The sequence below is a fragment of the Streptomyces sp. NPDC014727 genome, assembly GCF_043083485.1.
GTDB lineage: Bacteria > Actinomycetota > Actinomycetes > Streptomycetales > Streptomycetaceae > Streptomyces.
The window spans coordinates 45,091-159,076 of record NZ_JBIBYR010000009.1 but is presented as its reverse complement, the minus strand read 5'-3'; the positions used below and the strand labels follow the sequence as shown (position 1 = coordinate 159,076).

The 113,986-nt window shown below is 71.2% G+C and carries 101 protein-coding genes and 4 pseudogenes (1 of these 105 cut by a window edge); 50 read left to right on the top strand and 55 right to left on the bottom strand.

The genetic code is table 11. From position 1 onward, the window contains the following. A protein-coding gene (locus ACF1B9_RS16785; protein ID WP_391795922.1) for an alpha-mannosidase crosses the window boundary here: on the top strand, nt 1–3,145 show its 3' portion. It extends 152 nt beyond the left edge of the window; 3,145 of the gene's 3,297 nt are visible here — the last part of the coding sequence; its start codon lies beyond the left edge, outside the window; its stop codon occupies nt 3,143–3,145. A 50-nt stretch (nt 3,146–3,195) separates the two neighbouring features. Here the strand turns inward: ACF1B9_RS16785 and ACF1B9_RS16780 are convergent, their stop codons facing one another. From ACF1B9_RS16780 to ACF1B9_RS16770, 3 genes are all read right to left on the bottom strand, one after another. After that, nucleotides 3,196–4,938, bottom strand: a complete 1,743-nt coding sequence (locus tag ACF1B9_RS16780) for a pyruvate dehydrogenase (RefSeq protein WP_391740572.1) — start codon at nt 4,936–4,938, stop codon at nt 3,196–3,198. Nucleotides 4,939–5,003: 65 nt separating this feature from the next. Next, nucleotides 5,004–6,446 carry a protein phosphatase 2C domain-containing protein gene (locus tag ACF1B9_RS16775; RefSeq protein ID WP_391740571.1) on the bottom strand — a complete coding sequence of 481 codons (1,443 nt, stop codon included), beginning with the start codon at nt 6,444–6,446 and terminating at the stop codon, nt 5,004–5,006. A gap of 126 nt (nt 6,447–6,572) precedes the next feature. Further along, nucleotides 6,573–10,337 carry a S8 family serine peptidase gene (locus ACF1B9_RS16770; protein ID WP_391740570.1) on the bottom strand — a complete coding sequence of 1,255 codons (3,765 nt, stop codon included), beginning with the start codon at nt 10,335–10,337 and terminating at the stop codon, nt 6,573–6,575. 209 nt (nt 10,338–10,546) lie between these two features. Here ACF1B9_RS16770 and ACF1B9_RS16765 point away from each other — a divergent pair, with 209 nt between their 5' ends. The 3 genes from ACF1B9_RS16765 to ACF1B9_RS16755 all read left to right on the top strand — a co-directional run bounded on the left by ACF1B9_RS16765 (nt 10,547) and on the right by ACF1B9_RS16755 (nt 14,706). Next, on the top strand, nt 10,547–11,536 hold the full coding sequence (locus tag ACF1B9_RS16765; RefSeq protein WP_391740569.1) for a helix-turn-helix domain-containing protein: 990 nt from the start codon (nt 10,547–10,549) through the stop codon (nt 11,534–11,536). Nucleotides 11,537–11,663: 127 nt separating this feature from the next. After that, a complete protein-coding gene (locus ACF1B9_RS16760) occupies nt 11,664–12,146 on the top strand; it encodes a DUF456 domain-containing protein (protein ID WP_391740568.1) in 483 nt (160 codons plus the stop codon). A gap of 274 nt (nt 12,147–12,420) precedes the next feature. After that, nucleotides 12,421–14,706 carry a glycoside hydrolase family 95-like protein gene (locus ACF1B9_RS16755; RefSeq protein ID WP_391740567.1) on the top strand — a complete coding sequence of 762 codons (2,286 nt, stop codon included), beginning with the start codon at nt 12,421–12,423 and terminating at the stop codon, nt 14,704–14,706. Nucleotides 14,707–14,760: 54 nt separating this feature from the next. Here the strand turns inward: ACF1B9_RS16755 and ACF1B9_RS16750 are convergent, their stop codons facing one another. Beyond that, nucleotides 14,761–16,107: a DNA-3-methyladenine glycosylase 2 family protein gene (locus ACF1B9_RS16750; protein ID WP_391740760.1), complete on the bottom strand. Its 1,347-nt coding sequence runs from the start codon at nt 16,105–16,107 to the stop codon at nt 14,761–14,763. Nucleotides 16,108–16,179: 72 nt separating this feature from the next. Further along, on the bottom strand, nt 16,180–17,364 hold the full coding sequence (gene rsgA, locus ACF1B9_RS16745) for a ribosome small subunit-dependent GTPase A (protein ID WP_391740566.1): 1,185 nt from the start codon (nt 17,362–17,364) through the stop codon (nt 16,180–16,182). Between the two features lie 379 nt (nt 17,365–17,743). Here rsgA and ACF1B9_RS16740 point away from each other — a divergent pair, with 379 nt between their 5' ends. Next, a complete protein-coding gene (locus ACF1B9_RS16740) occupies nt 17,744–18,244 on the top strand; it encodes a DUF5949 family protein (RefSeq protein WP_391740565.1) in 501 nt (166 codons plus the stop codon). Between the two features lie 165 nt (nt 18,245–18,409). On the opposite strand, the pseudogene ACF1B9_RS16735 reads toward ACF1B9_RS16740, so the two are convergent. The 6 genes and pseudogenes from ACF1B9_RS16735 to ACF1B9_RS16710 form a co-directional block, all read right to left on the bottom strand. Beyond that, a pseudogene (locus tag ACF1B9_RS16735) lies at nt 18,410–18,577 on the bottom strand (rodlin); the annotation flags it as partial. Nucleotides 18,578–18,763: 186 nt separating this feature from the next. Further along, a complete protein-coding gene (locus ACF1B9_RS16730; RefSeq protein WP_391740564.1) occupies nt 18,764–18,964 on the bottom strand; it encodes a hypothetical protein in 201 nt (66 codons plus the stop codon). A 261-nt stretch (nt 18,965–19,225) separates the two neighbouring features. After that, a complete protein-coding gene (locus tag ACF1B9_RS16725) occupies nt 19,226–19,636 on the bottom strand; it encodes a rodlin (protein WP_391740563.1) in 411 nt (136 codons plus the stop codon). Between the two features lie 184 nt (nt 19,637–19,820). Continuing rightward, on the bottom strand, nt 19,821–20,108 hold the full coding sequence (locus tag ACF1B9_RS16720) for a hypothetical protein (protein ID WP_391740759.1): 288 nt from the start codon (nt 20,106–20,108) through the stop codon (nt 19,821–19,823). Between the two features lie 242 nt (nt 20,109–20,350). After that, complete coding sequence (locus ACF1B9_RS16715; protein WP_391740562.1) at nt 20,351–20,584, bottom strand: chaplin; 234 nt, start codon at nt 20,582–20,584, stop codon at nt 20,351–20,353. A gap of 295 nt (nt 20,585–20,879) precedes the next feature. Beyond that, nucleotides 20,880–21,281 carry a rodlin gene (locus ACF1B9_RS16710; protein WP_391740561.1) on the bottom strand — a complete coding sequence of 134 codons (402 nt, stop codon included), beginning with the start codon at nt 21,279–21,281 and terminating at the stop codon, nt 20,880–20,882. Between the two features lie 433 nt (nt 21,282–21,714). Here ACF1B9_RS16710 and ACF1B9_RS16705 point away from each other — a divergent pair, with 433 nt between their 5' ends. Beyond that, nucleotides 21,715–22,575: a chaplin gene (locus ACF1B9_RS16705; protein WP_391740560.1), complete on the top strand. Its 861-nt coding sequence runs from the start codon at nt 21,715–21,717 to the stop codon at nt 22,573–22,575. A gap of 117 nt (nt 22,576–22,692) precedes the next feature. Here ACF1B9_RS16705 and ACF1B9_RS16700 read toward each other — a convergent pair. After that, a pseudogene (locus tag ACF1B9_RS16700) lies at nt 22,693–23,289 on the bottom strand (dihydrodipicolinate synthase family protein); the annotation flags it as partial. Nucleotides 23,290–23,513: 224 nt separating this feature from the next. On the opposite strand from ACF1B9_RS16700, the gene ACF1B9_RS16695 reads away from it, so the two are divergent. The 3 genes from ACF1B9_RS16695 (at nt 23,514) to ACF1B9_RS16685 (ending at nt 25,774) form a co-directional block, all read left to right on the top strand. After that, nucleotides 23,514–24,245, top strand: a complete 732-nt coding sequence (locus tag ACF1B9_RS16695) for a FadR/GntR family transcriptional regulator (protein ID WP_391740559.1) — start codon at nt 23,514–23,516, stop codon at nt 24,243–24,245. 255 nt (nt 24,246–24,500) lie between these two features. Further along, on the top strand, nt 24,501–25,460 hold the full coding sequence (locus ACF1B9_RS16690; protein WP_391740758.1) for a dihydrodipicolinate synthase family protein: 960 nt from the start codon (nt 24,501–24,503) through the stop codon (nt 25,458–25,460). Continuing rightward, entirely contained in the window at nt 25,457–25,774 is a 318-nt protein-coding gene (locus tag ACF1B9_RS16685) for a hypothetical protein (protein WP_391795920.1), read from the top strand. The genes ACF1B9_RS16690 and ACF1B9_RS16685 overlap by 4 nt, the downstream gene beginning before the upstream one ends. Before the next feature lie 48 nt (nt 25,775–25,822). Here ACF1B9_RS16685 and ACF1B9_RS16680 read toward each other — a convergent pair whose 3' ends face one another. Then, nucleotides 25,823–27,052, bottom strand: a complete 1,230-nt coding sequence (locus ACF1B9_RS16680; protein ID WP_391740558.1) for an acetyl-CoA C-acetyltransferase — start codon at nt 27,050–27,052, stop codon at nt 25,823–25,825. A 104-nt stretch (nt 27,053–27,156) separates the two neighbouring features. Next, a pseudogene (locus ACF1B9_RS16675) lies at nt 27,157–27,279 on the bottom strand (LysR family transcriptional regulator); the annotation flags it as partial. Between the two features lie 218 nt (nt 27,280–27,497). On the opposite strand from ACF1B9_RS16675, the gene ACF1B9_RS16670 reads away from it, so the two are divergent. Then, nucleotides 27,498–29,057 (top strand): 3-hydroxyacyl-CoA dehydrogenase, encoded by a 1,560-nt coding sequence (locus tag ACF1B9_RS16670; protein ID WP_391740557.1) that lies wholly within the window; start codon nt 27,498–27,500, stop codon nt 29,055–29,057. 241 nt (nt 29,058–29,298) lie between these two features. Next, entirely contained in the window at nt 29,299–29,691 is a 393-nt protein-coding gene (locus ACF1B9_RS16665; protein ID WP_391740556.1) for a VOC family protein, read from the top strand. A gap of 22 nt (nt 29,692–29,713) precedes the next feature. On the opposite strand, the gene ACF1B9_RS16660 is transcribed toward ACF1B9_RS16665, so the two are convergent. From ACF1B9_RS16660 to ACF1B9_RS16650, 3 genes are all read right to left on the bottom strand, one after another. Then, nucleotides 29,714–30,412 (bottom strand): DUF6597 domain-containing transcriptional factor, encoded by a 699-nt coding sequence (locus tag ACF1B9_RS16660; protein WP_391740555.1) that lies wholly within the window; start codon nt 30,410–30,412, stop codon nt 29,714–29,716. A 3-nt stretch (nt 30,413–30,415) separates the two neighbouring features. Then, nucleotides 30,416–30,568 carry a hypothetical protein gene (locus ACF1B9_RS16655; RefSeq protein WP_391740554.1) on the bottom strand — a complete coding sequence of 51 codons (153 nt, stop codon included), beginning with the start codon at nt 30,566–30,568 and terminating at the stop codon, nt 30,416–30,418. 98 nt (nt 30,569–30,666) lie between these two features. Next, nucleotides 30,667–31,836 carry a YihY/virulence factor BrkB family protein gene (locus tag ACF1B9_RS16650; protein ID WP_391740553.1) on the bottom strand — a complete coding sequence of 390 codons (1,170 nt, stop codon included), beginning with the start codon at nt 31,834–31,836 and terminating at the stop codon, nt 30,667–30,669. Between the two features lie 17 nt (nt 31,837–31,853). On the opposite strand from ACF1B9_RS16650, the gene ACF1B9_RS16645 reads away from it, so the two are divergent. From ACF1B9_RS16645 to ACF1B9_RS16580, 14 genes are all read left to right on the top strand, one after another. Further along, nucleotides 31,854–33,491 carry an acyl-CoA dehydrogenase family protein gene (locus tag ACF1B9_RS16645; RefSeq protein WP_391740552.1) on the top strand — a complete coding sequence of 546 codons (1,638 nt, stop codon included), beginning with the start codon at nt 31,854–31,856 and terminating at the stop codon, nt 33,489–33,491. A gap of 338 nt (nt 33,492–33,829) precedes the next feature. Next, a complete protein-coding gene (locus ACF1B9_RS16640) occupies nt 33,830–35,092 on the top strand; it encodes a GAF domain-containing protein (protein ID WP_391740757.1) in 1,263 nt (420 codons plus the stop codon). Between the two features lie 82 nt (nt 35,093–35,174). Further along, nucleotides 35,175–35,768, top strand: a complete 594-nt coding sequence (locus ACF1B9_RS16635) for a GNAT family N-acetyltransferase (RefSeq protein WP_391740551.1) — start codon at nt 35,175–35,177, stop codon at nt 35,766–35,768. A gap of 168 nt (nt 35,769–35,936) precedes the next feature. Next, nucleotides 35,937–36,020, top strand: a complete 84-nt coding sequence (locus tag ACF1B9_RS16630) for a putative leader peptide (protein ID WP_317864749.1) — start codon at nt 35,937–35,939, stop codon at nt 36,018–36,020. Between the two features lie 114 nt (nt 36,021–36,134). Then, nucleotides 36,135–37,832: a nitrite/sulfite reductase gene (locus tag ACF1B9_RS16625; protein WP_391740550.1), complete on the top strand. Its 1,698-nt coding sequence runs from the start codon at nt 36,135–36,137 to the stop codon at nt 37,830–37,832. Continuing rightward, nucleotides 37,829–38,020, top strand: a complete 192-nt coding sequence (locus ACF1B9_RS16620; RefSeq protein WP_391740549.1) for a hypothetical protein — start codon at nt 37,829–37,831, stop codon at nt 38,018–38,020. The genes ACF1B9_RS16625 and ACF1B9_RS16620 overlap by 4 nt, the downstream gene beginning before the upstream one ends. Then, nucleotides 38,017–38,730: a phosphoadenylyl-sulfate reductase gene (locus ACF1B9_RS16615; protein ID WP_391740548.1), complete on the top strand. Its 714-nt coding sequence runs from the start codon at nt 38,017–38,019 to the stop codon at nt 38,728–38,730. Before ACF1B9_RS16620 ends, ACF1B9_RS16615 begins: the two co-directional genes overlap by 4 nt. Before the next feature lie 23 nt (nt 38,731–38,753). Further along, entirely contained in the window at nt 38,754–39,299 is a 546-nt protein-coding gene (gene cysC, locus ACF1B9_RS16610) for an adenylyl-sulfate kinase (protein ID WP_391740547.1), read from the top strand. After that, nucleotides 39,296–40,231 (top strand): sulfate adenylyltransferase subunit CysD, encoded by a 936-nt coding sequence (gene cysD, locus ACF1B9_RS16605; RefSeq protein WP_391740546.1) that lies wholly within the window; start codon nt 39,296–39,298, stop codon nt 40,229–40,231. Before cysC ends, cysD begins: the two co-directional genes overlap by 4 nt. Next, nucleotides 40,232–41,575: a sulfate adenylyltransferase subunit 1 gene (locus tag ACF1B9_RS16600; RefSeq protein WP_391740545.1), complete on the top strand. Its 1,344-nt coding sequence runs from the start codon at nt 40,232–40,234 to the stop codon at nt 41,573–41,575. A 244-nt stretch (nt 41,576–41,819) separates the two neighbouring features. Next, nucleotides 41,820–42,935 carry an aliphatic sulfonate ABC transporter substrate-binding protein gene (locus ACF1B9_RS16595; protein WP_391740544.1) on the top strand — a complete coding sequence of 372 codons (1,116 nt, stop codon included), beginning with the start codon at nt 41,820–41,822 and terminating at the stop codon, nt 42,933–42,935. Nucleotides 42,936–42,971: 36 nt separating this feature from the next. Beyond that, nucleotides 42,972–43,760 carry an ABC transporter ATP-binding protein gene (locus tag ACF1B9_RS16590; RefSeq protein WP_391740543.1) on the top strand — a complete coding sequence of 263 codons (789 nt, stop codon included), beginning with the start codon at nt 42,972–42,974 and terminating at the stop codon, nt 43,758–43,760. Beyond that, entirely contained in the window at nt 43,747–44,625 is an 879-nt protein-coding gene (locus ACF1B9_RS16585; protein ID WP_391740542.1) for an ABC transporter permease, read from the top strand. Before ACF1B9_RS16590 ends, ACF1B9_RS16585 begins: the two co-directional genes overlap by 14 nt. 8 nt (nt 44,626–44,633) lie before the next feature. Further along, complete coding sequence (locus tag ACF1B9_RS16580) at nt 44,634–45,386, top strand: sirohydrochlorin chelatase (protein WP_391740541.1); 753 nt, start codon at nt 44,634–44,636, stop codon at nt 45,384–45,386. Nucleotides 45,387–45,434: 48 nt separating this feature from the next. On the opposite strand, the gene ACF1B9_RS16575 is transcribed toward ACF1B9_RS16580, so the two are convergent. From ACF1B9_RS16575 to ACF1B9_RS16565, 3 genes are all read right to left on the bottom strand, one after another. After that, complete coding sequence (locus ACF1B9_RS16575; RefSeq protein WP_391740540.1) at nt 45,435–46,067, bottom strand: DsbA family protein; 633 nt, start codon at nt 46,065–46,067, stop codon at nt 45,435–45,437. 68 nt (nt 46,068–46,135) lie between these two features. Further along, nucleotides 46,136–46,720 carry a TIGR03086 family metal-binding protein gene (locus ACF1B9_RS16570; protein ID WP_391740539.1) on the bottom strand — a complete coding sequence of 195 codons (585 nt, stop codon included), beginning with the start codon at nt 46,718–46,720 and terminating at the stop codon, nt 46,136–46,138. 10 nt (nt 46,721–46,730) lie between these two features. Further along, complete coding sequence (locus ACF1B9_RS16565) at nt 46,731–46,904, bottom strand: 2-dehydropantoate 2-reductase N-terminal domain-containing protein (protein WP_391740538.1); 174 nt, start codon at nt 46,902–46,904, stop codon at nt 46,731–46,733. 116 nt (nt 46,905–47,020) lie between these two features. Between ACF1B9_RS16565 and ACF1B9_RS16560 the strand changes: the two genes are divergently transcribed. Both ACF1B9_RS16560 and ACF1B9_RS16555 read left to right on the top strand, forming a co-directional pair. Continuing rightward, nucleotides 47,021–47,890, top strand: a complete 870-nt coding sequence (locus ACF1B9_RS16560) for an aldo/keto reductase (protein WP_391740537.1) — start codon at nt 47,021–47,023, stop codon at nt 47,888–47,890. Nucleotides 47,891–47,904: 14 nt separating this feature from the next. Then, nucleotides 47,905–48,759: an ABC transporter ATP-binding protein gene (locus ACF1B9_RS16555; RefSeq protein WP_391740536.1), complete on the top strand. Its 855-nt coding sequence runs from the start codon at nt 47,905–47,907 to the stop codon at nt 48,757–48,759. A gap of 6 nt (nt 48,760–48,765) precedes the next feature. On the opposite strand, the gene ACF1B9_RS16550 is transcribed toward ACF1B9_RS16555, so the two are convergent. The 6 genes from ACF1B9_RS16550 to ACF1B9_RS16525 all read right to left on the bottom strand — a co-directional run bounded on the left by ACF1B9_RS16550 (nt 48,766) and on the right by ACF1B9_RS16525 (nt 54,589). Then, nucleotides 48,766–49,161 (bottom strand): DUF4440 domain-containing protein, encoded by a 396-nt coding sequence (locus tag ACF1B9_RS16550; protein ID WP_391740535.1) that lies wholly within the window; start codon nt 49,159–49,161, stop codon nt 48,766–48,768. Then, the gene (locus ACF1B9_RS16545) at nt 49,158–49,733 is read right to left on the bottom strand and encodes a DUF1697 domain-containing protein (RefSeq protein WP_391740534.1); all 576 of its coding nucleotides are present in this window, start codon (nt 49,731–49,733) and stop codon (nt 49,158–49,160) included. The genes ACF1B9_RS16550 and ACF1B9_RS16545 overlap by 4 nt, the downstream gene beginning before the upstream one ends. Before the next feature lie 122 nt (nt 49,734–49,855). Further along, nucleotides 49,856–51,058, bottom strand: a complete 1,203-nt coding sequence (locus ACF1B9_RS16540) for a S8 family serine peptidase (RefSeq protein ID WP_391740533.1) — start codon at nt 51,056–51,058, stop codon at nt 49,856–49,858. A gap of 446 nt (nt 51,059–51,504) precedes the next feature. Next, nucleotides 51,505–52,803: an ABC transporter substrate-binding protein gene (locus tag ACF1B9_RS16535; RefSeq protein WP_391740532.1), complete on the bottom strand. Its 1,299-nt coding sequence runs from the start codon at nt 52,801–52,803 to the stop codon at nt 51,505–51,507. Continuing rightward, a complete protein-coding gene (locus ACF1B9_RS16530) occupies nt 52,803–53,642 on the bottom strand; it encodes a carbohydrate ABC transporter permease (RefSeq protein ID WP_391740531.1) in 840 nt (279 codons plus the stop codon). Before ACF1B9_RS16530 ends, ACF1B9_RS16535 begins: the two co-directional genes overlap by 1 nt. Next, a complete protein-coding gene (locus tag ACF1B9_RS16525) occupies nt 53,639–54,589 on the bottom strand; it encodes a carbohydrate ABC transporter permease (protein WP_391740530.1) in 951 nt (316 codons plus the stop codon). The genes ACF1B9_RS16530 and ACF1B9_RS16525 overlap by 4 nt, the downstream gene beginning before the upstream one ends. Before the next feature lie 125 nt (nt 54,590–54,714). On the opposite strand from ACF1B9_RS16525, the gene ACF1B9_RS16520 reads away from it, so the two are divergent. Continuing rightward, nucleotides 54,715–55,581 (top strand): phosphotransferase enzyme family protein, encoded by an 867-nt coding sequence (locus tag ACF1B9_RS16520; protein ID WP_391740529.1) that lies wholly within the window; start codon nt 54,715–54,717, stop codon nt 55,579–55,581. Nucleotides 55,582–55,669: 88 nt separating this feature from the next. Here the strand turns inward: ACF1B9_RS16520 and ACF1B9_RS16515 are convergent, their stop codons facing one another. Together ACF1B9_RS16515 and ACF1B9_RS16510 are read right to left on the bottom strand one after the other, a co-directional pair. Continuing rightward, the gene (locus ACF1B9_RS16515; RefSeq protein ID WP_391740528.1) at nt 55,670–56,398 is read right to left on the bottom strand and encodes a 3'-5' exonuclease; all 729 of its coding nucleotides are present in this window, start codon (nt 56,396–56,398) and stop codon (nt 55,670–55,672) included. Between the two features lie 78 nt (nt 56,399–56,476). Beyond that, the gene (locus ACF1B9_RS16510; RefSeq protein WP_391740527.1) at nt 56,477–57,706 is read right to left on the bottom strand and encodes an SAV2148 family HEPN domain-containing protein; all 1,230 of its coding nucleotides are present in this window, start codon (nt 57,704–57,706) and stop codon (nt 56,477–56,479) included. A gap of 354 nt (nt 57,707–58,060) precedes the next feature. Between ACF1B9_RS16510 and glgX the strand changes: the two genes are divergently transcribed. Together glgX and treY are read left to right on the top strand one after the other, a co-directional pair. Next, on the top strand, nt 58,061–60,226 hold the full coding sequence (gene glgX / locus ACF1B9_RS16505) for a glycogen debranching protein GlgX (RefSeq protein WP_391740526.1): 2,166 nt from the start codon (nt 58,061–58,063) through the stop codon (nt 60,224–60,226). 133 nt (nt 60,227–60,359) lie between these two features. Continuing rightward, nucleotides 60,360–62,756, top strand: a complete 2,397-nt coding sequence (treY, locus tag ACF1B9_RS16500; RefSeq protein WP_391740525.1) for a malto-oligosyltrehalose synthase — start codon at nt 60,360–60,362, stop codon at nt 62,754–62,756. On the opposite strand, the gene ACF1B9_RS16495 is transcribed toward treY, so the two are convergent. Then, entirely contained in the window at nt 62,716–63,888 is a 1,173-nt protein-coding gene (locus ACF1B9_RS16495) for a cytochrome P450 (RefSeq protein ID WP_391740524.1), read from the bottom strand. The two genes, treY and ACF1B9_RS16495, sit on opposite strands and share 41 nt — an antisense overlap. Nucleotides 63,889–63,958: 70 nt before the next feature. After that, entirely contained in the window at nt 63,959–64,918 is a 960-nt protein-coding gene (locus ACF1B9_RS16490) for a LysR substrate-binding domain-containing protein (protein WP_391740523.1), read from the bottom strand. A 147-nt stretch (nt 64,919–65,065) separates the two neighbouring features. Between ACF1B9_RS16490 and lpdA the strand changes: the two genes are divergently transcribed. Continuing rightward, the gene (lpdA, locus tag ACF1B9_RS16485) at nt 65,066–66,469 is read left to right on the top strand and encodes a dihydrolipoyl dehydrogenase (RefSeq protein WP_391740522.1); all 1,404 of its coding nucleotides are present in this window, start codon (nt 65,066–65,068) and stop codon (nt 66,467–66,469) included. Between the two features lie 85 nt (nt 66,470–66,554). Here the strand turns inward: lpdA and ACF1B9_RS16480 are convergent, their stop codons facing one another. Continuing rightward, entirely contained in the window at nt 66,555–67,121 is a 567-nt protein-coding gene (locus tag ACF1B9_RS16480; protein WP_391740521.1) for an FHA domain-containing protein, read from the bottom strand. 181 nt (nt 67,122–67,302) lie between these two features. On the opposite strand from ACF1B9_RS16480, the gene ACF1B9_RS16475 reads away from it, so the two are divergent. After that, entirely contained in the window at nt 67,303–68,256 is a 954-nt protein-coding gene (locus ACF1B9_RS16475) for a GNAT family N-acetyltransferase (RefSeq protein ID WP_391740520.1), read from the top strand. A gap of 181 nt (nt 68,257–68,437) precedes the next feature. Continuing rightward, the gene (locus ACF1B9_RS16470) at nt 68,438–69,349 is read left to right on the top strand and encodes a GNAT family N-acetyltransferase (RefSeq protein ID WP_391740519.1); all 912 of its coding nucleotides are present in this window, start codon (nt 68,438–68,440) and stop codon (nt 69,347–69,349) included. Here the strand turns inward: ACF1B9_RS16470 and ACF1B9_RS16465 are convergent. Together ACF1B9_RS16465 and ACF1B9_RS16460 are read right to left on the bottom strand one after the other, a co-directional pair. Continuing rightward, nucleotides 69,321–70,451: an alpha-L-fucosidase gene (locus ACF1B9_RS16465; protein ID WP_376212348.1), complete on the bottom strand. Its 1,131-nt coding sequence runs from the start codon at nt 70,449–70,451 to the stop codon at nt 69,321–69,323. The two genes, ACF1B9_RS16470 and ACF1B9_RS16465, sit on opposite strands and share 29 nt — an antisense overlap. Nucleotides 70,452–70,670: 219 nt before the next feature. Then, nucleotides 70,671–72,068 (bottom strand): GH1 family beta-glucosidase, encoded by a 1,398-nt coding sequence (locus ACF1B9_RS16460; RefSeq protein ID WP_391740518.1) that lies wholly within the window; start codon nt 72,066–72,068, stop codon nt 70,671–70,673. Nucleotides 72,069–72,237: 169 nt separating this feature from the next. On the opposite strand from ACF1B9_RS16460, the gene treZ reads away from it, so the two are divergent. After that, nucleotides 72,238–74,019: a malto-oligosyltrehalose trehalohydrolase gene (gene treZ / locus ACF1B9_RS16455; RefSeq protein ID WP_391740517.1), complete on the top strand. Its 1,782-nt coding sequence runs from the start codon at nt 72,238–72,240 to the stop codon at nt 74,017–74,019. 63 nt (nt 74,020–74,082) lie between these two features. On the opposite strand, the gene ACF1B9_RS16450 is transcribed toward treZ, so the two are convergent. The 4 genes from ACF1B9_RS16450 to ACF1B9_RS16435 all read right to left on the bottom strand — a co-directional run bounded on the left by ACF1B9_RS16450 (nt 74,083) and on the right by ACF1B9_RS16435 (nt 77,931). Further along, nucleotides 74,083–75,210, bottom strand: a complete 1,128-nt coding sequence (locus ACF1B9_RS16450) for a M24 family metallopeptidase (protein ID WP_391740516.1) — start codon at nt 75,208–75,210, stop codon at nt 74,083–74,085. A gap of 71 nt (nt 75,211–75,281) precedes the next feature. After that, a complete protein-coding gene (locus ACF1B9_RS16445; RefSeq protein WP_391740515.1) occupies nt 75,282–75,917 on the bottom strand; it encodes a nucleoside/nucleotide kinase family protein in 636 nt (211 codons plus the stop codon). 140 nt (nt 75,918–76,057) lie between these two features. After that, nucleotides 76,058–76,714 (bottom strand): LuxR C-terminal-related transcriptional regulator, encoded by a 657-nt coding sequence (locus ACF1B9_RS16440; protein ID WP_391740514.1) that lies wholly within the window; start codon nt 76,712–76,714, stop codon nt 76,058–76,060. Then, nucleotides 76,702–77,931: a sensor domain-containing protein gene (locus tag ACF1B9_RS16435; RefSeq protein WP_391740513.1), complete on the bottom strand. Its 1,230-nt coding sequence runs from the start codon at nt 77,929–77,931 to the stop codon at nt 76,702–76,704. Before ACF1B9_RS16435 ends, ACF1B9_RS16440 begins: the two co-directional genes overlap by 13 nt. A gap of 164 nt (nt 77,932–78,095) precedes the next feature. Between ACF1B9_RS16435 and ACF1B9_RS16430 the strand changes: the two genes are divergently transcribed. Continuing rightward, on the top strand, nt 78,096–78,818 hold the full coding sequence (locus ACF1B9_RS16430) for an ABC transporter ATP-binding protein (protein WP_391740512.1): 723 nt from the start codon (nt 78,096–78,098) through the stop codon (nt 78,816–78,818). Beyond that, nucleotides 78,815–81,457, top strand: coding sequence for an FtsX-like permease family protein (locus ACF1B9_RS16425; RefSeq protein ID WP_391740511.1), 2,643 nt, complete (start codon nt 78,815–78,817; stop codon nt 81,455–81,457). The genes ACF1B9_RS16430 and ACF1B9_RS16425 overlap by 4 nt, the downstream gene beginning before the upstream one ends. 176 nt (nt 81,458–81,633) lie before the next feature. Here ACF1B9_RS16425 and ACF1B9_RS16420 read toward each other — a convergent pair whose 3' ends face one another. The 8 genes from ACF1B9_RS16420 to ACF1B9_RS16385 all read right to left on the bottom strand — a co-directional run bounded on the left by ACF1B9_RS16420 (nt 81,634) and on the right by ACF1B9_RS16385 (nt 89,817). Beyond that, nucleotides 81,634–82,566, bottom strand: coding sequence for a LysR family transcriptional regulator (locus ACF1B9_RS16420; protein ID WP_391740510.1), 933 nt, complete (start codon nt 82,564–82,566; stop codon nt 81,634–81,636). Between the two features lie 143 nt (nt 82,567–82,709). After that, nucleotides 82,710–83,903 carry a glycine C-acetyltransferase gene (locus tag ACF1B9_RS16415; RefSeq protein ID WP_391740509.1) on the bottom strand — a complete coding sequence of 398 codons (1,194 nt, stop codon included), beginning with the start codon at nt 83,901–83,903 and terminating at the stop codon, nt 82,710–82,712. Between the two features lie 38 nt (nt 83,904–83,941). Then, nucleotides 83,942–84,970 (bottom strand): L-threonine 3-dehydrogenase, encoded by a 1,029-nt coding sequence (tdh, locus tag ACF1B9_RS16410; RefSeq protein ID WP_391740508.1) that lies wholly within the window; start codon nt 84,968–84,970, stop codon nt 83,942–83,944. A 350-nt stretch (nt 84,971–85,320) separates the two neighbouring features. Next, on the bottom strand, nt 85,321–85,926 hold the full coding sequence (locus tag ACF1B9_RS16405) for a hypothetical protein (protein ID WP_391740507.1): 606 nt from the start codon (nt 85,924–85,926) through the stop codon (nt 85,321–85,323). 217 nt (nt 85,927–86,143) lie between these two features. Beyond that, a complete protein-coding gene (locus ACF1B9_RS16400) occupies nt 86,144–87,052 on the bottom strand; it encodes an ABC transporter ATP-binding protein (RefSeq protein WP_391740506.1) in 909 nt (302 codons plus the stop codon). Between the two features lie 362 nt (nt 87,053–87,414). Further along, on the bottom strand, nt 87,415–87,843 hold the full coding sequence (locus ACF1B9_RS16395; RefSeq protein WP_391740505.1) for a TIGR03668 family PPOX class F420-dependent oxidoreductase: 429 nt from the start codon (nt 87,841–87,843) through the stop codon (nt 87,415–87,417). Nucleotides 87,844–87,963: 120 nt separating this feature from the next. Then, nucleotides 87,964–88,788, bottom strand: coding sequence for an LLM class F420-dependent oxidoreductase (locus tag ACF1B9_RS16390; protein WP_391740504.1), 825 nt, complete (start codon nt 88,786–88,788; stop codon nt 87,964–87,966). Between the two features lie 369 nt (nt 88,789–89,157). Further along, the gene (locus ACF1B9_RS16385; protein WP_391740503.1) at nt 89,158–89,817 is read right to left on the bottom strand and encodes a zinc ribbon domain-containing protein; all 660 of its coding nucleotides are present in this window, start codon (nt 89,815–89,817) and stop codon (nt 89,158–89,160) included. Nucleotides 89,818–90,060: 243 nt separating this feature from the next. On the opposite strand from ACF1B9_RS16385, the gene ACF1B9_RS16380 reads away from it, so the two are divergent. The 3 genes from ACF1B9_RS16380 (at nt 90,061) to ACF1B9_RS16370 (ending at nt 93,656) form a co-directional block, all read left to right on the top strand. Beyond that, nucleotides 90,061–90,267: a DUF5988 family protein gene (locus tag ACF1B9_RS16380; RefSeq protein ID WP_391740502.1), complete on the top strand. Its 207-nt coding sequence runs from the start codon at nt 90,061–90,063 to the stop codon at nt 90,265–90,267. Nucleotides 90,268–90,620: 353 nt separating this feature from the next. Next, a complete protein-coding gene (locus ACF1B9_RS16375) occupies nt 90,621–93,059 on the top strand; it encodes a GTPase-associated protein 1-related protein (RefSeq protein ID WP_391740501.1) in 2,439 nt (812 codons plus the stop codon). A gap of 126 nt (nt 93,060–93,185) precedes the next feature. Next, nucleotides 93,186–93,656, top strand: coding sequence for a hypothetical protein (locus ACF1B9_RS16370; protein WP_391740500.1), 471 nt, complete (start codon nt 93,186–93,188; stop codon nt 93,654–93,656). A gap of 177 nt (nt 93,657–93,833) precedes the next feature. On the opposite strand, the gene msrB is transcribed toward ACF1B9_RS16370, so the two are convergent. The 4 genes from msrB to ACF1B9_RS16350 form a co-directional block, all read right to left on the bottom strand. Further along, on the bottom strand, nt 93,834–94,241 hold the full coding sequence (msrB, locus tag ACF1B9_RS16365; RefSeq protein WP_391740499.1) for a peptide-methionine (R)-S-oxide reductase MsrB: 408 nt from the start codon (nt 94,239–94,241) through the stop codon (nt 93,834–93,836). 9 nt (nt 94,242–94,250) lie between these two features. Continuing rightward, the gene (murC, locus tag ACF1B9_RS16360) at nt 94,251–95,645 is read right to left on the bottom strand and encodes a UDP-N-acetylmuramate--L-alanine ligase (RefSeq protein ID WP_391740498.1); all 1,395 of its coding nucleotides are present in this window, start codon (nt 95,643–95,645) and stop codon (nt 94,251–94,253) included. Between the two features lie 40 nt (nt 95,646–95,685). Beyond that, nucleotides 95,686–96,138 (bottom strand): indole-3-glycerol phosphate synthase, encoded by a 453-nt coding sequence (locus tag ACF1B9_RS16355; protein ID WP_391740756.1) that lies wholly within the window; start codon nt 96,136–96,138, stop codon nt 95,686–95,688. Between the two features lie 149 nt (nt 96,139–96,287). Further along, entirely contained in the window at nt 96,288–97,052 is a 765-nt protein-coding gene (locus tag ACF1B9_RS16350; protein ID WP_391740497.1) for a pyrimidine reductase family protein, read from the bottom strand. 37 nt (nt 97,053–97,089) lie between these two features. On the opposite strand from ACF1B9_RS16350, the gene zapE reads away from it, so the two are divergent. The 4 genes from zapE to ACF1B9_RS16330 all read left to right on the top strand — a co-directional run bounded on the left by zapE (nt 97,090) and on the right by ACF1B9_RS16330 (nt 101,310). After that, the gene (gene zapE, locus ACF1B9_RS16345; RefSeq protein ID WP_391740496.1) at nt 97,090–98,181 is read left to right on the top strand and encodes a cell division protein ZapE; all 1,092 of its coding nucleotides are present in this window, start codon (nt 97,090–97,092) and stop codon (nt 98,179–98,181) included. Between the two features lie 99 nt (nt 98,182–98,280). Further along, nucleotides 98,281–98,706 carry an OsmC family protein gene (locus ACF1B9_RS16340; protein ID WP_391740495.1) on the top strand — a complete coding sequence of 142 codons (426 nt, stop codon included), beginning with the start codon at nt 98,281–98,283 and terminating at the stop codon, nt 98,704–98,706. Nucleotides 98,707–98,831: 125 nt separating this feature from the next. Next, the gene (locus ACF1B9_RS16335; RefSeq protein ID WP_391740494.1) at nt 98,832–100,211 is read left to right on the top strand and encodes an alkaline phosphatase PhoX; all 1,380 of its coding nucleotides are present in this window, start codon (nt 98,832–98,834) and stop codon (nt 100,209–100,211) included. Between the two features lie 211 nt (nt 100,212–100,422). After that, complete coding sequence (locus ACF1B9_RS16330; protein WP_391740493.1) at nt 100,423–101,310, top strand: polysaccharide deacetylase family protein; 888 nt, start codon at nt 100,423–100,425, stop codon at nt 101,308–101,310. A 10-nt stretch (nt 101,311–101,320) separates the two neighbouring features. Here the strand turns inward: ACF1B9_RS16330 and ACF1B9_RS16325 are convergent, their stop codons facing one another. From ACF1B9_RS16325 to ACF1B9_RS16315, 3 genes and pseudogenes are all read right to left on the bottom strand, one after another. Next, nucleotides 101,321–101,512, bottom strand: a complete 192-nt coding sequence (locus ACF1B9_RS16325; protein WP_391740492.1) for a hypothetical protein — start codon at nt 101,510–101,512, stop codon at nt 101,321–101,323. A gap of 37 nt (nt 101,513–101,549) precedes the next feature. Beyond that, nucleotides 101,550–101,702 (bottom strand): annotated as a pseudogene (locus tag ACF1B9_RS16320) (ABC transporter ATP-binding protein); the annotation flags it as partial. After that, the gene (locus ACF1B9_RS16315; protein WP_391740491.1) at nt 101,699–102,376 is read right to left on the bottom strand and encodes an AIM24 family protein; all 678 of its coding nucleotides are present in this window, start codon (nt 102,374–102,376) and stop codon (nt 101,699–101,701) included. The pseudogene ACF1B9_RS16320 and the gene ACF1B9_RS16315, both read right to left, overlap by 4 nt. A gap of 123 nt (nt 102,377–102,499) precedes the next feature. Here ACF1B9_RS16315 and ACF1B9_RS16310 point away from each other — a divergent pair, with 123 nt between their 5' ends. The 3 genes from ACF1B9_RS16310 to ACF1B9_RS16300 all read left to right on the top strand — a co-directional run bounded on the left by ACF1B9_RS16310 (nt 102,500) and on the right by ACF1B9_RS16300 (nt 105,817). After that, on the top strand, nt 102,500–103,219 hold the full coding sequence (locus ACF1B9_RS16310; RefSeq protein ID WP_391740755.1) for a peptidyl-tRNA hydrolase: 720 nt from the start codon (nt 102,500–102,502) through the stop codon (nt 103,217–103,219). 167 nt (nt 103,220–103,386) lie between these two features. Beyond that, a complete protein-coding gene (locus ACF1B9_RS16305) occupies nt 103,387–104,697 on the top strand; it encodes a DUF692 family multinuclear iron-containing protein (RefSeq protein WP_391740490.1) in 1,311 nt (436 codons plus the stop codon). 7 nt (nt 104,698–104,704) lie between these two features. Further along, nucleotides 104,705–105,817 carry a TIGR04222 domain-containing membrane protein gene (locus ACF1B9_RS16300; protein WP_391740489.1) on the top strand — a complete coding sequence of 371 codons (1,113 nt, stop codon included), beginning with the start codon at nt 104,705–104,707 and terminating at the stop codon, nt 105,815–105,817. Between the two features lie 505 nt (nt 105,818–106,322). Here ACF1B9_RS16300 and hemQ read toward each other — a convergent pair. Then, nucleotides 106,323–107,051, bottom strand: a complete 729-nt coding sequence (hemQ, locus tag ACF1B9_RS16295) for a hydrogen peroxide-dependent heme synthase (RefSeq protein ID WP_351787783.1) — start codon at nt 107,049–107,051, stop codon at nt 106,323–106,325. A gap of 4 nt (nt 107,052–107,055) precedes the next feature. Next, nucleotides 107,056–108,543 carry a protoporphyrinogen oxidase gene (gene hemG, locus ACF1B9_RS16290; protein ID WP_391740488.1) on the bottom strand — a complete coding sequence of 496 codons (1,488 nt, stop codon included), beginning with the start codon at nt 108,541–108,543 and terminating at the stop codon, nt 107,056–107,058. Nucleotides 108,544–108,718: 175 nt separating this feature from the next. On the opposite strand from hemG, the gene ACF1B9_RS16285 reads away from it, so the two are divergent. Both ACF1B9_RS16285 and ACF1B9_RS16280 read left to right on the top strand, forming a co-directional pair. Beyond that, entirely contained in the window at nt 108,719–109,651 is a 933-nt protein-coding gene (locus tag ACF1B9_RS16285) for a DUF4349 domain-containing protein (protein ID WP_391740487.1), read from the top strand. Between the two features lie 37 nt (nt 109,652–109,688). Then, entirely contained in the window at nt 109,689–111,074 is a 1,386-nt protein-coding gene (locus ACF1B9_RS16280) for an FAD-dependent oxidoreductase (protein ID WP_391740486.1), read from the top strand. 28 nt (nt 111,075–111,102) lie between these two features. Here ACF1B9_RS16280 and hemE read toward each other — a convergent pair whose 3' ends face one another. Then, nucleotides 111,103–112,176 (bottom strand): uroporphyrinogen decarboxylase, encoded by a 1,074-nt coding sequence (hemE, locus tag ACF1B9_RS16275; protein ID WP_391740485.1) that lies wholly within the window; start codon nt 112,174–112,176, stop codon nt 111,103–111,105. Between the two features lie 91 nt (nt 112,177–112,267). Between hemE and ACF1B9_RS16270 the strand changes: the two genes are divergently transcribed. Both ACF1B9_RS16270 and ACF1B9_RS16265 read left to right on the top strand, forming a co-directional pair. Next, complete coding sequence (locus ACF1B9_RS16270; RefSeq protein WP_391740484.1) at nt 112,268–112,927, top strand: DUF3000 domain-containing protein; 660 nt, start codon at nt 112,268–112,270, stop codon at nt 112,925–112,927. Nucleotides 112,928–113,159: 232 nt separating this feature from the next. Continuing rightward, on the top strand, nt 113,160–113,822 hold the full coding sequence (locus ACF1B9_RS16265; RefSeq protein WP_024488613.1) for a response regulator transcription factor: 663 nt from the start codon (nt 113,160–113,162) through the stop codon (nt 113,820–113,822). The last annotated feature ends 164 nt before the right edge of the window (nt 113,823–113,986 follow it).

The following is a 113,986-nucleotide window of genomic DNA, read 5'->3' as shown; positions in this document are numbered from 1 at the left end:
GCCGTTCGAGCCGTTCAGCGCGGGAACCGAGTGGGGGAAGCCGTGGTCCACCAGCTGGTTCCGGCTTGTGGGGACCGTTCCCGAGGAGTGGGCGGGGCGGCGGGTCGAGGTGGTCGTCGATCCCGGCTTCTCCGGTCAGGGGCCGGGCTTCCAGACCGAGGGCATGCTGTACGACGCCTCGGGCGTCCCCATCAAGGGCGTCCATCCGCGCAATCGCCATCTGACGCTGGCCTCCCCGGCCGCGGGCGGCGAGCCGGTCTCGCTGCTGCTGGAGGCGGCGGCCAACCCGGCCGTCCTGGACCACGGCTTCGCGCCGACGCCGCTCGGGGACGTCACGACGGCCGGCGACCGGCCGCTCCACCGGTTCGCCTCCGCGGACTTGGCGGTTCTGGACGAGGAGGTCTGGCATCTCGTCCTGGACATCGAGGTGCTCTCCGAGCTGATGCGGGAACTCCCCCTCGAGCGCTCTCGACGGCACGAGATCCTGCGGTCGCTGGAGCGCATGCTCGATGCGCTGGATCTGCACGATGTGGCGGGCACTGCGCGGGCCGGCCGGGACGAGCTGGCCGAAGCGCTGTCCCGTCCGGCTGCGGCGAGCGCGCACCGGATCTCGGCCATCGGGCATGCGCACATCGACTCGGCGTGGCTGTGGCCGCTGCGCGAGACAGTGCGCAAGGCATCGCGCACCTTCGCCAATGTCACCGCGTTGACCCAGGACTATCCGGAGCTCGTCTTCGCCGCGTCGCAGGCTCAGCAGTACGCATGGGTGAAAGAGCATCAGCCGCACATCTGGGAGCGCGTCAAGCAGGCCGTAGCAGGAGGCCGGTGGACGCCCGTCGGATCGATGTGGGTGGAGTCCGACGCGAATATGCCGGGCGGCGAGGCGCTGGCCCGGCAGCTCGTGCACGGCAAGCGGTTCTTCGCACAGGAGCTGGGGGTGGATACCGAGGAGATCTGGCTGCCGGACTCGTTCGGCTACACCGGCGCGTTCCCTCAGCTGGCGCGACTGGCGGGGGTGAAGTGGTTTCTGACCCAGAAACTGTCCTGGAACCAGAGCAATGAAATGCCACATCACACCTTCTGGTGGGAGGGCATCGACGGGACCAGGGTCTTCACCCACTTCCCACCCGTGGACACCTACAACGCACAGCTCCATGGCCACGAACTCGCCCACGCCGAAAAGAACTTCGCGGAGAAGGGCCTCGCGACCCGCTCCCTCGTGCCGTTCGGCTGGGGCGACGGCGGGGGCGGCCCCACTCGCGAGATGCTGGAGAAGGCGCGCAGGCTCAGAGATCTGGAGGGTTCGCCCCGGGTCGGGATCGAGAGCCCGCCCGTGTTCTTCGCGACGGCCGAGGCGGAGTACGGAGCGCACGCACCGGTCTGGTCGGGCGAGCTGTATCTGGAGCTGCACCGGGGCACGTACACCACTCAGGCCAAAACCAAACAGGGCAATAGGCGCAGCGAACACCTCTTGCGCGAGGCGGAGTTGTGGGCGACTGCGGCGACGCTGCGTTCACCGGGCCACCGCTACCCGTACGAGACGCTGGACCGGCTGTGGAAGACAGTACTGCTCCATCAGTTCCATGACATCCTTCCCGGTTCGTCGATCGCCTGGGTGCACCGCGAGGCGCGCGAGACCTATGAAATGGTGCGGAGGGAACTGGCCGATGTGGTGGCGAACGCGGTGGCGGCACTGGGTGGGACAAGGGGCCTGGTAGCGCTCAACTCCTCTCCGTATCAGCGCAGTCAGGTGATGGAGCTGGACGCGGAGGTGAGTGCGGTGCTGCCCTCGGGCGCGTACGCACAGCCGCTGGGCGGCGGGCGCACAGCGGTGCTGGCGCAGGCCCCCGGCCTGGGCGCGGGCCGGCTGGACGGCTCGGCGGTCCCCGAGCACGCGGTCACGGCGATCCGATACACGGGCGGGCCTGCGACGGATCGGGCGGACGAGCCCACGAAATCCGGGCCCGGGAGCGGGCCGACGACCCAAACGGCACCGAAACCGACGAACGGGCCGATGGACAGGTCGTCGGGCGGGCATACGGATCGGCCGGCGGAACGGCCGGTCGATGGGGCGGCGGACAGGCCGAAGAACGGGCCGGCGGGCGGGGGCTTCGTGCTCGACAACGGACTGTTGCGTGTCGTCGTCGACGGCGACGGGCTGATCGCCGCCGTGCGCGATCTCGGCGCGGGACGGGACGTGCTCGTCCCCGGCCATCGGGCCAACCTCCTCCAGTTGCATCCGGATCACCCCAATCACTGGGACGCGTGGGACATCGACCGGCACTACCGCCGCACCCACACCGATCTCACCGAGGCCGACTCCGTCGAGCTCATCGAGGAGGGGCCGTTGCGGGCCGCCGTCCGCGTGACGCGGTCGTTCGGGGCGTCGCGCCTCGCGCAGGAGATCCGACTGACCGCGGACAGCCGGCGGATCGACATCGACACGGAGGTGGACTGGCAGGAGTCGGAGAAGGTCCTCAAGGCGTCGTTCCCGCTCGATGTGCATGCCGAACGGTCCACGGCCGAGATCCAGTTCGGGCACATCCACCGGCCCACGCACGACAACACCAGCTGGGACGCGGCCCGCTTCGAGATCTGCGCCCATCGCTGGCTCCGGGTCGCCGAGCCGGGCTACGGCATCGCCCTGCTCAACGACTCGACGTACGGGCACGACGTGACCCGGACCCCGCACGTCGCGGGCCTGGGCACGACCGTACGACTGACGCTGCTCCGCGCCCCGCACAGTCCGGACCCGGAGACCGACCTCGGCAGGCACCGGCTCGGATACGCGCTGGCCCCGGGCAGCGAGGTCACGGATGCGGTGCAGGAGGGGCTGGCACTCAATCTGCCCTTGCGAGCGGCGGTGGCGCCGACCCTGCCGTCACTGATCAGCACCGGGCATCCGGCGGTCACGGTGGAGTCGGTGAAGCTCGCCGAGGACCGCAGCGGCGACGTCGTCGTGCGGCTGTACGAATCGGCGGGCGGGCGCGCCCCCACGACGATGCGGGTCGGGTTCCCCGTCGTGCGGGCCCGGATCACCGACCTGCTGGAACGGCCGCTGCACGAGGCGGACACCGATGAGCACGGTCTCGTACTGTCGCTGCGGCCGTTCCAGATCCTGACGGTGCGGCTGACCCCTGCGTGAGGTGTGACATCCCGCCCCCTCGCGGCCCTCCCGGCCCGCGGGTTGGTTCATCAGGGGCGGGGCACGTTCCGCAGGTTGGAACGGGCCATCTGGAGCATCCGGCCCACTCCCCCGTCCAGCACGATCTTGCTGGCGGAGAGCGCGAAGCCGGTCACCATCTCCGCACTGATCTTCGGCGGGATGGAGAGCGCGTTGGGGTCGGTGACGACGTCGACGAGTGCCGGGCCCTTGTGCTTGAAGGCGTCCTTGAGGGCGCTTTCGAGCTGCTTGGGCTTCTCCACCCGTACGCCGTACGCCCCGGCGGCTCGGGCGATGGCCGCGAAGTCCGGGTTCTTGTTGGTCGTACCGAACGAGGGCAGGCCGGCGACCAGCATCTCCAGCTCGACCATGCTCAGAGAGGAGTTGTTGAACAGCACGACTTTCACCGGGAGGTCGTACTGCACCAGGGTGAGGAAGTCCCCCATCAGCATGGTGAATCCACCGTCGCCGGACATCGACACCACCTGCCGGTTCCGGTCGATGAACTGGGCACCGATGGCCTGCGGCAGCGCGTTGGCCATCGAGCCATGACTGAACGAACCGATGACACGGCGCTTGCCGTTGGGTGAGAGATAGCGCGCGGCCCACACGTTGCACATGCCGGTGTCGACGGTGAACACGGCATCCTCGTCGGCCAGGTCGTCCAGCACCGAGGCGACGTACTCCGGATGGATCGGGATGTGCTTCTCGACCTTGCGGGTGTACGCCTTGACGACGCCCTCCAGCGCGTCGGCGTGCTTCTTCAGCATCCGGTCGAGGAATTTGCGGTCGGTCTTGGCCTGCACCCGCGGGGTCAGAGAGCGCAGGGTCTCGCGGACATCGCCCCAGACCGCCAGGTCCAGCTTGGAGCGGCGGCCGAGGTGCTCGGGGCGCACATCGACCTGGACGATCTTCACATCGGTGGGGAGGAAGGCGTTGTAGGGGAAGTCGGTACCGAGCAGGATGAGGAGATCGCACTCGTTCGTCGCCTCGTAGGCGGCGCCGTAGCCGAGCAGCCCGCTCATTCCGACGTCGTACGGGTTGTCGTACTGGATCCACTCCTTGCCGCGCAGTGCGTGCCCGACCGGAGCCTTCACCCGCTCGGCGAACTCCATCACCTCGGCGTGGGCGCCCGCGGTGCCGCTGCCGCAGAACAATGTCACACGTTTCGCCTCGTCGACCATCCTGCAGAGCTTCTCGATCTCCTCGTCCCCGGGCCGTACCGTCGGCCGCGAGGTGACCAGGGCGTGCTCGATCGACTTCTCCGGCGCCGGCTGCGATGCGATGTCACCCGGCATGGTGACGACGCTGACCCCGCCTCGTCCGATCGCGTGCTGAATGGCGGTCTGGAGCAGCCGGGGCATCTGCTGCGGGTTGGAGATCATCTCGTTGTAGTGACTGCACTCCTGGAAGAGCAGCTCCGGATGGGTCTCCTGGAAGTAGCCGAGACCGATCTCGCTCGAAGGGATGTGCGAGGCGAGGGCGAGGACCGGTGCCATGGAGCGGTGGGCGTCGTAGAGACCGTTGATGAGGTGCAGATTTCCGGGGCCGCAGGAGCCGGCACAGGCCGCCAGAGAGCCGGTGATCTGGGCCTCGGCCCCGGCGGCGAACGCGGCGGTCTCCTCGTGCCTGACCTGGATCCAGTCGATGGCCGAGTTGCGGCGGATGGCGTCGACGACCGGGTTGAGGCTGTCGCCGACGACGCCGTACATACGCTTGACGCCCGCCCGGGCGAGGATGTCGACGAACTGCTCCGACACGTTCTGCTTGGCCATGGGTGCATACCCTTTCCGCGCTTCGGCTTCCGGATTCCGCATCCATCAACCCATGACGCGGGCGGTTACGCCTCCCAGACGCCGACACTCGTACGGTCGTCGGAGTACCCCTCCACCCTGAGCTGGGTGTCCGCGAGGTAGGTCGCGAGCCCGGGTGCCAGGTCGTCGCTCCAGCGTTCGGCGAGCTCCCGGGCCAGCGCGGGCTCGCCGCGCAGCGGCTCGGCGAGCCCGGTGCTGCACAGCAACAGCGTGTCGCCCGGCCGGGCCACCGCGGCCCGGAACCGGAACGGTTCCACGGGCGACGGCCGCGGGCTCGCCGCGTACGAGGACGGGTGTGCGGTGGTCCCCGGATCCATGGTGAGGCCCTCACTGCCGGAATCACTGCCGCGGACGCCCTCGGGGCCGCTCTCGGAACCTCTCCGGGGGCCGCTCACGGGGGGCGGGGGGCCGAATCCGGCCATGGCTTCGCCGACGGCGCCCCCGGCACCACCGGCGTCCGGAACCTCCGGTTCGAGGTCCTGCCAGACACCGTCGCGCAGCCGGAAGAGCCCACCGGCTCCGACGCCGAAGAAGATCCTGGTACGACAGTCGGGATCGGCCGAGAGCAGGAGGCAGCGCAGGTCCGCCGTGTACTCGCGCGGTTCGATCCCGAGTTCGGCGGCGCGGGCACGCAGCTTCCCGTAACCACGGTCGGTGAGGCGGTGCAGGCCGGACTTGAGATCTTCGCGGCGGCCCGCCCTTATGTCCTCGGCGAGCCTCGCATGACTACGGCCCACAGCACCGCCGATCCAGCGGCAGGCATCGGCCGCCGCCAGATGTGCCCGCCCGGTGGCCCGAGCCCCGGTGGCGACGGCGACCAGGACGAGCGCGTTCCTCTCGGTGCCGAAGCGCACGGTGAGCAGTGCGTCGCGGCGGGGGTCGCCCCGGAACCGTGCGGAGTCCCCGCGCACGGAGGCGGCGCGCAGGGTGTACGTCCCGTAGCGGGCGCCGTCGAGCACGGTGTCGGCGACGATCCCGTCCAGCTCCTGGGGGACGGTGGCGGGCAGCGTGGTGGGCTCGGCGTCGTAGGTCGGCGGCCGGTCACCCACATGGCCGATCACGGTGCGTGCGGCGGGCGCTGGTTGGAGCGGGTCCGAGAACGGTGTCGGTTCCAGGGACGACTGCGGTGGCTCCGGCGGCGGTTTCGGGGACGACTGCCGCTCCGGAAGCAGGGGCAGGTCCGGTGCCGGAGACCGATCAGCGGCGGTCGGGGCCGGAGAACCGACGAGAGTGGGCGGGGCCGCGGACGTACGGGGCTGCGGCAGTGCGGCCGGGGGCGCCTCCGGCTCCTCGACCGCCGCGCCGTTCCCTCCGTGCCCGCCCGAACCCACCGTGCCCGAAGCCGAGTCGAAGCGGTCGTCGAGGCTGTCGCCCGCATCGCTCGCCCCGGTGTCCCGGGCGGTCTCGTCGTACAGCCTGCGCCACCAGTCGTCCTCATGGGCGGCGGGCGTCTCCCCCTGCTGACTCATGCCCTTATTGTCCACCGCACGGCCCGTACGAAAACGGGGCATCCGGAAAAAGTGGCCATGCGAAAGGTCCGCCGGGCGGCCCCACCCCCCACGGGAAGGACGCCCGGCGGACCGGTCAGGACGTGATCAACGCACGGCGTAGGCGTCGTTCACGGTCTGGACGACGGAGTTGCCGTTGGCATCCGTCAGTTCGGTCTTCAGGGTGACCGGCTTGCCGGCCGCGCCCGCGTGGTTCACGGTCGCGCTCCAGTGGCCGCTGTGCTGTGCGGTGGTGGCCTCGGTCCAGGTCTTGCCGCCGTCGTACGAGTACGAGACCTTGGCCGCGACCAGCTTGCCGGGCGTGTAGCCGGCGTGCCCGGTGACGCTCAGGCCGATCGTCTGACCGTCCTTCGCCGCAAGGGTCTTGAGGCCGTCGGTCTCCAGGTCATAGCCCGGGAAGAGCATGGGAATGCCCTGGGAGTAGACGTTCTCGTCCCGCTTCGAGCGGAACTTCCAGGTGGTCTCGGTCTGGGTGGACCGCTTCCACACGGCAGCGGGCTGGCCGAACTTGGCGGTCGTCATGGTGAGTTCGTACGCGGCGTCCCCGGCCGGGACGGTGAACACCCCGGACGCCCAGCCGGAATCGCCCAGCACTTCACCGCCGCTGGTCAGCCGCATGTTGCCGATGTCTCCGAAGGAGCCCTGGAGGCCCTCGTGCTCGGTGTCGCTCCAGAAGCCGGGGGCGACTCCGATCAGGTTGTCCTGGCGTTCGCCGGCGAGCACGGCCTTGCCCTGGGCGTCGCGCGGAGCGGTCGGGACCGGGATGCCCCGGTACCAGTTCTCCGTACGTGTGGAGCCTGCCGTGTACGTACGGGGCTGGTCGATCATGTACTCGCCCCAGGGGAAGCTGGAGGAGAGGTACCGCTGCCAGGCGGTGTCGCCGGCCGAGTAGTACTCGGTGCGCTTGCCGGGAACGGCGACGGTGTCGAAGCCGCCGGAGTAGCGTCCGCCGTAGGGCCGGGTGAAGATCATCGTGTCGACGTAGTCGGCCGCGACGCCCATCGCCTCGTACTGGGCGGTGGACTTGCCGAGCTTGCTGTCGCGGACCTTGTAGGTGCGGTCCGAGGTGACCGGGCCGGTCTCGGGGAAGGCGAGGTTGTAGACGAACGGGCTGGCGGCGGTGGCCTTCCAGCTCAGCTTCACCGTGCCCCGGGCCAGGGCGGCCTTCAGTGCGTCGGCCTCGCCCGACTCGATGCCGAGCGTGGGCAGCGGCGCGGCGCCGTAGCCGACGGACGGCTGCCACGGGCCCGCGGACGGACGGTGGGCGATGATCGCCTTTGCGCCCGCGGCCTTGGCGTTCCGTGCCGGGGTCAGCACGGAGCCGTCGTCGGTGACCGCGACCAGGGCGATCTTGCCCTGGACATCGGCGGCCTTCAGCTCGTCGGGGGTGCCGGTGCCCGCGTCGACGAGTGCGGCCTCACCCGTGCCGTCGAGGCCCACGGAGCCGGTGCCGGCCGCGACCGGGTGCAGTTCGGTGCCGCCGACGACCGACAGCTTCTCGATCTGGGGGGCGTAGGCGCGCCAGAAGCTGGCGAACTCGAAGTCGCCGTCGCTCGCCCTGCCCTGCACGTCGGCCAGGTAGTTCTTGACGATGGGTCCGCCGGTGACGGAGCCGGAGTGCAGCCAGACGCCGTCCCAGCTGCGGCCGAAGGAGAGCGTCGTGGAGCGGTTCTCGGACGTGCGGTCCTCCGTCTTCGCCTGCAGGCGATGGGCCTTGCGGGCGTCCAGCACCAGAGTGGTGTCCTTGGTGACGTCCAGCTGCGGCCTGGCGAGGTAGCCGACGGACTCGGCCATCCTGCCGGTGGCGTCCTCGGTGTCCGGCGAGATGATGAAGCTGGAGACGAAGTACGCGCCGGGGCGCACCTGGTAGACCTGATCGGTGGCGCCGTCGTTGAAGCGGCGCTCACCGCCGGCGGTGTCGGTGCCGATGATGTCCAGCGAGGAGGAGCCCGCGGCGGGCTTGCCGGTGCGGTCGATCAGCTTGACGCGCAGGGTGACCGTCTCGGCGCCGACGTACAGCGAGAACGGGGTGGAGACCTTGACGCCGTCGGCGCCCGTGGCCAGCACACGCCCGGTGACATCACCGTACTGGGCGGCCTTCAGCTTCGCGGTCGGGTCGATCTGCAGCGGGACCTCGACGGTGGCTCCGGCCGGAACGGTGACGGTGCTCGCGTCGAGTTTCGCGACCGAGGAGCGGACGGCAGAACCGTCGTTGCCGGTGACGCCCTGGACCTTCAGCGACAGCTTCACCGGCTTGGAGCCGGAGTTGGTGTACGGGACGTCGACCGTCGTGCGGTCGCTCTTGTCCTGCGGCCAGTTGAACGTACCGCCCTGGACGGCGGGGGCGCCGACGACGGTGGTGTCGATGGCGGCCTTCACGTCGAGGCGGCCACCGCCGGTCTCGCGCACGTCGCCGGGGATGTCGCTCTTCGCGGACGACACGAGGGCCGCCTTGACCTGCTGGGCCGTCCAGTCGGGGTGACGCTGTTTCACGATGGCGGCGGCGCCCGCGACATGCGGGGTGGCCATCGACGTACCGGACATCGTCCGGTACGCGTAGACCCCGCGGCCGCCCGCCGCGGCGGCCGAGATGGCGACGCCGGGGGCGGCGATCTCGGGCTTGAGGGTGTGCGCTCCGATCGCTGGTCCACGGCTGGAGAACTGGGCCGTGGTGTCGTCGCGGTCGACGGCGCCGACCGTCAGCACGCTGGGGGCGCAGCCGGGCGAGGAGACGGTGTTCAGCGCCGGGCCGGCGTTTCCGGCCGCGATCACGAACAAGGTGTTCTTGCTCCGGGCGAGTTCTTCGGCGGCGACGCTCATCGGGTCGGTGCAGTCGGTCGGCGTCTGGCTGCCGAGACTCATGGAGACGACGTCGGCCTTCTGGTCGACGGCCCACTGCATGCCCGCGATGATCCAGGACTCGGCGCCTGAGCCGCTGTCGTTGAGGACCTTGCCCGCGAGCAGGTCGGCGCCGGGGGCGACGCCCTTCTTCTTGCCGTCGCTGGCCGCGCCGGAGCCGCCCACGGTGGAGATGGTGTGGGTGCCGTGGCCCTGCCGGTCGTCGGTGGTGTCGGAGTCGGTGAAGTTCTCCGAGGCTGCGATCCGGCCCTTGAGGTCGGGGTGTTCGGCGTCGACACCGGTGTCGAGGACGGCGACCTTGGTGCCCTTGCCGTCGTATCCGGCGGCCCAGGCGAGGTCGGCGCCGATCTGCTTGGTGGACCGGTCGAGGGTGGCCTGGACCTTGCGGTCGAGCCAGAGCTTCTTCAGTCCGGAGGCGGAGCGGGAACGGGTGTTGGTGACGTCCGACCAGAAGTCGGCGGCCTTCTCCTTGTCCGCCTTGAGCGCGACGCCGTCGATGGCGTCGAGTGCGAGTTGGCGCTTGGCGCCGCGCGGGGTCGCGGGCGCGGAGCGCGCCAGGTCCTTGCCGTAGACGGCGATCAACGGCAGCGACTTCGTGCTCGCGTCGTCGTAGCCCTGCCGGATCAACCCGGTGACGTTGAAGAGCTCCTCGTCGACCGTGCCCGCGGCCAGCGCGTCGACGGCCGTGTCGGGGTAGACGTAGAGGTCCTTGCCGCTCTGCCGGGTCTGCACGAGGGGGACGGTGCCGTCCTCGCGCGGCAGTGCGGTGACTGCCGCGGCTCCCGAACCGTCCCTGCTCACCAGGATCTTGTCGCCGGTGACGAGGGTGACGGTGACTGGCTTGCCCTCCTTGGCGGCGGCGGCCGCACTGCCGGTCAGTGGCCTCTTCGCGGTCGTATCGTCCTGCGGCGCTGCCGCGGACGGTGCGATCGCGGTGACGGCCAGGACGGCGGCGGTGGCCGCTCCCAGTGCCGTACGCGATATCGGACGCATCGCTCTCCCCAAGTGAATCCGGAACCAAGTTGCGCAAACCGCAATCTTCCGGAGGTTGTTGGTACTGCGGTGGCGCCACATTGGCAGAGCGACGGGCAGTAAAGGGATGATGTACACGGCGGGTTTACGCCGTGGCCGCTTTCCGCCACGTCCGGGCGCCCGACGACGGCGACACGGTGCGGAATCAACGCGTCCGGGAGGAGTTCGGGATGTTGGGAGCCATAGGTCTCGACGAGATGCAGGAGTTGGCGTACCGCGCGCTCGTGGCGGTGGGAGCCGCGGAGGTCTCCGATCTCGCGCACCGGCTGACCCTTCCCGAATCGGACACCGAACGGGCGTTGCGCCGACTGGAACAGCACGGTCTGGCCGCCCAGTCCTCCTCCCGCACGGGCCGTTGGGTGGCGGCGCCGCCGGGGGTGGCGCTGGGAGCGCTGCTCACCCAGCAGCGTCACGAGCTGGAGCAGGCGGAGTTGGCGGCGGCGCTGCTCGCCGAGGAGTACCGGGCCGAGGCCACCGACTCGGCGGTGCACGATCTGGTCGAGGTGGTCACGGGCGCGAGCGCGGTGGCGCACCGTTTCCACCAGTTGCAGTTGGGCGCGACGAGCGAGGTGTGCGCCCTGGTCACCGGGAAGCCGATCGCGGTGAGCGGGATGGAGAACGAGTCCGAGGAGCAGGCCGCCACGCGCGGGGTGTCGTTCCGGGTGGTGGTCGAGCGCGAGGTCCTCTCGCTCCCGTCCGGGATCCTGGAGTTGTCGGCCGCGCTGAGCCGCGACGAGCAGTGCCGGGTCGTCGACCGGGTCCCTACCAAGCTGGTGATCGCCGACACCGCCCTGGCGATGGTGCCGCTGACCGGGCGGGGCGCCGAGCCCGCGGCGCTGGTGGTGCACGCCTCCGGGTTGCTGGAGTCGCTGATGGGGCTCTTCGAGGCGGTGTGGCGCGAGGCCATGCCGCTCAGGCTCGGCGAGAGCGGATGGCTGGAGGAGGAGTCCAACGGGCCCGATCCGACGGACCTGGAGATTCTGTCGCTGCTGCTGGCCGGGCTGACGGACGCGAGCGTGGCGAAGCAGCTGGAACTCGGACTGCGGACCGTACAGCGGCGGGTGAAGGGCCTGATGGAACTGACCGGGGTGTCGACACGGCTGCAACTGGGCTGGCACGCGTACGAACGGGGCTGGGTGTCCCGGACGCCGCGCGCCTGAGCGGGGGTCGCACCGGATACCCCGGCGCGGTGTTCCCCTCGCGCCGGTACGGCTCTGAGCTGCGCCGACGTTTCCCACCCGGAGCGGCTGACGGGCGGGAGCGGCCGGACTCCGGCAGGCTGGTGAGATGGGTGTGTGGGAACTCCTCGCCGTCGGCCTGGTCATGTTCCTCGGCCTGGTCGGTGTGCTGGTGCCGGGGGTGCCGGGGCAGGCGATCGTCTGGGCCGCCGTGCTGTGGTGGGCACTGGCCGATGTGACTCCGGTGGCCTGGGGCGTGCTGATCGGCGCCACCGCCCTGCTGCTGCTGAACCAGGCGCTGAAGCCCTTGCTGCCGCCGCGGCGCCCCCATGAGTCGGGGGCGCCGCGCAAGACGCTGATGCTCGGCGGGATCGGCGCGATCGTGGGCTTCTTCGTGGTGCCGGTGGTGGGCGGGATCGCCGGATACGTGGGCGTGATCTACGGGGCGGAGCGGCTGCGGCTCGGCAGCCGCGGGGCGGGATGGGCGTCGGTCCGCTCGGTGATGCGGGCGACCGGCTGGTCCGTGCTCGTCGAGCTCTTCGCGTGCCTGCTGGTGACGGGGGCGTGGCTGGGCGCGGTGGTCTGGGGCTGACCCTCCCCACCCTCATGGACATCCAGGTGGACATTGTCCAGGTAGAAGGAAACACATCGGATCTCTTCCGTTCTATTGACGCAGGGATGTCTCGTGCCTACTTTCCCTGGAGGAATAGCTCGGATGAATTGATGTGCCTGCGTACGAGTCGCCAGGAGACGCCTTGCCCACAGCACCGGACCCTTCCCGCCCGTCCCGGAACGAAGTCCCCGCAGCCCCCGCCCCTTCTCGTAGAAGTGTTCTCGCCACCGGCACCGCGATCGGCGGCGCGCTCGTGGTGAGCGGTGCGGCTGCCGTCCCCGCCCAGGCCGCCGTCCCTGCCGCGCCGGCCGGCGCCGCCCCGGCCCCTGTCACGGTGCACTCCCCCGACGACGCCTGGCGCACGGTCCTGGACGATGCCGACCTGCTCTGGCAGAAGCTGCCGAAGACCTGGTACGAGGGCCCGTACCTGGGCAACGGCCGTCTCGGCTCCGGCATCTACGCCGAGCCCGGTGCCACCACCACGGCCATCCGCTTCAACGTCCAGCACTCCGAGGTCCAGGACCACCGTCCCGAGTTCGGCTCCCTCTTCGGCCTCGCCCGCCTCCCGATCGGCCACTTCACGCTGGAACCGGCCGGCACCATCACGGGCATCGAGTGGAGGATGCGGCTGCGCACCGCCGAACTCGAAGGCACGATCACCACGACCGCGGGCACCCTGAAGCTCCGGGCCTTCGTCCACTCCACCAGCGATCTGCTCGCCGTGGAGGTGTCCCCGAGCGCGGGCGAGCGGGACTTCCGCTGGGTGTTCCACCCGGCCGACGCGATCAGCCCGCGCGCCGCTTTCAAGCCCCTCCCGGACGGTTACACCGGCAACCCGCCCGCGGCGACCGAGCAGCACGGCGCGATCACCGCAGCCGTCCAGCCGCTGCTCGCGGGCGGTCAGCACGTCACCGCATGGCGGGAACGCACCCGGGGCACGAGCCGTACCCTCTACGTCACGGTCACGCACTCCCACCCGAGGACGACGGCCCGCGACCGCGCGCTGCGTACCGTCAAGACCGCCTCGGCACTCCCGTACGATCAGCTGGCCGCGCCCCATCGCACCTGGTGGGACCGGTTCTACCGGAAGAGCTTCCTGTCCCTGCCCGATGCCCGGCTGCAGCGCTTCTACTGGATCCAGCTGTACAAGACGGCGTCGGCTGCCCGCAAGGACGCGCCCGTGATGGCGACCTCCGGCCCCTGGCTGGAGCCCACGCCCTGGCCGAACACCTGGTGGAACCTCAACGTCCAGCTGGAGTACTGGCTGATCCACGGCTCCAACCACCTGGAGCTGGACGCCGTCACCCGCGCCCTCAGCGAGTTCCGGGACCAGCTCTCCCGCGAGGTCGCCGCCCCCTACCGGTCCGACTCGGCCGGCATCCCCCGGACCACCGACCCCCACCTGGTCAACGGCGCATCGGTCACCGACGGCGGCTACGGCGTCGGCATCCCCGGCCAGGACCCGCCCACCCCCGAGGTCGGCAATCTGACCTGGGCGCTGCACAACGTGTGGCTCTCCTACCGCCACACCATGGACGAGTCGATCCTGCGCGACACGCTCTTCCCGCTGCTGCGCAAGGCCGTCAACTACTACCTGCACTTCCTGACGCCGGGACCTGACGGCAGACTGCATCTCCCGGCCACGTTCTCCCCCGAGTACGGGGTCAACGCCCCCGACTGCAACTACGACCTGATGCTGCTGCGCTGGGGCTGCCGCACCCTGCTCGACTCGGCGGAGCAACTGGGCGTCCACGACCCGTTGACCGCCCGCTGGCAGGAGGTGCTGGCCAGGCTCGCGCCCTATCCCGTCGACGCCAACGGGTTCATGATCGGGGCGGGGGTTCCGTTCGCCATGTCGCACCGCCACTACTCGCACATGCTCGCGGTGTACCCGCTGTACGAGCTGACGGGTGCGACGCCCGACGAACGCGCGCTGATCGAGAAGTCCCTCGCCCACTGGGTGGGCTTCGAAGGCGCCCTGCAGGGCTACACGTTCACCGGGGCCGCGTCGATGTCCGCACTGCTCGGCAAGGGCGAGGACGCGCTGAAGTATCTCGGCCAGCTGATGAGCCGCTTCATCCAGGCGAACACCATGTACAAGGAGTCCGGTCCGGTCATCGAGACCCCGCTCTCGGCGGCCCAGTCGCTGCACGACATGGTCTGCCAGTCATGGGGCGGCACGATCAGGGTCTTCCCGGCCCTGCCCGCCGCTTGGCAGGACATGACCGTCCATGACTTCCGCACCCAGGGCGCGTTCCTGCTCAGTGCGGTACGTGAAGAGGGCCGGACCCGCTGGGTGCGGCTGACCAGCGAGGCGGGCGCGCCCTGCGTCGTGCGCCATGGCATCGAGGGCCCGATCGAGATCCGGGACCGGCACGGACGCCCGCTGCGTCACGAGGAGACGGCCGACGCAACGGTACGCATCCATCTCCGCAAGGGCGACTCCGCGCTGATCACGGCCCAGGGCGACCGCCCGGACCTGACCATCCGCCCGGTCACGGCGAACGAGCCGGCGCCACGCTGGGGCCTGCCGGGCTGAGCCCCGGCCCGGGAGCCCGGCACCTTCCCGGGCTCCCGGCTCCGCGGGCGGATCTCAGCGGCTCAGGTGGCGTACGGCGTACGAGCGCCAGGGCCGCCACCGCGCCGACTCCGGCCTCCCGTCCGGATCCACGTCGGGGTCGCCGAGCGCCCGCATCCTGATGAGCGCCGCTGCGACCGGACCGATCCCCAGCCGCAGCAGGGCCTGCTCGGCCTCCTCCCGGTCCGCGCCCGCGTCGAGCCGTACGTCCCCGTCGGCGAGCGCGGCCGCCAATGCCCGCAGCACCGGCTCGTCCACCGCACCGGCCAGCGCCCCTGGCTCGGGGAACACATGCGTGAGCCCGCCGCAGGGGATGTCGAGGACCTTCCCGTACGTCTCGACCAGCCGCTCCGCCCCGGCCCTGCCCACCAGCGTCCGTACGGCGAACTCCTCGGGGTCCGCGGCTCCCGGCGAGCGCAGCCCGGGGCGGGCGGCGACGCCCGGTGCGAGTGCCGGATCGGCGGCGAGCCGTTCGTCGACGGCGCAGGGGTCGGCGTCCAGGTCGAAGAGCCGCCGCAGCCGCTGCACGGCCGTCGTCAGATCCCGCAGGTCCGTGAGGTGGATCCGGGCTTCCAGCCAGGACCCGGCGGACCGCTCGTCCACGGCCACGATGCCGGTGCCGTAAGGCAGCCGCAGAGTGCGCCGGTAGGTCCGGGCCCCGGGCTCCCCGCTGACCTCCTCGATCCGGGCGAGCACCTCAGCGGCCAGGAGGTCGAAGACCTCGCGGGCGGCGTACGGCCGCCGGTGGGCGAGCCGTAGCGGGATACCGGTGGTGCGGGCCTCCCGTACCCCGGCTCCCAGCCCCGTTCCGGCCTCGGTCCGCAGTGCGCTCGGCGTACGGGCGTAGATCTGCCGGATCGTGTCGTTGAACTGGCGCACACTCGCGAAGCCGGACGCGAAGGCGATCTCGGTCACGGGCAGCCCGGTCGTCTGGAGCAGGACCCGCGCGGTGTGGGCCCGCTGGGCGCGGGCGAGCGCGACGGGTCCGGCACCCAGCTCCGCGTTGAGCTGCCGCTGCACCTGGCGTGAGCTGTATCCGAGCCGGTGGGCGAGACCGGGCACACCCTCCCGGTCGACCACTCCGTCGCCGATCATCCGCATGGCGCGGCCGACGACATCGGCCCGCACGTTCCAGTCGGCCGAGCCGGGCACGGCATCCGGTCGGCAGCGCCTGCACGCCCGGAAGCCGTTGCCCTGGGCGGCGGCCGCGGTCGGGAAGAAGCGGACGTTCTTCCGCTTGGGGGTGACGGCGGGGCAGCTCGGCCGACAGTAGATGCCGGTCGTTTCGACGGCGAAGAAGAACTCGCCGTCGAAACGGGCGTCGCGGCTGCTCACCGCCTCGTATCTGGTCCGTTCGTCCATCACACCGTCCAGTGTGCGGCACCCCCGGACAGCACACTGGCGGCTTTCGGACATCGACCGGGCGGTTGCGCCCTACCTGACCCGGCCCCGCTTCGCGTCCATGGCAGCCCGGCCCTCGGCCCCCTTGCGCTTCCATTCACGCAGTATTTCGGACCGCACCCGGGCATCGGTCTTGGCGACGATGCGCTGGTTCTCACGGAGCAGCTTGCGGAAGCTGTCGAGGCGCCGCTCGGGCAGCGAACCGTCCTCGATCGCGGCGAGCACCGCGCAGCCGGGCTCCGACCGGTGGCCGCAGTCGTGGAACCTGCACTGCTCGGCCAGCTCCTCGATCTCGGAGAAGACCTGGCCGACGCCGGTCTCCGCGTCCCAGAGGCCGACCCCGCGCAGGCCGGGGGTGTCGATCAGCACGCCTCCGGACGGCAGCACCAGCAGATTACGGGTCGTGGTGGTGTGCCGGCCCTTGCCGTCGACATCACGAGCGGCCTGCACCTCCATCACGTCGCGGCCGAGCAGGGTGTTGGCGAGGGTCGACTTGCCCGCGCCGGACGCTCCGAGCAGCACGCTCGTACCGCCGGAGACGATGGCGGCGAACACATCGAGCCCCTCCCCCGAGGCGGAGCTGACGGGCAGCACCTGCACCCCGGGGGCGATGGCCTCGATGTCCTGGACGAGGTACGACAGCGTGGCGGTGTCCGGCACCAGATCGGCCTTGGTGAGCACCACGATCGGCTGGGCAGCGCCGTCGGTGGCGGACGTCCCGTCCCGCAGCAGCGCATCGCCTCCGGCACTGGACATGGCGAGCGCGAGGAAGCGCTCCACCCGCCCCAGGTCCAGTTCCACGGCGAGCGAGACACAGATGGCGATGTGGTCGACATTGGTGGCGAGCACCTGCCCTTCGGAGCGCTGCGACGAGGTCGAGCGGACGAAGGCCGTACGCCGCGGCAGCAGCGTCCGTACGAACCGCGGATCACCGTCGGCATCGACGGCGACCCAGTCGCCCGTGCACACGATCCGCATCGGATCGCGCGGAACCACGAACGCGGTGTCGGCGCGGAGCGTGCCGTGTGCGGTGACGACATCGCACTGGCCGCGGTCCACCCGCACCACGCGTCCGGGCAGCAGCCCCTGTTCGGCGTACGGAGCGAATGCGGCGGCCCAGTCGTCGTCCCAGCCGTACGGGGACAGCGGATGCGACGCGGAGAGGCCCTGAAGAGAGGAGGAGAAGGACGGAGAGGACCAGGAGGTCGGGAAAGACAAGGGAAACCCTTCAAAGGGGTGGCCCCGGCAACGCGCCTTCGGGCGCGAAAAGTTGAGTGAAGGTCAGCCGACGGCCACAGGGGTGGGAACGATGCTCTTCTGGTTGTGGGCAGCGCCCATCGCAACGACAGTCATCAATGTCCTCACCTCCTGGTTCAAGCGCGGGTCGACACCGGCCGACGGCTCCTGCCCGCCGTCCGGAACGCGTCACACCTTAGCCCCCGGCCCGCAGGTGACGTCAACACATTTGATTCACGGCACTCTCAGGCTGCGACACGGAGAGCACCTCGACCGCATGTCTCCGAGATATCTGTAGATCTCCCTCGATCAGGTGATACACGTGCACAATGACCGGTCCCAGGCCGTTAGGGTGCCGGGCATGACCTCACCCCGGACCGCCACCGGCACGTTCACACAAGCCCGGTTGGGCACGATCACACTGATCGGGTGGAGCGGCCAACACCCCGGTGGCGGCTCCGATGTCGCCTTCCTTCTCGTCTACTCGCTCGGCGACGGGGCGGACGGCCCGGCCGCTGGTGAGGCGGCCATGCGCGTGGCCCTGGACCGCAGTGGACTCCCGGTCGGCGCCGGTCCGGTGTACGCGGCCGAGACCCCCGGCCTCCCCGTGAAGCTGCTCGTCCAGGCCGGCCAGGCTGTCCTGACGCTTCCTCACTTCACCGCCCAGTACCCCGCGCCGCCCGAGTGGCTGGCCGCGGCCGAGGAACGGGGCGAGGTGAACGCGATGTTCGCCACCCGTCCCTGGCCGGAGGGCGCGCCCGGACGGCCGGTCAGTGAGGAACTGCTGCGGTCGTTCGCAGCCGACGAAGAGGTCATCATGACCTCCGCGCACTGCGTCCTTCCGGTACGCAGCCTGGGCTGAGCCGCCACCGCACATGGCGATGCCCACCGCCCCCCGTGGAGCGGTGGGCATCGCCGTGTACGGGCCCCGGGCGCTGTGCCCCGGACGCCACTCGGCCGTGCCGCACACCGGAGTGCGGGTCATCACGGGGGCCGTCCGCCCGCGATCACCGCACTCGACCGGCTGTCATGTGTTGCCGGTTCCGTTGCCCGAGAGCACCGGAATGTCGTCGACGAGGTGCGACAGCGCCTCGTCGCCCTTGGCCTGGGTGGAGTTGTCGGCGCACTGCTGGTTCTGTGGCGAGTGGAGGACGTCGACGTCCTGGACCGCGACCGGCACGGGCAGACCGACCACGCGGGGGCCACGGCGGCGGACAGACCGACCAGGGACACGGCCACTGCCGCGCCGGCCATCATCTTCTTCGTCACGCTTCACTTTTCGGAGCGTCCCGTGGTGGAACGCACTGATCAACCCGCCGCCGAAGCGTCGGATCCGCAGTACCACCCCATTCGGTCCGGCGTGAGTTCGGCGCCCCCCGTCTCACCCGTCGACGGCTTCGTCGGAAGTACGGGCGGCGGGAACACGGCTCCCCGCACAGGGGAGGCCCGACCGTGCGGACGGGCCCTGCTCCGGGCCGCCGTGTGCCGCCTGCCATTCGGCGAGCAGTCGGTCGTAGATGGGTGTGACGTCCTGTGCGTGCCGTTGCAGGCCGTGGGGCCGCTGGCTGTCGTACTGGTCCATGCATGGTCCCTACCCCGTGCGACGGGTGACGCCCGCCGCCACTACGGCAACCGGCCCAGTCCGCCCGTCCCTTCGAGGGGCCGACGGCGGCCCGGACGCACGACGTGGGGTCGGCGCATCCGGGCCGCCGAAGAACGGCTGCCTCGTGGATGTGCCGACCCCACGGGTGGATCACGCACTGCGGGCGGGCTCGAAGCCGCGCGTCGCGCCGTCCTCGGCAGGTCCGAGCAACCAGCGCCGAGCGACCGGAGACTCACGGTCCTAGTTGTTGCCGACTCCGTTGCCGGACAGGACCGGAACGCCGCTCAGGATGTGCGACAGGGCCTCGTCACCCTTGGCCTGGGTGGCGTTCTCCGTGCACTGCTGGTTCTGCGACGAGGCCAGGACGTTGACGTCCTGGACCGAGACCGGAACGGCGCCGGGCACCGAACCGACGCCGGCCTTGGCCGGCAGGGCGATGCAGGGCTTGTTGAGCGAGCCCTGGATGAGCGCGAACTGAGGGCTCCAGTCACCGTGGGTGGCGGAGTTGCCGTACGACTGGACGGTGTCGTTGCCGTTGACCGAGGTCATACCACCGTCGTTGCCGACGGCCATGGCCTGCGGGGCGATCGCGGCGGAGACACCGACGATCGAAGCAGCGACGGCTGCCGAGGCCATAATCTTCTTGATCACGAAAAGCCCTTCTGATTCTTCTATTGCTCGCCCGCCCGGAGCGCACTGAACAACTCACGGCGACAGCAATGGTCGTGCCGAATCACTCGAACGATGTTTGTGCCGGCAGATGGTTGGCCGAATGCCCGGCGCAGGAAAAACAAAAATGCCTCGGATGAGCCGGGAACCGCTGCGCCGCGACGACTCAGCTGCCGAGCGGCAGGCCGCCCATCAGCGGAGCCGCGCCCTTGGCCACACCGGTGGCCTGGCCGGCCAGCTTGGTGACGTTGCCGTTCTTCTGCATCGCATCGGCGGCGCCGACCGGGTCGACGACCGGGTCGACAGCCTGCGGCGCGCTCTCCACCACCTGGTTGACGCCGCCGTTGAGGCTGAAATCGGGCGCCGTGGCGGTGGCAACGGCGAAGGCGGGAGCAGCCGTTCCGAGAGCAACCACGGAACCGGCAACGAACGCAGCGGACTTCGCGTACTTCACTTTCAGGTTCCCTTCTGCAGCGGCATCCATTTCGGTCGCGTACCCACGCCGCACCAGCCTTCTTTAGCTGTGACTTCTGCCGCTTTCGCCTTGAGTAACGATGCGGTTGCGACATGGCAACTGGACCGGTCGCGTTTTCTCGGTGACCACTCGAACGATCAGCGGAAACGGGGAAGGCCCCGGACCGCATCCGATGCGTTCCAGGGCCTTCCGGTCGAGCATTCGGCGCGGCCGACCAGAGATCAGGCGTTGCTGCTGGTGTTGCCGAACGCGGAGTTGAGCAGGCCGACGACGCTGATCGTGTTGCCGGAGACGTTCGCCGGAACGTGGACCGGGGCCTGGACGTTGTTTCCGGACACAACGCCCGGGGAGGAGGCGGCACCCCCGTCGGCGCCGGAGTCGGCGAACGCGGGCGCGGCGGCACCCATCGCCATCAGGGTTCCGGCGGCGATGGCGGCGACCTTGGTGTACTTCACTTTGATCCCTTTCTTTTGACGGAGTCCGCAGCGGCCACGTCTTTCGTGCCGCACGAGCGCGGTCCTCATCACTCGTAACTCCGCCGCTGCAATTCGTAACGATGTAAGACCGTAGGCGAAACTCTTCGAGAAGAAATTTCTCGAAAAAACCGCCCGAATGACGCAGTATCGATCGCCCGTCATCACGAACGAGAACATCGGAGAATCCGATGTGTCGACAACGGAAACGACAACAGCAGGCCCGGGTCGCGCGGAGGAGGAACGCCGACGGCCCGGGCCTGTCACTGCGGCTGGATCAGCTGTTGCCGGTACCATTGCCGGAGAGCACCGGGACGCCGCTCACGATGTGCGAGAGCGGCTCGTCACCCTTGACCTGGGTGGAATTCTCGGTGCACTGCTGGTTCTGCGGCGAGGCCAGCACGTTCACGTCCTGGGCCGCGACCGGGACCACGCCGCCGAGCGAACCGGCGTTGACCTTGGCCGGCAGGCCGACGCAGGGCTTGTTCAGGCTGCCCTGGACCAGGCCGAACTGCGGGCTGCCGTCACCGTGCGTCTCGGCGTTGCCGAAGGACTGCGAGGCTCCGCTGCCGTTGACCGAGGTCGTGTCGCCGTCGTCGCCGATCGCCATGGCCTGCGTCGCGCCCAGACCGAGGATGGAGGCGGCCACAGCACCCGTAGCCAGAACCTTCTTGATCACGATTAACCCTTCTCGTACTTGGTGCCCCGTACCCGGAGCCCTCTGCCCAACTCGCGACCGGACGTTTGGTTCTCTCCTTTCACTCGAATGCCGAGATCGCACGGACAAGAGTACGAATGGGCCTCGCAGCTGCCGCCTGAGCAGGCGTATGCCGAAAAATTGCGATGACGTCAACAACTCGCTCGACATGTCGAGTTGGACACCTGAAATACGGAGCCCCGCAATCGGAGTGAACACATGTGCGTAATCCTTCCGAGTGATCACAAGACTTCCACGAATTACGCGTTTCTTCGACATCATCTCCTCGTTATGGGTGTCACCAGGCATGTGGCTCGGAGCCCTCGGGGTGACGTCCCCGGCATGAGCCTCATTGTCTGGTGAATGAACCGCGAGCGATCCGCTCGCGCGAGGTGTCCCTAAGAAAGGGCAATCAATGCGAAAAGCCTTGAGTAAGAGCGTGCTGGTGATGGCCGCGGCGTCAGGCATCCTGACCACGGCCGGCGGATACGCGTTCGCGGACGCCTCCGCCGATGGCGCCGCCGTCGGTTCGCCAGGCGTCGGCTCGGGCAACGCCGTGCAGGTGCCGGTGCATGTTCCGGTCAACGTGTGCGGCAACACGGTGAATGTGGTCGGGCTGCTCAACCCCGCGTTCGGCAACAAGTGCGGGAACGAGTCCGGTAGCGGGAACGGCAGTCAGAGCCAGGGGGCGAGCGCCGAAGGCGCCGCGACCCAATCCCCCGGTGTGCTGTCCGGCAACCTCGCCCAGGTTCCTGTGGACGCGCCGGTCAATGCGTGCGGCAACTCCGTCGATGTCGTCGGAGTGCTGAACCCTGCCGTCGGCAACGAGTGCAAGAACGGGAGCGGGCCGGGCACCGAGCCGCCAGTGGTCACGCCTCCGGTCACACCTCCGGTGGTCACCCCGCCGGTCACTCCCCCGGTCGTCACCCCGCCGGTCACACCCCCGGTCGTGACGCCTCCGGTCGTAACGCCCCCGGTCACGCCTCCGGTCGTCACCCCGCCGGTCACACCTCCGGTGGTCACCCCGCCGGTCACACCTCCGGTGGTCACCCCGCCGGTCACACCCCCGGTGGTCACGCCGCCGGCCACGCCCGTCACCGATGAAACGCGGACCGGCAATCAGCCCATGGTCACCTCAGGGGGTGCGATCACCGCACAGCTGGCGCACACGGGTGCCGACACCAACCTGGGCCTGGCCGGCGGGGCGAGTGCCGCAATGGTGCTCGGCGGAGCCCTGCTGCTCCGCCGCACCCGCGCCCGCGCCACGCGGAACTGAGGCACGCGAGCCCGGCGTGATCCGGCCGAGAGGCCCTGGGTAGCGGGCCGAAACAGACAGGTGCGTGGGTACAGCCGGGGCTGTACCCACGCACCCTTGTGCGTTCTTCGGAACCTGTCAGACCCGGGAGAGCCCCGCGTGGTCAAGACAGGCGGCGATCGTGGCGGTCTCGGCCGCGTCCAGTGGGCGCATCGGCGGGCTCATCACGTGGGTGGCGATGATTCCGCGCAGCATGAGAGCCGTCTTGAACCCGCCGAGGCCTGCGGCGGTGGCCGAGGCCTTGCCGGGACGGGCCGCGCGGACGATGTCGAAGAGCGCGACGAGGCGGTCCTGCTCCGCCGCGACAGCGGCCCAGTCGCCCCGTACCGCGGCCTCGTGGAGACGTACGTATCCGTGCGGGTCCACATTGCCGAGCTCGGGGACGGGGCCGTCGGCCCCGGAGAGCATCATCGCGTCCACGACCAGTTCGTGCCCGGTGAGCACGGAGAACTCCGGCAGCTCGCGTGCGCCGATGGTCAGGCGCCGGAACGAGGCGTCGTCGCCGCTGGAGTCCTTCACCCCGGCCGGCACACCGTCCGCGGCAAGTGGCAGCAGCAGTTCGGGGTCGAGTTTGCTGTGGACACAGACCGGCACGTCGTACGCGAGGAGCGGCACGTCGAGCGCGGCGGCGATGTCCCGGAAGTGACGGTCGATCTCCGTGGGGTGCGTGCGTGTTCGTTGGCCGCGGCGCAGCGCGAGGCGAACCGGCAGCCAGTACCGAAGCCCTGCGGTGCGGGGGCGATGCCGCGGATCTGGTGCAGCCGGCGGCGCCCGCTTCCAGGAAGACGACCGCTCCGAGCAGCCCGGAGGAAAACATCAGACGTCAGATGTCTGATGCCTTGATAGCGTGGGGACGTAGCTTGACAATCGAGAGAGGTCAAGAGGTGGGGAGTTCACATATGTCCGGTACGAGGCCCGGCCGGCAGCTGCTTCGGCAGGAAGTCGTCGAGGGCATCAAGCGCTACATCCTTGAAGAGCGACTCAGCCCCGGAGATCCGCTGCCCACCGAGCCGGCCCTGTGCGAGGCCCTCGGCGCGAGCCGTTCCAGCGTCCGTGAGGCGGTCAAGATCCTCAACGCGCTGGACATCGTGGAGGTACGGCACGGGCACGGCACCTATGTAGGCAGGCTGAGCCTCTCCGCGCTGGTGGAGAGCCTGACCTTCCGTGGCCTGCTCTCCCCCGACGACGACTTCCAGGTGATGGCCGACCTCGTCGACGTGCGTGAGCTCTTCGAGCGCGGGATGGCCGACCGGATCGTCTCGCTGCTCAGCCCGGAGCAGCTCGACGCGCTGGACGGACTGGTCGCCACCATGCGCGAGACCGGCGCGCAGGACGGGCACGGCTTCATGGAGGCGGACCGGGCCTTCCACGCCCTGCTCGTCGCCCCGCTCGGCAATGACCTCATCGGCCAGCTCTCGATGGCGTTCTGGGACGTGTACACGATCGTGGCGCCCCACCTCGACGGATTCACGCACGCCGACGAGACGGCGACGATCGCGGCGCACCAGAACATCGTGGACGCCGCGCGGGCCGGGGACATCAGCGGCTTCCTCAAGGCACTGGGCGAGCACTACGCCCCGGTCAGACGCCGTATCTCGGAAGCCCGCGCCCGCGACAACACCTCCGGCTGACCCGGCCGCCGCTCCTTCCGGAGCGATGCAGTTCCAGGGCCCCACCGGGGTGGATCCGGGGGGTGGGGCCCATGCGCTCCAGGATCAGCTCCTTGAGCCGGCGCTCCATGTCCTGAGCCATGGTGGGGCGGACCACAACGTCCTCCCGAGGTGCGATTGCCCTTGACCGGTCGCCGGAGCATCTGTTTAAGGTGAGGCCAGACATAGGACATCTTACGTCTCATGTCTCTTTCGACCGAGCTGGAGAGCCCTCACATGCCTCTGACCGCACCGCTGCACGGCGTCGTCCCGCCGGTCTGCACCCCGCTCGACTCCCGGGGGGAGGTCGACACCTCGTCCCTCGCCCGGCTCGTCGAGCATCTCGTCGCCGGCGGGGTGCACGGGCTGTTCGCGCTCGGCTCCACCAGCGAGGTCGCCTACCTCACCGATGAGCAGCGCGCCACGGCACTGGAGACCGTGGTCGACGTGGCCGACGGCCGAGTTCCGGTGCTCGCCGGTGTCATCGACACCACCACCGCGCGCGTCGTCGAGCACGCCAGGTCCGCCGCGGAACTGGGCGCGGACGCCCTGGTCGGGACCGCACCGTTCTACACCCGCACCCATGGCAAGGAGATCGCCCAGCACTTCCGGCGGCTGCGCGCGGCGGTCGATCTGCCGCTGTTCGCGTACGACATCCCGGTCGCCGTGCACAGCAAGCTCTCCGCCGCGCTCGTGCGCGAGCTCGCCGAGGACGGCACGCTGGCCGGTCTGAAGGACAGCAGCGGCGACGAGGGCGGACTGCGCCGACTGCTCGTCGAACTGGGCGGACGGGACGGGCGCAGGGAGGGCCCGGCGCCGCGATTCAGCGTGCTCACCGGCTCCGAGCTCACCGTGGACGCCGCCCTGCTGGCCGGTGTCGACGGTGTCGTACCGGGCATCGGCAACGTCGATCCGGCCGGCTACGTGCGGCTGTACGACGCCGCGCGGGCCGGGAACTGGGCACTCGCCGCGAAGGAGCAGGAGCGGCTCGTCGAGCTGTTCGGCATGGTCGACGTCGGGCCGGAGGCGGACATGGGCCGCAGTTCCTCGGCGCTCGGCTCGTTCAAGGCGGCGCTCCACCTGCTCGGCATCATCGAGTGCGGCGACACCGCCTTCCCGCAGATCCGGCTGAGCGAAGAGTCGGTCGGTCTGGTCGCCCAGCGCCTGCGCGCCGCCGGTCTGCCGCCGGTCCGATGAGTTCCGCCTCGTCCGGCGGCACCGGCGCCCCCGTGATCGGCCTCGACCTGGGCGGCACGAAGATCGCCGCCGTGTTTTTTGGCGCGGACGGCGCGGTGCCGGCCCGGCTCAACCGGCTGACCGGCCCTGAGGCGGAGTGGGACCACCTCGCGGTACCGCTGGAAATGGAGCGGGGCGCGAGCGCCCGGACCGACGTCGGCCGAGGCACGCCTTGCCCCACGCCGCCGGTGCCGGACGCACCCCCGCCTCGGCGGCCCTCAGGGAGGGAAGTGCGTCAACGACTCCACCACGCACACCGGCTTCGCGGACCCTGAATCGCGGCCGCAGCGGGACGCCAGGCGTCCCACTGCCGACGGCACACCTCAGACGGCGATGCGTTCGAAGACCGCGGCAAGGCCCTGCCCGCCGCCGATGCACATGGTCTCCAGGCCGTACCGGGCCTCGCGGCGATGCAGTTCACGGGTGAGCGTGGCGAGGATGCGGGCGCCGGTGGCACCGACCGGATGGCCGAGGGAGACGCCGGAGCCGTTGACGTTGATGCGCTGCTCGTGGTCGATGTCACCGAGACCCAACTCGCGTGTACAGGCGATCACTTGAGCGGCGAATGCCTCGTTGAGCTCGATCAGGTCGAGGTCGGCGAGGGTGAGTCCGGCACGGTCGAGGGCGGCCCGGGTCGCCGGGACGGGACCGATGCCCATGGTCGCGGCGGGTACCCCGGCGCGGGCGAAGGAGACCAGTCGGACCAGTGGGTCGAGACCGAGCCGTTCGGCGGTGGCAGCGCTGGTCACCAGGCAGGCGGCGGCCGCGTCGTTCTGCCCGCTGGCGTTGCCCGCGGTGACGGTCGCCCCGGGATCGGACTTCGCCATGATCGGGCGCAGCGCGGCGAGTTGCTCGGCGGTGGTGTCGGGGCGGGGATGCTCGTCCGCGGTCACGACCGTCTCGCCCTTGCGGGTCCGTACGGTGACGGGGACGGTCTCCGCGTCGTACCACCCCTGCGCGGCAGCCCGGCCGGCGCGCTGTTGCGAGCGCAGCGCGAGCGCGTCCTGGTCGGCGCGGCTGATGCCGTAGGCGCGGCGTACGTTCTCGGCGGTCTCGATCATCCCGCCGGGCACGGGGTGGTTGACGCCGCCCGCGGTCACCCGGCCCCTGGCCAGCGCGTCGTGGAGCTGGAGACCGGGGCCCTTGATGCCCCAGCGTCCTTCGTGCGTGTAGTACGGGGCGGCGCTCATCACGTCGACACCGCCCGCGATGACGACATCGCTGAAGCCCGCCCGGATCTGCATCGCGGCGTCGAGGACGGCCTGGAGGCCGGAGCCGCAACGGCGGTCGATCTGGGAGCCGGTGACGGTCTCGGGCAGCCCGGCGTCGAGGGCCGCGACCCGGCCGATGGCGGGGGCCTCGGCGGACGGGTAGGAGTGCCCGAGGACGACCTCGTCGACCGCCGCCGGGTCGATCCCGGTGCGGGCGACCACCTCGGCGATGACGCGAGCCGCGAGCGCGGCCGGGGTCTGCTGGGCGAACACTCCGCCGAAACGGCCGATGGGGGTGCGCAGCGGTTCACAGATGACGACATCGGGCTGCTGGTCGGGCACGGCGTGACCTTTCGGTGATGAGGGGCGTGTCTTCGCCCTTTCGATGACGTGTGGCGTGTGTCGCCGACCCTCGCACCCGGCGACCGAGTCGGTCCGCTGTCCGCCTTCTCCAGCTGCCTGATCTGCCGACTCGACGGCGGCCGGGCCACCTGCAGCCGTTCGGCGCCCCGCCCGAAGTGCAGCTCCTCCGCCACGGCGACGAACGCGGACAGATGACGCAATTCCATGTCCGCCACTTCGGTCACCGGCCCCACCGATGGGATTCATTGATCAGACGTCTTGATCGGACCCTAGTTTGATATTGGACGGCAATCAATGGCCGCTGACACGGTGCCGCCGCCGACCGTGGCCGAACTGCGGCTGCCTCGCGAGGACATGGGCCCGGACCGCGTCTATCTTCGCTGGGACGGATCACATGTCACACCCCGAGAGGACCGCAACCGCCATGCGTATCAGGATCGTCGGCGCCGGGGCCATGGGCCGCGGCATCGCCCAGTGGGCGGCGACCGCCGGACACACCGTCGAGCTGTGCGACGTACGGACGGAGGCGGTGACGGCCGCCGTGGACTTCGTACGGTCCATGCTCGAACGGGCCGTGCAGAAGGGCCGGATGTCCGCCGAGGACTCCGCAGCCGCCCTGGAGCGGCTGATCCCGCTGGACAACCCGTGGGGGGCGGGTCCGGACGTGGAACTGGTCGTCGAGGCCGTGCGGGAGGACCTCGACACCAAGACGGAGGTCTTCGGCCGGCTGGAGCGGACCCTGCCCACGACGGCCGTCTTCGCGACCAACACCTCCTCCCTGTCGGTCACCCGGATCGCCGCGGCGCTGAAGGACCCGACGCGCCTGGCCGGGCTGCACTTCTTCAATCCGGTGCCGCTGATGAGGATCGTCGAGGTGGTGCCCGGCGCGGCCACCCGTCCGGAGATTCCGCCGGCCCTCACCGCCTTCGTCGAGAGCTGTGGACACCGTGCGGTCACGGTCGCCGACACCCCCGGCTTCCTCGTCAATCACGCGGGCCGCGGCCTGGTGACCGAGGCCCTCGCGCTCCTGGAGGAGACGGTCTCCAGCCCGGCGGACATCGACCGGATCGCCCGCGAGGTGCTCGGGCTGCGGATGGGCCCGTTCGAGCTGATGGACCTCACGGGTCTGGACGTGACGGCCACGGTGATCGATTCGATCTGGACGGGGTTCCGGTACGCGGACCGGCTCCGCCCCTCTTACCTCACCCCGAACCGGGTGGCCGCCGGGCTGCACGGCCGCAAGACCGGGCGCGGCTGGTACGAGCACGGCCCCGAGGCGCCCGGCCCGGCCCCGGAGCCGCCCGTCACGGGCAACGCCGACCGCCCGGTGTTCGTCCACGGCGCCGCACCGCAGGACCAGGACGCGACCGCGCTGCGCGCGGTGCTGACCGCGGCGGGCGCCGTCGTCGAAACCGGCACGGAGCCGTCCGCCGACGCCCTCGTACTCGTTCCGGTCTGGGGCACCACGGTGGCCTCCGCGGTCGCCGCGCACCGGCTGCCCGCGGGGCGCACCTTCGGCGTGGACCCACTGCCCGCGGCCGGTCGGCGCCGGGTGCTGGCCGTGACCCCGGCGGCGGACCCGTCCGCCGCGCGCGACGCCCGCGCCGTGCTGGCCCGCGCCACGGACGGCGAGGCCGCGTACGCGGTCTCGGTCGTGCGGGACACGGCGGGCTCGGTCGCTCAGCGGCTGCTCGCCTCGATCGTGTCGGTCGCGGCATCGATCGCGGAACGCTCCATCGCCGCCCCTGCCGACATCGACCTGGCCGTGACGGCCGGGCTCGGCTACCCCGTCGGTCCGCTGGCCTGGGGCGACCGGATCGGTGCCGGGCGGATGCTGGAGCTGCACCGGGCGCTGCACCGCACGACGGGCGACCCGCGTCACCGCCCGAGCCGCTGGGTGACCGAACGCGCCCAGCTCGGTCTGGCGCTGACCGACCCGGGCACATCGCCCGCCGACTGCACGGCGAGCACCCCGTCGCAGTGACGGCGGGGCGGTGCCGCCCGCCATGACGCGGGTCCGTGCCGCCCGCCACGACGGCGGGGCGGGTTGAGAGGCAGGGCGGGCCTGCCGGGGATCACGGTCCCCGGCAGGCCCGCCCGCGGACCGTCCACGCCGACGAAGGCGCCGCAGCTTCCGCATCCCCGCACGTCCTGCGGCCCCGCGGTCCACCGTCCATGTCCGTTTCCTACAAGACCCGTGACGATGGCCGTCCTAAGGTCGGAGCATGACTCCACGCATGGACGCGATCGGCATCATCACCTCGGATCTGGCCGCATCGCTCACCTTCTACCGACGGCTCGGACTCGACATCCCCGCCGACGCGGAATCCGCACCCCATGTCGAAGTGACGCTCCCGGGCGGACAGCGTCTGTTGTGGGACACCGAGGAGGTCACCCGCTCGTTCGATCCCGACTGGTCCCCGTCGCACGGCGGGGAACGCCTCTCACTCGCCTTCCTCTGTGACAGCCCGGCGGAGGTGGACACGGTGTACGACGACCTGACCGGCGCCGGGTACCGAGGGCATCTGAAGCCGTGGGACGCGGTGTGGGGGCAGCGCTACGCGACGGTCCTCGACCCGGATGGCTGCGCGGTGTCGCTGTTCGCCGCCAACGGCTGAGCCCGGCGCCCGTCCGGGCGCCTCACGAGGGCGCCAAGTGGGCGGTCAGGGTGGTCCCGGCCAGGTCGCGCATCTCCCGTGCGAGATGGGCCTGGTCGGTGCAGCCCGCCGCGACCGCCGCCTCGGCGTAGGGCGTCCCGGACCGGGCGAGGGCGAGCGCACGCTGCAGCCGCAGGATCCGGCCCAGCGTCTTGGGCCCGTAGCCGAAGGCCGCGAGTGACCGGCGGTGCAGCTGACGGGCGCCGAGGCCCACCGTCCGCGCGATGTCGGCGACGGACCGGCCGTCACCGAGCTGCGTGGCGACGGACCGCATCAGCGGGTCCGGCGGAGCCGTGTCGACCGCTCGTCGCAGCGCGATGGTCTCCAGCCCTGCAGCGGGGTCGGGGGCTTCCGCCAGGCGCTCGGTGAGTTCCCGGACCAGCGCGCCCGGCCACAGGTCCGCGAGATCGACCCGGCGGTCGCGCAGTTCGTGCGCCGGCGCACCGAGCAGCGCGGGGGCCGTGCCGGGTACGAAGCGGATTCCGGTGTACCGCCCGCCGGTCCCGACGGCCGCCGTCGTGGCACGCGTGTCGGGTCCCGCCACGAGCAGCCGTCCGTCGATCCAGAGCAGGTCCATGCAGCCGTCCGGCAGCACCGCATGGGCCGATCCGTCCGGCACGCTCAGTGTCCACAGGGTCGCGCCGTCGAACCTCGACGCCCACTCTTCGTACCTGTCGTCCATGCCTCACACGCTCATCTCGTCGGCGGACGGAATCAGCTTCCCGGCCGCGGTGACGACGGCGCCGATGGAGTGCATCACCGACAGCGGCGCGACGGTCACGGTCGAGGTCGGCTGCCGTACGCCGGGCGCGCACCTCGTCGCCCTGCGCGACGACAACACCCTGACACCCCCGGGGATTCCGGCGCCCACGATCCCGGCCGCACCACCCTCACCGACCGCACCACCCGCATCCGCCGACCAGCCGGCGGACGTCCTCAGCCGCCGGACGAGTCGTCCGGCCGGTCCGGCTCCTTGTCGCGGCTCGGCTGCAGCCGGGACTTCACGTCGTCCGGCGGCAGGAATCTCGACCAGCGTTCCGGGAACTCGGACGGCATGTAGGGGCTGCCGCCGTCGTCGTCCTCCCCGTCGTCGTCCAGGTCGCCGTCCTGGTTGTCCGCCTGCGTCCGGGCCACGAACTCCGCGGCCTGGGCCGCCCGTACCCGGTCGTTGGCCGCGCGCGCGGCGGCCGTCGCCAGTGAGGGCCACACCCGGTCGATGGCGGCATTGACCGCCGCCCCCACCAGCACCGCGAACGCGGAGATCCCGATCCACAGCAGGACGGCGATCGGCGCGGCCAACGAGCCGTAGATCGTGGGCCCCTCGACCGTACTGGTGAGGTAGATCCGCAGCAGGAAACTGCCGAGCACCCACATCGCGAGCGCCACCAGCGCCCCCGGCACGTCCTCGATCCACGGCGAACGGACCGGCACGGACACGTGGTAGAGCGTCGTCAGGAACGCGATCGACAGCAATATCACCACCGGCCAGTACAGCACGCTTATGAGCTCGGTGCCCCAGGGGATGAACTCCACGACCCTGTCCGGGCCGACCACGAGCAGCGGCAGCACGACGGCGCCGAGCAGCAGCGCGACGACGTACAGCAGGAAGGAGAGCAGCCGCGTCTTGACGATGCCGCGCTGGCCGTCGAGGCCGTACATCACCGTGATCGTGTCGATGAAGACGTTGACGGCGCGGGAGCCGGACCAGAGCGCGATCGCGAAGCCGATCGAGATGACGTCGGGCCGCGCGCCGGTGGTGACGTCCGCCAGGAGCGGTTTGGCGAAGTCGTTCACGCCCCGCTCGCTGAGCACCGTCTGCGCGGCGTTGAGGATGTTCCGCTCGATGGAGGCGACCGTGGTGGTGTTGGTCCACTCGTCGACATATCCGAGCAGCCCGATCAGACCGAGCAGCAGCGGTGGCAGGGACAGCAGGGTGAAGAACGCCGCCTCGGCGGCGAGTCCCAGAATGCGGTACTCCATGCACGAGTTGATGGTGTCCTTGAGCAACTGCCAGACCATCTGCCGCTTGGATACGTTGCGGTAGAGGACTCGGGCGCGGTGGAGCCGCCCCGGTGGCCGCTCGGGTGTTTCATTTGCTGCCTGCACGTCCTTACCGTAGCGGCATGGCAGCCACCACCCACACAGTGTCCAACCAGGTACCGCCGCTGAACGGCTACGACGTCTTCGCCGCCGACCTCGCACTCACCGAGGCCGTGCAACGTCACATGCCACCCGAACTTCTGGCCACGGCGCGGGTCGAGCTCGGCGAGCTGGGCCGGGCCGCCGGCTCCGCGCAGGCGCAGGAGTGGGGGGCGCAGGCGAACGGGAATCCGCCGGTGCTGCGCTCCCACGACCGGTACGGCAACCGCATCGACGAGGTGGAGTTCCATCCGGCCTGGCACCGGCTGCTGGGCCATGCGGTCTCCGCGGGTCTGACCGACGCCTGGGGCAGGCCCGCCGGTCATGTGCGGCGGGCGGCCGGCTTCCTGGTGTGGACGCAGGCGGAGGCGGGACACGGCTGTCCGTTGTCGATGACGCACGCGGCGGTGCCCGCGCTGCGGACCGATCCGGCACTGGCCGCCGAGTGGGAACCACTGCTGACCTCGACGGTGTACGAGCAGGAGCTGCGGCCCGCCGCGCAGAAGGCCGGTGTGCTCTTCGGGATGGGCATGACGGAGAAGCAGGGCGGCACGGACGTACGGTCCAACACGACGCGGGCCGAGCCGCTGGCGGCCCCGGGTGAGTACCTGCTCACCGGCCACAAGTGGTTCTGTTCGGCCCCGATGTCCGACGGCTTCCTGGTCCTCGCGCAGGCGCCGGAGGGTCTGACGTGTTTCCTGCTGCCCCGGGTGCTGCCCGACGGCACCCGCAACACGTTCGCGATCCAGCGGCTGAAGGACAAGCTGGGCAACCGGTCGAATGCGTCGAGCGAGGTCGAGTTCGACGGGACGTGGGCGCGCCGGGTCGGTGACGAGGGGCGGGGGGTGCGCACCATCATCGAGATGGTGGCGGCGACCCGGCTGGACTGTGTGGTCGGTTCGGCGGCGCTGATGCGGCAGGCGGTGGCACAGGCGATCCACCACTGCACGTACCGCAGCGCCTTCGGCGGGGTGCTGATCGACAAGCCGCTGATGCGCAATGTGCTGGCCGATCTGGCGCTGGAGTCGGAGGCCGCGACGGTGCTGGCGCTGCGGCTGGCGGCCGCGTACGACGCCGACTCGGAGAGCGAGCGGGCCTTCCTGCGGATCGCGGTGCCCACCGCGAAGTACTGGGTGACGAAGCGGTGCACACCGATGGTGGCCGAGGCGCTGGAGTGTCTCGGCGGCAACGGCTACGTCGAGGAGTCCGGAATGCCCCGGCTGCTGCGCGAGGCGCCGCTCAACTCGATCTGGGAGGGCTCGGGGAACGTACAGGCCCTGGATGTGCTGCGGGCGCTGCAGCGCGAGCCGTCGGCGCTGAACGCGTTCCTCCAGGAGGTCGGCAGGGCACGAGGTGCCGATCACCGGCTGGACGGGGCGATCAAGGACATGCTGACGGAGCTGGCCGATCTGAACGGGATCGAGGCGCGGGCCCGTCGGCTGGTCGAGCGGATGGCTCTCGTACTGCAGGGCTCGCTGCTGGTGCGCTGGGCGCCGCCGGAGGTGGCCGACGCGTTCTGCGCGTCACGGCTGGGCGGGGACCGGGGAGCGGCGTTCGGGACGCTGCCGCACAGCCTCGATCTGGCCTCGGTCGTGGAACGGGCCCGGCCCGTCGAGCGATAGGGCCTTGCGTTCGGCTCGGGCCGGATCCCAGGGGCGGGGCGCGCCCGGTGCGAGTCGAACGAGCGTCCATGAGGCGGACGTACAGCAACGGAGGGTGGTGCTGCGCCGACACGGCACCACCCTCCATGCTGTGCACACCGAACAGGGAGCACAGGCCCCGCCGTACGGTGTTCCGCCACTCTCGTACGGACCCGCACCCGCTCGCCAGAGTTGCAAAGGGTTGCAACCATTGTGTGGAGTGCGCAGTATCGGTCCCCTCACAGCGGGCAGGATGGGCCCGCGGGCCGTCGAGCCGGCCCTGGCATCTGGGGGGAACGAGCGTGGAGACAAGCCCTGCCGTGGTGGCGCGATCGGCCGTACCGCAGTCCGTCGAGGCCCTGCGCGTGATCCACCGGGCCAGGGAGGCCAGGCTCGCCGGCGGGCGTTCTCCGGCCGCTCCGCGGGCGGAGATCGGCGCCTCGTGGGACCGGGTGCTGCGCAGCGGTGTCGATCCGGATCAGTCCACCGAGAGCGTGCTGCTGGAGATGGACGAGATCGAGCGCCGGCGCCGGACGTCGGCGCTGGGCGAGGTGATGCCGCTGCTGAACGAGAGCCTGGTCTCCCTCGCGGACGCCGCCCAGCAGATCGTGGTGGTCACCGATGTGGAGGGCCGGGTGCTGTGGCGCCGGGGCAATACGGGCGTGCTGCGCCGGGCGGACGACATCTGTCTGGCGGAGGGCGCGGCCTGGGCCGAGGCGAGCATGGGGACGAACGCGATCGGTACGGCGCTCGTCTCGCGCACACCGGTCCAGGTCCATTCGTCGGAGCACTTCGTGCGGAGTCTGCACAACTGGACGTGTGCGGCGTCCCCGGTGCGTGATCCGCGGGACAACCGGCTGATCGGCATCGTCGACCTCAGCGGTCCGGCGTCCACCTTCCATCCGGCATCGCTCGCCCTGGTCGGTTCGGTCGCCCGGCTCGCCGAGAGCGAGATCAAGAACCGTCATCTGCAGGCGATCGACCGGCTGCGTTCGGTGGCGGCGCCGCTGCTGTGCAGGCTGGGCGGCCGGGCCCTGGCGGTGGACACCCACGGCTGGCTCGCCGGGGTCACCGGGATGCCGCCGGTCGACCGGCTGCCGCTGCCCAAGTCGTTGCAGCCGGGCCGGGTGTGGCTGCCGTCGCTCGGCATGTGCCGGGTCGAGCCGTTGTCCGGCGGCTGGCTGGTGCAGGTCACGGACGGACCCTCGGACGAGTCGCGGCGCCGGGTGGTGCTGGATCTGAGCCGGCCGCGCGGTCTCACGGTCAATGTGGCAAGTGCGGTCAGCACCTGGACACAGCGGCTCTCGCCGCGCCACGCGGAGCTGCTGTACGCCCTGGCGCTGCACCGCGAGGGGCGTACGGCGTCGGAGCTGGCGCAGGACATCTTCGGCGACGCGACCCGGACGGTGACGGTGCGGGCGGAGATCTCACGGATCAGGCGCCATCTGGCGGAGGTACTGGCGCACCGCCCGTACCGCTTCGGCGAGGGGGTCGAGGTGGAGGTGATCCACCCGGAGCACCCGGCCGATCTGCTGCCGCGCTCGACCGCGCCGGTGGTGGTCAGGGCGCGTACGGGCGGATAGGCCCGGTGACAAAGGCGCCCGGCCGTCCCGAGCGGCGGGACCGGCTTGGGCCGGGGCCGCGCGGCATGGTTCCCTGGCAGCCATGAACAACCCCGCGCGCACCGCTGCCACCACCGCCGAGGTGACCATCTGGTCCCTGGAACAGACCTCCCCCGACGATCTGCGCCCCGCCGCGGTCCCGGAGGGCGACGTGCGGATCGTGCGCTCGGAGGTACCGCTTCCCGAGTTCAGCCGGTTCCTCTACACGGCGGTCGGCGGCGACATCCAGTGGACGGACCGGCTCTCGATGACGTACGCGCAGTGGCAGGAGGTCCTGGACCGGCCCGGCGCGGAGACCTGGGTGGCGTACGCCGACGGCACCCCGGCCGGATACATCGAACTGGACCCGCAGGACGACGGCGTGGTCGAGATCATGTACTTCGGGCTGATACCGGCCTTCCGGGGGCGCCGGATCGGAGGTCATCTGCTCTCGTACGGGGTCGCCCGCGCCTGGGACCTGGCCGAGCGCCGGCCGGAGCGGACGCCGACCAAGCGGGTCTGGCTGCACACCTGTTCCAAGGACGGCCCGCACGCCATGGACAACTACCTGCGGCGCGGCTTCCGGCTCTTCGACACGAAGGTGGAGCTGGAGCCCGAGGTGGCGACACCGGGACCGTGGCCAGGGTCGGGGCGGTAGTGCCAGGAGAACGGCTCCGGCACCGATCGGGGTGATTGCGGCCATTACGGGCGACCCGACCCGGACGGATGGAGTGACAGGCACCACACGTCTCGCATCACGGGACACTCTCGTCCACATCATGGATAGTGGTGGACTGCTCCGAGATGTGCGTGACACGCTTCCGTCATGCCTGGAACTGGAATTGCCTTGGTGAGTCGACGCCACGTCGACCTCGGCCGCGTGTCCAGCGCCATCTGTCCGGCGAGCTGAGAGTCCCAGCACCGCCGCGATCCCCTTTTCTCCACAAACTCTGCGCACCGCCGCGCCTCAGCGCGAGTGTGCAGTTCAGAGCCGCCCTCCCGCAGTCCCGAAGGACGTACCGTCATGGCCGCTACCCCGGAACAGCCTGCGCTCACCACGCCCCGCCGCAAGGCCGGACGCCACCGTGGCGAAGGCCAGTGGGCCGTGGGGCACCACACTCCGCTCAACGGCAATGAGCAGTTCAAGAAGGACGACGACGGTCTCAATGTGCGGACACGCATTGAGACGATCTATTCCAAGCGGGGATTCGACTCGATCGACCCCAACGATCTCCGCGGGCGCATGCGCTGGTGGGGTCTGTACACCCAGCGCAAGCCCGGGATCGACGGCGGCAAGACCGCGATCCTGGAGCCGGAGGAGCTGGACGACACGTACTTCATGCTGCGGGTGCGGATCGACGGCGGCCGGCTGACCACCGCGCAGCTGCGGGTCATCGGCGAGATCTCGCAGGAGTACGCGCGCGGCACCGCGGACATCACCGACCGGCAGAACATCCAGTTGCACTGGATCCGCATCGAGGACGTCCCGGCCATCTGGGAGAAGCTGGAGGCCGTCGGTCTCTCCACCACCGAGGCGTGCGGCGACTGCCCCCGCGTGATCATCGGCTCCCCCGTGGCGGGTATCGCCGCCGACGAGATCATCGACGGCACACCCGCCGTCGACGAGATCCACGACCGCTACATCGGCAACAAGGAATTCTCCAACCTGCCGCGCAAGTTCAAGACCGCGATCTCCGGCTCGCCCGTGCAGGACGTGGTGCACGAGATCAATGACATCGCGTTCGTCGGTGTGGTCCACCCCGAACACGGTCCGGGCTTCGACGTCTGGGTCGGTGGCGGGCTCTCCACCAACCCGAGGCTGGCCGAGCGGCTGGGCGCCTGGGTGCCGCTCGAGGAGGTTCCGGACGTCTGGGCCGGAGTCGTCGGCATCTTCCGCGACTACGGATACCGGCGGCTGCGCACCCGCGCCCGCCTGAAGTTCCTGATGGCCGACTGGGGCCCCGCGAAGTTCCGCCAGGTGCTGGAGGACGAATATCTGAAGCGTCCGCTGACCGACGGGCCCGCGCCCGAGCAGCCCAGCAGCCGCTGGCGCGACCACGTGGGTGTGCACCGGCAGCAGGACGGCCGCTTCTACGTCGGTTTCGCACCCAGGGTCGGCCGCGTGGACGGATCCACCCTCGCCAAGATCGCCGATCTCGCCGCGGCGCACGGCTCGGACCGGCTGCGGACCACCGTCGAGCAGAAGATGCTCATCCTCGACGTGGCACAGGACCAGGTGGACTCCCTGGTCGCCGGACTGGAGGCGCTCGACTTCCAGGTGCAGCCCTCCCCGTTCCGACGTGGCACGATGGCCTGCACCGGCATCGAGTTCTGCAAGCTGGCGATCGTCGAGACGAAGGCCCGCGGCGCCTCGCTGATCGACGAACTGGAGCGGCGCCTGCCGGACTTCGACGAACCGCTCACCATCAACATCAACGGCTGCCCCAACGCCTGCGCCCGCATCCAGACCGCCGACATCGGCCTCAAGGGCCAGCTCGTCCTGGACGCCGACGGCAAGCAGGTCGAGGGCTATCAGGTGCACCTGGGCGGCGCCCTGGGCCTGGAGGCCGGCTTCGGCCGCAAGGTCCGTGGCCTGAAGGTCACTTCGGCCGAGCTGCCCGACTACGTCGAGCGGGTCCTGGGCCGCTTCCAGGAGGAGCGCGAGGACGGCGAGCGGTTCGCCACCTGGGTGGCGCGGGCCAGTGCGGAGTCGCTGTCATGAGCGAACGTGCCGCGCCGTTCCACTGCCCCTACTGCGGCGACGAGGACCTGCGCCCGCACGAGACCGGGCACGGCGCCTGGGAGTGTGCCTCCTGCAACCGCGCGTTCCAGCTGAAGTTCCTGGGCCTGCTGGCCCGCGGGCTGCGGCACGAGGAGGGGAAAGACGAGGGGAAAGGGGACGGGATATGACGGATACTCAGTCCGAGGAGCGCACCGCCGAGGAACTCGAGGAGCTGGCGGGCCGCGCGGGCCGGGAGCTGGAGCACGCCTCCGCTCCGGAGATCCTGCGGTGGGCCGCCGACACCTTCGGCAAGCGGTTCTGCGTCACCTCCTCCATGGAGGACGCGGTCGTCGCGCACCTCGCCTCGCGCGCCCTCCCGGGCGTCGACGTGGTCTTCCTCGACACCGGCTATCACTTCCCCGAGACGATCGGCACCCGCGACGCGGTGGAGGCGGTGATGGACGTCAATGTCATCACCCTGACCCCGCGGCAGTCCGTGGCCGAGCAGGACGCCGAGCACGGACCGGGGCTGCACGACCGCGACCCCGACCTGTGCTGCAAGCTGCGGAAGGTCAAGCCCCTTGAGGAAGGCCTGAGTTCGTACGCGGCCTGGGCGACCGGGCTGCGCCGCGACGAGTCCCCCACTCGCGCGAACACTCCGGTCGTCGGCTGGGACGAGAAGCGGCAGAAGGTCAAGGTCTCACCGATCGCCCGCTGGACGCAGGACGACGTCGACGCGTACGTGGCGGAGCACGGCGTTCTCACCAACCCGCTGCTGATGGACGGATACGCCTCCGTGGGCTGCGCGCCCTGCACCCGCCGGGTACTGGAGGGCGAGGACGCCCGCGCCGGGCGCTGGGCCGGCCGGGGCAAGACCGAGTGTGGTCTGCACGGCTGATGACGACTGATCAGGAGACTTCGATGAGCGTGACGGAGACGGGAGCCACCATCTGGCTGACCGGTCTGCCGAGCGCGGGCAAGACCACCATCGCGTACGAACTCGCCGGGCGGCTGCGCGGCGAGGGGCATCGCGTGGAGGTGCTCGACGGTGACGAGATCCGGGAGTTCCTCTCCGCGGGTCTCGGCTTCTCCCGCGAGGACCGCCACACCAACGTCCAGCGGATCGGCTTCGTCGCCGAGCTGCTGGCGGCCAACGGCGTGAAGGTGCTGGTCCCGGTCATCGCCCCGTACGCGGACAGCCGGGACGCGGTCCGCAAGCGGCACCAGGCCGAGGGGACCGCGTATCTGGAGGTGCATGTCGCGACCCCGGTCGAGGTGTGCTCCGTACGTGATGTGAAGGGCCTCTACGCCAAGCAGGCGGCGGGCGAGATCAGCGGGCTCACCGGGGTCGACGACCCCTACGAGGCGCCCGAGTCGCCGGATCTGCGGATCGAGTCGCACCATCAGACCGTGCAGGAGTCCGCGGCGGAGCTGTACGCGCTGCTGAGCGAGAGGGGGGCGGCGTGACGACCGTCGCGACCGTGCCGGAAGGCACCGACAATCCGTACGCACTCAGCCACCTGGACTCCCTGGAGTCCGAGGCCGTGCACATCCTTCGCGAGGTGGCGGGCGAGTTCGAGCGGCCGGTGATCCTCTTCTCCGGCGGCAAGGACTCCATCGTGATGCTGCATCTGGCGCTCAAGGCCTTCGCGCCCGCGCCCGTGCCGTTCGCGCTGCTGCACGTCGACACCGGGCACAACTTCCCGGAGGTGCTGGAGTACCGCGACCGCGCGGTGGTGCGCCACGGACTGCGGCTGCACGTCGCCTCCGTGCAGGAGTACATCGACGCCGGCAAGCTCCGTGAGCGCCCGGACGGCACACGTAATCCGTTGCAGACCGTGCCGCTGACCGAGGCCATCCAGCAGCACCGCTTCGACGCCGTGTTCGGCGGCGGACGCCGTGACGAGGAGAAGGCACGCGCCAAGGAGCGGGTCTTCTCGCTGCGCGACGAGTTCTCCCAGTGGGATCCGCGCCGCCAGCGCCCCGAGCTGTGGCAGCTCTACAACGGCCGCCACGCGCCGGGCGAGCACGTCCGGGTCTTCCCGATCTCCAACTGGACCGAGCTGGACGTCTGGCAGTACATCGCGCGCGAGGGCATCGAGCTGCCGGAGATCTACTTCGCCCATGAGCGCGAGGTGTTCAGCCGCTCCGGCATGTGGCTGACCGCGGGCGACTGGGGCGGCCCCAAGGAGGGCGAGCGGGTCGAGACCCGGCAGGTCCGCTACCGCACGGTCGGCGACATGTCGTGCACCGGCGCCGTCGACTCGGACGCGACGACACTGGACGCCGTGATCGACGAGATAGCCGCCTCCCGGCTCACCGAGCGGGGCGCGACACGTGCCGACGACAAGATGTCCGAGGCCGCGATGGAAGACCGTAAGCGCGAGGGGTACTTCTAGATGACCACACTCAACCGGCACCCGGAGCAGCTGTCGGCCACCACCCTGCTGCGGTTCGCCACCGCGGGGTCCGTCGACGACGGCAAGTCCACCCTCGTGGGACGACTGCTGCACGACTCCAAGTCGGTCCTCGCCGACCAGTTGGAGGCCGTCGAGCACGCCTCGCGCAGCCGGGGTCAGGAGGCACCCGACCTGGCGCTGCTGACCGACGGGCTGCGGGCCGAGCGTGAGCAGGGCATCACGATCGATGTCGCCTACCGCTACTTCGCGACCCCGCGCCGCCGGTTCATCCTGGCCGACACCCCGGGGCATGTGCAGTACACCCGGAACATGGTGACGGGGGCATCGACCGCCGAGCTGGCCGTCGTCCTGGTCGACGCCCGCAACGGAGTCGTCGAGCAGACCCGCCGCCATGCCGCCGTCGCCGCGCTGCTGCGGGTGCCGCACGTGGTGCTGGCCGTGAACAAGATGGATCTGGTCGACTACGCGGAGCCCGTCTTCGCCGCCGCCGCCGAGGAGTTCACCGCGTACGCCGCGTCCCTGGGCGTACCCGAGATCACCGCGATCCCGATCTCCGCACTGGCCGGCGACAACGTCGTGGAGCCGTCCGCCCACATGGACTGGTACGGCGGCCCGACCGTCCTGGAGCACCTGGAGACGGTGCCGGTCAGCCATGACCTCACCGTCTGCCACGCCCGCTTCCCGGTCCAGTACGTCATCCGCCCGCAGACCGCCGAGCACCCCGACTACCGGGGCTACGCGGGACAGATCGCGGCCGGTGCGTTCCGTGTCGGCGAGGCCGTCACCGTGCTGCCCTCGGGCCGTACGACGACGGTCACCGCGATCGACGCGCTCGGCGAGAGCGTGGACATCGCCTGGGCGCCCCAGTCGGTGACGATCCGCCTGGCCGACGACATCGACATCTCGCGCGGTGACCTGATCGCGCCGGCCGACGACGCGCCCGCGGTCACGCAGGATGTCGAGGCGACCGTCTGCCACGTCGCCGACCAGCCGCTCACCGTCGGCCAGCGGGTGCTGCTCAAGCACACCACCCGCACCGTCAAGGCGATCGTCAAGGACATCCCCTCGCGCCTCACGCTGGACGACCTCTCCCAGCACCCGGCGCCCGGCCGGCTCGTCGCCAACGACATCGGCCGGATCGTCGTCCGCACCGCGGAGCCGCTGGCCCTCGACGCGTACGCGGACTCCCGGCGCACTGGTTCCTTCCTGCTGATCGACCCGGCGGACGGCACCACGCTGACGGCCGGCATGGCCGGTGCCTCGTTCACCGCCGTGACCGAGACCGCGGCCGAGGTGGCCGACGACGCCGCATGGGACTTCTGATGGACATCGACATCTACTCCACGTTCGCCAAGGAGGGCGGTCGCGTCGGCAGCGGCGCCCTCGGCAGCGGCCAGGGCGGGGTCGCGCGATGTGCGCGATGACGTACGCGCACTGCCTGCGCGCCCACTCGCACCGACCGCACCACCAGCACAGCCAGTTCAGACGAAGACCCGCCGACTTCCCGGCCGCGTCCCCGTAGATCCCGAGGGATGTGAGCACCGGGCCGACGAGAGGAATGCCTCCCGTGCCTGCCCCCCGTACCACGCTGCGCCGCGGTCTCTCCGCTGCCGCCGTCCTGCCGCTGCTCGCCGTCGCGCTCACCGCCTGCGGATACGGCTCCGAGGCGAAGGACGACGACTCCAGGAAGTCGGACGTCGCCGCCGACGCGAAGAAGCTCTCCACGGACACCGTGCGGATCGGCTACTTCCCCAACCTGACGCACGCCACCGCGCTGGTCGGTGACCAGGAGGGGATCTTCCAGAAGGAACTCGGCGGCACCCTGCTCAAGACCTCCCAGTTCAACGCCGGCCCTTCCGAGATCGAGGCGCTCAACGCCAAGTCGATCGACATCGGTTTCATCGGCCCGTCGCCCTCGATCAACGGATTCACCAAGTCCAAGGGCAAGAACCTGAGGATCATCGGCGGTTCCGCCTCGGGCGGGGTGAAGCTGGTCGTCGACCCGAAGAAGATCAAGACCCTGGACGACCTCAAGGGCAAGAAGATAGCCACCCCGCAGCTCGGCAACACGCAGGACGTGGCCTTCCTCAACTGGATCTCCGAGAAGGGCTGGAAGGTCGACGCCCAGAGCGGCAAGGGTGACGTCTCCGTCATCCGTACGGACAACAAGGTGACCCCGGATGCCTACAAGTCCGGTTCCATCGACGGTGCCTGGGTCCCCGAACCCACCGCGTCCAAGCTGGTCGCCGAGGGCGCCGAGGAACTGCTCGACGAGTCGGCCCTGTGGCCCGACAACAAGTTCGTGATCACGAACATCATCGTGTCGCAGCAGTTCCTGAGCGAGCACCCCGATGTGGTCGAGGCGGTGCTGCGCGGTTCGGTGAAGACCAACGCGTGGATCAACGCCAACCCGGACCAGGCGAAGGCCTCCGCCAACGCCGCGCTCAAGGAGCTGACCGGCAAGGCGCTGCCCCCTGAGGTCCTGGACCCGGCGTGGAAGTCGATCCAGATCACCGACGACCCGCTGGCCGCCACGCTGGACGCGGAGGCCGCGCACGCGGTGAAGGCAGGACTGCTGGAGAAGCCGGACCTCAACGGCATCTACGACCTCAAGCCGCTGAACAAGGTCCTGAAGGCCGCGGGCAGGCCCGAGGTCGCCGACGCCGGTCTCGGCGTCAAGTAAGCCACCCGAACCCAGGATTCCCAGGAGGTGACGACCATGGCGACCACCCTCACCGAGGCCGAGGACCGTACAGCGGTCGGGCACGCCGCCCGTATCGCGCATGTCTCCAAGTCCTTCGGCGGGCCGGAGGGGCAGCAGCCCGTCCTCGACGACATCACGCTCGATGTCGCACCGGGCGAGTTCGTCACCCTCCTGGGGGCCTCCGGGTGCGGAAAGTCGACGCTGCTCAACCTGGTGGCCGGACTCGACCGCCCGACCGCGGGCTCCATCGAGACCCCCGGCGGGCGGCCGGCCCTGATGTTCCAGGAGCACGCCCTGTTCCCGTGGCTGACCGCGGGCAAGAACATCGAACTCGCGCTGCGGCTGCGCGGAGTGGCCAGGTCGGAGCGCCGCACGGAGGCGGAGCGGCTGCTCGAACTCGTACGGCTGGGCGGGGCGCACGGGAAGCGTGTGCACGAGCTCTCGGGCGGGATGCGGCAGCGGGTGGCCATGGCACGGGCCCTCGCCCAGGACAGCCGACTGCTGCTGATGGACGAGCCGTTCGCGGCGCTCGACGCCATCACCCGGGATGTGCTGCACGACGAGCTGACCCGGATCTGGCGCGAGACGAGGCTCTCGGTCCTCTTCGTCACACACAATGTGCGCGAGGCGGTGCGGCTCGCCGAGCGGGTCGTCCTGCTGTCGTCCCGCCCCGGCAGGATCGCCCGTGAATGGACGGTCGACATCGAGCAGCCGCGCCGTATCGAGGACAACGCCGTCGCGGAACTGTCCGTCGAGATCACCGAACAACTGCGTGGGGAGATCCGCCGTCATGGCCGGCACTGACACGAAGCCCGACGACCTGGCCGGTCTGGAGGCCGGACTCGACGCGCTGGACGCCGTGCAGGTGCACCGTACCCCGGTGCGCGAGGTGCTGCTGCGCAAGGTGCTTCCGCCGGTGCTCGCGGTGGCGCTGGTGGTCGTCGTCTGGCAGCTGCTGGTCGAGGCCCAGGTCACCGACGACTACAAGCTGCCCTCACCGGCCGCGGTGTGGCACAGCGCGTCCGACATGTGGCTCCAGGGGACGCTCCTGGAGGTCGTCTGGACCAGCATTTCGCGTGGTCTGCTCGGCTTCCTGCTGGCCGTGGCCATCGGCACGCCGCTGGGTCTGCTGGTCGCCCGAGTGAGGTTCGTACGGGCCGCGATCGGCCCGATCCTGTCCGGGCTGCAGTCCCTGCCGTCGGTCGCCTGGGTGGCCCCGGCCGTGATCTGGCTCGGGCTGAACGACAGGATGATGTACGCGGTGATCCTGCTGGGCGCCGTCCCTTCGGTCGCCAACGGCCTGGTCTCCGGCGTCGACCAGGTCCCCCCGCTGTTCCTGAGGGCGGGCCGCACGCTCGGCGCCACCGGGCTGCGCGGGACCTGGCACATCGTGCTGCCGGCCGCGCTGCCCGGCTATCTGGCGGGGCTCAAGCAGGGCTGGGCGTTCTCCTGGCGTTCGCTGATGGCCGCCGAGATCATCGCGTCCTCCCCCGACCTCGGGCTGGGGCTCGGTCAGCTGCTGGAGAACGGCCGCAACAACGCGGACATGCCGGGCATCTTCCTCGCCATCATCCTGATCCTGTTCGTCGGTATCGCGATCGATCTGCTGATCTTCAGTCCCCTGGAGCGGTGGGTGCTGCGCAGCCGCGGTCTCCTCGTCAAGAACTGAGCCACACCATGACCGCCCCGGTACTCCTCGTCATCGCCCACGGCAGCCGCGACCCGCGGCACGCCGCGACCGTGCACGCGCTCACCGCGCGGGTGCGGTCGCTGCGGCCGGGACTGCGCGTGGAGACCGGCTTCCTGGACTTCAACGCGCCTTCGGCACCCAGGGTGCTGGAACGGCTGGCCGCGCAGGGAGCAGGGGACGTCATCGCGCTTCCCCTGCTCCTCACGCGGGCCTTCCACGCCAAGTCCGACATCCCGACGGTGCTGCACGAGGCCAGGACCCGCCTGCACCGGCTGCGCATCGTGCAGGCCGAGGTGCTCGGCCCGTCGCCGTTGCTGAACTCGGCGCTGGAACGGCGGCTGTTCGAAGCCGGGATCCGTCCCGGTGAACGGCGCTCGACCGGGCTCGTCCTGGCCTCGGCGGGCTCCACAGACCCGGAGGCGATCGCAGTGATCGCTGAAATCGCGCGGGAGCTGCGGCACACCGGTTGGTGTTCCGTGCGGCCTGCGTTCGCCTCCGCATCCCTTCCGCGGACCGAGGACGCGGTACGCGCCCTGCGGGCCGAGGGTGTGCGGCGGGTGGCGGTCGCCCCGTACGTCATCGCACCCGGCCGGCTCCCGGACCGTATCGCCACAGGGGCCGCAGACGCGGATGTGCTGGCCGATGTGCTGGGCGCTTCACCGGAGTTGGCGCGACTGCTGCTGACCCGGTACGACGAGGCCCGCATCCCGCTCGCCCCGCCTGCCTCGCTCAGCGCATAGGGTCTTTCGTCCGGATCGCACGGGGCTCGGGCGCCCCGGTGCCGGGCCTCAGCCCACGTCGAGGCTGCCGGTGCGGGTGCGCTTGAGCTCGAAGAGATCCGGATTCCCGGCAAGCTCCCGGAAGCTGTCGAAGAGGCGTGCGGCCTTCTCGCCGCGCGGCACGGCCCTCAGGACGGGGCCGAACCAGACCGAGCCGTCGACATGGATCGTGGGCGTACCGACGTAGCCGTCCGCCTCCGGATCCTTGCCGGCGTCGTGGCTGCGCCGCAGCGCCTCGTCGTACGTCTTCGAGTGCGCCGCAGCTGCCAGCGCGGCCGGAAGACCGAGCTGCGCGAGGGATTGCGCGATCACCTCGTCGAAGTCCTCGTTCTTCTGCTGGTGGATGCGGCTGCCCATGGCGGTGTAGAGATCGCGGAGCACCGTGTCGCCGTGCTCGGCCGCCGCCGCGACGGCGACCCGTACCGGGCCGATCGACCTGTCGACCAGTTCCCGGTACCAGTCGGGGAGTTCGTTGCCGATGTTGTGCAGATGGAGGCTCATGACATGGAAGCGGAGCTCGATGTCCCGCTGCTGCTCCACCTCCAGCATCCAGCGGGAGGTGATCCAGGCGAACGGGCAGGCCGGGTCGAAGTAGAAGTCGACGACGGCCCTGCCCGTGTCCGGGGTGCGGTGAGTGGTCATGCGTCGAGCCTAGCCAGGTATTGGCATACCCCTCCGGGCCATTCACCGACCGATCGGCTGGGCCATTTTCAGGCACGGCTCCAGTGCGGGTCGCGTCCGCTGTGGGCCAGCGCCCGATCGAGCACCGAAGCCGATCCGGGCACCGTCACCTCGTCGGCGAAGCCGTCGTACTGCCGGTAGAGCGCGGCGGAGGCGTCGACGATTTCGAGGAGGTGGGCCGCCGCCGCGTCGGACAGCCGGAACTCCTGCCCGGTGGCCCGTGCCACGTCCCAGGTGTGCAGGGCCGTCTCCTCGATGAGCATCGCGGCGATCTCGGAGGCCGGGGTCGTCGAACCCCCCAGGTCGATCTCGCCCTCCCAGACCGCCGGGTCCGACCAGGCGGCGACGGCGCGGTCCAGCTGGGCCGCGTACGTCTGCGCCCAGTCGGCGTCGGCGGTGAAGTCGCGGTTGACGAGTTCGTCCGGGAGGTCCTTGCGCAGGGCGCGGTGCTCCAGACCGTACGAGGTGTAGAGCACCCAGTGGTTGATGAGTCCACGCAGGTCCCACTCGCCGCAGGGGGTGGTGGGCAGGTCGAGCTGTTCGGCGCTGATGGAGCGGGCGATCCGGGCCGCCTCGGCAGCGCATTCGGTCATGTGAGCGTGCTCGTTCTTCATGCGTCCCAGGCTAGGACCCGCCACTGACAACGGTCTTGAAGAAAGGCGACGCCGACCGCGAACCGCGGTTTCGGGAGACGGCGTCGACGAGAGCGACGAGCACGGTGTCGTGGCCGGCCTCGGACAGCCGTCCTCCGATCGCGCCGCCCACGGCTCCCGCTCCCGCTCCGACGATGTAGCGCATCCCGACTCCCGTTCCGCGTCCGCACAGGTCAGAACGCCGACCCTCGGAGCCGAGAGCACCTCGGCACAGGGCGGGGAGTCGTGGCATCGACCGCGCATAGCACTACTGTTCCCGTCATGTCTTCCACGTCATGCCCTCTCGACGATGTGTTCCTGCTCGGTGGTGAGCTGCCCGTACGTCATCTCGGCTACGGCACCGCCCAGCTGACCGGCCCCGGGTACTGGGGGCCGCGCGGTGACCGGCGGGACGCCGTGGCCGTGCTGCGGACGGCCGTCGAGCAGGGGGTCACGCTCGTCGACACCGCCGACAACTACGGCCCCGCGCTGGCCGAGGAGCTTGTCGCCGAAGCCCTCCACCCGTACCCCGGGGAACTGGTGATCGCGACCAAGGGCGGGGTGGTACGCACCAGCGACAGCGCCTGGCACGTCGCGGGCCGTCCGGAGCAGCTGCGGGCGATGTGCGAGGCCAGTCTGCGGCGGCTGCGGACGGACCGGATCGACCTCTACCAGCTGCACCGGCTGGACCCGGACGTACCCATGGCCGACCAGTTGGGTGCCCTCGACGTGTTGAGGCAGGAGGGTAAGATCCGGCACATCGGTCTGGACACCCTCACCGCCGACCAGCTGGAGCAGGCTCTCTCCCTGACCGGGATCGCCTCGGTGCAGAACCGCTTCAACCTCCTCGACCGTTCGTCGGACGCGGTACTGAAGGTGTGCGAGACCCACGGCCTCGCCTTTCTGCCCTGGTTCCCACTGGCCAACGGCGCCCTGACCGGCGAGGCGGCCACGGCACTCGCCGATATCGCCGATCGGCACGATGCCACCCGCGGGCAGATCGCCCTCGCCTGGCTGCTGCACCGCTCCCCCGTGCTGTGCCCGACCCCGGGCACCGGTTCGCCCGCCCATCTGGCGGAGAACCTGGGAGCCCGTGAGGTCGGTCTGTCGGCCGAGGACATGAGCCGCCTGGAGGCGCTCGCACCCGCATGAAGGAGTTCCCCCGCATGAGCACACACATCACCGCCGCTGTCCCAGGCCCCGCCGGCGCCCCCGGTTCCCCCGCCACCGTCCCGGTGATCCGGGCCGACGGCGTCTCGCTCGTGCGGGACGGCACCGTCCTGCTCGACTCGGTCTCCCTGATCGTGCGCGGCGGCGAGCACTGGGCCCTGCTGGGTGCGAACGGGGCGGGCAAGAGCACGCTGCTGGGGCTGCTCGGCGCGGTCAACCACCCCACCAGGGGCTCGGTCGAGGTGTTGGGGCGCACGCTGGGGCGCGTCGATCTGCGGGAGCTTCGGTCGCTGCTCGGACATGTCAATCCGCGCCATCCGCTGCGTTCCCCGCTGTCGGTGCACGAGGTGGTGCTGACCGGCCTGACCAACTCGGTCGAGCCGGTCCCGCGCTGGTCCGCGAGCACGGAGCAGCGGGCCCGGGCGGAGCGGCTGCTGAAGATGCTCGGCATGGGCGACAAGACCGGATCGCGCTGGCCCGCCCTCTCGCAGGGCGAACGGGGACGCACGCTCATCGCCCGCGCGCTGATGCCACGACCTCGGCTGCTGCTGCTCGACGAGCCGGCCACGGGCCTTGATCTCGCCGCCCGTGAGCAGTTGCTCGACAGCCTGGACACACTGCGCGAGGAGCATCCGGAGCCGGCGACGGTCCTGGTCACGCATCATCTGGAGGAGCTGCCCGCCTCCACCACGCACGCGATGCTGCTGCGGGGCGGACGGTGCGTGGCGTCGGGCCCGGCCGACGAGGTGCTGACCACCGATCAGGTCAGCGACTGCTTCGGGCATCCGGTGCGGATCTCCCGTACGGACGGCCGGTGGGCGGCTCGGGCGCAGCGCGTCACCCGTCGCTGAGCGGGCTCAGTCGGCGGTGTCGTCAGCGGCGTTCGCGGCTACGTCGAACGGCGTGGCCTGGTGGAAGTAGAGCACCCAGCCCGCGTCGGTCAGCCGCCACAGCGAACTGCGGTGGGCGAGGTGCCCTTTCGTCTCGGTGTCGTAGGTGAGGTGGACCAGTTCCGCGTCCAGTTGGAGGCCCCTCATCCGGGACGCGGTGAGCGGCCCGGGACGTGGAGCGTCCTCGGCGGTGAGCGAGGCGATCAGCGCGTCGCGGTCCCAGACCCGGCCGGCGGAGTCGATCTCGCGGTACTCGGGGTGCAGCACCTGGGTGAGGAGTTCGGCGGAGGCGCGGACCAACGGGTCCAGGAGGCGGAGCTCGCCCTCCACGGCCGCGGCCACGCCGGGGGACGGTTCGGTCATGCGTGGGCTCCGTCGTGTGCGGTCCCGGCCGACGCGGTCATCTCCACGAGCTTGACCACGGTGTTCCAGTTGCGCGAGGTGGCGATGACGCCCTTGTTGCGGGCGAGGCGGGAAAGGGCTTCGGCGAGTTTGGAACGGCCCAGCCCGTCGGGGGTGTAGAGGAAGAGCGCGCGGTCGCCGAGCCGGAACTCCTCGGGGTGGAAGGCCGCCGCGTCGATCCCGGCGAAGCGGTCGGCGTCGACCGGCTGCCCGTAGTAGGTGATGTGCAGTTGCCTGCCTTCGAGTTCGTCGGCCGGGAACGGGCAGGCCGCGGCAACTGCCGCGAGGTAGCGGCCGTCCCGGACCAGGCAGGGGACCGGGAAGCCGAATCGCTTCTCGATGGCCTGCTCCAGCTCGGCGGCGAGTGCGTCCTCGTCGTCCGACGCGCTGCTGAAGACGGCGTTGCCGCTCTGCAGATGGGTACGGACGTCTCCGTGGCCGAGTTCGGTGAGCAGTGTGCGCAGTTCGGCCATCGGAACCTTCTTGTGGCCACTCACATTGATCCCGCGCAACAGCGCCGCGTACTTCGTCATGGGCACACCATAGGACGATCCGTCCACGCCGCGCGGCCGCCGCGCCCCGTGGGGGAGGGCGCGGCGGCCGCCGATTCCGTTGCGCCGGGCGTGCGCCGCCCGGTCGCGACTGCGGGGATCGGTTACTCGACGATCTTCAGCAGCTTGTTCGGCGTGCCCTCGGTCGCGTTGGAGATCGCGTCGGGGGTGGCTCCGTCGGTCAGCGCCGTGGCGACCTCCGCCGGGGTGGCGTCCGGGTGTCCGGAGAGGTAGACGGCGGCGGCACCGACGACGTGCGGGGTCGCCATGGACGTGCCGGAGATGGTGTTGGAGCCGTCGTCGCTGTCGTTCCAGGACGAGGTGATGTCCGATCCGGGGGCGTAGATGTCCACGATCGAGCCGTAGTTGGAGAACGACGACTGCTCGTCGTCCACCGTGGACGAGGCGACGGTGATGGCCTCCGGGACGCGGGCCGGGGAGGTCTCGCTCGCGTCGGAGGAGTCGTTTCCGGCGGCCACCGCGAAGGTGACTCCGGAGGCGATGGCCTTCTGGACCGCCGAGTCGAGCGCCTCGTCCGCGCCGCCGCCGAGGCTCATGTTGGCGACGGAGGGGCCCTCGTGGTGGGCGGTGACCCAGTCGATGCCCGCGACGACCTGCTCGGTGGTGCCCGAGCCGGAGTCGTCGAGGACCCGCACGGCGACGATCTTCGCCTTCTTGGCCACGCCGTACGTCGCACCGGCGATGGTGCCTGCCACATGGGTGCCGTGGCCGTTGCCGTCATCGGCGCTGTCGTCGTCGTCCACCGCGTCGTAGCCCGAGTCGGCCCGGCCCTCGAACTCGTTGTGCGTGGTGCGGACACCGGTGTCGATGACGTACGCGGTGACGCCCTCGCCCGCGCTGTCCGGGTAGGTGTACGCGTTGTCGCCGGCCGTCTCGGTCTGGTCGATCCGGTCCAGCCCCCAGGAGGGCGGGTTGTCCTGGGTGGCGTCGATGTGGAACTTCTTGTTCTGAACCACCTTGGAGACGGCCGGGTCGGCTGCCAGGCGCTTGGCCTCGGTCAGTGACAGACCACTGGCGGAGAAGCCGTTGACGGCGGAGCTGTAGTTCCGCTTGAGCTTGCCGCCGTACTGCTTGGCGAGCCTCGCCTTGTCGGCCTTGTGGTCCAGCATCACGATGTAGCTGCCCGGTACGGCGGTGGCCGCGTCCGCACCGTAGACGGTGCCCATCGCGGGAGCGGGCGCGGCTCCGGCGACGGGGCTGCCCAGCAGGGTGACTCCGGCCGCCGCGGCCACCGCGGTTATGGCGGCGGTCAGCTTGATCCGACGTGCGCGCTTGTGAATTGCCATGAAGAGGGGTCTCCTCGTCATTCTTTGTGGGGGGATTGACCCCCGGCCGGAAGATCTCCGGGGGTTGGCTCGAAACCCTCACTCATTGACGCGCTCAGATCAAGACCTTCATCCGGCTGTGACTTACACAACAAGGCTTCGTAATAAGAAACCGGCCAGCCTTGTTCAAGTCGGGCACCGCCTCCACGAACTCCGCCGCGCGGACGGCGCCCGCCGCTCCCGCAACGACGACCGGCGCTCTTCGCAAGAGGGAAGGCGGACCCCGTCCGGGCATCCGGACGGACGAGGAGTCGACCTGATTCCGCCCCCACCCGCCAGCCGGCAGATGTGGAGGATCGGTCATGCCTCGCCGTCGGGACGTCTCGGTTCCTTTCGTTCGGGTCGGGACGGATCAGCGAGGGGCACGCGCGGCCCGGCCCCGCCCGAGGCCGGCCGTATCTGACGCGTCAGCGCTGGTAGCGGGCCAGCACCCGGTTCCCGTCGTCCACCAGACGTTTCCTCAGTTCGTCGGTACCGATCGCTCCGCTGTAGTACTCCTGGAGGGCCGGTGCGGCGACCTTGTCCTTCCATTCCGGGTAGCCGCGGACCGACTGCGCGGGGGCCGGGCGGAGCGCCTCGGCGACCGCGACACCGGTCGCCCAGCCGTCCTTGTCGGTATGCAGGGCCGCATCCGCGAGGGCCTCGGTCCCGGTCGGGAGCATCCAGTCCCCCTTGGCCAGTCGCACCATGTTCCGCGGCCGCAGCAGGAAGTCGATGAACCGCGCGGCCTCCTTCTTGTGCGGGCTGGCCTGCGAGACGGAGAGGGTCTGCGGGCTCACCCCCTGGGCAAGCCCGCCGCTGCCCGCGGGGGCGGGCAGGACCGTCCACTCGAAGCCCTCGGGGGCCTGTTCGGCGACCTGTTGACGGTACGAGAAGCCGAGCGGAACCATCGCGTACTTGCCGCCGAAGAATCCGGGGAGCGTGTCGGAACCACCCATGCCGAGCGCGGTGCGGGCGGCACTGCGATCGGTCTCGACCTGGTCGCGAATGGTGTCGGGGACGACCCGATCGCCCTTCTCCGAACGGATGGTGACCTTGCCGTCGGCTCCGCGGTGGAAGAGCCGGCCGCCGGCGGAGAGCCCGAGGTTGAGGGTGACGGAGACCGGCTCCTTGAGCGGCCAGGCCACGCCGTACCTCCCCTTGCCCGTCAGTTCCTTGGTGACCCGGCGGAACTCGGCCCAGCTCCAGGGGCTGTCGGGGGTCGGGACGCGGACGCCCGACTCCTTGAGGATCCGGGTGTTGGCGATCAGGACGCGGGGCTCCTGGAGGAACGGCACTCCGTAGACGCCGTCGCCGAAGGAGGTGGTCCGCCAGCTCTGCTGCGGGATGTCGGCGGTCAGCCGGTCCGGGAGGAGCGTGCGCAGATCGGCGAGGTAGCCGCCGTACGCGAAGTCGGCGAGGTCGTCGGACGCGTCATGGATGACGTCCGGCGCCTCGTCGCCCTCGAAGGAGGTGAGCAGCTGGTCGTGGACGGTGTCCCAGCTGCCCTGGACGTAGGTGACATGGATGTCGGGGTGGGTTTCGTTCCACTCCCTCACCAGTTGCTTGTTGGCGTCGACGGACTCCTTCTGCCAGGCCAGCGACTGGAAGCTGAGCTCGGTCCGTCCGCTGCCGTCCCCGCCGTCGCCCGTCCCCGAGCAGCCCGTGAGCAGCAGGGCCAGCGCGGTGACCACGACGGCGACCGTCGTCCGTACCGGAGCGGGCATCAGCTCTTCACCGCCCCGGCCAGCAGGGAGCCCGTGATCCGTCGCTGGATGATCGCGAAGACGACCAGCGAGGGCAGGGTCGCGAGGAACGCGGCGGCGGCGAGCGGCCCGAGATCGGCCGCTCCCTCCGCACCGATGAAGTGGGTCAGCACGACCGGCAAGGTCTGTTTCTCCGGTGTCTTGAGCAGGACGAGTGCGAAGAAGAACTCGTTCCACGCGGTGATGAACGCGAAGAGCGCGGTGGCGACGATGCCGGGCGCCAGCAGCGGTGCGGTGACCGAGACCAGCGTCCGCAGCCGGCCCGCGCCGTCGACCGAGGCGGCCTCTTCGAGTTCGGTGGGCACGGCCCGTACGTAGCCGGTCAGCATCCACAGCGCGAAGGGCAGTGCCCAGACGACGTACACCATGACCAGACCCCCCAGGGAGTTGATCAGATGGAGATGCTTGAGGATCAAGAAGAGCGGAATGATCAGCAGCACGAACGGAAACGCCTGGCTGATCACGACCCAGCCGGTGGTGGCCGTCGAGAGCCTGGAGCGATGGCGGGCCGTCACGTAGGCCATGGGCGTGGCGATGACGACCGCGATGAGGGCGGCGCAGAGCGCGGCGATGAGCGAGTTGGCGGCGGCCCGGAGCAGTGGCTGTTCGTCGAACGCCTCGCGGAAGTTGTCCAGCGTCGGGTGTTCGGGAATCCAGGTCGGGTGCAGGGAGCCCAGTTCCCTCGCCGGTTTGAAGGCGGTGGAGATCAGCCACAGGAACGGGAACGCCAGAAAGACGAGATAGCCGAGCAGCGCGACGTACTGCCCGGCCCGCGCGAATCCGCCGGCACGTACGCTCATCGGTCCTCGCCTCCCCCGAGCCGGCCGACGAGATGCACCGCGAGGATCACGGAGATCACCGCGACCATCACACAGCCCATCGCGGCGGCGTAGCCGAACTGTCCGTAGCGGAAGGCCTCTTCGTACGCGAAGAGCATCGGCAACCGGGTTCGGCCACCGGGGCCGCCGTTGGTCAGCACGTAGACCAGGGCGAAGGCGTTGAAGTTCCAGATGAAATTGAGCGCGGTGATGGAGAGCGCGACGGGTCTGAGTGCGGGCCAGGTGACGGTGCAAAAGCGGCGCCAGGCGCCCGCTCCGTCCAGTGCGGCCGCCTCGTGGAGTTCGTGCGGGGTGTTCTGCAGTCCGGCCAGCAGGGCGACGGTGGTCTGCGGCATGCCGGCCCAGACGCCCACCACGATCACGGCGGGCAGAGCGGTGGCCAGTCCGGTGAGCCAGTCCCGGCCGTCGCCGAGGCCGAGATCGCGCAAGGTCTCGTTGAGGACGCCCGCGTCCGGGTGGTAGACGAGCCGCCACATGATGCCGACGACCACCTCGGGCATCGCCCACGGAATGATCGCCAGCGCCCGCGCCAGCCAGCGCAGCCGCAGATTCTGGTTGAGCAGCAGGGCGAGGCCGAGCGCCAGCACGAACTGCGGGACGGTGACACCGACGGCCCACAGCAGGCCGATGCGGAACGAGTCCCAGAAGAGGGCGTCGTGCAGCAGATCCTGGAAGTTCAGCACGCCCACCCACTGGGTGGAGCGGGTGCGGCCGGACTGGGCGTCGGTGAAGGCCAGCGCGATGCCGTAGAGGAGCGGGCCGACGCTGAGGATCAGGATCGGGATCAGCGCGGGCAGTACCAGGAACCAGGTGCCCGCGTGCCGGCGCGTCGTCCGGATCCGCCTGCCGCGCGGGCCACCGGTCGGGCCGTGCCTCCCGGTTCGTACGGTTGCAGTCGCCAATGTCATGAATTCGCCCCCTTGCGTCATTCGATCGGTTTCATACCGTTCTGGCCGCTCAGGTGGCCCTCGTCATCGTGCTGACGGCCCATCGGTTCGTCAAGCGGGCCTGCACGGGTGCGAAAATCGGAGGCATGAACGAGATGCGTGCGCGCGAGGTGCTGACCGCTGCCGGGCTGTCCGGCGGTGCGGAGCTGCTCGCGCTGGGTGAGAACGCGGTCTTCGCCGTGGACGACCTGGTGGTCAAGGTCGGCCGGGACGCCGTGCGGAACCCGGAACTTCGAGACCGGGCCGAGCGCGAGGTGGCTGTCGCGCGGTGGCTGGCCGCCTCCGGGGTTCCCGCCGTACGGGCCGCGGAGCCCGGGGCACGGCTGGTGGAGGGCCATCCGGTGACCCTCTGGCACCGGCTGCCCGACGCGGTACGCCCGGCCGAGCCGCGGGATCTGGCGCACCTGCTCACCCTGGTCCACGCGCTGCCCGACCCGGACGGCTTCCCCCTTCCGCGCCGTGAGCTGCTGGGCGGGGTCGAGCGCTGGCTGCGGCTCGCGGGCGATGCGATCGACCCGGCCGACGCCGACTATCTGCGGGAACGCCGCGACGGCTTCGCCGCGGCCGCGGCCGCGCTGGTCCCCCATCTGCCGCCCGGCCCGATCCACGGCGACGCACTCCCCCGAAACGTCCACGTCGGTCCGGACGGACCGGTGCTGGTCGACCTGGAGACCTTCTCCACGGATCTGCGCGAGCACGATCTGGTGGTGCTCGCGCTGTCCCGGGACCGGTACGGACTGGCGGCCGAGGCGTACGACGCCTTCACCGCCGCCTACGGCTGGGACGTCCGCGCATGGGACGGCTGCGCGGTCCTGCGCGGGGCACGCGAGACGGCCAGCTGCGCGTGGGTGTCCCAGCACGCGCCGACCAACCCGAAGGCTCTCGCGGAGTTCCGCCGCCGGGTGGCGTCGCTGCGCGACGGCGACACTGCGGTGCGGTGGTATCCGTTCTGACGCCGTGACCAGGACCGTCCGGCGGCCGTCACGCCCGCGGCCACCGGACGGGCTCGGAAGACGCCCCGGGCCGCGCCGGCTCGGACTCTCAGTCCGCCACCCGGGCCGGTTCCCGCAGGGGCCAGTGGCCGTCGACCACCGCGTCCGCCGTGCCCTTGCGGCGCAGGAACTGCTGGAAGTCGGCCGCCCATTGCGCGTACCACTCCACCTGGCGCTCATGCAGCTCGGCGGCGGTCAGCCCGGCCACCGAGCCGTGCCGCTCGGCTATCGCGTACGCCACCCGGACCGCGGCCAGCGCGTCCGCCCCCGCGTCATGGGCGCCGCCGTGCACCACGCCGTACTCGACGCAGACCGCTTCGAGGGTGCGCTTGCCCTTGCGGTAGCGGTCGACGGCCCGGTCGATGGTGTACGGGTCGATGACGGGTCCGATCCCTGCCCCGTCGAGCCGGTCGCTCAGCGACGGCAGCCCGTGCCGCCGGAGCTCCGCCGTCAACAGCGTCAGGTCGAAGGCCGCGTTGTACGCGACGACCGGCACCCCCTGGCGCCAGTAGCCGGTGAGTGTCTCGGCGATCTCGTCGGCCACCTCGCGCACCGGCCGACCCTCCGCCGCCGCCCGCTCGCTGCTGATGCCGTGGATCGCCGAGGCCTGTGCCGGAATCCGGATGCCCGGATCCGCCAGCCAGGTGCGCTGCCGCACCGGCTCCCCGTCCCGGCCCGCGACACCGACGACCGCGGCTGTCACGATCCGGGCCTCCAGCGGTTCCGTACCCGTCGTCTCCAGGTCGAAGCCGACCAGCGCCTCCCGGTGCCAGCTCATCCCGTACCTCCTTCGTGGTGCTCTCCCCCAGGTGATGAACACCCTCGCACGCACCACTGACAACGGAGCGAGGGCCCCTCAGGAGACGGGCCGGGAGTCCGTCCACACGGACTCGAATTCCTCGCGGTACGTCTCGAACAGCCCGTGCTCGTTGTCCTGGCCCGCCCGGACCACCGCACGCCCACCGCCCCGGAGCACCAGCACGGGCGCCTCCATGCCGCGTGCGCGCCGCAGATACGGCTGGACGACCCCGACCGCGTCCGTCCCGTCGCCGTCGACCAGATAGGCCGTGAAGCGCGGTGTCTCGTCGAAGACATGGATCTCGAAGGCGCCCTGGTCACGGAGCTTGGAGCGGACCCGGCGCATGTGAAGAATGTTCATCTCCACCGACCGGCTCAGCTCGCCCTTCTTGAGACCCAGTTCCCGTTCCCGGCGCTTGACCGCGCTGCTCGCCGGGTTGATGAAGAGCAGCCGGACCCGGCAGCCCGACTCGGCGAGCCGGATCAGCCTGCGGCCGGAGAAGTTCTGCACGAGCAGGTTGAGCCCTATGCCGATCGCGTCGAGACGACGCGAACCGCCGAAGAGATCCTCGGCCGGCAGCTGGCGCTGAAGGCGCACCCGGTCGGAGTGGACGGAGACCACGTCCGCGTACCGGTCGCCGACCAGCTCCTCGACGGCGTCGACCGGCAGCCGGTCGGACGACGGGACCGCGGCGCCACTGCCCAGGATCTCCAGGAGCCGGGCGGAGGCGCGCTCGGCCTGGGCGAGAACCGCCTCGTTCAGGGCGCGGTTGCGGGAGACCACATTGCGGGCGACCTCCAGTTCGTCGAGCGCCAGCTCGACCTCGCGCCGGTCGTCGAAGTACGGCTCGAAGCACGGCCAGTGCTGGACCATCAGCTCGCGCAGCTGCGGCAGCGTGAGGAAGCTGAGCACGTTGTCGTCGGCCGGGTCCAGCAGATAGCCCTTGCGGCGCGAGACCTCGCGCACGGCCACGGCGCGCTGCACCCACTCCTGTCCGGCCGGCCCGGCGGCGGCCACCACCCAGTCCCCGCCGTGGACCGGCTCGTAGATGGGCCGGAGCACCGCGGCGACCACGGCGCGCAGCCGCTGCTCCACGAGATTGAGCCAGATGTAGGCACGTCCGGCCCGCTGGGCACGCGTGCGCACCTCGCTCCAGGCGTCCGCTCCCCAGTTCAGTTCCGCGCCGATCTCCATGGGCTGCGCAAGCGAGACCGCCCCTGGCGGGGCATCGGATTCCCCCTCGTGACCTGCGTCACCTGGGGGCAGCTCGAACCCTCCCGAGCTCAACCGCGCACCGCCTTCCACTCCCCCACCAACGATCAAGGAAGGGTACTCCGCGAGCGGGAGCCGGTGCAGCCGGATGCACAGGCTGCTTCCTCAACTCCCCTATGACGTACGCATGTTCCTGGAGGCAAGATCTGCCGTAGTGAGCGGATTCATAGTGATTGAGCACCTCGTCCGGGGCCCTGTACGGGGCCCGCGGCCGACTCGGGGCCCCGGATTCCGGTTTCGGGCGACACGGAGAGGCCCGATGTTGACCGGACCGCGCGACGTCCTAGGTAGCCGCACCTCTTTCGGGGAAGATCTGGCTCAAGCAGCCCGCAAGCCCCAGGCACCCGGATCAGAGGAAGAGTCGAACCTATGCAGGTCTGGCCGGGACAGGCGTATCCGCTCGGCGCCACGTACGACGGCGCCGGGACCAACTTCGCGGTCTTCTCGGAGGCCGCCTGCCGAATCGAGTTGTGCCTGTTGCACGACGACGGTTCCGAGACGGCGGTGGAGCTCAGGGAGACCGATGCCTTCGTCCGCCACGCCTATCTTCCCGGGGTGATGCCCGGTCAGCGGTACGGATTCAGGGTCCATGGACCGTACGAACCGGAGCGCGGTGCCCGCTGCAATTCGGCGAAACTGCTGCTCGACCCCTACGCCAGGGCGGTCGCCGGGCAGATCCGGTGGGGCGAGGCGGTGTACGGCTATCCCTTCGGCCGCCCCGACGCGCGCAACGATCTCGACTCGGCGCCGCACACCATGACCTCGGTCGTGGTGAACCCGTACTTCGACTGGGGCGACGACCGGCGCCCCCGTACCGACTACCACCGCACGGTGATCTACGAGGCCCATGTCAAGGGCCTGACGATGCTCCATCCGGGGCTGCCGAAGGAACTGCGCGGCACCTACGCGGGACTGGCCCACCCCGAGGTGATCGCCCATCTGACGGAACTGGGCGTCACGGCGATCGAGCTGATGCCGGTGCACCAGTTCGTCCAGGACCACCGGCTGGCGGACGCGGGGCTGGCCAATTACTGGGGCTACAACACCATCGGATTCTTCGCCCCGCACAACGCGTACGCCTCCTGGGGCGACCGCGGCGAGCAGGTGCTGGAGTTCAAGCAGGCCGTGAGGGCGCTGCACCAGGCCGGCATCGAGGTGATCCTCGACGTGGTCTACAACCACACCGCGGAGGGCAACCACCTGGGTCCGACGCTCTCCTTCCGGGGTCTGGACAACGCCTCGTACTACCGCCTCGCGGACGACCAGCGGTACTACATGGACACCACGGGAACCGGGAACTCCCTGCTGATGCGGTCGCCGCACGTACTCCAGTTGATCATGGACTCCCTGCGGTACTGGGTCACGGAGATGCACGTGGACGGCTTCCGCTTCGACCTGGCGGCCACCTTGGCCCGGCAGTTCCACGAGGTGGACCGGCTGTCCTCGTTCTTCGATCTGGTGCAGCAGGACCCGGTGGTCAGCCAGGTGAAGCTGATCGCCGAACCGTGGGACGTGGGCGAGGGCGGCTACCAGGTGGGAAACTTCCCGCCGCTGTGGACCGAGTGGAACGGCAAGTACCGGGACACCGTGCGGGACCTGTGGCGGGGTGAGCCGAGGACCCTCGCCGAGTTCGCCGGACGGCTGACGGGCTCGTCGGACCTGTACCAGGACGACGGACGGCGGCCGCTCGCCTCGATCAACTTCACCACCTGCCACGACGGATTCACGCTGCACGACCTGGTCTCGTACAACGAGAAGCACAACGAGGCGAACGGCGAGGGCAACCGGGACGGCGAGAGTCACAACCGGTCCTGGAACTGCGGTGCGGAGGGCGGGACGGACCAGCCGGAGGTGCTGGATCTGCGGATGCGGCAGATGCGGAACTTCATCGCCACGCTGATGGTGTCGCAGGGCGTGCCGATGCTGAGCCACGGCGATGAGTTCGCGCGCACGCAGTGGGGCAACAACAACGCGTACTGCCAGGACAGCGAGTTGTCGTGGGTGCACTGGCCCGAGCCGGCCGAGGCCCTGGGGAGCGACGCGGACGAGGACGCCCCGGGCGAGGGGGACGGCCTCGGGAGCAGCCTGCTGGAGTTCACCCGGGCGATGGTCTGGCTCCGCCGCGACCATCCGGTCTTCCGGCGCCGCCGGTTCTTCCACGGGCGTCCGGTCGAGGGCACGCACGACGAGCTCTCGGACATCGCCTGGTTCACTCCCGAGGGCGGCGAGATGACGCAGCGGGACTGGCAGGCCGCGCACGCCAAGGCGCTGACGGTCTTTCTCAACGGTCACGCGATCTCGGAGCCGGGGCCGCGCGGCGAGCGGATCTCCGACGACTCGTTCCTGCTGATGTTCAACGCGAGCGCCGACACGCTGGAGTTCTCGGTTCCGGTGAATCACGGCCGGCAGTGGACGGTGGTGGTCGACACGGCACGTCCGGCCGGGGTGCTTCCCCGCTCGGGGCCGAAGGTGTCGGCGGGCGAACGGGTGAGGCTGGTCGGGCGGAGCATGGCGGTGCTGCAGCGCCCCGCGTAGGACCGGGATCGGCGGCCCGCGCGGGCGGCGGGTCCGGGACCGGCGGCCTGTCCGGCGATCGTCCGCACCGCCGGTCGAGCCCTTTGCTGCGTTGCGTGACACAGAAGGCCGCGGGCTGGGTACGTAACGGCGCATGACGCCCACCGCCACCTACCGGCTCCAGCTCCAGCCGGACTTCCCGTTCTCGGCCGCCGCTCACGCCGTGCCGTATCTCGCCGCGCTCGGCGTCTCCCATCTGCATCTCTCCCCCGTGCTCGAAGCCGTGCCCGGCTCCAGGCACGGGTACGACGTCGTCGACCACACCCGGGTACGCGCCGAACTCGGCGGTGAGGAAGGGCTGCGGGAGCTGGCCCGCACGGCGCGTGAGCACGGTCTCGGGCTCGTGGTGGACATCGTGCCGAACCACATGGCGGCCGTCCCGCGCCACAACCACGCCCTGTGGGAGGTGCTGCGCGAGGGCCCCGGGTCCCCGTACGCCCGCTGGTTCGACATCGACTGGGCGGCGGGAGACGGCAAGGTGCTCCTGCCGGTGCTCGCAGGGCGGATCGGCGACGAACTCGACAGGCTCCGAGTCGACGGCGAGGTGTTGTGCCACGGCGAGCAGGAGTTCCCGCTCCGGGCCGGCACCGCCCATCTGCCGCTGCCCGAGCTGCTGGATGCCCAGCACTACCGGCTCGGCTGGTGGCGGCTGGCCCGTACCGAGCTGAACTACCGGCGGTTCTTCACCATCTCCGACCTCATCGGCGTGCGGGTGGAGGACCCGGAGGTCTTCGCCGCCACCCATGACAAGATCCTCGAACTGATGCGGGACGGGGTCGTCGACGGGCTGCGCATCGACCACCCGGACGGACTCGCCGAGCCCGCGGCCTATCTGGAGCGGCTCTCGGCGGCGACCGGCGGACGGTGGACGGTGGTGGAGAAGATCCTCACCGCCTCCGAACCGCTGCCCGCTGACTGGGCGGTCGCGGGGACCACCGGGTACGACGCGCTGCACCGTGTCGACGGTGTCTTCGTCGACCCGATGGGCGCCGCGGAGCTGGTCGGCCACTACCGCGCGTACGCGCGTCCCGCCGAGGGGCGCGGCGGTGACTGGGCGGCGACGGTCCGCCGGACCGCGTACCGGGTGGTGACGCACGAGCTGGCCGCCGAGACCGCGCTGCTGACCCGGCTCGCCGTACGCGTCTGCGCCGAGGACCCCCTCCTGCGCGACCACGCCCCGTGGACGCTGCACACCGCCGTGCGCGAACTGCTCGTACGGGTGCCCGTCTACCGCCCGTACGCGACGGCCGGGGGCCCCCGCACGGAGTCGGCCGAGGCGGCGCTCCCGGATTCGGCCGTGCGGGACGCCAAGGCGGTGTTCTCCGTTCCGGAGGAGGCGTCGGCCGTCGATGTCGTACGGGAGCTGGCGCTGGGGCGGCTGGGCGAGGGGGCGGACCGGTCCGCGTTCTGCGCCCGGTTCGCCCAGACCGCGTCCGCGTTGCGCGCCAAGTCGGTCGAGGACATGGCGTTCTACCGGTACGTACCACTGATCTCGGCGAACGAGGTGGGCGGCGACCCCGGGCGGCCGGCGGTGGCTCCGGAGGAGTTCCACGCGTTCTGTGCCCGGCGGGCGCGCGGCCTGTCGGCCACGGGCACGGCTCTGACCACCCACGACACCAAGCGGAGCGCCGACGTACGGGCACGGATCGCGGTGTTGACCCAGTGTCCGGAGCAGTGGGCCGAGCTGCTGGTGGAGCTCGGACGGCTGACTCCCACGACCGCGCCCGACGCGCAGCTCGCCTGGCAGGCCTGGCAGACCGCCTTCGGATGCATGACGGTGCCGGCCCGGGAGATCGCGGGCCGGCTGGAGCCCGCCCTGCTGAAGGCGGTCCGCGAGGCGGGGCTCTTCACCAACTGGACGGAGCCGGATCCGCTGTACGAGCGGGCGGTGACGGACTTCGTCGCGGCGGGCCCGGCCGCGGACACCGGTCCGGCGCGCGAGGCGCTGGAGCGGTTCGCGGACGCACTCGATCCGCACGTCCGGGCCAATGTGCTCGGTGCGGCGCTGGTCCAGCTGACGATGCCGGGGGTGCCGGATCTGTATCAGGGCACGGAACGGGAGTACGTGGCGCTGGTCGACCCGGACAACCGGCGGCCGTTCACCCACCCGCCCCAGGAGTGGTCCCTCGGTGAGAAGGGCGACCTCACCGCGGCGGCGTTGCGGCTGCGGCGCGAACGGCCCGAGGTGTTCGGCGAGTCGGGTACGTACGCCCCGCTGGGTGCCCGTGGACCGGCGGCCGCGCACTGTCTGGCCTTCTGCCGCTCGGGCGACGTGGTCACCGCGGTGACGAGGCTCTCGTTGCGGCTGGCGGAGTCGGGCGGCTGGCGCGGGACGGAACTGACGCTGCCGGAGGCCGGGCCGTGGGCCGATCTGCTGGCACCCGGCCGGAAGTTCACCGGGCCCACGGTCGCGGCGGCCGAGCTCTTCGCCGAACATCCGGTGGCGCTGCTCAGCCGGGCCGGACGAGAAGGGCCCGCGGGCCGCGCGTGAGCAGTCCGGTGCCGGCCGGGCGGAAGCCCTCCGCCCAGCGGAGCCGGGGCATCGCGTCGAGCAGGGCGCGCAGGCCCTGCCGCGCCTCCAGCCGGCCGAGCACGACGGCCGGACAGCCGACGGGTCCGGTGAGCGAACTGCCCTGGTCGTGACGGAAGGGATCGTAGAGGTCGGGGGCGGAGAACCGTTCCGGATCGCGGCCCGCCGAGCCGATCAGGCAGGCGACGGGGGCCCCGGCGGGCAGCGTGCCGCCGCTGAGGGCGACCTCGGTGACGGTGCGGCGCAGCACGATCTGCACGGGCGGGTCGCGGCGCAGCGACTCGGTCCAGGCCCGGTCGGCCAGGGCCGGTTCGACGCGCAGGGCGGCCAGGAGATCGGGGGCGTCCAGGAGATTGGCCAGGAAGGAGGCGAGCGCAGTCTCGCGGAGCCCGGTGTGGCGGATGCAAGGGGTGACGGTACTGCCGATGGCGGTGCGGGGCCGCCGGGTGATGTACGTGCGGGAAGGCGCTTCGGGGATGGAACCGGCGGGCAGCCAGCGGCAGAACTCCTCGACGAGGTCGGCCTGCGGGCGCGCCGCGATGCGGCGCGCCAGTACATAGGCGGTGCGCTCGATCCGCTCTGCCATGTGACGTGGTACTGGTCCGAGTTCGACCATGTGACGTGGCACCGATCGCGGGTCCGTCATGTGACGTGGCACCGGCCCCGGAGCCGCACTGTCACATTGCACCGCCCCTGAGTCCGCCATACGTGACACCGGGGCGGGAGCCGTCGTGCCACGTGGCCCCGGTCCGGTCGCGGTCCCGCGCTGTCCGTGCGGCGTGCACAGGTGGCTGCCGTGGCAGAGCCCGAGGGGTGCGGGGCCGCCGCGCGGCGCACCGTCGTGCGGGAATCCGGTGAACCGGGGGTCGCCGAGGGCCGTGGTCACATCCGCGTAGCGGCTGACCAGCCATGCGCCCAGGGGCGCGTCGTAGCTCAGCGGGTATTCCTCGCGCAGGACACGGTAGAGCCGGTACGGGTCGTGCGCGGCACCGGGGGCGAGCAGGCTGGGGCCGGTGCCGGGGCGGGATCCGCGCGGCGTCCGGCCTGACCGGCGGCCGGGTGCCGGTATGCCGTCGGGCGCGTCGGCCTGCATCCGTACCCCCGGGGCGTCAGGGCGCCGGTGTGCGGCGCGGTTCCTCACCAGGGGATCACCGACGGGGGCGTCACGCAGTCGGCGTACGGCCGTCCGGGTGACGGCGCGGTACCCGGACGGCCGGGCCCCGGCCCGTGGGCGACCGGGTACCGAACGGCGTGGAGGCTCCGAGCAGTTCCGTGAACGCGGCGGCGGCCCCGGTGAGCTCGACGCGGGAGAAGACCGCCAGCGGGCGCCGCCACGGCGGGTCGACGGTGAGAACCGCGCAGTCCTCGCCGACCGCTGCGCGGACCATGTGTGCGGGGGCCGTGGCGACTCCGACCCCGGCCGCGGCCATCCGAACCGCCGTCGACGTGTGTTCGGTGCGGACCGCCGTACGAGGGGTGAAGCCGGCCTCCCCACAGGCTCGGTCGAGGAACGCCTGTCCCTGGACGACGGGTTCCATCGCGCAGCGCACCCAGGACCGGTCGGCCAGTTCCCGGAGGCGGACCGAGGCACGTCCGGCGAGCGGGTCGTCGAACGGGACCACCACGACGATGTCCTCCGCGCCGACCGGGACGACGGGTCCGGGCCAGTCGGCCGGCGCGGGGCCGACGGCCAGGTCGGCGGCGCCGCGTTCGATCTGTTCCTCCAGGGCCTCCGTGGTGGCGTACTCGTGGAGGACGAGCCCGACCCCGGGATGCGCACGGCGCCACTGGGCGAAGACCTCCGGCAGGATGCCGACGGCCACCGCGTGCACCGTCGCGATGTGCAGTTCGCCGCCCTCCGCGCCCGCCGCGGCACGGGCCGCGCGCCTCGCCTGGGCGGCGCTGCGCACGGACCGCTCCGCGTGCGGCAGGAAGGCGCGGCCCATCGGGGTCGGGCGCACGCCGCGCGGCAGCCGTTCGAGCAGGGCGCCGCCGACGGTCTTCTCCAGGGCCTTGATCTGATGGGACAGCGCGGGCTGGGTGACGTGGAGGAGTTCGGCGGCCCGGGTGAACGACGACGCCTCGACGACCGTGACGAAGTACTCCATCTGTCGCAGGCTCATCGCGCCCTCCTCGTGGACCGTACCCGTGAAGCCAACCCATAAATGCTGTGCATCGGATCCACAGAAACATTTCCTTGGACTCATGGCAAGGAGGGGACGGAGGCTGGGGCCATGACGGGGACGACGGCAAGGAACGAGAACACGCGCATGAACGAGACCGATGTGCTGGTGATCGGTGGTGGCACGGGCGGGTACTCCACGGCGCTGCGGGCGGCGGCCCTCGGTCTGGACGTGGTGCTCGCGGAACGCGACAAGGTCGGCGGCACGTGTCTGCACCGCGGCTGCATCCCCAGCAAGGCGATGCTGCACGCCGCCGAACTCGTGGACGGCGTCGCGGAAGGGCGGGAGCGGTGGGGTGTGAAGGCGACCCTGGAGGCCGTCGACTGGTCGGCGCTGATCGCCACCCGGGACGACATCGTGGCACGCAACCACCGGGGCGTGACGGGCCGGCTCGCGCACGCGGCGGTCGAAGTGGTGCACGGGAGCGCCGAGTTGACCGGTCCTCGCACCGCCCGCGTGACGGGGCGCGGGGAGGTCGTGGCACGCCGCGGCATCGTCCTCGCGACCGGGTCGCGGCCACGCATGCTGCCGGGCCTGACCGCCGACGGCCGGCGCGTGGTCACCAGTGACGACGCGCTGTTCGCGCCGGAGCTGCCCCGGTCCGTCCTGGTGCTGGGCGGCGGGGCGATCGGGGTCGAGTACGCCTCGTTCCACCGGTCGATGGGCGCGCACGTGACCCTGGTCGAGGCCGCCGACCGGCTCGTGCCGCTGGAGGACGTCGATGTGTCGCGTCATCTGACCCGCGGTCTGAAGAAGCGCGGCATCGATGTGCTGGCGGGGGCACGGCTGTCGGACGTGGCCGTACTGGACGACGGGGTACGGGCGACCGTGCGCACCGCGCGCGGGGAGACCCGCACGGTGCGGGCCGAGCGGCTGCTCGTCGCGGTGGGGCGGGCCCCGGTGACCGACGGGCTCGGTCTCGCGGCGGCCGGTCTGGTCGCCGACGACCGCGGCCATGTGGCGCCCGCCGACTGGGCCCGTCTCGAAACGTCCGTGCCGGGCATCCATGTGGTGGGGGATCTGCTGCCGCCGCCGTCGCCGGGCCTGGCCCACGCCTCCTTCGCCGAGGGCCTGGCGGTCGCCGAGACCCTGGCCGGTCTCCGCTCCCCGGCGGTGGACTACGCGGCGGTCCCGCGGGTCACCTACTCGTCGCCACAGACCGCCGCGGTGGGCCCGACCGAGGCGCAGGCCCGTGACGCCGGACACGATGTCGTGGTCAACACCATGCCGCTGACGGCCGTGGCCAAGGGCATGGTGCACGGACAGGGCGGCATGGTGAAGGTCGTCGCCGAGCGGGGCGGCCGGGTGCTCGGTGTGCATCTCGTCGGTCCGCACGTCTCCGAGATGATCGCCGAGAGTCAGCTGATCATCGGGTGGGACGCCGAACCGGCCGATGTGGCCCGTCATGTCCACGCCCACCCGACACTGTCCGAGGCGGTCGGTGAAGCGTTCCTCACCCTCGCCGGACGTGGTCTGCACCAGCAGTCCTGATCCGGCAGCCGCCGGGGTCCCGGAGGGTTCGGACCGGCCGGTGAACGGGACGCGGCGTCGCGGGGCCCCCGTTTGCCGGTCGGTCTCAGGCAGGGGGTCCGAGGACGGGTACGGAGAGCCGGAAGCTCATCCGGCCGAAGCTCACCTGGTCCCCCTCGCGGACCGGGACCGTACCGATGACCCGCTGTCCGTTGACACAGGTGCCGTTGGTCGAGCCGAGGTCGCGCAGCATCCAGTGTCCGCCCTGCGCGGTGAGTTCGGCGTGGAGCCGGGAGACGGTCTCGTGGTTGAGCCGCAGCCCGTTGCCCGGATCGCGGCCTATCCGAAGGGGGTACGGGCTGGGAGCCGGGAGCAGGAGCTTCGGGAGCCGTTCGGTCTGCCAGACCCGGCGCACCCGGCCGGGGAAGCCGGACACCCTGCTCACGACCCTGAGTGCCCGCCGCGACCAGCGGCCCTTGCTCTCCAGGTCGGCGGTGAGCGCCTCCAGCTCCTCCGGATGCCGGGCGACGAGCGCCAGTTCCATGCGTCGCATGAAGGTGTCGTGGGACAACATTCCCTGGGCCGCGCCGTCTCTGAGTACGCCGAGAACACGGTCGCGCTGGGCGTCGGACAGCCGCACGGGATACGTGTGGGACTCGAAGGAGGACGTCACCCGGCCAATTGTCGGGGCGACCGCCCCGGAGTGTCCAGAACGGGCCCGCTTTCCGCGCTCCTGACCTGCGTGGAGCACCTGGCCCGTAAGTGCGGGGCGGTGCGGAAAGGGCGTTGCTACTGTCTCCCGCCGGCGGCCGCGGCACAGGCGGAACGCCTTTCACGCACTTCGAGGAGCCCACATGTCCCCCGCACCACAGGAACTGACCGTCCGTCCGCTCCGGGGCCCGCAGGAACTGGAGCTCTTTTGCCGGTTGTCGTACGTTCTCGACGACGAGCTCGCCGAGGACCTGGAGAGCGGACGTCGCCTTCCCGAGTGGATGTGGGTGGCGTTGCGCGGCGAGCGCGTGGTGGCGCGGATCGCCTGGTGGAGCCGGGACGGCTCGGTGCCCCTGCTGCTGGACTTCTTCGATCTCGACGACACCGTGCCCGAGCCCGAACGCGGCGAGGCCGGGCTGCGGCTGCTGGAGGAGGCGACGGCGGCGGTCGTGCCCGAGGGTGCCCCGCGGCCCGAGTACGGACGGTTCGTGCCGCCCGACTGGCGCGAGGACCCGGCCGCCCGTGACGTCGTGCAGGCCCGGATCCGGGTGATGGAGCGCTCCGGCGCGCGGATGCTGGTCGAGCGGCTGCGCCTGGAGTGGCGCGCCGGTACGCCGGTCCCCGCGGACAGCGGGCGGCTGCGGTTCCGTCCGGTCGGCGGACGGGACGATCTCCTCGCGCTGATGACCCCGGTGATGGAGGGCACCCTCGACGCCCACGGCCGGGCGGACCTGGCCTGCGGGCTCAGCGCCCGCGAGGCGGCCGAGAAGCACTACGACGAGGAGCTCGCGGGGTACACGACACCGCGGGAGTGGTGGCGCGTCGCGGAACTTCCCGGTGGTGAGCCGGTCGGGTTCGTGATCCCGGCACGCAACAGCTACAACCCGGTCATCGCCTACATCGGCGTACTGCCCGACCGGCGCGGCCGGGGCTACATCGACGACCTCCTCGCCGAGGGCACCCGCGTGCTGGCCGCGCAGGACGGTGTGGAACGGATCCGGGCCGCCACCGACCTCGGCAACATCCCGATGGCGAAGTCCTTCGAACGTCTCGGGTATGTGAACTTCGAGCGCGCCTTCGACATGGTCTGGGACTGAATCGGATGGACGGCCGGCCGGACCGCCGGATACGGTGACGGGGATCCGCCCGAGAACCGAGGAAGGAGGCGAGAACAGTGCGTACCCGTACCACTTCATTCCCGCGCTCCCGTCCCGTTCGCCGGGCGGTTCCGGTTTCGGTCTGACCGGGAGCGCATCGCTTCTTCCGGAGGACATTTCCATGACCGGTCTGGTCGTCCGCGCGCTCACCGAGAGCGACGCACATCTTTTCCACTCCCTGCGCTGCCGCGATCTCGTCGGCCGCGCCGCCTTCGGGTATCGGTACGTCACCTTGCTCAACGGCGGCGAGTACCGGCCCGAGTGGACCTGGATCGCCCTGCGCGACGGTGTCGTGGTGGCTCGGGCCGCCTGGTGGGCCGGGCCCGACGACACCGAGCCGATGCTGCTCAACTGGTTCGATTTCGCCGACGGCGAGGACGAGGCGGGCACCGAACTGCTGCGCCGCGCACCGCTGTACGCCGAGTACGAGCTGAACCTGCCGGCCGACTGGCGGGAGCGGGCCGACGTCCGTGACGCCGCGGAGGCCCGGATCGCCGCCGCCCGTGCGGCCGGGATGAAGCCGCTGGTCGAGCGGTACCGCTACGAGTGGACGCCGGAGTGCGGCCTGCCCGCGCGGCCCGGCCGGCTGGCCTTCCGCCCGGAGCCGGATGACGCGGTGATCCTCGACGTGCTGCGCCGGGTCCACTCCGTCACACTGGACGCGCATGCCCGGCGGGCCGTCGAGGGTCCCGGCGGTCTGGAGCAGGCGGCGCGGGAGGAGCTCGACTTCTTCCGCTGGTGCCCGTCACCGCGCTCCTGGTGGCAGCTGGCGCACACCCCCGACGGTGAGCTCGTCGGCATCCATGTGCCCGCCCACAACCCGTCCGGCCCGTGCATCGGCTTCATCGGGGTCGTACCCGAGCAGCGTGGGCACGCCTATGGGTACGACCTGCTCGTCGAGTGCACGCGCTTCCTGGCGGCCGAGGGCGCCACGTTCATCGCGGGCGCCACCGACCGGGGCAATGTGCCGATGGCGGCCGCGTTCGCGCGGGCCGGCCATCGCATCAACCAGGAACGTGTCCATATGGTGTGAGTTCCGGGGTGAGTTCCGCCAGCCAGTCCAGGCGGAGCTGCTGCTCGGCGGGGATCGTCGCGTCCTCGCCGCGCGGCCCCACATTGAGCAGCAGGTTGCCGCCCGCGGCCGCCGTCCCCCGCACCAGCGCGTCCAGCGCGTCCCGCCCGAGATACGCCTCGGGCGGGGAGTTGCGGTTGTAGCCGAAACTGTGGTCGATGCCGCGGGTGATCTCGTACGGGTCGGGTCCGGTGTAGCGGGCGAATTCGGGGGTGCGGAAGTCGTAGTAGGGGGGTTTGCGCGGGACGAAGCCCTCTCCCTGGGCGATGGTGCGGCGTTCCCAGCGGTCGTACAGGGCTTTGGCGCCGGGGAGTTGCAGTGCGCGCCACATCGGTGCGTACGGGAACAGCCGGTCGTTGACGACTCCGTGCGGGACGGTGAAGCGGTAGTACGCGACGAGCCGTTGCACCTCGGTGCGGGAGGCCGGCCAGGCGATGTCGTTCCAGAGGATGTCGGGGCGGTAGCGCCGGATCAGCTCGCGCATCTGGGCGTTGGCGTAGCCGGGGTAGTTGCCGCGCGGGACCGCGGACACGGTGTCCGCGCCGGTGCCGATGGGGCGGTCGTCGAAGGTCCAGTCGAGTCCGCCGGAGTAGTACACGCCGAAGCGGAGCCCCTCGGCCCGTACGGCTTCGGCGAACTCACCGACCACGTCGCGCGTGGTGTGCCAGCCCGCGCGGTGCGGGTTCTCGATCTCGGAGGGCCACAGGCAGAACCCGTCGTGGTGCTTGGTGACGAGAACGGCGTAACGGGCGCCCGCGGCGCGGAAGCTGCGGGCCCAGGCGGCGGGGTCCCAGGTGTCCAGGGCGTCGTTGAAGTCGCCCCCGAAGGCGGTGTACGGGCGGGTGCCGTAGGTCGCGCGGTGGTGCGCGGAGACCGGACTGTCGGGGAAACGGAGCGCGTTCTCGTACCACTCGGCGTACGACGTCCAGCCGAGCGGCGAGCGGCGGCCCGCCAGGGGCAGTTCGTCCGCCGGAACGTAGGGCGGGGCCCAGCCCGGAACCGAGGCGGGCGTCCAGTGCACAAAGATCCCCAGTCGGGCCCGGGACCACCATGAAGCAACCATGGCGCGAAGTATTGATCACACAGGGGGCCGTTCGTAAGATCCGGGCCCGGTCGCCGGGGCGCTGTCGGACCGTACGGCCGGACGGTTCGGCCGCAGGCACCCGTGGATCCTGGGCGTGACCGGAACCGGTCCGGGCTCTGTGGTGCCGGCGGGGCTCGTGGTGCTGTGCGCGCTGCCGTTCGTCCTGCTGACGCGCGACCCGGTCGAGCCCGCATCAGGTCAGTGGGCTGAGCCGCCGGTGCCGGATTTCTGCGCTCGGATCAGATCGCGGTACCAGGCGTACGAGTCCTTCGGGGTCCGGCGCAGTGTCTCGTAGTCGATGTGGACGAGGCCGAACCGCTTGCCGGCCCCTTCGATCCATTCGACGTTGTCGGTGAGGGACCAGGTGAAGTAGCCGCGGACGTCGACGCCCGCGTCGATGGCCGTGCGCAGGGACTTCAGATGTCCTTCGAGGTAGGCGATGCGTCGGGTGTCCCGGGCGGGCTCGTCGACGGCGCAGCCGTTCTCGGTGATGTAGATCGGCAAAAGCCGCTCGCCGAAGCGGTCGCGGAGCTGGACGAGGGTTTCGCGCAGGCCGTCGGGGACGACCGGCCAGCCGAAGTCGGTCTTCTCGTAGCCTTCTATCTCGCGGATGCCGAAGGGGAGTCCGGCGGGCATCTCGAAGCCGGAGAAGGATCCCAGGGCCTCCGCGTCGGGAGCGCCGACGAGGGTGGGGTTGTAGTAGTTGACCCCGTACCAGTCGAGCGGGGTGGAGATGGTCGCCAGGTCGTCCTCGACCGGGCCGGGCATCAGCGCGGCGAAGTTCTCGTCGGGGTAGCGCCCGGTGAGGATCGGATCGGCGAACAGCCAGTTGGTGATCGTGTCGTACAGCTCCGCGCCGAAGCGGTCCTCGTCGGCGTCCCCGGCGGTCCAGACGGGGGTGTGCGAGACGGCGATGCCGATGTTGTCCGCGCCCGCGCCGCGCAGGGCGCGGACGGCCAGGCCGTGGGCGAGGAGCTGGTGATGGGCGGCGGGAAGGGCGTCGAAGAGGAGGGTGCGGCCCGGCGCGTGCTCGCCCAGGGCGTAGCCGAGCATCGTCACTTCGGCCGGTTCGTTGAGGGTGATCCACATCGGTACGCGGTCGGCGAGGCGCTCGGCGACGATGCCCGCGTACTCGGCGAAGCGGTAGGCCGTGTCCCGGTTGAGCCAGCCGCCCGCCTCGTCCAGCGGCAGCGGGGTGTCCCAGTGGTAGAGCGTGGGGGCCGGGGTGATGCCGTGGGCGCAGAGCTCGTCGACGAGCCGGTCGTAGAAGTCGAGCCCCTGTGGGTTGACCGGTCCGCTGCCGCCGGGCACCACCCGCGGCCAGCTGATGGAGAACCGGAAGGCGTCGGCGCCGAGTCCTGCCAGGAGGGCGACGTCCTCGCGGTAGTGCTGGTGGAAGCCGGTCCCCCGGGTGGTGTCGGTGCCGTCCTTGATCCGTCCGGGCTGTGCGGCGAAGGCGTCCCAGCCGGAGGGCCCCTTGCCGTCGGTGTCCCACGCCCCTTCGGTCTGGAAGGCGGAGGCGGATGCTCCCCAGAGGAATCCGGGCGGGAACGCCGGCATGTCCCACGACGGCGCATTCGACGGCGGCACATTCATCGCGGCCTCCACAGCCGTAAGAGGGAGTGCGTATTGAGCAGAACCTGGCGGGGCAATGATCAGAACCAGACCTTAATCGCCAGTAACGGGCTCGATCCAGTGTCGTGAGGCAGCTGCCGCGGCTACTGCCGACCATGGGGCACGGGGGCGAGGAGACGAGGAGCGTTGCATGCTGTTCGAGGTATGGGCACCGGAGGCGGACTCGGTCGGGCTGCGGCTGGGGGGTGAGCCGCGGGCGATGGGGCGTGATCCGCTGCGGGACGGCTGGTGGACGGTGGAGGCGGAGGCGTCCGACGGGGACCGCTACGGCTTCGTCCTGAACTCCGGCACCGACGGCGCGAGCGGCGGGCCCGTGCTGCCCGATCCGCGCTCGCGCCGCCAGCCGGACGGGCCGGACGGCGAGAGCGCCGTCGTCGACCACTCGGCGTACGACTGGCGCAACGGCTGGGCGGGCCGCGGGCTGCCCAGCGCCGTCCTGTACGAGCTGCACATCGGTACGTACACCGCCGAGGGCACCTTCGACGCCGCGGCGGCCCGCCTCGGTCACCTCGCCGAACTGGGCATCACCCATGTGTCCCTGATGCCTGTCTGCCCCTTTCCCGGCACGCACGGCTGGGGATACGAGGGGGTGTCGCCCTGGGCCGTGCACGAGCCGTACGGCGGTCCGGAAGGGCTCAAGCGCTTCGTCGACACGGCGCACGGTCTCGGGCTCGCGGTCCTCCTTGACGTGGTCCACAATCACCTCGGCCCGTCCGGCAATCACCTTCCGGCCTTCGGCCCGTACTTCACCGACACCCATCGCACCCCGTGGGGTGCGGCGGTCAACCTCGACGCCCCTGGTTCGGACGAGGTGCGGGCGTATCTGCTGGGCAGCGCGCTCGCCTGGCTGCGGGACTACCGGCTCGACGGGCTGCGGCTGGACGCGGTCCACGCCCTGGCCGACACTCGGGCGCTGACCTTCCTGGAGGAACTGTCCACGGCGACCGACGCGCTCGCAGCCGAACTCGGCCGGCCGCTGTCGCTGATCGCCGAGTCCGACCTCTGCGACCCGCGGACGACCGCACCACGCGAATCGGGCGGCATCGGACTGCACGCCCAGTGGAACGACGACTTCCATCACGCCCTGCACACCGCGCTGACGGGAGAGTCGCAGGGTTACTACGCGGACTTCGCCGCCGCCCCGCTGGCCGCCGTCGCCAAGACCGTGACGAGCGCGTTCTTCCACAACGGCACGTACTCCAGTTTCCGCGGCCGTACCCACGGCCGTCCCGTCGACATCGCCCGCACCCCGGCCCACCGCTTCGTCGGCTATGCCCAGACCCACGACCAGATCGGCAACCGGGCACTGGGCGACCGGCTCTCGGCCACGCTCTCCCCCGGCCTGCTGGCCTGCGCCGCGGCCCTCGTACTGACCGGGCCGTTCACCCCAATGCTGTTCATGGGCGAGGAGTGGGGCGCCCGTACCCCCTGGCAGTTCTTCACCGACCACACCGATCCGGCACTCGCCGAGGCGGTCCGGAGCGGCAGGCGGCGTGAGTTCGCCGCCCACGGCTGGACGGCTGACGACATCCCGGACCCGCAGGACCCTGCCACCCGGAGCCGCTCCTGCCTGGACTGGAGCGAACCGGCGCGGGAGCCGCACGCCCGGCTGCACGCCTGGTACCGCGAGCTGATCGCCCTGCGCCGCACGCTGCCCGACCTCTCCGACCCGGATCTGGCGTCGGTGCGCACCGCCCACGACGAGCAGGCGCGCTGGCTGGCGTACCGCAGGGGCGATCTGCGGATCGCGGTCAATCTCGACGAGAAGCCGGCCACGATCGCGCTGGGCGGTGGCCGGCGCCGGGGAGCCGGAGTCAGGGTGGTGGCCGCTTGGGAACCGCTGCAGGCGCCCGGCGGCGACGGGCTGCTGCATCTGCCGCCGGAGTCGTGCGTGGTGCTGGCCGACGACTGAGGCACCGGGCGCCCGTGCCGACCGGCGGACCGTGCGGGGCGCCCCGCTCGGCGCCCCGTCCCGCTACTCGACGATCGCCAGTTCGCGGGCGGTGCTGTTGAGGCGTCGGCCGCCGTCCTCGGTCACGGTCACGATGTCCTCGATCCGGACACCGAACCGGCCCGGCAGATAGATGCCCGGCTCCACGGAGAAGCACATTCCGGGCACCAGCGGCTGTTCCTCGCCCTCGATCATGTACGGCGGCTCGTGGGTGGTGACGCCGATGCCGTGGCCCGTGCGGTGGATGAAGCGTTCGCCGTAGCCGAATTCAGTGATGACGGCGCGGGCCGCCCGGTCGATCTCCTGGCAGGCGATGCCGGGCCGGACCGCGTCGCAGCCCGCCTCCTGGGCCTCCCGCACGATGTCGTGGACCCGCTGCTCCTCGGCGGTCGGTTCGCCGACGTGGACCGTACGGGAGGTGTCGGAGCCGTAGCCGTGCTTGAGGCCGCCGAAGTCGAGCACCACCATGTCGCCCCGCTCGATGGTGCGGTCGCCCGCCTCGTGGTGCGGATTGGCGCCGTTCGGACCGGAGCCGACGACCGTGAAGTCGACCTGGGAGTGCCCGAACCGCTTCAGCAGGGAGGCCAGTTCGGCGGCGATGTCGGTCTCCTTGCGGCCGGCGAAGCGGACCTTGAGGATCTCGCCGTACGTGGCGTCGGCGGCGGCTCCGGCGGCCGCGAGCAGCTCCAGCTCGGCGGCGTCCTTCACCGCGCGCAGCATCGGCAGGGCGTCGGTGAGGGAGACGTACGAGGTGTCCGGGAGCGTCCGCTGCAGTCCGAGCAGATGCATCGCCCAGGCGTTGTCACTGACCGCGAACCGGCCCCGGCCGTCGAGCAGCGGGGCGGTGACGGAGTACGGGTCCTTGCCGTCGGTCCAGTCCCGGAAGGTGAGGGCCGGTGCGCCGACGGCCTTCTCGGCGTCCGGGGCCTCCAGGGTCGGGACGACGAGGACGGGGTCCTGGCCGGCCCTGAGGACGAGAACGGTGAGGCGTTCGGTGTTCACGGGCTGGTAGCCGGTGAGATGAACGAGGTCGGGTCCGGGAGCGACCAGCACTCCCGCGAGCCCTGCCTCGGCGGCGCTCTCGGCGGCACGCGCCATCCGGGCCCGGTAGTCGTCGGCGGTGAACGGTACGGGCTGGTCGGGGCTGGACATGCGGAACCTCCTGGGGGCGCGACACGGCACACAGCATCCTGCCCGTGCGCACCTCTCCGCGCGAGCGGGAATCAGGTTTCCGGCCGCGCCCGCACCACGAGGTCGGCGCGCGAACGCCCCCGCTCGACCAGGCGCGCGTTCGGCTCGTCGGACTCGGCCACCCAGCGCTCCGCGCGGGGCCGCGGCTTGCCGAACCGCACATGCCGGTCGACGAGCCGGCGTACCCGCAGGGCCGGTTCGAGTTCCAGGAACCACACCTCGTCCAGCAGCCCGCGCACGGATGCCCAGGCGCCCTCGTCATGCAGGAGGTAGTTGCCCTCGGTGACGACGAGCGGGATGTCCGGGGGAACGGGCACGGCCCCGGCGATCGGCTCCTCCAGGGCCCGGTCGAAGGCGGGGGCGTACACGACGGTGTCCGGTTGTGGTCGGCGCAGGCGTCGCAGCAGGGCGGTGTACCCGGCGGCGTCGAAGGTGTCGGGGGCGCCCTTGCGCCCGGCCCGGCCCAGCCGTTCCAGCTCGGCGCCGGCGAGGTGGAAGCCGTCCATGGGGACGAGGACGGCGAGCGGGCCGAGCGCCTCGACGAGCCGCGCGGCCAGGGTGGACTTCCCGGCCCCGGGCGGTCCCGCGATGCCGAGGATGCGGCGGTGGCCGGGGACGGCGAGGCGCCGGGCACGGGCCGTCGGCCCGGTGAGGTCGCTGATGTCCATGCGGGCATTGTCCTGCCCCGCGCCCGACAGATGTCATGGCGGGTGTCGTCGTGGTGCGGTCGACGCGGCTTCCGCGCAGAGGGGTGGATCTGCCCCAGCCGGAGTGAGGAGGCCCGGGTGGGGCAGCGGTCCCGACGCGCTCAGCGCGTGCTGCCCTCCAGGTACGCCAGTACCGCGAGCACCCGCCGGTGCACCGTGCCGTCGTCCGGTTCCAGGCCGAGCTTGGCGAAGATCGAGCCGATGTGCTTGCTCACGGCCCGTTCCGTCACCACGAGTTCGGTGGCGATGGTGCCGTTCGCCTTGCCCTGCGCCATCAGCTCCAGGACTTCACGCTCGCGCGGAGTGAGGCTCTGCAGGGGTTCGGCCGACGACTTGCGGGTCAGCAGCTGGGTCACGACCTCGGGGTCGAGCGCCGTGCCGCCGCCCGCCACCCGGTCGAGCGCCTGGAGGAACTGGTCGACCCGGCCCACCCGGTCCTTGAGCAGATAGCCGACGCCCCGGGCGCCCCGGGCGAGCAGCTCGGCGGCGTACGTCTCCTCGACGTACTGCGAGAGAACCAGGATCGGCAGGTCGGGCAGCTCCGCGCGGGCGGCGATCGCGGCGCGCAGCCCCTCGTCGCGGAAGGTGGGCGGGAGCCGTACGTCGAGCACTGCGGCGTCCGGGCGGTGTGCCAGCAGGGCCGGCAGGATCTCGGGCCCGGTCGCGGCGTCGGCCACCACTTCATGGCCCGAGCTGGTGAGCAGCAGGATCAGGCCCTCGCGCAACAGCGCGTTGTCCTCGGCGATCACGATCCGCACGGCAGCTCCACTTCGATGTTCGTCGGCCCCCCGGTGGGGCTGCTGATGCGGGTGGTGCCGTCGAGGGCGGCGATCCGTCGCCTGATTCCGACCAGCCCGCTGCCGGCGCGTTCGTCCGCGCCGCCGTGACCATCGTCGCCGATGACCACCCGCAGGGCGGCGGGGGTCCGGTCGATCCGCACACTGGCGGCCGTGGCGCCGCTGTGCTTGCTGATATTGGTGAGGGCCTCGGCGATCACGAAGTAGGCGGCGGCCTCGATCGCGGCCGGGAGCCGCCGCCCGTCCTCGACACCGTCGAGGTGCGCGGTGACGGGCACGCCGGCATCGGCGGCCAATGCCCTTACCGCCCCGGCCAGTCCACGGTCCGTCAGTACGGGCGGATGAATGCCGCGCACCACGTGCCGCAACTCCGCGAGGGCCTCGTCCGCACCGTCCTGTGCCTCGTCGAGGCGGATGCGGGCGGCGGCCGGGTCCCGGTCGAGGAGCTGTTTGGCGAGGCCGATGCGCATCGACAGAGCGACGATCCTGGCCTGGGCGCCGTCGTGCAGATCCCGTTCGATACGGCGCAGTTCGGCACCGTGCGCCTCGACCGCCCCGGCCCGGCTCTCGGTCAGCTGGGCGATCCGGTCGGCGAGGGCGGTGGACGGCGACCGGGTGAGCAGGGACCGGGTCCAGGTCGCCGACAGATCGGCGAGTACGGCGTGCCAGCGCAGCACCCACCCCTGGCGCACGGGCTCAGGCGTGCCGTACTCGTCGGCGGACCGCCGGTCCAGCAGATGTGCCACGGGCAGCGCGGCTCCGTCCACGAGCAGCCCGACCGGCCACAGCACCATGGCGAGGTAACCGAGGACGTTGCCCATGAGCGCCTGGACCGGCAGCCAGAGCGCGTCGCGCCAGACCGTCGGGTCGGTGAGGACGCAACGGACCCGCTCGGAGAGCTCACCGCCGTCCACGGGGAGGTACGGCGTCGGCGTGAACGGAACACCGAGCCGCGCTGCCGCCCTGCGGCGCTCGAACTCCGCGAACCGGCGCAGCACCTTGGCGGCCTCGGGCAGGGCCGGCAGTCCGATGAGCACGACGGCGAACATCAGGGCCGCCACCACCAGGAACGTACCCACGTACGCGAGCAGCGCGATCGGGACACCGATGAACAGGTAGCGCGACGCATCCCACGAACGCCGGATGGCGACCGTCAGCGGGGCGGGAGGGGTGCTCATGACCCTTCACGTTACGGGGGTGCGCCGGCCTGAGGAGTGGCCCCCTCTCCCGGGCTGTGGTGGAGCTGGCTGCACCCCCGGTCCGGGAGCGCCCACCCTCGCCCCGAAACTGCCACGCTCCTATTGTTTACGCAGGTCAGAAGGCATGGGTCGGAAAAGGAACGGTGGGATCGACGGTGGAGACGATCACGGGGGTGCGGACGACCGCGCTGAGTCTGGAGTCGGTGAGCCGACGTTACGGGCGGCGCGGTGGCGGTCGGGAGGCGGTCGCGCTCGACGCGGTGAGCTGCGCGGTCCCGGCCGGGAGCTTCACCGCGGTGGTGGGCCCCTCGGGATCGGGGAAGAGCACGTTCCTGCAGTGCGCGGCGGGCCTGGACCGCCCGACCGAGGGGACCGTACGGGTCGGCGGCACCGATCTCGGCTCGCTGTCCGAGGCCGCGCTGACCCGGCTGCGCCGGGACCGGATCGGTTTCGTCTTCCAGTCGCACGCCCTGAATCTGGTGCCTTCGCTGAACATCGAGGAGAACGTCGTGCTGCCGCTGGTGCTGGCCGGCGCCGACCCTTCGGACGAGCGGGTACTGACCCGCGGCCGGGATCTGCTGGCCCGGGTCGGCCTGACGGGTCGCGGTGCGCAGGGCCCCGCGACGCTCTCGGGCGGCCAGCAGCAGCGGGTCGCGGTGGCACGAGCCCTGGTGACCGAACCCGATGTGATCTTCGCGGACGAGCCGACGGCTTCCCTGGACCCGGAGTCGGCGGCGCTGGTGCTCGGTCTGCTGCGGGACGCGGTGCGGGTCGACGGCCGTACGGTCGTCATGGTCACCCATGATCCGACGGCAGCGAGCTGGGCGGACACCGTGCTGATGATGGACGGCGGTCGGCTGCGATGAGCACGGGCACACCGACGGACACGCAGAAGCCGCACAAGGACGCGCGATCCGGGATGCGGCGGGCGTCGGCGTTCCTCGCCCGGCGTTCGCTGAAGGCCCAACGCCGGGTCTGGGCCGCGGTGTTCGCGGCGACGACGGCCGCGGCCGCACTGATCGGCGCGTTCGCCTTCGTCCTCGGTTCGCTGCTGCTGGCGCAGCCGCCGGTGGAACGCCACGCCGGAGCCGACGCGGTGGTGGCGGCCGACCAGCAGGTGACGTACACGGCGAAGCCGTGGGGCAGCGAGCCGCAGACCGCGAGGACGTATCTGCCGGAACGGGTCCGTCTCGACCGCTCCGCGGTGGCGAAGGCGGCTGCCGCCGACGGGGTCGCGAAGGCCGTCACGGACGATTCCGTCCCGGTGGCCGTGGGCGGCGGGACCGGCGGGGAGCCGGGGGTCGGTGCGGCTTCGGCCGTCGGCCGTTCCTGGGATTCCGCCGTGCTCACCCCGTACCGGCTGACGGCCGGACACGCACCGCGCACGTCCACCGAGGTGGTCATCGACCGCGCGCTGGCGGCCGCCGTCGGGGGCGACCTCGGCAGCCATGTGACATTGCAGGTCGACGGTACGCCCCGCCCATACACCGTCAGCGGCGTCGCGGCAACCGGTCGTCGGGGCGCCGCCCCGGCCGTCTTCTTCACGGAGCAGCGGCTGACCGCCCTGGCCGGGCACCCGGGAACGGTCGACGCCATCGGCATCGTCGCCGAGAAGGGCGTCCCGGCCGACGCACTGCGGGCGTCACTGGACGCCGCGCTGCCCGACCATGTGCGCGGCGACCGCGAGGTCCTGGTCCTCACCGGCGCGAAGCGCGGACAGGCCGAGTACATCGACGCGCTCGGCACCCGGGGCGATCTCCTGCCGCTGCTCGCCTCCGTCGCGGGAACGGTCCTCATGGTCGCGCTCCTGGTGATCGCCACCGCCCTCTCCCAGGCGGTCCACCAGCGCTCCGGCGAACTGGCCCTGCTGCGCGCGGTCGGGGCGACTCCCCGGCAGCTCCGGTCGGCCGTCGGCCGCGAGGTGAGCCGGGTGGCCGGCGCCGCCGCGGTGCTGGGCGCAATCGGGTCCGTACCGCTGGGGCTGCTGATGCGGTCCCTGCTGACCACGGATCCGCTGCCACTGCCCGTGCCGGTGTGGCTGCCGTTCGCCGCGGGTGCCACGGGCGCGCTGCTCGTCGCGTCGGCGGCCCGTCCGGTGTCGATGCTCGCGGCCCGGTCGATCACCCGGCTGCGGCCCGCCGCGGCGCTGGGAGCGGCCCACGCGCCCGAGCCGGGCGAACCGGGCCGACTGCGTACGCTCTGCGGAGCGGTGCTGGCCCTCGCGGGTGTCGGTTCGGCGGGTGCGGCGACGGCGCAGGGCGGGCAGGCCGCCGCGGTGGCCGCCTCGGGTGCGGCGACCTCGCTGATCATCGCGGTGGCGCTGCTCGGTCCGTGGATCGCCCGGATCGCCATGCGCGTGCTCGGTGCACCGATACGGCGTGCGGGCCGGATCTCCGGGTTCCTCGCCGCCAACTCCGCCGCCGCGCACCATCGGCGGCTCGGCGCGGCGATCACCCCGATCGTGCTGGTCGTGGCGTTCGTCTGCGTGCAGCTGGCGGCCGGCTCGACGCTGGAGCGGGCCGCCGACCGGCAGGCCGTCGCGGCGCTCCGGGCGGACCTGGTGGTGACGGGCCCGGCCGCCGGACTGCCGGCCGGCGCCGCGCAGGCGGTGCGCGAGGCTCCCGGGGTGACGGCGGCGACCGGTGTGCTGCGCTCCGACGTCGTCCTCGCGCATCGCGAGATGGGTGATCCGAAGCTCGACCGGTTCCCGGTGCTGGGGGTGACGGCGGATCAGCTGTCCGGCACGCTCGATCCGCACGTCACCGCCGGTGATCTGACCGGCCTCACCGGCCGGGGCACGGTCGCGGTCGGCAAGGACCGGGCCGCCGATCTCGGCCTCGGCACCGGGGACACCGTGAAACTCCGTCTCGGCGACGGTACGGAGGAACGGCTCCGCGTGGTGGCACTCTACGAACGATCCCTGGGACTGGGCGAGTTCATGCTGCCGCGCGAGGCCCTGGCCGGGCATGTCTCGGCCCCGAACGACCAGCGGATCCTGATCCGCTCGGCGAAGGGCGGGGCGGCGTCGGCCTCGGCGGTACGGCACGCGCTCGCCCCGTACACGGGTGTGCGGGTCCGCCCCGCCACGGCCGACGACGTACGGATCGCCCCGCCGACGTCGGACGCCGACAACGCCATGATCGTCATCGGTGTGGGGGTGATAGGCGGCTTCGCGCTGCTCGCGGTGATCAGCACGCTGTCCCTGATCACGATGGGCCGCCGCCCCGAGTTCCATCTGCTGCGCATGGTCGGCGCGGGCCGCCGCCAGGTGAGGCGGATGCTGGTCCTGGAGACGGGGCTGGTGGCGGTGACGGGCCTGGCGATCGGCACGCTGGTCGCGGCGATCCCTCTGGTGGCGTTCGCGGTGTCGACGGCCGGTACGACGCCGTATCTGCCGCCGGAGCGGTACGGGGTGCTGGTGCTGGCCGTGGCGCTGGCGGCGGGTGCGGGGACGATGTGGCCGGGCTCGTCCGGCGGCCGGTTCGTCCTCAAGCGCCGGGAGTGACCAGGGACCGCGTCGCCGGACACGGCCGAGCGCCCGGTCCTGAACGGTCCCGTTCAGGACCGGGCGTCGGTGGGTGAGAAGGGCCGGTGCGCTGCGGAACGGACTCGCCGCCCGTCAGCGGCCTGCCGGGATCCCTCGCGCATCGACCACGGATCACGGCGGGCAGCCGTCGCGCGTCACGGCGAAACCGGCAGGAGCAGGGCGCCCTCCCGAACCGCCGCCGCGGCCAACGCGTCCAGCACCGGTGCGATCAACGGATGACCCTCCGCCCCGTGCCGCACCGCGGCGAAGACCCGGCGAGTGGGGGCGCTGCCCTCCACCGGGCGCACCACCACCCCCGTCAGCTCCATCCCCTGCAACGCCGACCGAGGCACCAGCGCCACCCCGGCACCCGCCCCGGCCAGTGCGACCACGGCGCGGAAGTCGTCCGAGGAGTGCTCCAGCCTCGGCTGGAACCCGGCGAACTCGCAGGACAGGACCACCACGTCATGGCAGGGGTTGCCGGGGTACGGGCCGATCCACGGGTCCTTCTCCAGGTCGGCGATCGCCACCTGCTCCTGATCCGCCAGCCGGTGCCCCACCGGCAGCACCGCGTCGAACGGCTCCGAGTACAGCGGCACCCGGGTCAGCCGCCGGTCGTCCTCGCCCGGCGCACCCCGGTACTCGACGGCGACCGCGACATCGACCTGCCGGTCCAGCACCATCGGCACACTCGCATCGCCCTCGGCGTCCTGGACACGGACCCGGATGCCGGGCGCGGTGAGCGTCAGTTCGGCGATCGCGGGGGCGAGCACCAGGCCGATGCCGGTGGCGAACGCGGCGACCGTGACCGTTCCGGCATCTCCCGCGTCGTACGCGGCGAGCTCAGCCTCGGCCCGTTCCAGCTGGGCGAGGACCGCGTTGGCGTGGGTCAGCAGGATCTCCCCGGCGGGGGTGAGCCGGGCGCCGCGCGCGTTGCGTTCGACCAGTCGGTGCCCGGTCTCCTGCTCCAGCGCGGCGAGCTGCTGGGAGACCGCGGAGGGGGTGAGATACAGCGCGGCGGCTGCGGCGGTCACCGTGCGGTGGTCAGCCACCGCACGGAGAATGCGCAGCCGTCGTGCATCGATCATGTGCCCCATTGTCCCAGGTCACGGAGGGAACCCGGCCGTCCGGGTGAGGCTCCCGGACAAGGACTGAGGACAAGACCTGGGGGACAAGGCCTGAGGACAAGAGCGCGGGCGGGGCACCGTACGGCGCCCCGCCCGCGATGCCCCTACTCCCCCAGTGCGGCGCGCGCGTCGACGAACGCGTCCACGGCCCGGTTCACATCCGCCGTGGAGTGCGCGGCGGAGAGCTGGACGCGGATCCGGGCCGCGCCCTGCGGAACCACCGGGTACGAGAACCCGATCACGTACACACCGCGCTCCAGGAGCAGCTCCGCCATCCGGCCTGCCTTCGCCGCGTCCCCGATCATGACAGGGGCGATGGCGTGGTCGCCGGGCAGGATGTCGAAGCCTTCCTCGGTCATCCGGGTACGGAAGAGCGCGGTGTTGGCATTGAGCTGCTCGCGCAGGTCGCCTGCGGCCTCCAGCAGGTCGAGGACCTTGAGCGAGGCCGCCGCGATGACCGGGGCGAGCGAGTTGGAGAAGAGGTACGGGCGGGAGCGCTGGCGCAGCAGCGCGACGATCTCGGCGCGGGCCGCCACGTAGCCGCCGGACGCACCGCCGAGCGCCTTGCCGAGGGTGCCGGTGATGATGTCGACGCGGTCCATCACGTCGTGCAGCTCGGGCGTTCCGCGTCCGCCGGGGCCGACGAAGCCGACGGCGTGCGAGTCGTCGACCATGACCATGGCGTCGTAGCGCTCGGCCAGGTCGCAGATCTCGCGCAGCGGTGCGACGTAGCCGTCCATGGAGAAGACGCCGTCGGTGACGACGAGCCGGCGCCGGGCCCCGGACGCCTCCTTGAGCTGCGTCTCCAGGTCGGCCATGTCGCGGTTGGCGTAGCGGAAGCGCTTGGCCTTGGAGAGGCGGATGCCGTCGATGATGGAGGCGTGGTTGAGGGCGTCGGAGATGACCGCGTCCTCGGGGCCGAGAACGGTCTCGAAGACACCGCCGTTGGCGTCGAAGCAGGAGGAGTAGAGGATCGTGTCCTCCTGTCCGAGGAACGTGGAGAGCCGCTGCTCCAGCTCCTTGTGGACCTCCTGGGTGCCGCAGATGAAGCGGACCGAGGCCATGCCGTAGCCCCAGCGGTCCAGGGCCTCGTGGGCGGCTGAGATCACCTCGGGGTGGTCGGCGAGGCCCAGGTAGTTGTTGGCGCAGAAGTTGAGCACCTCACCGGGACGGCCGCCCGCGGTGACGGCGACGCTCGCGGACTGCGGGGTGCCGATCACACGCTCGGGCTTGTGGAGTCCGGCGGCCTGGATCTCGTCGAGGGTGGTGCGCATGTCGTCGCGGACGGATTCGAACATGAGGGTGTCTCCCAGCTGAGTACGGAGGCGGTCGGAGGTCAGGAGGTCCAGTCGAGGATGACCTTGCCGCCGCGGCCGCTCGCCGCGTCGTCGAAGGCCGCTTCGAAGTCGCGGTAGCCGTACCGGCCGGTGATCACGGGGGCGAGGTCGAGACCGCCCTCCAGCAGTACCGACATGGCGTACCAGGTCTCGTACATCTCGCGTCCGTAGATGCCCTTGATGGTGATCATCGAGGTGACGATGCGGGACCAGTCGACGGGGAACTCCTCGGACGGAAGCCCGAGCATGGCGATCCGGCCGCCGTGCGTCATGTTCTCGATCATGTGACGCATCGCCTCGGGCCGCCCGGACATCTCCAGGCCGATGTCGAAGCCCTCGCGCAGTCCGAGGCGCTTCTGTCCGTCGTAGATGGTCTCCTCGCTGACGTTGAGAGCGAGGCTGACGCCGAGCTTCCGGGCCAGTTCCAGCCGGGCCTCGCTGACGTCGGTGATGACGACGTTACGGGCGCCCGCGTGCCGCGCGACGGCGGCGGCCATGATGCCGATCGGTCCGGCGCCGGTGATCAGTACGTCCTCGCCGACCAGCGGGAAGGACAGCGCGGTGTGCACGGCGTTGCCGAACGGGTCGAAGATCGCGGCGACGTCGAGGTCGACGGGGACCCGATGCACCCAGACGTTGGACGCGGGCAGGGCGACGTACTCGGCGAACGCCCCGTCCCGGCCGACGCCGAGCCCGAGCGTGGAACGGCACAGGTGACGGCGTCCGGCCAGGCAGTTGCGGCACTTCCCGCAGACCAGGTGTCCCTCGCCGCTGACCAGGTCGCCGACGTTGATGTCGACGACGTCGGCGCCGGTCTCCGCGACCTCGCCGACGAACTCGTGCCCGAGCACGAGCGGGGTGCGTACCGCCTGCTGGGCCCAGCGGTCGTAGTTCCGGATGTGCAGATCGGTGCCGCAGATGCCGGTGCGGAGCACCTTGATCAGTACGTCCGAGGGGCCGATCTCCGGCTCGGGCACGTCCATCAGCCAGAGTCCCGGCTCGGCCTTCTGCTTCACGAGTGCCTTCACGGCTGCGGCTCCCTGCGCTGTACGGCGTGGTGTACCCCGGGCCGGGGGCAGCCTTGGGGAAGCCTGCGGCCCGGGGAGGAATGAAAGGGACGGCATGGCAGCGCGCGTCGATCGGCTGCCGCGCACCATCCTCTGCCGTCACCGAGAAATCTGCCGCACCCCGCGCCACAGGTCCATCGAGGTTTTCTTAAGCGCGCCCGCAGCTGTGCTTCATGCCCGGTTCCTCCATACGGGTTCCTCTCCGTACGGCACGGCCGCAAGGGCCGGCCGCCCCGAACGGGCGACCGGCCCTTGCACCTCCTCGTGCTCAGTCGCCGAGCTCCGGCGGCGGGTTGTCGCGGCCCGGCACCTCATTGGGCGCCAGGACGCGGCTGTCGCCCGGGTACGGCTTGGCCCATCCGGTGGAGGCGGCCGCGCTTGGCGTAGGGGCTGATCACCCAGAGCGGCGCGCGGTGTCCGTCGACGTGGTCGACACCGGCCTGCGAGTCGTCCTGGACGACGAAGATCGCCGCGTCCTTCCAGAACTTGCTGTGCGAGATCGTGTCGACGACCCTGCCGACGGCGAGGTCGTTGTCGGCGACCATGGCGGTCGGGTACGGGTCGATGCCGCTGGTGCCGTTGGTGTGGTCCTGCGGCAGCGCCATCATGGTGAAGTTCGGCAGCTTGCCCTTCTTCTCGTAGTCCTTGAAGTACCGCTGCCAGATGTCGACCCGGTACTGGTCGGGGATGTCGGTGTCGAACGTCGGGTACTCCGGGTGGTTGATCCTGTTGACGGAGGGGACGTCGGAGGTCGACGGGTACGCCCCGATGGGGGTGTTGAGTTCCCCGGTCGCCTTGCCCTCCAGCACCTGGGAGTCGTGGTACCACTGCGCCCAGGTCGGCGCGCCGGTCGCCGGGAGGGCGATGTTGCCCGCGTACTCGCTGAAGTTGTCGACGGTCTTGCCGGCCCGTTCCACGGTGTTCCAGAGGAATCCGCTGCGCTGGTAGGCGAGGGCGTCGTTGCCGAGCGAGGGGTAACTGCGGTACCAAGCACCGAATTCGTGCTCGATGTAGTCGTTGTTGTCGGCCTGGGTCAGCCAGTTGTGTCCGTCGGCGGACGGGCTCCGCCCCGCGGACGGGCTGCGCTCCGCACTGCTCCGGTCGTTTCGGCCGGGCTGTCATATGTCACATCACTCATCGGTCCGAGGCCTCCTCGGTCAGGCGGAGGAACTGCTGTTCCAAGGAGGTGGTCTCCAGCCGCAGTTCCCGTACGGGGATGCCGGCGCGCCCCAGTTCCAGCACGAACCGGTCGAGCGCCTCGCGCCGCGCCCGCACGGCGAGCCCGGCAGCCCCCTCGTCCTCGACCGAAAGCCCTTTCACGTCCGCCCCGACCTTCACGGCCGCACGGTCGTCGCCGGTCAGCAGCCGGTGCGCGGGGTCCGGGGCACGGACGCGGAGTTCGTCCAGTCCCCCGGTGTACACGATCCGTCCACGGTTCATGATCGTGACGGTGTCGCAGAGTTGCTCGACCTCGGCCATGTTGTGGCTGCTCAGCAGCACGGTGAGCCCGTCCCGGCCGAACTCCCGCACCAGGGCCCGCATGTCGCGCACCCCGGCCGGGTCCAGCCCGTTGGCGGGTTCGTCGAGCACCAGAAGCCGGGGCCGGCGCAACAACGCGGCCGCGATCCCGAGCCGCTGTCGCATCCCGAACGAGAATCCACCGACCTTCCGCCGTGCCGCACCACCCAGGTCCACGCGTTCCAACGCCTCGTCCACGGCGGCCTCATCGGCCCCGATGCCGTCGTAGGCGGCCAGCAGCGACAGGTTCCGCTCGGCGGACAGGTACGGATAGAACCGCGGACTCTCGACGAACCCGGCCAGTCCTTCGACACCCCCGCGCCCGGCCCGCCGCACTTCGCGCCCCAGCACACCGAGTTCACCCTCGTCGGGCCGCACGAGCCCGAGCACCATCCGCAGAAACGTCGTCTTCCCGGCCCCGTTGGGCCCGAGCAGCCCATGGACTCCCCCGCCCCGGACGGTCAGATCGACTCGCTCCAGAGCGACCGTCCTCCCGAACCGCTTCCCCACCCCGCGCGCAACCACGGCCCCCGGTCCCGTACCCGCGTCCGAGCCGTCCAACCGCCCTCACCCCATCCGTCGCCGCTCCCCACACGCGGCAACTTACGGATGATGAGCAACACTTGGGCGACGTCCAGACGAACACCGCACGGTCGGGCTTCACGAAGGACACCCGCGATCGGCTCCGCGCGGACCGAGCGCCCGGCGTCCGGGCCGCCCGGCCTTCGGTATTCCTCACCGGTGGGACCGCTGGTACCAGTCCCGGCACCTACGCCGAAGCGGCCCGCATCGAAGTGGCCCGGCGCCTGCTGGAGACCACCGACCGCGCGCTCGACCGGGTCGCGGAACAGCCCGCCGGGCGCAGGTGGGGGTGCGGCCTCATGGCGTCACGACGCACGCCAGCCGCTCCAGCGCAGGGCCGTCACCTCGACCACCGGTCCGCCGGGGGGCCGGTCGGCGTACTGGTGGTACTTCGCCGTGAGCAGCCCGATGCGGCGAACCGCCTGCGGGGACCGGTCCGGTGGCAAAAGCACACGGGCCCAGCCATCGACCCGGACCCACCACAGTCGGCCCCAGTCCTCCTCGTAGTGGTCCGCGAGCAGGCAGACCGAGGGGTTGGCGGCCATGTTGGCCAGGCGTTTCAGCCGTGTCGTCCGCTTCGGTTTGTGGTCCACGGCCAGCACCACCGTGTCGCCGTCCACGGCGAACACCACCGGCACCAGGTGCGGGCGGGCCGCCGTGTCGACCGTCGCCAGATGGGCGACGCGCGCGGCGGCGAACCGCTCCCGTGCCTCGGCACTCGTCAGAGCGGGCATCGCGGCCCCTGCCGGCAGGCCTCACGACGCCCGCGGTGGAGGCGACGAACGCGGGCGACGCCGCGGGCACGGATCTCCGGGCCGGTCGCGCGGTGCCGGGACACACCTGCTTCCGGCACCTCAGCGGTACCGGGCGGCTACGGCGACCAGCCCGTCCAGGTATTCCAGCGTCTCCCGTTCGGGCAGCGTCGGTACGTAGAACAGCAGCCGCTCCACCCCCAGCGCGAGGTAGCCGTCGATCTGCCGGGGATCGTCAGGCGCCGCGTACACCGTCACCGGCACCTCCCGGTCGGCCAGGGCGCGCAGCCGCTCGATCCGGGGACCGAGCTCCTGCGGCGACATGCTGTTGGCCAGCCACGCGTCTCCGAGCCGCGCGACCCGAGGGAACGCGCCCTCGCCGCCGCCGACATAGATCGGCGGATGGGGGCGTTGCACGGGCTTGGGCCAGGCGAAGACCGGATCGAAATCCACGAACTCGCCGTGGAACTCGGCCTTCTCGGCCGTCCACAGCTCTCGCATGGCACGCAGCCGCTCGTCGGTGAGCCGGCCGCGGGTGGCGGGATCGGTGCCGTGGTTCCGCATCTCCTCACGGTTCCAGCCGACACCGACGCCGAGGATCACGCGGCCGCCGGAGACCAGGTCGAGCGAGGCCACCTCCTTCGCCGTGATGATCGGGTCGCGCTGCGGGATCAGTGCGATGCCGGTGCCCAGCAGCAGTCGCTCCGTCACGACACCGGCCGCGGTCAGGGCGACGAAGGGATCAAGGGTGCGGTAGTACATCTCCGGAAGTTCGCCACCGCCCGGGTAGGGCGTCTGACGGCTCGCCGGTACATGGCTGTGCTCGGCGATGAACAGCGAGTCGAACGCACGTTCCTCAAGGGCGGTCCCGAGCGCGGCCGGCCCGATGCCCTGGTCGGTAAGGAAGGTCGAGACCCCGAATTTCACGGCGGCTCCTCATAGGGACGGATACGGGATACGGAGGGGTGGCACAGACCTTCTGTCTACCCGCCCCGGGCGCTCCCGCCCCGATGACCACCCGGGTGAACCATCACGGAGCACGGTTCCGGGGTCCCGGTCCGCGTCCGCGGCACCGGCACGACCCGGGCCCCGGCTTCTGCAGTCGCACGGCCCTCATGCGCCGCCATCGAGAACAAGTACCCCCGGAATCAGTCGAGTTGCGCCCTCACCCACGTGAGGGAGCCGCCGAGTTGTTTCCTCGCGGCCCGCCGAAACCCCGACCCCAGCCGCAACGGACGCGGTATCGACCGGGCCGGGCGCCGCACGTGCCCGGTGCGACGCCCGGTGGCCAGGCTCCTACTGCCTCGAACCGCACCCCGGGCAGAACGCGGCTCCCTGCGGAACGGTCGCGCTGCAGGAAGCACACTGCGGGCTCTGGGCGAGGCGATGACCGCACCCCGGGCAGAACGCGCCACCATGGGTCTCCGTACGGCACTGCGGGCAGACCAGCTGCCGGGGCGCGCTCACGTCGTAGCTCTGCCCGGCGGTCTGCCCGGCGGCGTAGGCCCGGTCCGCCACGAAGTCGTTCATCCCGCGCCGACGGGCCGCCTCCGCCTCGGCGGCGGTGTCGGGGGCGCACTGCAGACAGAGACCCTGCTCGATGTTCCAGCACCGCCCGCAGACGTACGAGGTGCAGCGGGGGCAGCGGTTGAAGTGTCCCTGTGCGTTGTCGATCGCACGCCGGAACGCGGTGTCCCTGGCACCGCCCCAGGTGGCACCGGCCAGCCCGTCGGCCGCGTTGCCGATGGTGCCGGCGCTGCCGCCCAGCAGGCTCCAGGCGGCATTGGCCCCCTTGCCTATCCAGCTTGCCGCCTGCCCCGATCTGAACGGCTCGAACGGCGAGCGCCAGGTGTCCGAACATCGCGAGCACCTGAACTCGAACTGGAAACCGGCACCGGTACCGTGCTGCTGCGACAGGTCGCTGTAGTTGTTGCTGAAGTAGATTTCGTCGCCCACGTCTGGTCCTCGCGTCATTCGATCAGATTTCCCCCTCGTATGATGGCAACGATCGGCGCACCGGTACGGGCGGTCCGGTCACTGTTTGGTAATACCTCCGCAGGTCAGACACGAGGCTCCACGGCCGTCGGAATCGTGCACGGCAGGCACCTCCCCTTCGCCTCCCACAGGTGCGCCAACGGCGGGCACGGCCTTCCGGCGCGTCACGAAGAAGCCGGACCACCCTCCGGGGAGACTTTCGCCATGACCAACGCGATGAAAGCAGTCATTGAAGGCGGCCCCGACGATCTACCTGAGCGGATCGTTTCCCTCACCACGCCGGGGGACGACCTCAAGATCCCGTTCCGTGGTGGATACGAGCACTTCCGGGCGACAACACGCCACCAGGAGACCGCCGAGGGCCAGTTGCCCGTCTACGAGTGGTGGGAGCGGACCGAAGTGCCGGGGTGAAGCGTGTTTCCGCACGCCGGGCCGGCAGAGCTCCGACCCGGTGGGCGCGGACTCCGCGGCGTCCTCCGCGGACAAGGGCCGGCTGAACGTCGGAACATTGACCGCTCCGGGCGTACGGGCACTGCGTACCGTCCCGTCGGGCTGAGAACCCGGGGCAGGGGTTGCCCGGACGGCCTTTCGGCGGGGTGCGTACGAGGGCGGCGTGCTTGATAGCGTCGCTCCCGCGATTGCGGACCGCTCCCCGCCGGGGTCGTCGCTGCGCCCGGTCGGCCCTGCCCTCGACGGACGGCCGACGGGAGCGGGCGTGCTCACGGCACGGGGACGTTCGCGGCAAGGACGAAGAGGGCCGACGCATGAGCCTCGCGCAGTTGCACTACACCTCTGCCTCTGCGGGCGACGACGGGGGCGGCGCACGGTTCACGGCGGTCAGCGCCGGCCTGCCCACGCCCGTGCTGGCCGAGGCCGAGCAGCTCCTCGGATACGAACCTCCGGCCGGGGCCCCGTACCACCCGACGGCCGCCGAACTCCGTTCCTTCCCCGAGGCGTTGAGCTTCAGCGCACTGTCCGACGACAGTCATCTGCTGGGGCGCGCAGTGGCGCTCGGCGGTCCCGGCACCGGTGGTTTCCACGTACACGCGGTACACCTTCCGGCCGGCACCCGGCTGCCGGGGGACGCGCTGCCGATCACTGCCTGGCGGTCGCCGAACTGGGCCTCCACCGCGCCGAACGGCGGCGCGCCCGCCCGAATAGCTTCTCTGCCCGCCTCCGCCGCCTTCGGACCGGAGGCGTTGAACGACTTCGCGGTCTCCCGGAGTCCCTGGCTGGCGGCGGTCTTCGCCGATCTGCGACGGGTGCGCGAGGATCCGTCGGCGGCGCGAGTGGTTCTCGTGGAGCGGCAGAGCGCCGACGTGGCCCGGTGGATCGCCCTGGCCTCAGCCGTACTCCCGCCGGAGCACGCGCAGCGGCTGACCTTCACGACGTACACCCGCCGTCCGGCGCGGTCCCCTCATCAGGTCGTCGGGGTGCTGCCCCAGGACGCGCCGGAACCGGACGGCCCCGACGGCGCGTTGCGGGTGCACACCTGCTCCGGGGCGCGCCCGGAAGGACCGGTGGACGACGTCTGGGCCGGGACCTGTGCCCGGATCTGGCGGAACCGGTCCCCGGAGCTGTTCCGGGCGGCGGCGGAACTGCCCGGCGAGCCCTTCGCGGCCGGACCGCTCGCCGTCACCGCGCTGTGCGCGGGCATCGCTCTCGGCCCCGCCGAGCGTGCCGCGGCGGCCGACTGGGCCGCCGAGCGGCCGTACGCGCTGGACGAGGAGCGGACGCAACTGCTGACAGATGCGCTGACGGCACCGGGAATCGACCGTACGACAGCCGAACTTGCCTGTGTGTCACGTCTGTTGACCGCACTCGACGGGCGCTCTCCCGCCGCTACGACGGCTTCGCTCGCCGCTCTTCTGGTGACGGAGGCGGTACGCGGCGGTGATGTCGCGCTCGAACCGCCCGCACGCTCGGCCTTCGCCGGACCGGCCGGGGAGCGTGCCGTCGCCGCACTCGTCACGGCCCTGGGCGACGACCTCCGTAGCGAACTGGCCACGGGTGCGCCCGCCACAGCCACCGCACCCGGCCGGGCCGTGGCGCGCGCGGTGCAACTGCTGCGGATCGCGCGGCTGCTCGATGTGGACTGCGCGGATCTGCTCCCCGATGTCGTGCGCCGGATGACCCGGTCGCTGCTGGCCGAAGGGGCCGCCGACTGCGGACCGGTGCTGCTCGACCTGCTGGACGAACAGTTCGACGTCCGCACGGCACTGCTGGGCGAGCTGGACCGGGTCGCCCCCCACGATCCGACTGCGACGGAACGGCTGCTGACCGGGGTCTGTCTGCCCTTCACCGGAACGCAGGCGCTGCCACACCTGCGGATGTGCGCGGCGGCGCCGGACGCCAGGGCGCGCGGCGGCGACCGGCTGGAGGTGGTGCACATGGTGCTCCGCGCCGGTGGTATGTCACCTTTCACCGAACCGCTGGTGCTGCGGACCGCTGTGGGACTGGTGTGGGGCGAGGAGACGCCCACGGCGGGCGAGGCCCGGCAGCTGCTGGGCGGGTCCACCTCCGACGCGCACCGTACGGCCGGTACGTGGTCCGCGCTCGTCGCGGCTGCTCTCGGCGCCCCCGCCGACGACGAGGAGGCCCCCGAACTCGCCCATGACCTGCTGCGCGGCTTCCCCGGGGAGATCGACGCCCGGGTCCGTGGCGCCCTGTTGCTGCTGGAGTTCGCGCGGGACGTGCGCTCGGGTGCGGCGGAGCCCGGCTGGGCGGAACGGGCCCGGAAGCTGTGCGGCGGGGCCGAGCCGGTGGAACCGGGGGTGCGTGACCAGGCGTTCGGCGCCCTGGCGGGACGGCTGCTCGCCCCGGACCGGCCCGAGGCGGAGCTGTACGCGTTCGTGCACAGCGACGACGCGGACCTCATCGCGGCCTACGGAACGGCCGCCCGCCATGACACGGTCCTTGCCCGGCTGCGTTCCGAACCGGCCTATGTGGCCGACTGCTTCACCGTCTGGAGCTCCCACCCGCACGCGGGCCGCGCCTGGAGCGAGACGCGGGCGGCGCTGCTGACGGACGTGCTGCGACCGGTGGTGCGCGGCCTGTCCGCCGGTGAGGTGGCGGCGGTGGAGGAAGCCGTGGAGCGTACGGGCAGCAGCCGCACGGTGGAGGCGTTCCGGGCGTGGAACCGGCCGGGCGGATTCGGCAGACGGCTCGGCAGCAGGCTGACGGCACGGGTGCGGCGGTCGTAGGGCAGCGCCTGCCCGGCCGGGGCCCCGGGTGTCATGGGCCGTCCAAGGTGACCGGTACCGTGTGACATGTCTGTCTCGTGTGCTCCTGGCGGGCTGCGTGACCCCCGAGGAACGGATGAGGAACAGATGACGACGAACCGTGGACGCAAGGACGTCATCCGGGACCGGATGGCCGCGACCGGCGAGTCGTACAACGTCGCCGCCCGCAATCTGAAGGCGATGAAGGACATGGGCGCCACGCGTGAGGCGGTCCTCACCCAGCGCTGGCGTCCCGCCGAGACGCTCGATGTGCCGTGCCCCTGCGGCGGCACGTGCGAGCCCGGCGAGAGGTGCGAGCGCTGCCACGCGCTTCACCGGCACGTGGCGCGCCGTCCCGGCAGCGTCACGGACGTGGAGACCTGGGCGGACCGTTACGACTGCATGGGCTGCGCGTCCTCGTACATCCTGACCGTGGTGCTGCCCGGTCGGCCGTGGGGCGTCGTCGACGCGGTGGTCCGGGGTGGCTCCGCGGAGCCTGTCGTACGGGCCCGGGTCTTTCCGGGGGTCGCCCATCCGCTGCTGCGGCCGGAGAGCGCCGGGGACGCGGACGAGGGCTGACTCCGGGCGTCAGCCCGCTCCGGCCCGTGGGCCTCTCCGGTCACGGCACCGGCCATGGCCGTCGGTCTCTTCGTCCAGGCGGCGGCCTGCTGCCCGGCGGCCGGCCAACGGCGACGGGCGACGGGGTGCACCCGCCGCCGAACGCCCGGACGACATCGGGCCCCGGCCGCTGGGTCGTCAGCCCTCGTCGGGCGTCAGGCGCAGTGAGATCGAGTTGATGCAGTACCGCTGGTCCGTCGGGGTGGGGTAGCCCTCGCCCTCGAAGACATGGCCGAGGTGCGATCCGCAGCGGGCGCAGCGGACCTCGGTGCGGACCATGCCGTGGCTGCGGTCCTGGATCAGTTCGACGGCATCGGAGTCCTTCGGGTCGTAGAAGGACGGCCAGCCGCAGTGCGACTCGAATTTGGTGTCGGAGCGGAACAGCTCCGCGTCACAGGCGCGGCAGGAGTAGACGCCCGTGGTCTTGGTGTCGGTGTATTCGCCGACGAAGGCGGGTTCGGTGCCGGCCTGGCGCAGGACCGCGTACTCGGCGGGGGTCAGCTCCGCCCGCCACTGCTCGTCCGGCTTCTCGATGTCGTACGACACGTCGCTCCCTCAGCTCGACAGGTGGTCCAGGATCTGCGGGCCGAGGTCCGTGACGTCGCCCGCCCCCATGGTGAGAACGAGGTCGCCGGGCTTCGCCATTCCCGCGACGATCTCGGGGACCGCCGCCTTTGCGTGGACGGCGGCGACGTCGGCTCCCGCGGTCCTCGCCGCATCGATGATCAGGGCGCTGGTGATGCCGGGGATCGGGTCCTCACGGGCGGGGTAGATGTCCAGGACCACGGAGGCGTCGGCCAGTGCGAGTGCCTGCCCCATCTCGGTGCCGAGTTCCTGTGTGCGGGAGAAGAGGTGGGGCTGGAAGACGACCAGGAGACGGGCGTCGGACGCGGCCCCGCGCATCGCTTCGAGGTCGGCGGTCATCTCGGTGGGGTGGTGCGCGTACGAGTCGATGACCTGCACACCCGCCGCCTCGCCCTTGAGCTGGAGGCGGCGCTTGACGCCCGTGTACTTGCCGAGGGCCGAGGCAAGGTTGTGGGCCGGGATGCCGAGGGCGACACCGGCGGCAAGGGCCGCGACCGCGTTGAGGGCGTAGTGGCGGCCGGGCACGGAGACCGTGAACGTGAGGTACTTCCCGTTCAGGACGACCGTGACCTCGCTGGTCAGACCGCGCGGGGTGACCTTGTGGACGCGTACGTCGGCGGTCTCGGACGCGCCGTAGGTGACGACCTTCACCGAGGAGAGGTCGCGCACCCGCTTCGTCAGTTCGACGGCACCGGCCTGGTCGGCGGAGATCACCAGGGTGCCACCGGGAACGATCTTGCCGGCGAACGTCTCGAAGGACTCGTAGATCTCGTCCATCGAGGCGTAGTTCGCGTGGTGGTCCAGCTCGACGTTGAGGACGATCGCGACCTCGGGGTCGTACTTCTGGAAGCTGCGGTCGCTTTCGTCCGCCTCCGCGACGAAGATCTCGCCCGCGCCGTGCGCTGCGTTGGTGCCCGGCCCCGCGAGGTCGCCGCCGATGGCGTACGAGGGATCGCGGTTCAGTTCGGACAGGGCGACGGCCAGCATCGATGTGGTGGTCGTCTTGCCGTGCGTACCGGCCACCGCGATCGCGCGCAGGCCGCCCATCAGGGAGGCCAGCGCGTCGGAGCGGTGCACGACGGGGATCGACAGCTCGGCGGCGCGCACCAGCTCCGGGTTGTCGGGGCGAATGGCGCTGGAGACGACCACGCACGAGGCGTCGTCCGCCAGATGTGCGGCGGCGTGCCCGATGTGGACGGTCGCCCCCAGTGCCCGCAGTGCCTCGGCCGTGCCCGACTCCTTGGCGTCACTGCCCGCGACCTTCGCGCCGCGCTGGGTGAGGATCTTCGCGATGCCCGACATTCCGGCGCCGCCGATGCCGATGAAGTGCGGCCGTTCCATGGCGGCAGGAATACCGGGTGCCATGCGTATGTCTCCCCAAATGTCGATGCGAGTCGCCCCCAGCCTATTCGCTGTGCGCGAAGAGCTTGAGCACCGGTACGCCGACCTTGTGCCGGGCCCTCGACGCCCAGTCCCGGTGGAAGAACTCCTCCACGTAGTGCGGCGCGGTGAGCACGATGACCTCGTCCGCCTCGGCGTCGTCGACCACGGACTTCAGCTTGTCCAGCGGGTGCTCCTCGATCACCTGTCCGACAGCTTCCGAGCCTGCCTGCCGCAGCGCTTCGAGTGACACTTCGAGCGCCAGTTCGGCTGACCGCCTGGCATTCTTGCCCTCCGGCTCCTCACCTTCGCGAGCGGCCTCCTTCAGCTCTCCCATCGCCAGGTCGTCGATGGCCCGCAACAGCACATCGGCCTGGTCACCGCGCGGCTGCATGAGCACGACGAAGGAGGTCCGCTCCTCCCCGTGCAGGGTGGTGACGAACTCGACGTCCTCGGAAGTGAGGGGCTTCTCGATCATCAAAACGCTGGTGAACACCACGGGCGCCCTTCTGCTTCAGTGACCGTCGCCGGTCTCTGCTGAAACCATCCTTCCCCGTGCCGGCACGGGGTCTGCGAGAGTAATTGTGCCCACCGGAAGCTAAGCGGAACGACAAATTCCGCCGATGGTCAGATCCGACGGTATCGGGTGAAGAGGAACCCGGCCTCTTCCAGCATCGATGTCAGGGCGAATCGTTCCGGCACGGCCACCGAGGGGCCACCGGCGATCCGCTGCGCGTCTCCGGCGGTCAGCATCGGTGAGAGGGTCAGACAGAGCTCGTCCAGCACGCCGGCCGCCACGAACTGACCCAGCATCCTGGGCCCGCCCTCGGTCAGCAACCGCTTGAGTCCCCGGTCGGCCAGTTCGCGTACGGCCCTGGCGGGGTCCACCCGGGACCCCTCTCCCGCGATCACCACCTCGGCGCCCGCCCTCCGCGCCTCCTCGATCCGCCCCTCAGGGGCTCCTGCGCCGGTCAGCACGAGGGTCGGGACGAGCGGCGAGACGAAGAGCGGCAGCGAGAAGTCCAGGTCCAGGCTCCCGCTCACCACGGCGATCGCCGGTGCGGGCCCCTGTCCGGCCGCGGCCCGGCGGGCGGCGAAGGCCTCGCGGGCCCTGGCCGGCCGGTAGCCCTCCAGCCGCACCGTCTCCGCCCCCGCCACCACCACATCGGCCAGACCGCGCAGCGTGCCGAAGATCCGCATGTCGCTCTCGCACGAGATCGGCTGCGAGCGTCCGTCGTGCTGGGCGGCGCCGTCGAGTGTCGAAACCATGTTGGCGCGCAGCCAGGGACCGTCCTGCTCGGGGTACGCGTAGACATCGGCCAGATCGTCCAGACTCCACTCCCCCTCGTCGTCGGCCGGTGTCGTGTCGGTCACAGGGAAGAGGCGTCGCATGCCCCGCAGTCTGGCACGGCCCTTAAGCTTGACGGTTGTGTCGTCCTCCACCGCCGTGCCGGGGCAGAGCCCCATAGCCGAAACGGCCCCGCTGTCCCTGTGCGCGCTCGAACCGCACGTTCCCGCCGACCGACTGGTCGCCGAGATGGTGCCGCCGCCGCGTTTCGACACCGTGCGTTTCGATACGTATGTCCCGGACCCGGGCCGGCCGAGCCAGTCCGAGGCGGTCGAGGTCCTGAGCGGCTTCGCGGCCGGGCTCGGCGGGGCGCATGCCAGCGGCTCGGTCAAGCGCAAGTGGTTCAGCAGGAAGCCCGCCGCTCCTTCGGCGCCCCTCGGGGTCTACCTCGACGGCGGCTACGGCGTCGGCAAGACCCATCTGCTGGCCTCCCTCTGGCACGCCACGCCCGCCGCGCCCTCGCTGAAGGCGTTCGGCACGTTCGTCGAGCTGACGAACCTGGTCGGCGCGCTGGGCTTCCAGCAGACCGTGCGGACGCTGAGCGGGCACCGGCTGCTGTGCATCGACGAATTCGAGCTGGACGACCCGGGCGACACCGTCCTGGTGTCGTCGCTGCTCAGCAGGCTCGTCGAGGCGGGCGTCGCGCTCGCCGCCACCTCCAACACGCTGCCCGGCAAGCTCGGAGAGGGCCGGTTCGCCGCCGCCGACTTCCTGCGGGAGATCCAGGGGCTGTCCGCGCACTTCCGTCCGCTGCGGATCGACGGCGAGGACTACCGCCACCGCGGGCTGCCCGAGGCCCCCGCGCCGTACTCCGACGAACAGGTCACCCGGGCGGCGTACGCCACCGAGGGCGCCAGCCTGGACGACTTCCCCTCGCTCCTCGACCATCTCGCCCGGGTCCATCCGAGCCGCTACGGGGCGCTGACGGACGGCCTGCGGGCGGTCTGCCTGACCGAGGTCCAGCCGGTGCCGGACCAGTCGACCGCGCTGCGGCTCGTCGTCCTCGCCGACCGGCTGTACGACCGTGAGGTCCCGGTGCTCGCCTCCGGGGTGCCGTTCGACAGGCTGTTCAGCGAGGAGATGCTGAACGGCGGGTACCGGAAGAAGTATTTCCGGGCGATCTCCCGGCTGACGGCGCTGGCGCGCGACGCGAAGGGCCTGGTGGCGCAGTAGGTTCGGGGCACAACGCCCTTCGGGGGCGTACCCCCGAGGTGCCCCTGGGCGCCTCGTTCCTCCCGTAGCAACCGCGCACACCGTTTGAAGGGATCCAGCATGGCTACCACGCGTCAGGCGCACACGGTCTGGGAAGGCAACCTGATCGAGGGCAAGGGCGTCGTCACCTTCGACTCCTCCGGCATCGGGGACTACGAGGTCTCCTGGCCGTCCCGCGCGGAGAAGGCGAATGGGAAGACCAGCCCGGAGGAGCTCATCGCGGCGGCCCACTCCAGCTGCTTCTCGATGGCGCTGTCCCACGGCCTGACCACGGCCGGCACCCCGCCGACCCGACTGACCACCCAGGCCGAGGTCACATTCCAGCCCGGCACCGGTATCACCGGTATCCACCTCACCGTCCAGGGCGACGTGCCGGGTCTCGACGAGGCGGGCTTCGTCAAGGCCGCCGAGGACGCCAAGGCGAACTGCCCGGTCAGCCAGGCACTGACGGGCACGACGATCACGCTCAGCGCGTCCCTGGCCTGACCCCACGGGCCCCCGTGGGCCCGTGACACGCACGAGGCACGGTGACCCGCGTGGTTTCCGCGCGACGATACGCGTGGTACACACATGCGGGTCACTTCTCCTGTCCGCCAGCAGGGAGTTGCCTCATGTCATCAACAGCAGCACGACACCTCGCAACACGACGACAGGTCCTGGCCGGCAGCGGCGCGGCCGTTGCCTCGATCGCCTTCGCCGGGGCGTTCTCCGAACTCTTCGCGGGTACCGCCGCCGCCCGTGGGCACAGCGGCTACGGCCCGCTCGTGCCCGACCCGGACGGTCTGCTCGACCTCCCGAAGGGCTTCCGCTACCGGGTCCTGTCCCGGGAGGGCGACCCGCTCCGCTCGGGCGAGGGCCAGGTCCCCGGCAACCACGACGGGATGGCCGCCTTCGCAGGGCGGCACGGACACGTCCGTCTCGTCCGCAACCACGAGAACCGCGTCACCGCCAGGATCCCGGTCCCGGTCGTCGAGGGCCTCACCTACGACCCGATGGGCAAGGGCGGCTGCACCGCCCTGGAACTGGACGGCCGCAACAACGTCCTGGGCGAACGCGTCGCCATCGCCGGTACCGCGGTGAACTGCGCGGGCGGCCGCACCCCTTGGAACACCTGGCTGACCTGCGAGGAGACCGAGGACCGGGCCGGTACCAACGGCTACACCAAGGACCACGGCTTCATCTTCGAGGTGGACGGCGCCGATCCGCGCCGCACCGGCGCCGTGCCGCTCACCGCGATGGGCCGCTTCCAGCACGAGGCGATCGCGATCGATCCGAAGAGCGGGATCGTGTACGAGACGGAGGACGCGTTCGACAAGCCGTTCGGGCTCTTCTACCGCTTCCTGCCGAACAAGCCGCTCGGCGGGACGGGATCGCTGCGGGCGGGCGGCCATCTGGAGGCGATGCGGGTGCCGGGCGTCCCCGACCTCTCCGCGGTCCAGGAGACCGGCGCGAGCTTCGAGGGCGTCGAGTGGGTGCCCGTACCGGATCCGCAGGCGGCCGTGACCCCGATCCGGTTCCAGGACTTCGGCCCGAAGGGCATCACGCACGCGCAGAAGCTGGAAGGCTGTTACTGGGGCGGGTCCGCGGTCTACTTCGTCTCCAGCTTCGCGCACAGCTCGCAGGGTTCGGCGGCCGACCACTACGGCCAGGTGTGGCGGTACGAGCCGAAGCGGCGCCGCCTCACGCTGGTGATCGTCTTCGGTCCGGGAACGGACGTCCAACTGCCCGGCGAATCCCCGGACAACATCTGTCTGGCCTCCGACGGCGGGCTGATGGTGTGCGAGGACGGCGACGGCGCCCAGCACGTGTTCGGCCTGACGCGGGGCGGCGAGGTGTACGCGATGGCGCGAGGCCGCCAGAACATCGGGACGCCCGAGGAGCCGGCGTGGGGCGAGTTCGCCGGGGTCACGTTCGCTCCGGACGGCGGGACGATGTACGTCAACTGCTACACGCCGGGGACGACGTTCGCGGTGACGGGGCCGTGGCGCTGACGCGCTGACGCGCGCGTGGAGGGCGGGCCGTTGTCGCCCGCCCCCGCGCGCCGTCCGGACCTACCGCGCCGGTGGACACCACGGCCGCGCGACGACTCCTCGGCTTCACCGCGGAGCATCTGCTGGACGGCCCGAGTGAATCCGGGAGCGACTTCGATGCGCAGGAGCGCCGCACACGTCCCTTCATCGGATAGTCCGATACTTTCCGCGGGTGATCAACTCTGCACGAAAATTTACGGCTCTGACTGTTCTGGGTACGGTGCTCGGCAGTCTCGCCGGCTGTGGGAGCGGCGGAACGTCCTCCACGGACCACCCCTCGGCCGGAGGGCGTACTCCCGCTGCCGTCCATGCCCCCTCGGCATCGCCGTCCGTGGGCGCGACCCCCACCACGACGAAGCAGCCGCCCACGCTCGCCCCGGCCCCGGGCGGACTGACGCCGGTGTTCGCACACGGGGCACGGACGGGCGAGAAGGTGGTGGCGCTGACCTTCGACGCCGACATGACGGCCGACGAGGGCCCGCGCGCGGCCGCGGGTGAGCACTTCGACAACCCCGAACTGATCGCGCTGCTGCGCCGGTTGAAGGTGCCCGCGACGGTGTTCATGACGGGGCGGTGGGCCGATGAGTACCCGGCACAGGCCCGGTCCATCGGCGCCGATCCGCTCTTCGAGGTCGCCAACCACTCGTACAGCCACTACGCCTTCACGTCCCCCTGCTACGGGCTGCCGACCGTGGCGAAGGGCGACATGCGCGGTGATGTGGAACGGGCCTTCGCCGCGTTCCGGAAGGCCCGTGTGCGCAATGTGGTGCCGTACTTCCGCTTCCCCGGCGGCTGCTACGACCACGCGGTGCGGCGCGCGCTCGCGCCCGAGCGGGTCACGGCGGTGCAGTGGGACGTGGTCAGCGGCGACGCGTTCGCGACCAACGCGGACGCGGTGGCGCAGCAGGTGCTGGACGGGGTGCGTCCCGGCTCCCTGGTCGTCATGCACTGCACCCGCAGCGCGGCGCCGGTCACGGACCGGGCGGTGGGTCGAGTGGTCCCGGAGCTGCGCAGGCTCGGGTACCGCTTCGTGAAGGTCTCCGACCTGATGCGCGGCTGACCGGGCGTCGTCAGCCCGAGCACGCCGAGCGCTGGGCCTCCTGCCATTCACAGACCGGGCAGAGCGTGATGCCCTTGACGGACTCGGGGTACTCGGTCGGCTTCCGGCACAGGACGCACTCGGCGTACGGAGGTCCCGCGGCGGGCTCCGCCCCGGCGGGTGCGGGGGCGACGGCGGGCGTCCCGCAGTACGACTCGTCCATGTGCAGGAGCCTACGGGACAGCCCTTACTCAGCCGCGCAGCGAAGTGAGTCTGCACAACAGCGTGGACTTGCCGGTGCCGTTGGCGCCGTCGATCCGGACCAGGCCGTGCGGCGGCAGGTCGAGGTCGACCCCGCGCAGCACCCATGGCCCGCCCCGGCCGTACCGGCGGCCGACCCCACTCGGTCTCAGTTCGCTGATGCCTTCTCCTGCTTGAGCTCGCTGGGCCGTACGATCACGAAGCCCTCACCGTCCAGCCGCAGCTGGACGGCCTCTCCCGATCCGCCGCGCATCATCGAGCCGAAGCTCTGCGAGCGGTGCAGCGACGTGGTCAGACTGGCGCTCCAGCCGACCACCGCGTCCGTGTCGACGCACACCGGCTGCTGGGGCGTGACGGGTATCACGATGGGGTGGCCCTCACACATCAGCCCGAGCTTGCCGTACCCGGTGAAGACGCTGTTGAAGATGCCGCCGCCGGTCATTCCGGCGCCCTTCACGGTCTTGATCTCGTAGGTGAGCGTGGCATCGAAACAGAGCACGTTCCGGCCGTTGATGGTGAGGACGTCGCCCTGTTCCATCTCCACGATGAAACAGTTCGCGGCCTCGTGCGCGAACCATGCCTCGCCCTGGCCGCGGACCGCCATCAGCGGCAGCCCCTCGCCGGTGACGGCCCGCTTGAGCAGCCCGCCGATGCCCTGCCCCTTGCGCTCGAACTGCAGATCGCCGCGGAACGCGATCATCGATCCCTGGCGGGCGTGCATCTCACCATTGACGGCGTACTTGATGGATTTGGCGTTCTGCAGGGTCATCCCGGGGGCTGTCGCCTGCTGCGCCAGGTTCTCGCTGGAAAAGAGATCGCTCTTCATGCGCTGCATCCTCACCCGGACCGATTCATTCCGCCAAGAAGCGTTTCTTCGGCGGCTGGCAGACTGGACCGGGTGAGCGACAACAACACCCCCGCACTCTCCTCCGAGTCCCCGGCCACGTCTCTGCCGGAGTCCGGCACCGCTGTGGCGGACAGCCCGTTCAGGTCCGGGCGGACGACCCGCGACGAGGCCCCGCAGTACGTACTGCCGCTGGTCGTGCGCATCGAGAAGACGGCTCCCCCGGCGCGCAACGACGCGCTGCGGACCGCCGCCCGCGCGGTGCTCGTGATGCTCTCCGACGAGCGGTCGGCCGGCGAGGGCGAGTGGGCGCAGGCGATGCGGGACTGGCAGGATGCCCGGATCCGCAAGGTGGTGCGTCGGGCGCGCGGCGCGGAGTGGCGCAGGGCGTCCGCGCTGCCAGGCCTCACGGTCACGGGCGAGAGCGCCGAGGTCCGGGTCTTCCCGCCGGTGCCCCTCGACGGCTGGCCGAAGGAACTGGCGAAGCTCCAGGTGTCGGGGACGGATCTGGACGACCCCGAACCACCGGCCGCGCCCGACCTCGCGGGCCCCGTGCTCTGGCTCAATCCGGAGCTGGAGATGTCCGCCGGCAAGGCGATGGCACAGGCCGGGCACGGCGCACAGCTCGCCTGGTGGGAGCTGTCGGAGACGGAGCGCAAGGCGTGGCGCGAGGCGGGCTTCCCGCTGTCCGTCGCCGCCCCCGGGGCGGGCCGCTGGCGGGAACTCACGGTGAGCGGGCTCCCGGTCGTGCGCGACGCCGGATTCACCGAGATCGCGCCCGGTTCGTGCACGGTGGTCGCCGACCATCCCGCGCTGCGGGGTTGAGCGGGGGAGGGCGCGGCCGGCCGGCCGTCCCGCGCCCCGCCACCGTTCCGCCGCCCCGATCTCCCCGGACACGGAACCTCAAATGAAGCTCTGAACGTCCCCCTGTTCGGATTGACCACTGCTCGCCGGGGCCATCAGCCCTGCACGGAGTGGAGGAGGGGGATCGCATGAAGCTGGGAATCGGCATCGGCTGGCGGCCGGAGATCGCGGACGTGGTCGAGGCACTGCCGGGGATCGACTGGGTGGAGACGGTAGCGGAGAACATCTGCACCGGTCATCTGCCCGACTCGCTGGTACGGCTCAGGGAGCGCGGTGTCACCGTCGTCCCGCACGGCGTCGCGCTGGGGCTCGGCGGAGCCGAGCGCCCCGACGCCGGCCGGCTCGCGGATCTCGCGGCCCGCGCCGAGCTGCTCGGCACTCCGCTGGTCACCGAGCACATCGCGTTCGTACGGGCCGGGGGGCCGCGCACCGCTTCGCCGGGACTGGAAGCGGGCCATCTGCTCCCCGTCCCCCGCACCCGGGACGCACTGGACGTGCTGTGCGAGAACGTACGGATCGCGCAGGACGCGCTGCCGGTACCGCTGGCACTGGAGAACATCGCGGCGCTGATCTCCTGGCCCGACGAGGAGCTGACGGAGGGGCAGTTCCTGGCGGAGCTGGTCGAGCGCACCGGCGTCCGGCTGCTGATCGACGTCGCCAATCTGCACACCAACCACGTGAACCGCGGGGAGGACCCGGCCACCGCGCTCGACGAACTGCCGGTGGAGGCCATCGCGTACGTACATGTGGCGGGGGGCGTCGAGAAGGACGGCGTCTGGCACGACACCCACGCCCACCCGGTCACCCGGCCCGTCCTCGACGTCCTCGCCGAACTCCGTTCCCGGGTCGACCCGCCCGGTGTGCTGCTGGAGCGGGACGACGACTTCCCGCCCGCCGCGGAGCTGGCGGACGAACTCACCACGATCCGCACCACGCTGGACCGGGCGGCCGCCCGCAGCATCCCGGCCCCGTCCGCCGGAGGGGGCGCGAGCCGGCTCGCCCCGGGCGCCGAGGAGCCCGCGTCCCCCGACTCGGCGCGCGACCGGGTCGCGGTCGCCCAGACCGCTCTGCTCTCCGCCCTCGTCGCGGGCACGCCCGCCCCGCACGGCTTCGACCACCACCGTCTCGGGATCCAAAGCCGTGCCCTGGCGGCCAAGCGGGCCGGGGTGGTCGCCAAGGTGGCTCCCGAACTGCCGGAGATCCTGGGCGCCGGGTACCGGGACGCGTTCCTCGCGTACGCCAGGACCCGCCCCATGTCCGCCGGATACCGTCGCGACGCACTGGACTTCGCCGAGGATCTGCTGATCGCCGGCCGGCCCGCCGACGACGCGGCACGGCGCCGGCTGACGTACTGGTGGCAGGACCGGGCCGGCGCGCGACCGCCGCGCCGCACCACCCGGCTGGTACGGGCGGCCCGCGCGGCCCTGGTCGGAAGGTGACCGGAGGATGACCGACACGAACACGCTCGCGCTGCTGGTGGACCTCGCCGTAGCGGTCTCCTGCGTCCTCCTGGTCGTGGGACTCGCCCGTGCCCGCGGCGGGTCCGGCGGCCCGGTCCACGACCTCCTCGAAGTCGCCTTCCTGAACGGGGGGCCGGGCAGGGTCGTGGACACCACACTCACCGCGATGCACACGGACGGACGGCTCACCATCGGCGGCCCCGGCATCGTCGCCGTCCAGCAGGCGGACGCCCGTGACCCGGTCGAGCGCGCGGTGCTCCGGACACATGCCACCGCTCCCAGCGGCGCCCTGCACACCCTGCGCGACGCGGTGATGCGGCACCCCGCGCTGCAGGAGATCGGCGACGGGCTCGCGGCCCGCGGGCTGCTGGCTTCGCCCACGACGACCCGCGTGTGGCGCCGCTGGGGCGTCGTACAGGGCCTGGTCTGTCTGCTGGCCATCCCGCTCACCGTCGTGGTGACGGCCATGGGGTTCATGGCCGACGACTCGCCCGAGACGGACTTCTCCGTACCCTTCGTCTTCAAGGTCCTCCCGGCCCTGATCATCGGCTTCCCGATCGGCTTCGTCTGCGCGGGCATCGCCCGGGGGCGCGTCACCAAGCCGGGGCGGCGGGCGGCCGAGGTGTACCGCGCCGCCCACGCGTACAACCCGCAGCCGGCCCACCTGGTGGCCACACTCGGACTGCGCGCCCTCCCCGACCCCGTACTGCGGACGCAGCTGATCGCGGCGGCCAGGATGCGCCCGGCCGGGCGGCCTCTGCTCGCGGGCCCGGGTTCGGGCTCGCACGCGTCGTCGGACTCCTCGATGCTGTTCGTCGCACCGGTGGTCTGGTGCGCCGGTACCAGCCCCGGCAACGGCAGTTGCGGGAGTTCCAGCGACGGAGGCAGCGGCGGCGGGAGTGGTGGCGGCGGCGGGTGCGGTTCGGGGGCGAGCTGCGGCTCGGGGTCCGGCTGCGGCGGATCGAGCGGCTCCAGTTGTTCCGGCAGCAGCGGTTCCGGCTGCGGGGGCGGTTCCAGCTGCGGGGGCGGGGGTTCCAGTTGCGAGGGCGGGGGTTCCAGTTGCGGGGGCGGGGGTTCCAGTTGCGGCAGCAGTTCCTGAGCGCATGCGGTACCCCGCGCTCTCCCCCGCGGCGCCGCACCGTCCGCATGATGAACCCATTTGGCCGGTACGGACGGCAGCGACTCTGCTGGTGGGCGCGATGGGCGCTGCCGCACTGCTGATACCCGGTCAGGAGGCGTGCCCCGGCGGCCCGGTGGTGTCCATGCTCGTCTGGTTCGGGCTGCCGCTCGCGCTGACCCTGGGATGTCTGGCCATCGCCCGGATGGAGGTCCATCCGTACAGCTCCTGGGCCTCGCCCGCCGGCCGACGGCTGCTGGCCGCGAACGAGACCTCGGTGTCGGACAGTCATCCCTGGCGGGCGTTCGACGGCGCCTGGGAACGGAGCCGTGCTCCGCGTGCCTTTCTGTGGGTTCCGGGGTCGCCGCAGGCCGGTGCCTGCGGCGAACCCGGAGCCGAACCCGGTGTCGCTGGAACGACGGGCAGCGCGGAACGCGCCGGCGCCCGCCGTCTGATCTTCCGGGCTGGGGTGGTCGGAGCCCGCTCGCTACGCGAGCCCGGCCACCAGGTCTGCGACCGACTTCCTGCGTCCCGTGTAGAACGGGACCTCCTCACGGACGTGCATCCGAGCCTCGGAGGCCCGCAGGTGGCGCATCAGGTCGACGATCCGGTGCAGCTCGTCGGCCTCGAAGGCGAGGATCCACTCGTAGTCGCCGAGCGAGAAGGAGGCGACGGTGTTGGCCCGGACGTCGGGGTAGCCGCGGGCCATCTTGCCGTGGTCCGCGAGCATGCGGCGGCGGTCCTCGTCGGGCAGCAGGTACCAGTCGTAGGAGCGCACGAAGGGGTAGACGCTGATGTAGTTGCGCGGCGTCTCGTCGGCCAGGAACGCCGGGATGTGCGACTTGTTGAACTCGGCGGGGCGGTGCAGCGCCATGTTCGACCAGACGGGCTCCAGTGCCAGGCCCAGCTTGGTGCGCCGGAAGAGGTTGTACGCCTCCTGCAGCTCGTCCGCGGTCTCGGCGTGCCACCAGATCATGATGTCGGCGTCGGCACGCACGCCGGACAGGTCGTAGGTGCCACGAACGGTGATGTCCTTCGCCGCCAGCTGGTCGAACAGCTCCTGGACCTCGTCGGCGTAACCGGCACGGTCCGCGGGCAGGACGTCGCGGAGCTTGAAGACGGACCACAGCGTGTAGCGGATGACCTCATTGAGGTCCTTGGCCTTCTTACCCGCGTTGGGGCCCTTGCTTGATTTCACAGTCTCAGGCGCACTCATACGGCTATTGTCCCGCCTCGCTCCGTGTGCCCTGAACCAGGGTCGACGTGGCGATGATCTCTTCCCCGGAACCGCCCGAGATGTCGCGGACGATCTCGTCGGCGGCCCGGTGGGCGCTGGCGATGCACGCCGGGATGCCGACGCCGTCGTAGACCGCTCCGCAGACCCGCAGCGCGGGCAGTTTGGCGACCTCGTCGCGGATCCGGGCGACCCGCGAGAGGTGGCCCACGGGGTACTGGGGCAATCCGCCTGTCCACCGGGTGACCTCGGTGTCCACGGGCCTCGCGGTCAGTCCGGTCGCCGCGGCGAGGTCGCGCAGCGACACATCGACCAGTTCGCCGTCCTCACGGTGCAGGTGGTCCTCCTCGCCGTACCGGCCGACGGAGGTGCGCAGGACGAACAGGTCGGGGGCGCCGTCGGCGACCCAGTTCCACTTGTGGGTGGAGAAGGTGGAGGCCTTGATGGTGCGACCGTCCACCGGGGGCACGAGGAAGCCGGAGCGCCCGTGGAGTGCGTCGGTGGCGGCCACGTCGGAGCGGCGGAACGCCATGGTGACCAGGGCCATCGACGCGTACTCGACACCGGCGAGCTCGGCGGACGCGGCCGGGGACTCGGCGGCGAGCAGGGTGGAGGCGGACCAGGCGGGCGCGGCCAGCACGATGCCGTCGGCGGGGATCACCCGGGCGTCCGTGCGGACGTCCCAGCCGTCGGCGGTACGGGTCAGGCCGAGGACGGGGGTGGCGGTCAGGATCTCCCCGCCCGCCGCGCGCACGGCGTCGGCGACCGCGGACGGCAGAGTGCCGATGCCGCCGTCGATGCCCTGGAACACCGGTCCGGTCTGCTGCCGGGCGGCGGCGCGCTCCTGGACGCGCCGGACACCGTCGAGCAGTGAACCGCCCTCCTGTGCCACCTCGAAGAGCTGGGGCACGGCGGCGCGCATCGAGATCCGGTAGGCGTCGCCCGCGTACACCCCGCCGAGCAGCGGCTCCACGAGCCGGTCGACGACCTCGCGGCCCAGCCGGTCGGCGACGTACGCACCGACCGCGACGTCGTCGCCGACGGGGGTCGGGGTGAGGTCGCGTTCCTGCGCGATGCGGGCGAGGCCCTCCGGGGAGAGCACCGCGCCGAGCGCCGCCGGGTCGCTCGGTACGCCCATCACATGGCCCTTGGGCATGGGCCGCAGGGCGTCGCGCGTCCAGACCGATGCGGTGGCGGTGGCGGGTGGCTGGAGGCGGTCGCCGAGCCCGACGGCGCGCGCCAGGGCGACCGCTTCCGGGCGCCGGGCGAGCATCGACTCGGCACCCAGGTCGACCCGGGTCCCCGCGATCTCACCGGTCATGAGCTTGCCGCCGAGCCGCTCGGTGGCCTCCAGGAGGGTGACCCGCAGCCCGGCCCCGAGGAGCCGGTGGGCGGCGGCGAGCCCGGCGATGCCGCCGCCGATGACGACGACATGACCCGTACCTGTGTCCGCGCGGTTGTGTGAACGCTGCATGCCCCCACTCTCTCAAACCTCGTCCGAGTCCTGAACGTGACCGCTTCGAAACCGGTATCGGGCAACCCGCACCCCTGCCCCGCACGTCGAACCGGCACCATCAACCACCCGTCTCGGGAGAGCAGTTATGCAGACAGACCGGCATTCCGGCCGTTCATCCGTCCGTCGTTCACACATGGTGCTGGCCGCCGGGCTCCTGGCCGGGCTCCTCGCTCTCAGCGGCTGCGGCGCCTCGGGCAGCGCGAGCGATTCGGGTTCCGGCGACAGCAAGAAGGCGGTCTCCGCGGGCGAGCGGAGCGCCGCGGACGCCGCGGACGGAAAGGCGGCACAGGGCCCGCAGGAGGCGGGCGGTTCGCCCGCGGAGCGGAAGAAGTCCGATGCCCTGCCCGTCGGCACCCATGTCATCCGTACCGCCTCGCTCTCGGTGGAGGTGAAGAACGTGCCGAAGGCCGCGGCGGCCGCCCGCTCGGCCGCGGAGAGCGTGGGCGGTCTGGTGGCGGGCGAGGAGACCGAGCGGGTCGACGACACACGTGAAATGTCACATATCGTATTGCGTGTCCCGCAGGGCGAGTACGACGCGGTCCTGCGGGATCTCGCGGGTGCCGGGAAGCTGCTCTCGCGCACGTCGTCCGCGAAGGACGTCACCGACCAGGTGGTCGACGTGGAGAGCCGGATCGCCACCCAGCGGGCGAGCGTGGCACGGGTGCGCAAGCTGATGGACCGGGCCGAGAAACTCACCGACGTGGTCGCGCTGGAAGGGGAACTGAGCAGCCGTCAGGCGTCCTTGGAGTCGTTGCTCGCCCAGCAGGCGTCGTTGAAGGACCGCACCACGCTCGCCACGATCACCCTCGACCTGTCCGAGCCGGAGACGGCGACGAAGGGCGGTGACGACGACCCCGGCTTCCTGGACGCGCTCGGCGGCGGCTGGCACGCGTTCGTCACGATGCTGCGGTGGCTCGCGATGGCGGTCGGTGCCGCGGCCCCGTTCCTGGCGGCGGTCGCCGTTCTCCTGCTGCTGTGGCGGCTGCTGCGGAACCGGTCGGCCGCGCGCCGTGCGCCGCGTGCGTCCGAGCCGACCGAGCCGACGTCCGCGCCCCCCGCGTCGTAACGTGGTCCCTTCGGACTCCGGGTCGGAGGGACCAGGTATGACGGCGGAGCGACTGGTGGTCATCGGTGGTGACGCGGCGGGCATGTCCGCCGCGTCCCAGGCCCGCAGGCTCAAGGGACCCGACGAACTGAGCATCATCGCCTTCGAGCGGGGCCATTTCACCTCGTACTCCGCCTGCGGCATCCCGTACTGGGTCGGCGGCGACGTCGCGGAGCGGGACGACCTCATCGCCCGTACACCGCAGGAGCACCGGGCCCGCGACATCGACCTGCGGATGCGCACCGAGGTCACGGAGATCGATGTCGCCGGACAGCGGGTCCGGGCCCTGGACCGGGAGACCGGCGAGACGTACTGGACGGCCTTCGACAAGCTGGTGATCGCGACCGGTGCCCGGCCGGTGCGTCCGGCGCTGCCCGGCATGGACGCGCCCGGGGTGCATGGAGTGCAGACGCTGGACGACGGGCAGGCGCTGCTGGATTCGCTGGACCTGGCGCCGGGACGCAGACGGGCGGTCGTCGTCGGAGCGGGCTACATCGGCGTCGAGATGGCGGAGGCGATGCTGAAGCGCGGCTTCGAGGTGACCGTGCTCAACCGCGGCGAGCAGCCGATGGCCACGCTCGACCCCGACATGGGGCGGCTGGTCCACGAGGCGATGGACGGTCTGGGCATCACCACGGTCAACGGGGCCGAGGTCACCGCGATCCGCACCGGACCGGACGGCCGGGTCCGCGCGGTCGCCACCGGCGACGGCTCCTGCCCGGCGGACGTGGTGGTGCTCGGCATCGGCGTGGAGCCGGAGACGACGCTGGCGCGCGCCGTCGGCCTCCCGCTGGGCCCGCACGGCGGTCTGCTCACCGATCTGTCGATGCGGGTGGTCGGGCACGACAACATCTGGGCGGGCGGCGACTGCGTCGAGGTCCTCGATCTGGTGGCGGGCCGCACCCGTCATATCGCGCTCGGCACCCATGCCAACAAGCACGGCCAGATCATCGGGGCCAATGTGGGCGGCGGGTACGGGACGTTCCCGGGCGTGGTGGGCACCGCGGTGAGCAAGGTGTGCGATCTGGAGATCGCCCGCACCGGGCTGCGGGAGAAGGACGCCCGTGCGGTGGGGCTGCGCTTCGTCACGGCGACGATCGAGTCGACGGGCCGGGCGGGCTACTACCCGGGGGCGCGGCCCATGACCGTGAAGATGCTCGCCGAGTACCGCACGGGGCGGCTGCTCGGTGTGCAGATCGTGGGCCGGGAAGGGGCGGCCAAGCGCGTGGACATCGCGGCCGTGGCGCTCACCGCCGGGATGACGGTGGACCGGATGACCGCCCTGGATCTGGGCTATGCCCCGCCGTTCTCCCCGGTCTGGGACCCGATCCTGGTGGCGGCCCGCAAGGCGGTCACAGCGGTGCGCAGGGCGGGCACCGCCTGAGCCGCGGTGCCCGGTTCCCCCGCGTCGCTCAGTGCGCGGTCCGCTCGTGCACGTACTCCACGAGCCGCGTCAGGGCGTCCGGGTCCATCGACGGCATCACGCCGTGGCCCAGGTTGAAGACGTGCCCCTCCAGGCCGGCGGCCGCGTCCAGCACCTCCTGGGCCTTCTCCTCCACCGCGGCCGTCGGTGCGAACAGCACGGCGGGGTCGAGGTTGCCCTGGAGCGCCTTGCCGGGACCGACCCGGCGCGCGGCCTCGTCCAGCGAGACCCGCCAGTCGACGCCGACGACATCCGCGCCGGCCTCACCCATCGGCCCGAGGAGTTCACCGGTGCCGACACCGAAGTGGATGCGCGGGACCTCGTACGGGGCGACGGCCTCGAAGACCTTCGCCGAGGCGGGCAGCACCGAACGCCGGTAGTCGGCGGGGGACAGCGCCCCCACCCAGGAGTCGAAGAGCTGGACGGCCGAGGCGCCCGCCTCGATCTGCACCTTGAGAAAGGCGCCGGTGATCTCGGCGAGCCGGTCGAGCAGATCCGCCCAGAGCTGCGGGTCGCCGTACATCAGGGCCTTGGTGTGCTCGTGGTTGCGCGACGGGCCGCCCTCCACGAGGTAGCTCGCGAGGGTGAAGGGCGCGCCCGCGAAGCCGATGAGGGGGGTCGCGCCCAGTTCCGCGGTGAGTAGACCGATGGCCTCGGTGACGTAGTGGACGTCCTCGGGGGTGAGGTCGCGCAGCCGGGCCAGATCGGCGCGGGTGCGGATCGGGTCGGCGATGACGGGGCCGACGCCGGGCTTGATGTCGAGGTCGATACCGATGGCCTTGAGCGGTACGACGATGTCGCTGTAGTAGACCGCGGCGTCCACCTTGTGGCGCCGTACGGGCTGCATCGTGATCTCGGCGACCAGCTCCGGCATCATGCAGGAGTCGAGCATCGGGATGCCCTCGCGGACCTTGAGGTACTCCGGAAGCGAACGTCCGGCCTGGCGCATGAACCAGATCGGTGTGTGCGGCACCGGCTCGCGGCGGCACGCCTTCAGGAACGCCGACTCATGGGTGGCGGATGTCTTCGTCTGCTGGCCCATGGGGCGATCGTTGGCATTCACACCCAGAATCTTCGCACGAAGCCGCAAGCCGCCGGGCCCGCCCGGGTGTCCCTCCCTGCGCGAGGCTCCGGTTCCGCCTACTCTTCCCCGCATGGCTCCGGCTCAGGGACAGTTCTCCGATCAATCCGATGGCGCTGACAGCAAGGACAGCGCGGAGGGTGGTTCCGTCCCGCCCGCTTTCCGGTCGGCGGTCGACGCGTTGCACTCGGCGCGACTCCGCCCGGAGCTGGAGGTCGAGTCGACACCGCCGCCCAAGCGGCTCGCTCCGTACGCGTATGCCCTGGAGGCCGCGGTCGTGGAGGGCGAGGACGATCTCGCGGACGGCCGCCTCGTACTGCTCCATGACCCGGCCGGACACGAGGCCTGGCAGGGAACCTTCCGCCTGGTGACTCTCGTGCGGGCCGAGCTGGAGCCGGAGATGGCTTCCGATCCCCTGCTGCCGGAGGTGTGCTGGTCGTGGCTGACCGGCGCGCTGGAGGCGCGCGGCCTGTCGTACGGGGAGGCCGGCGGCACGGTGACGCGGGCGGGGTCGCACTACTTCGGCGCGCTGGCCACGAGGCGTCCGGCGACGCAGATCGAGATCCGGGCGTCATGGACACCGCGCGAGGGCCACGGCGGGGTGCCGGACACGGCGGCGCACCTGATGGCATGGGGCGATCTGCTGTGCCAGATCGCCGGGCTGCCTCCGTCGGGTCCCGCCGACGCGGCGGTGGTGACGCTCCCCCAGCGGCGCGGCCCCCAGGTCTCCTGAAGCCTCACCCTCGAAGGCCGGTAACACCGCGTGACTTAAAACGCGGCGCTACCGGCATTTTTTTCGTACAATCGATCGCATGTCCGATTTGCCCTAATTGTTACTCAGCAAATCGTGATCTTCCCCTAAAGGAGGACGGGTCTGCTGCCGAAGAGGTCAATGACCCTTCAAGCACGGTTCGCCCCGGCTTCATCCCCGAGCCGGCCCGTCCCGCCACTCCCCAGGAGGCCTGGTGTCCGTTCTCCTAGAGCAGCCCGCAAGCCTGGTCGCCTACCGCCCGAACAAGCCGACGGCCATGGTCGTCGTGGCCGACCCGCGCGTCCGTTCCACCGTCACCCGCCATCTGTGGGCACTCGGAGTACGTGACGTCATCGAGGCGTCGTCCATCGCGGAGGCCCGTCCCCGCGTCGGCAATCCACGCGACATCTGCGTAGCCGACGTCCACCTGCCCGACGGTTCCGGGCTGACCCTCTTGTCCGAGACCCGAGCCGCCGGCTGGCCGAACGGCCTCGCCCTTTCCGCCGCCGATGACATCGGCGCCGTACGCAACGCCCTCGCGGGCGGCGTGAAGGGCTACGTCGTCACCGGCACCCGAACCAACATCGGCCACCCCACCCGTCCCGGCGTCGCCCCCATCGGCGCCAATGCCGCCCGTATGCACCGCCGGCCCCCCGGCACCCCGAGCCACCCGGGCGGCTATCGCGAACTGTCCGGCCGCGAGGTCGAGGTCCTCCGGCTGGTCGCCGAGGGCCAGTCCAACAAGGCCATCGGCGTCTCCATGGGCCTGTCCGCCCTGACCGTCAAGAGCCACCTCGCCCGAATCGCCCGCAAGCTCGGCACCGGAGACCGTGCCGGAATGGTCGCCGTCGCCCTGCGAACGGGCATCATCCACTGACCCTCACTCCCAGGCAGGTCCGCGCGGCCTTACGGACCGGCTGGTTTACATGCATCGGCGCGCGGGGGCGGGCACGTACGGAGGCGGGGGCCCCCAATAGCCCCGCGAACCAGTAACGGGTCCGCCGCCCCACCGGACCCCCCAGAACCAAAACAGCGGAGCCC

Coding starts and splice junctions, on each gene's coding strand:
- hemG (WP_391740488.1), bottom strand. CDS start 108,543: ATGCAGCGTTCACACAACCGCGCGGACACAGGTACGGGTCATGTCGTC.
- ACF1B9_RS16635 (WP_391740551.1), top strand. CDS start 35,175: ATGAACAACCCCGCGCGCACCGCTGCCACCACCGCCGAGGTGACCATC.
- ACF1B9_RS16305 (WP_391740490.1), top strand. CDS start 103,387: ATGAAGCTGGGAATCGGCATCGGCTGGCGGCCGGAGATCGCGGACGTG.
- ACF1B9_RS16630 (WP_317864749.1), top strand. CDS start 35,937: ATGCCTGGAACTGGAATTGCCTTGGTGAGTCGACGCCACGTCGACCTC.
- ACF1B9_RS16620 (WP_391740549.1), top strand. CDS start 37,829: ATGAGCGAACGTGCCGCGCCGTTCCACTGCCCCTACTGCGGCGACGAG.
- ACF1B9_RS16750 (WP_391740760.1), bottom strand. CDS start 16,107: ATGGACGAACGGACCAGATACGAGGCGGTGAGCAGCCGCGACGCCCGT.
- ACF1B9_RS16525 (WP_391740530.1), bottom strand. CDS start 54,589: ATGACATTGGCGACTGCAACCGTACGAACCGGGAGGCACGGCCCGACC.
- ACF1B9_RS16285 (WP_391740487.1), top strand. CDS start 108,719: ATGGTGCTGGCCGCCGGGCTCCTGGCCGGGCTCCTCGCTCTCAGCGGC.
- ACF1B9_RS16335 (WP_391740494.1), top strand. CDS start 98,832: ATGTCATCAACAGCAGCACGACACCTCGCAACACGACGACAGGTCCTG.
- ACF1B9_RS16685 (WP_391795920.1), top strand. CDS start 25,457: ATGAGTTCCGCCTCGTCCGGCGGCACCGGCGCCCCCGTGATCGGCCTC.
- lpdA (WP_391740522.1), top strand. CDS start 65,066: ATGAACGAGACCGATGTGCTGGTGATCGGTGGTGGCACGGGCGGGTAC.
- ACF1B9_RS16450 (WP_391740516.1), bottom strand. CDS start 75,210: ATGTCCAGCCCCGACCAGCCCGTACCGTTCACCGCCGACGACTACCGG.
- hemQ (WP_351787783.1), bottom strand. CDS start 107,051: ATGAGTGCGCCTGAGACTGTGAAATCAAGCAAGGGCCCCAACGCGGGT.
- ACF1B9_RS16730 (WP_391740564.1), bottom strand. CDS start 18,964: ATGGACCAGTACGACAGCCAGCGGCCCCACGGCCTGCAACGGCACGCA.
- murC (WP_391740498.1), bottom strand. CDS start 95,645: ATGGCACCCGGTATTCCTGCCGCCATGGAACGGCCGCACTTCATCGGC.
- ACF1B9_RS16690 (WP_391740758.1), top strand. CDS start 24,501: ATGCCTCTGACCGCACCGCTGCACGGCGTCGTCCCGCCGGTCTGCACC.
- ACF1B9_RS16555 (WP_391740536.1), top strand. CDS start 47,905: ATGAGCACACACATCACCGCCGCTGTCCCAGGCCCCGCCGGCGCCCCC.
- ACF1B9_RS16575 (WP_391740540.1), bottom strand. CDS start 46,067: ATGACCACTCACCGCACCCCGGACACGGGCAGGGCCGTCGTCGACTTC.
- ACF1B9_RS16590 (WP_391740543.1), top strand. CDS start 42,972: ATGGCGACCACCCTCACCGAGGCCGAGGACCGTACAGCGGTCGGGCAC.
- ACF1B9_RS16600 (WP_391740545.1), top strand. CDS start 40,232: ATGACCACACTCAACCGGCACCCGGAGCAGCTGTCGGCCACCACCCTG.
- ACF1B9_RS16775 (WP_391740571.1), bottom strand. CDS start 6,446: ATGAGTCAGCAGGGGGAGACGCCCGCCGCCCATGAGGACGACTGGTGG.
- ACF1B9_RS16705 (WP_391740560.1), top strand. CDS start 21,715: ATGCGAAAAGCCTTGAGTAAGAGCGTGCTGGTGATGGCCGCGGCGTCA.
- ACF1B9_RS16540 (WP_391740533.1), bottom strand. CDS start 51,058: ATGGCAATTCACAAGCGCGCACGTCGGATCAAGCTGACCGCCGCCATA.
- ACF1B9_RS16425 (WP_391740511.1), top strand. CDS start 78,815: ATGAGCACGGGCACACCGACGGACACGCAGAAGCCGCACAAGGACGCG.
- ACF1B9_RS16465 (WP_376212348.1), bottom strand. CDS start 70,451: ATGGTTGCTTCATGGTGGTCCCGGGCCCGACTGGGGATCTTTGTGCAC.
- ACF1B9_RS16375 (WP_391740501.1), top strand. CDS start 90,621: ATGAGCCTCGCGCAGTTGCACTACACCTCTGCCTCTGCGGGCGACGAC.
- ACF1B9_RS16780 (WP_391740572.1), bottom strand. CDS start 4,938: ATGGCCAAGCAGAACGTGTCGGAGCAGTTCGTCGACATCCTCGCCCGG.
- ACF1B9_RS16740 (WP_391740565.1), top strand. CDS start 17,744: ATGACCTCACCCCGGACCGCCACCGGCACGTTCACACAAGCCCGGTTG.
- ACF1B9_RS16545 (WP_391740534.1), bottom strand. CDS start 49,733: ATGACGAAGTACGCGGCGCTGTTGCGCGGGATCAATGTGAGTGGCCAC.
- ACF1B9_RS16570 (WP_391740539.1), bottom strand. CDS start 46,720: ATGAAGAACGAGCACGCTCACATGACCGAATGCGCTGCCGAGGCGGCC.
- ACF1B9_RS16770 (WP_391740570.1), bottom strand. CDS start 10,337: ATGCGTCCGATATCGCGTACGGCACTGGGAGCGGCCACCGCCGCCGTC.
- ACF1B9_RS16340 (WP_391740495.1), top strand. CDS start 98,281: ATGGCTACCACGCGTCAGGCGCACACGGTCTGGGAAGGCAACCTGATC.
- treY (WP_391740525.1), top strand. CDS start 60,360: ATGACGCCCACCGCCACCTACCGGCTCCAGCTCCAGCCGGACTTCCCG.
- ACF1B9_RS16645 (WP_391740552.1), top strand. CDS start 31,854: ATGGCAGCCACCACCCACACAGTGTCCAACCAGGTACCGCCGCTGAAC.
- ACF1B9_RS16445 (WP_391740515.1), bottom strand. CDS start 75,917: ATGGACATCAGCGACCTCACCGGGCCGACGGCCCGTGCCCGGCGCCTC.
- ACF1B9_RS16395 (WP_391740505.1), bottom strand. CDS start 87,843: ATGCCCGCTCTGACGAGTGCCGAGGCACGGGAGCGGTTCGCCGCCGCG.
- ACF1B9_RS16565 (WP_391740538.1), bottom strand. CDS start 46,904: ATGCGCTACATCGTCGGAGCGGGAGCGGGAGCCGTGGGCGGCGCGATC.
- ACF1B9_RS16495 (WP_391740524.1), bottom strand. CDS start 63,888: ATGCAGGCCGACGCGCCCGACGGCATACCGGCACCCGGCCGCCGGTCA.
- ACF1B9_RS16470 (WP_391740519.1), top strand. CDS start 68,438: ATGACCGGTCTGGTCGTCCGCGCGCTCACCGAGAGCGACGCACATCTT.
- ACF1B9_RS16435 (WP_391740513.1), bottom strand. CDS start 77,931: ATGAGCACCCCTCCCGCCCCGCTGACGGTCGCCATCCGGCGTTCGTGG.
- ACF1B9_RS16535 (WP_391740532.1), bottom strand. CDS start 52,803: ATGCCCGCTCCGGTACGGACGACGGTCGCCGTCGTGGTCACCGCGCTG.
- ACF1B9_RS16665 (WP_391740556.1), top strand. CDS start 29,299: ATGACTCCACGCATGGACGCGATCGGCATCATCACCTCGGATCTGGCC.
- ACF1B9_RS16765 (WP_391740569.1), top strand. CDS start 10,547: ATGTTGGGAGCCATAGGTCTCGACGAGATGCAGGAGTTGGCGTACCGC.
- ACF1B9_RS16415 (WP_391740509.1), bottom strand. CDS start 83,903: ATGTTCGAATCCGTCCGCGACGACATGCGCACCACCCTCGACGAGATC.
- ACF1B9_RS16625 (WP_391740550.1), top strand. CDS start 36,135: ATGGCCGCTACCCCGGAACAGCCTGCGCTCACCACGCCCCGCCGCAAG.
- ACF1B9_RS16490 (WP_391740523.1), bottom strand. CDS start 64,918: ATGAGCCTGCGACAGATGGAGTACTTCGTCACGGTCGTCGAGGCGTCG.
- ACF1B9_RS16420 (WP_391740510.1), bottom strand. CDS start 82,566: ATGATCGATGCACGACGGCTGCGCATTCTCCGTGCGGTGGCTGACCAC.
- ACF1B9_RS16550 (WP_391740535.1), bottom strand. CDS start 49,161: ATGACCGAACCGTCCCCCGGCGTGGCCGCGGCCGTGGAGGGCGAGCTC.
- ACF1B9_RS16530 (WP_391740531.1), bottom strand. CDS start 53,642: ATGAGCGTACGTGCCGGCGGATTCGCGCGGGCCGGGCAGTACGTCGCG.
- ACF1B9_RS16280 (WP_391740486.1), top strand. CDS start 109,689: ATGACGGCGGAGCGACTGGTGGTCATCGGTGGTGACGCGGCGGGCATG.
- ACF1B9_RS16355 (WP_391740756.1), bottom strand. CDS start 96,138: ATGATCGAGAAGCCCCTCACTTCCGAGGACGTCGAGTTCGTCACCACC.
- ACF1B9_RS16270 (WP_391740484.1), top strand. CDS start 112,268: ATGGCTCCGGCTCAGGGACAGTTCTCCGATCAATCCGATGGCGCTGAC.
- ACF1B9_RS16560 (WP_391740537.1), top strand. CDS start 47,021: ATGTCTTCCACGTCATGCCCTCTCGACGATGTGTTCCTGCTCGGTGGT.
- ACF1B9_RS16460 (WP_391740518.1), bottom strand. CDS start 72,068: ATGAATGTGCCGCCGTCGAATGCGCCGTCGTGGGACATGCCGGCGTTC.
- ACF1B9_RS16695 (WP_391740559.1), top strand. CDS start 23,514: ATGTCCGGTACGAGGCCCGGCCGGCAGCTGCTTCGGCAGGAAGTCGTC.
- ACF1B9_RS16380 (WP_391740502.1), top strand. CDS start 90,061: ATGACCAACGCGATGAAAGCAGTCATTGAAGGCGGCCCCGACGATCTA.
- ACF1B9_RS16475 (WP_391740520.1), top strand. CDS start 67,303: ATGTCCCCCGCACCACAGGAACTGACCGTCCGTCCGCTCCGGGGCCCG.
- ACF1B9_RS16670 (WP_391740557.1), top strand. CDS start 27,498: ATGCGTATCAGGATCGTCGGCGCCGGGGCCATGGGCCGCGGCATCGCC.
- ACF1B9_RS16615 (WP_391740548.1), top strand. CDS start 38,017: ATGACGGATACTCAGTCCGAGGAGCGCACCGCCGAGGAACTCGAGGAG.
- ACF1B9_RS16350 (WP_391740497.1), bottom strand. CDS start 97,052: ATGCGACGCCTCTTCCCTGTGACCGACACGACACCGGCCGACGACGAG.
- ACF1B9_RS16580 (WP_391740541.1), top strand. CDS start 44,634: ATGACCGCCCCGGTACTCCTCGTCATCGCCCACGGCAGCCGCGACCCG.
- ACF1B9_RS16760 (WP_391740568.1), top strand. CDS start 11,664: ATGGGTGTGTGGGAACTCCTCGCCGTCGGCCTGGTCATGTTCCTCGGC.
- ACF1B9_RS16515 (WP_391740528.1), bottom strand. CDS start 56,398: ATGAGCTGGCACCGGGAGGCGCTGGTCGGCTTCGACCTGGAGACGACG.
- treZ (WP_391740517.1), top strand. CDS start 72,238: ATGCTGTTCGAGGTATGGGCACCGGAGGCGGACTCGGTCGGGCTGCGG.
- ACF1B9_RS16325 (WP_391740492.1), bottom strand. CDS start 101,512: ATGGACGAGTCGTACTGCGGGACGCCCGCCGTCGCCCCCGCACCCGCC.
- ACF1B9_RS16585 (WP_391740542.1), top strand. CDS start 43,747: ATGGCCGGCACTGACACGAAGCCCGACGACCTGGCCGGTCTGGAGGCC.
- ACF1B9_RS16520 (WP_391740529.1), top strand. CDS start 54,715: ATGAACGAGATGCGTGCGCGCGAGGTGCTGACCGCTGCCGGGCTGTCC.
- ACF1B9_RS16370 (WP_391740500.1), top strand. CDS start 93,186: ATGACGACGAACCGTGGACGCAAGGACGTCATCCGGGACCGGATGGCC.
- ACF1B9_RS16315 (WP_391740491.1), bottom strand. CDS start 102,376: ATGAAGAGCGATCTCTTTTCCAGCGAGAACCTGGCGCAGCAGGCGACA.
- glgX (WP_391740526.1), top strand. CDS start 58,061: ATGCAGGTCTGGCCGGGACAGGCGTATCCGCTCGGCGCCACGTACGAC.
- ACF1B9_RS16660 (WP_391740555.1), bottom strand. CDS start 30,412: ATGGACGACAGGTACGAAGAGTGGGCGTCGAGGTTCGACGGCGCGACC.
- ACF1B9_RS16300 (WP_391740489.1), top strand. CDS start 104,705: ATGACCGACACGAACACGCTCGCGCTGCTGGTGGACCTCGCCGTAGCG.
- cysC (WP_391740547.1), top strand. CDS start 38,754: ATGAGCGTGACGGAGACGGGAGCCACCATCTGGCTGACCGGTCTGCCG.